Below are 115,343 nucleotides of genomic sequence, written 5' to 3'. Positions count from 1 at the left end.
TGCTCACACCAACTGCGCAACGTCGCCAGCAATTGGCCGTTGCCGTCCTTGGCGATCACTTTACGCAACGGTTTGAGCAATTCGTCCAGCGCATCGTCATTGCGATGCCGCCACAACATCACCGGCAATCGATAGCGGTTCAGCGTCAGCAATCGCGAATGCGGTAACACTTCGCGGCCATAGGCGAGCAAGTCGCCCACACGCCGATAACAACGACGCAGCCCGGCGAGTCCATCGGCCTGCCCGCCCACGGCGATACGCAGAATCTTCCAGCCGAGGCCGTCGAGTTTTTCCAGCAAGCGATCATGCTCGACGTTTTGACTCGCCGGCCGGCACCACAACAGCGATGACTTCGCCGAACTCACGCACCAGCTATCGGGATAACGCGACGTCAGCCAGGCACTCAGCGCCTCGACGGTTTGCCCCGGCCCATGCTCAAGGCCCAGCTCGAACAGATACGGCACCCGCGTCAATTGCGGTTTGAGGCCAAGTTGCTGCGCCTCATCGACCAGACGCGGCGAATCCCCCGACTCGCTCAGCAGCAGCGCCAGCAAGTCATCACAACGTTGACGCCGCCATTGCTGCTCGGCCTGCTGATTGCGCTGGCCGACGAGCATTTCGGCGGTCATGCGCACCAGTTCGGCGTAAGTGCGCAACTGCTCCGGTTCGCCAGTGATGCCGAGTACTCCGATCAAGCGCTGATCGAGCAACAGCGGCAGGTTGATCCCCGGTTGCACGCCCTTCAAATGCACAGCGGTCTGCGCGTCGATCTCGACCACGCGACCGTTGGCCAACACCAGTTGCGCGCCTTCGTGACGGGTGTTGATGCGCTCCGGTTCGCCGCTGCCGAGGATCAGCCCCTGGCTGTCCATGACGTTGACGTTGTAGGGCAAAATGGCCATGGCCCGGTCGACGATGTCCTGGGCGAGGTCGTGATCGAGTTCGAACATAGCGGCGGCAATCCTTGATTTATGGCACTGGCGGTTGTTCACCCGCACAGGGTCTGACGGCAAACCCTGTGCGCAGGCACAAAGACAATCCAGCCAAAGGTGGCCGAGACTCTCGGGGCGATCAACGTTACCCTTTGCATCGCAAAAAATCATAATAAAGAGAGAGCCGCTATGTCGCAGAGCGCCGCAGCTACCCAGACCATCGATGACGGTAAAAACGCCGTTTATAAACGCATCACCCTGCGTTTGATCCCCTTCATTTTCATCTGCTACTTGTTCAACTACCTCGACCGGGTCAACGTTGGATTCGCCAAACTGCAGATGCTTGATGCCCTGAAATTCAGCGAAACCGTGTACGGCCTCGGTGCCGGTATCTTCTTCATCGGCTACGTGCTGTGCGGCGTGCCGAGCAATCTCGCATTGACCAAATTCGGCCCACGGCGCTGGATCGCGGTGATGATGATCACTTGGGGCACGCTGTCGACCTGCCTGTTGTTCGTCACCACCCCGACCGAGTTCTACACCCTGCGCCTGTTCACCGGTGCGGCTGAAGCCGGGTTCTTCCCGGGCGTTGTTTTGTACCTCTCGCAGTGGTTCCCGACCTTCCGCCGTGGCCGGATCATGGCGTTGTTCATGTCGGCGATCCCGGTGTCCGGCCTGCTCGGCAGCCCGTTCTCCGGCTGGATTCTCAATCACTTTGCGGCAGGCCAGGGTGGTCTGGCCGGCTGGCAGTGGATGTTTCTGCTGCAAGGCATTCCCACAGTGATCCTCGGCGCCCTCGCTTGGTTCCTGCTGAGCGACAGCTTCGCCAATGCCAAATGGCTGAGTCCGCATGAACGTGCGGTGCTTGAAGCGGATCAGGCTGAAGACCTGGCGAACAAGCCGAAATCTACCTCCGACTCGTTGCTGGCAGTGTTCAAGAACCCGACGATCTGGGCGTTCGGCCTGATCTACTTCTGCATCCAGAGCGGCGTGTACGCGATCAACTTCTGGCTGCCGTCGATCATCAAGAACCTTGGCTTCAGCGATAACCTGGTGATTGGCTGGCTGAGTGCGATTCCGTATCTGCTGGCGGCGGTGTTCATGCTGGTGGTCGGGCGTTCGGCGGACCTGCGTCAAGAGCGCCGCTGGCACTTGGTGGTGCCGATGTTGATGGGCGCGATCGGTCTGCTGATTGCGGTGAATTTCGCGGCCAACCCGGCCATAGCGATTCTGGGTTTGACCATTGCCACCATGGGCGCGCTGACTGGCCTGCCGATGTTCTGGCCGGTGCCGACGGCCATGTTGAGCGCCGGTGCTGCGGCCGGTGGGCTGGCGTTGATCAACTCGATGGGGCAGATGGCCGGGTTTCTTAGCCCGTACCTGGTGGGTTGGGTCAAGGACAGCACCGGTTCGACGGATGCGGCGTTGTATCTGCTGGCGGGGGTGATTGTTGGCGGGAGTTTGCTGGCGTTGCGCATGACGCGGACGTTGCGCGCTTGAGGTTTTGATGCACGGAAGAACGGCCCTTTTCAGGGTCGTTTTTTATTGGGGGTTTCGGCTTGGGTTTGTGTGGTGTTCTGAAGATCTTTTCCCCCTCACCCCAGCCCTCTCCCCCAAGGGGGCGAGGGGGAAAGGGAGCCGATTGCCGTGCTTTTCAAGATTTGAGTCCGACTCGGGAGAAGGGAACCGATTTTGGTGCTTTTCACGACCTGAGTTCGACTCGGTATTGCACGTCGACGTATCTCGCTCAAACACCTCGGTCAGTCTCCTCTCCCTCTGGGAGAGGGTTAGGGCTGTGCTTTGGTATCCAGTTCAATCACCAGACCACCGGGCATCTGCACAAAAATCTGCGCGATCCCCTCGCCCGGCACCTGCGCCAGTTGATACGGCAAACCGCTGTCGCGCACCCGCTGCAATACCGTTTCCGCCGGCTCATCGGTACGAAAAGCAATGTGGCTTAATTCAGTGTTATCCGGCAGTGGCCGTTCAATCACATGCACCACAGCGTGCTCATCCTGATACAGCCAACGCCCGGGAAACGGAAACGGCGGTCGACGGCCCGGCTTCAGCCCGAGCAACCGGGCGAAATCGTCCTGCAAGGTCTGGCCGTCAGCGGTATTGAACGCCAGATGATCGAATGTCCAGGTCATACGCCTCTCCTGCGATTGTTGATGAATTGCAGTATCTGCCCTTGCCAATCGCGGAAAAATCCCGCAAAAACGCAAAGATCTTTAAAGGATTTTTAGTAATGAGCTCGATTCTCGATCTGGAGATCTTCGTCCGTGTCGCCGATGCCGGCAGCATTTCTGCCGCCGCCCGCGCCCTGGAGCTGACCCCGGCCGCCGCCAGTATTGCGTTGAAGCGCCTGGAAACCCGCCTCGGGATCCGTTTATTCGCACGCTCCACGCGCAGCATTCGGCTGACCGAGGAAGGTCGGCGTTATCTTGAAAGCGTGCGTCTGGCGCTGGCGGCACTCGCCGAGGGCGAGCAGGCCCTCAGGCAGCAAAGCGCAGGGTTGAGCGGCGTGTTGCAACTGGCTGCGCCGTCGGACTTCGGACGCAACGTGCTGTTGCCTTGGCTCGACGATTTCAAGCGCGAGCACCCTAATATTCAACTGCAGCTGTTGCTCAACGACCGGCATGCCGATCTGTTCCGCGAGACTGTCGATGTGGCGTTGCGCTTCGGCGTGCCGAGCGATTCGACGCTAGTGGCGTTACCGATTCTGCCGCAACACCGGCGCGTTGCCTGTGCCAGTCCTGACTATCTGGCGCGCCACGGCACCCCGCAACATCCCGGCGAACTCAGCGAGCACAGCGCCCTGCTCTATCTGCGCAATGGCCGCCCCTACAACAGCTGGCGTTTCAGTCGCGGCGATGAAACGCTGGAAGTGGAAGTCCACGGCGACTATCTGAGCGATGACGGTGATGTCGCCCGACGCTGGGCGCTGGCCGGGCATGGCATCGCTTACAAAGCCTGGCTCGACATCGCTGAAGATGTCCGTGCCGGAAGGTTGCTGACGCTGTTCGATGGCTGGCGAGGTGAAAGTGCGCCGTTCAATTTGCTGTGCCCGCATCGGGTGCAGGTGTCGGAACGAGTCAGGGTGTTGCAGGGGTTTCTGCAACAGCGCTGCGCAGAGCTGAATCGACAAATCACTTTGCCCCGTAGCTTGCTTTGATCGTTTCCGACCGGGAGGACGATCAAAGCAATACTGAACTACAGAGGTAGGAGGCACCACGATGTGAGTACATTACGCCCCGGAGAACCAAAAAAGCTCATATCTGGCCGCATATAAATATAGTAGCTACCGCCTAAATAACACGTATTTACATGCTCAGGGATGGATGGAAAATAGACACGTCGTATGTCTCTAGTGAAGGTTGAACTATAAACATGCATCCCACCTAGCGTATGCATCCAAGCAATTGCATCATCCGCCCGAAGCTTTTCAGCACTGATCCGCAATTGAAAAACATTCGTAACCCCCACCAGGTAACTAACTGTCTCACCCTCCTGATCCGTAACATATATTGTCGCCACACCCTGCTTGAGTCCAGTCACCTTACCTGCCGCAGTCACCGGCACAGTCAACGGATCCGAAGACGCATAGTCATACGGCGGAACCCCACCCGTCGGCACACGAAAACCCGTATTGCCAAGCGAATCCTCACCGGTTTTCGGCCACTGAGGAATCTTCACCGAGAACCCGTCCAGCTTCATCTGTGTCCGGTCGATGCTGAGCGCCAACCGTTGAAACCGCCATGGATCCGACTCAAATTGATTCCCGGTTTTTTCTTTCACAGTAAAGCTGTGCTGCCCCACCGCAATCGGTAGCAACTTGCTCTGCCACTTATAATTCGATCCGGTTTGAATCTCCTCAATAAACGCCTCGCCATCAAAAACCCGCAACACCATCCCCGCCAGCGCAGAACCCGACAACACCACTTTATTGTCCGAAACCGTGCCGCCGTTCTGCACGTCCGCTCCGGACGAGTTCTTAACTTCCAAAATAACGGGCTTCACAATCACCCGTGCCCGTGCAACTTTCGATGTTGCAATAACGACTCCCCCACGTATTTGCTCATACAACACAGCGACCACACTGTCGCCAATGACCTTGGCATTGGGAATCATCAACCGGTGCACAAAAGGAAGCCTGCCGACCAACTGGTCAACCGTATGTGCGACAACGGGTCCGCTACTCGGCGTCGCGGTGTATTTCACGCGGACAGTGTCGTTGGTGGCCCAAAGAGGTTCCAGGACATGCACCTGGATGGTCAGATCCTTATTGCCCAGTTTGTTCAGGTCAATGGTCTCCGGCGCGTCGTACGGGTCATCCGGGTCTTCGGCAATATCGGGAGCGGCCATCCGTGTGCCCTTGAGATCAACAACAACGCGGATCGCCGCCGACCATGGTGAATTCAGATCGGCTCCGTTGCCAATCTGGTCGAACACCGTATAGGTGAAAGAGAACTGGGGATGATCGCCTGCCGCCTCCAGATCGGCTTTTTGCAATAGACGCCCAATGCGAGTGGGCGTACTGGTCGGTGTCGCCGGGGCCTCGTCCGGATGTACCTCCCACCCAACATCATGACCGTTACAGTTGAGCACAATCCGGTCGTACGGCCGGCAATAGGGATAGGAGAACCAGACCTGCACGCCCTGTGCTGCACGATCGGCATCGATACCGTTTTCCAGCACATCCCGAGGCAGTCCCAACTCGAGTTCGGAGTGTCCTTCATCGCCGTTCTGGTCTTCCATCCCCGGGCGAACGGCGTTGTACAGAATCGTCACTGGCGGCTCGTAGGTTTCTTCAGGGCTGGTGGTGCGCTCGACGGAGTAATTGAGCTTATTGACGAACCCCGGATCGGATCTCAGCAGGTTTTTGGGAATATGCAGGGTTACTGCGTCATCCGTGGATTGGGATTGCTGGCTGTCGACCCGCATGATGCCGTTCACATGAATTCTGAAAGTAGTGCCTGGCTGCTGACCAAGAACCGGATTGATAATGACTGTCGCACCATTCGGTCGCAGATCATAAAACGCCTTGGCGATACCGCAGTCGGCACCGGCCACAGATGTATTGCTGTCCGGAAGCTGCGGCGCGTAGAGGGTTACCACGGCGTCCTCGGGCAAAACCTCATCGAAAGACTGTGTGTTCATGAAAGCGCTCCTGATTTTAAGAAAAGACAGAGCCTTTTTCGACAAGGCTCCCGTCGAGGATCAGGCCTGAGCGGCCACTGATCTGCCTACTGTCAGATCTGACAGTCACGACGAATGGTCACCTTTCGCTGGGGTTGAGAAAGGCAGTTTCTGGACAAAACGGTTGGCCGTATTCAGCGCTTCTGGTATTTGATTAACCCCTTCCCACCGACAAAAGGATTTCGGCATGAGCTTTCGCACACTCGGGCACTCGGGGTTGCAGGTATCTACCCTCACCCTCGGTACGATGATGTTTGGCGAGCAGACCAGCGCAGACGACTCCGTGCGCATCATCAATAAGGCCTGGGATCAGGGCATCAACTTCATCGATACCGCCGATGTCTACACCAACGGCCGTTCCGAAGAGATTGTCGGTGAGGCGATTGCCCGGCATCGGCATGAATGGGTGCTGGCGACCAAGGTCGGTTTCGGCCCGGTGGACGGCGTGCCGAACCGCAGTGGCTTGAGCCGCAAACATATCTTCAATGGCATCGATGCCAGCCTGACCCGGCTCGGCACCGACTATCTCGACATTTATTACCTGCACCGCGAAGACCACAACACTCCGCTGGAAGTGAGTGTGTCGGCGATTGGCGATTTGATCCGTCAGGGCAAGATTCGCTATTGGGGTTTGTCGAACTATCGCGGCTGGCGGATTGCCGAGGTGATCCGCATCGCCGATAAACTCGGCGTTGATCGTCCGGTGATCAGCCAGCCGCTGTACAACATCGTTAACCGTCAGGCCGAGACCGAGCAGATCACAGCGGCGCAAAGCTATGGCCTTGGCGTGGTGCCTTACAGCCCGCTGGCCCGCGGCGTGCTCAGTGGCAAGTACGCGCCAGATGTCCAACCGGACGCCAACAGCCGCGCCGGGCGTCAGGACAAGCGCATTCTGGAAACCGAGTGGCGCGTCGAGTCACTGCGCATTGCCCAGCAGATTCAGCAGTACACCGAGCAGCGCGGTGTCGGGATTGTAGAGTTTGCGATCGCTTGGGTATTGAACAACACTGCCGTGACGTCGGCGATCGTCGGCCCGCGGACAGAGCAACAATGGGATGCGTACACCAAGGCGCAGGCCGTGAAGATCACCGCTGAAGATGAGGCATTTATCGATTCGCTGGTCACGCCGGGGCACTCATCGACACCGGGGTTCAACGATGTGAGTCATTTTGTGTCGGGGCGTAAACCGCACCAGGCCTGATCTTGCCCGTCTCCCTTCAACAGCCGACACCCTCGGCTGTTTTTCCATCGGATCAAGCGCGATCAAACGGAATGAAAGATTGATCGTTCAGAAATAACCAAGGACTGATAAATGCTCAATCGCCCCGTTGAGGTATCCAGCAAGCCTTTGCGCGGGCTGCTGTTCAAATGGCTTGGCGATAAAAAGCCGGGCGAGGCCACAGCGTCGGAAACGAACGCGACGACCGGCGAGCGCAAACCATCGATTGCCTACCGTGCGGATATTGACGGCCTGCGCGCAATCGCCGTGTTGCTGGTGTTGATTTTCCACGGCGGCCTGGCGTTTTTCCCGTCAGGTTTTATTGGTGTCGATATCTTCTTCGTGATCTCGGGTTATCTGACGACCGCAATCATCATGAAATCGCTGAACAACGGCACATTCACGTTCTCGGGTTTCTACACGCGGCGGATCTGGCGCTTGCAACCGGCCGTGATTGCGCTGCTGCTCGTCACGCTGATAGTCACCACGCTGCTGTATTTGCCCGATGACTATGTCGACTTTCTCAAAAGCGAAAAGTACACGTCGTTAATCATCTCCAACCAATACTTTTCCAAAGTGACAACAGGTTACGCCACGCCCGATGCGGCGAGTCTGCCACTGCTGCACACCTGGTCACTGGCCATCGAATGGCAGTGGTATCTGGCCCTGCCGCTGGGCCTCTGGTTGCTTCACCGCTATCTGGCAAAACATCTTTTCAAAACGGCAGTGCTCGGCTTGACCCTGGCGGCAATGGCACTCGCGCTGTATCTGTCTTACGCCGTTCCGGATAAAAACTACTACTTCTTCACCGCGCGAATTTTCGAGTTGATGATCGGCTCCTGTGCGGTCATCTTCAGTTCGGAGAAGTTCAGATTCAATCGCCTGAGCGCTACGCTGCTCTGTGCACTTGCGCTGGCGACGATCATCTACTGCGCCACTCGGGACGATATCCTGCCGGGGTTTCCGCAATACCATGCCATTGCCGTGTGCCTCGCCACGGCTGCGTTGCTGTTCCAGGGTATTGGCGATGCGAGCATTACCTCGAAACTGCTGGCCTTCAAACCGCTGGTGTTTATCGGCACGCTCTCGTATTCCTTGTACCTGTGGCACTGGCCGATCCTGGCGGTGATGAACTACATGGGTGTCGCGCTTACGCCGCCGATGACACTGGTTTACTTCGTATCCACATTCCTCACGCCTGGCTCTGCTATGCGCTGATTGAAAACCGCTTTCGAAAGGCCAGGCTCGGCTTTGCCAAAACGCTGCTTGTGCTGATGATCGTGCCGGCTATCGGCCTGTCGTTGCTCCACGCTGCCAGCGTCAGGCATGAAGGCTGGCCGAACCGCTTCAACCAGGCCTACAACAGCGTGTTCGATGGATTGAAAGCGTCTGTTCCGGCCAATCGAGAGGGATGCCTGGGTGTCAGCGATGGCGCCGACCCACGCTGTCTATCGGGCGCCGCGCAGGCTGCCCCACAAATCTTGCTGATGGGCGATTCGTTTTCGAACCACTACTGGGGCTTTGTTGAAACACTGGCCAGGGATGCCAACCTTGCAGTACTCACGCAGGGCTACCCGGCGTGCCTGGCCTTGCCCGGGATCTACCTCTATGACGAGAGTAAATACACGAACGGGCTGTATCAAAAATGCCACAACGCCACTCAACGCTATTACGACATGATCGCGAAGCTGCATTTCAAGTATGTGATCGTGGGTCAATTCTGGGAGGCTTATCTGGACGATGACATCGTCACCAGACTGGACGACCCTCGCAGCCCGGAACTGTCGCAACAACGCCTCGGCGTAGCGATCCGCAAGGCGCTGGACAAGATTATCGAGTCAGGTGCGACGCCGGTCTTTCTGGAAAACACATTGCCCATGCCTGCGGGGATCAACACCTGCCTCTTACAGCAGGTCAAATTGCGCGGTTTGATGGGCAGTGCCGAGCAAAGCAGCCTCTGCGCCACCGCGCCTTGGTCAGGGACAAAAGAGCCGGTAGTGGAAAAACTCTTCAATGAACTGAAGCGTGAATATCCTTCGTTGATCGTCATTGATCCGAAAATCGTGCAATGCAAAGACGATGCGTGCATGACCACCGTCGACGGTTTGCCGGTCTATCGTGACATTGGTCATGTCACCGATTACGCCTCCTACAAGTTCGGCGAGATGTATCTCATGCGCTTCGGTAATCCGTTGAAGGCGGGTCAGTGATGTTTTACGCACACTGACTACGCTTGTGCTGACGTTGCGTATGCGAGGATGTGGGAAATATTGAGCATCTGCCCAATATTCAGCACAAAAACCACGTATCCTTCGCGCCCCGTTTGACCATCAACCCGCGAGGACAGTTTGTCTAAAGGTATCGCTCTATCGGTTTCGGCCTCGGTGCTGTTTGCCGTCATGTATTACTACACCTCGTTGCTCACACCGTTGAGCGGCGTGGAAATCTTTGGCTGGCGGATGCTCCTGACCGTGCCTTGCATGACGGTGTTCATGCTGGTATCCGGGGAATGGCGGCGGGTGCTCGAGCTGGTTCGATTGATGGCGGCGAAGCCGAAATTGATCGCAGGCCTGCTTGTTTCCGCTGCCCTGCTCGGCGTGCAACTGTGGCTGTTCATGTGGGCGCCACTCAACGGCTACAGCCTCGACGTGTCACTGGGCTACTTCCTGCTGCCACTGGCGATGGTGCTGACCGGGCGGATTGCCTACGGCGAGAGCCTGTCGCACCTGCAAAAGATCGCGGTGTTCTTCGCCACGCTGGGCGTTTTGAACGAGCTGTATCAGGTCGGCGGATTTTCCTGGGCAACACTGGTGGTCGTGGTTGGTTACCCGCTGTACTTCGTGCTGCGCAAATACCTGAAGACCGACAACCTCGGCGGCTTGTGGGTGGACATGAGCCTGATGCTGCCGGTGGCGTACTGGTTTGTGCAGGGTGGCGAGCAAGGCTTCGGCGTGTTCGATCAGTACCCGGGGCTGATGTGGCTGATTCCGTTGCTGGGGTTGATCAGTGCGTCGGCATTGGTGGTGTACATCATTGCCAGCCGTTTGCTGCCGTTCAGTCTGTTTGGCTTGTTGAGTTATGTTGAGCCGGTGTTGTTGCTCGGCGTGGCGTTGTTGCTCGGTGAGAGCATCAAGTCCGGGGAGTGGCTGACGTATATTCCGATCTGGCTGGCGGTTGTGGTGCTGGTCTTCGAAGGTTTCAAACACCTGACGCGGCAACGCCGTCCTTAAAAGCAAAAGATCGCAGCCTGCGGCAGCTCCTACATTTGGAATGCGTTTTTCCTGTAGGAGCTGCCGCAGGCTGCGATCTTTTGATCTTGAAAAAAATCCCGGCCCTGCATCTCTGCAGGCCGGGATTTTTCATTTCAGTGGCGGATTACTCAGTGGCAAGCACACCACGGCGCACCTGATCGCGCTCGATCGACTCGAACAGGGCCTTGAAGTTACCCTCGCCGAAACCATCATCGCCTTTACGCTGGATGAATTCGAAGAACACAGGGCCCATCAGGGTTTCCGAGAAGATCTGCAGCAGCAGGCGCTTGTCGCCCTGCTCCGAGGCACCGTCAAGCAGGATGCCGCGCGATTGCAGTTGATCAACCGGCTCGCCGTGGTTCGGCAGACGACCTTCGAGCATTTCGTAGTAGGTATCTGGCGGCGCGGTCATGAAGCGCATGCCGATCTTCTTCAACTGATCCCAGGTCTTGATCAGGTCGTCGGTGAGGAACGCGACGTGCTGGATGCCCTCGCCGTTGAACTGCATCAGGAATTCTTCGATCTGGCCCGCGCCCTTGGACGACTCTTCGTTCAACGGGATGCGGATCATGCCGTCCGGAGCGGTCATCGCTTTCGAGGTCAGGCCGGTGTACTCGCCCTTGATGTCGAAGTAACGGATTTCGCGGAAGTTGAACAGTTTCTCGTAGAAGTTTGCCCAATAGGCCATGCGACCGCGATAGACGTTGTGGGTCAGGTGATCGATGATCTTCAGGCCGGCACCGACCGGGTTGCGATCAACACCTTCGATAAACACGAAGTCGATGTCATAGATCGAGCTGCCTTCGCCGAAACGGTCGATCAGGTACAGCGGCGCGCCGCCAATGCCTTTGATCGCCGGCAGGTTCAGCTCCATCGGACCGGTTTCGATATGGATCGGCTGGGCGCCAAGTTCCAGTGCGCGCTTGTAGGCTTTCTGCGAATCCTTGACGCGGAACGCCATGCCACACACGGACGGGCCGTGCTCGGCGGCGAAGTACGAGGCCACGCTGTTCGGTTCGTTGTTGAGGATCAGGTTTATCGCGCCCTGACGGTACAGGTGCACGTTCTTGGAGCGGTGGGTAGCGACTTTGGTGAAGCCCATGATCTCGAAGATCGGCTCCAGGGTGCCCGGCACCGGCGATGCGAGCTCGATGAATTCAAAGCCCATCAGGCCCATTGGGTTTTCGTATAAATCTGCCATGGTGGCGCCTCATCATTTCTTGTCAATTAACCAGGGTTATTTGTCAGTCATGCGAGGACGGTGGGTGGCGCACAGGAGATGCCACGCACACTGCGGGCGAGGAAGTCACCGTAGATCAGTTGAAACCCGAATATCTTCATTGTCGACCCAAGGCTCTTGCGGGCGAGGCTTCTGCTGCCAGAAGACGATTATTATTGTATGCGTAACCCGATTCTACACAGCGTAAATAGGCTTGTCTGCCCTCCCTATAAAATCCGCTTTTTCGCGCCCGGCGCAAGGGCTTTGTTGCACAGGCAAATGCCGCTCAGGACCAACCCGCCGCCGACGTAGATGGCCGGCGTCAACTGCTCGCCCAGCAGCAATGCGCCAAGGATTACCGCCGTCAACGGGTTGAGCGCGATAAACACGCCACTGCGCGTCGCGCCGATTTTACGAATGCCTTCGTAGTAGCCGATGTAGGCCAGCGCCGAGCCGAGCACACCGAGGTAGATCAGGCTCAGCCATTGCGCCAGACCCAGATCATTCAGCACCTGCCAGCTCAGCTCCCCGCGTACAGCCGCCAGAATCCACAACATGACGGTGCCGATCAGGATCGAGAACATAACGGTCTGCACAGGCCCCAGCGTCTGGTTCAGTTCACGGGAAAACAGCGAGTAAACACCCCAGCTCAGCACGCAGCCGAGGATCAACAGGTCACCGATCCATGCATCGGGTGTTGCGGCCAGTAATTGCGGATTGCGACTGACGATTACCAGAGCGGCGCCGACGATACAGATGGCGATGCCAGCGGTTTTCACCCGGCCCAGACGCTCCTTGAACAGCCACCACGAGGCAAGACCGATCACTGCCGGATTCAACGCGACAATCAACGAAGCACGCGACGCGTTTATGTATTGCAGGCCATAAAAGAAGCACAGGTTGTAGAAGAAAATCCCGAAGAACCCCAGCAACGCCAATTGCAGCCATTGCTTTGGCGTCGGCCGCGCCAGGGGGATGCGCGCCAGCCACAGGAAGCCGAGCAGTGCCGTACTGGCCAGCAAGAAGCGCAGGCTCGCCGCGAATATAGGGCTCAGGCTACCGGCCAGAAAACGTCCGGCAACGAAGGTCCCACCCCAGATCATGGTGACCGCTGCGAGCGTCAGATAGACCGGAATGTCCGAGGTGGTTGTATGTAGAGGCTCAACGTTATGCATGACACTCCAGACCCGAGAACTTGACGAATGCCTTATCATTCACCTCATTCCCCGTCATCGTAAAATGAGCAAATACTCATGACCCTCACGCAACTGGAAATCTTCTCGCTGGTCGCCGAACTGCGCGGATTCACCCTCGCCGCGCATCGGTTGGGGATTTCGCAGTCGGCGGTGTCCCACGCGATGAAGTCGCTGGAACAGGAGCTGGGGGTCGAGTTGCTGCGGCGGCATCAGTCAAACGTGGAACTCAGCGACATCGGCGAGCAATTGTTGCTGCGCGCGCGTGCGATGCTTGGTCTGGCCAACACCTTGCGCCAGGAGGCCGCCGATGCGCGGGGCATGAAGACCGGCACCCTGCGCATTGGCTCGTTCGGGCCAACCTCGTCGATCAAGCTGTTGCCCACGATCCTGCGGCGCTATCAAGAGGCGCATCCAGGCATCGAAGTGCACATCGATGAAGGACCGGATCGACAAGTGACACAATGGCTCGAAGAGCGGCGGATCGACATCGGCTTTGTGGTGCTGCCCGAAGAGCGTTTCGACACGTTTGCCCTGATCGAGGACCAGATGGTTGCCTTGCTCCCCATGGGCCATCCCTTGGCAGCACGGTCAGCATTGAACCTCAAGGATCTGTGCGACAGCCCGTTCGTGCTCACCGAGGCGGGTTCTTCAGAACTGGTGTCGCGACTGTTCATGGCAGCGCGCCTGCAACCGAATATCCGCTATCGCTGCTCGCAACTGCTGAGCACCCTCGATACCGTCAGCCGTGGCGATGGCATCACGCTTGTTGCCGAAGGGTCGTTGCCCGACGAGGCAACACCGCGCTACGTGAAAAAGCCGTTGTTGCCCGCCGTGCAGCGTCAGGTCGGGCTCGCCGTGCTCGATCGGCGTCAGGCGTCACCCGCCACCCTGGCCTTTATCGAGTTGGCAATGCGGATGAATCACGGATGAGCGGCGCAAGCGCCTTCCGCCATCTATCCTCCGCTCTGGCTGATATGTTTTTCAGCGGCGCGCCGTTCTCCGGCCTGCATTCAAGAGCCCCACTCCACCGCGACAGGATGCGCCCATGCCGTTGACCGTCAGACCCCGCCGCAAGCGCAGCACCCGCCGCGTCGTCACGCTGATCAGCGGTTTGCTTCCCGTGCTGCTGGGCAGCACCATTCTTTATATGCAGGCCGAACGCACGCTGGAACAAAGCTCACAACAGACCGCCGAAGAGGCGCTGCGCCAGTTCGAGTTGATGCTCGACAACACCGCCCAAGCGGCCCGCGAGCTGCTGCCATTGGCCGGTCAGAACTGCGAAAACGTCAAACTGGCCCTGCGCGAGCAAGTGACCCGCCGTCCGTTTGTGCGCTCGACCAATCTGGTGTGGGACGACAATCTCTATTGCAGTTCGTTGTTTGGCGACTTCAAGGAAATTGTCAACGCGGGTGACTACAACCAGGGCAAGTTGTGGCTGATGAATGGCAACCCGGTCACCCCCGACACTGCCTTGTTGGTCTATCGGCTCAGCGAAGGTCGGGGCGGCGCTCTGACGACTCTCGACGGTTACCATCTAAGCAACATGTTGCGGCTGATCGGCCGGCAAATGTTGCTGGTGCTGCAAGTGGGCGATAACTGGCTGTCGGCCGACGGCAAAGTCCACACCGGCGCCCTGCCCGCGTTGCCGATAGCGCAACACACGCTGGACTCGTCGCGTTATGCATTCAGTGTTTCTGCCGGTTTTCCCGAGGGCGAAACCTGGCGCTACATGGCCGATGAATATCCGCCGCTGTTCAGTCTGCTGATCTTTTTTGGCGTGGTGTCGGGGGCAATCGGCCATGTCTTGCAAAAGCGCTCCACTTCACCGAGCCACGAGATGCTCCGCGCATTAGAAGCCGGCGAGTTCATTCCTTACTTCCAGCCCGTGGTACACGGTGACAGCAAAAAATGGTCAGGGGCTGAAGTGTTGATGCGCTGGAAACACCCCAAAGAAGGCCTGGTGCGCCCTGATCTGTTTATTCCGTTCGCCGAGCATTCGGGGCTCATCGTGCCGATGACCCGCGCACTGATGCAACAGACCGCTGCCTTGCTGGGGCCGCTGTCAGCAACGTTTACCGCCCCCTTTCATATTGGCATCAATATCACTGCCAGCCATTGCAAGGACCTGGAGCTAGTGGAGGATTGCCGAACGTTTCTCGCCGCATTCGCTCCCGACAGCATCAATCTGGTGCTGGAGTTGACCGAGCGCGAATTGATCGAGCCAACCGACATCTCCCGGCAACTGTTCGAGCAACTGCATGCACTGGGCATTAAAATCGCGATTGACGACTTCGGCACCGGTCACTCGAGCCTGGGCTACTTGCGCCAATTCAACGTGGATTTCCTCAAGATCGATCAGAGTTTCGTCGCGATGATCGGCATCGATGCGTTGTCGCGGCACATCCTCGACACCATTATCGAACTGTCGGCCAAGCTTGATCTGGGTATTGTTGCCGAAGGTGTCGAAACTCAGGCGCAAGCCGACTATCTGACCGCACATCACGTCAACTTCCTGCAAGGCTACCTGTTCGGCAAACCGATGCCGGCCGCGGAGTTCATCAGCGCATTAACTCATCATTAACTAACGGTGGACCGAAACGAGCGTACCGACCAAGCGCACCAAATTGATACAAAAGACCGCTGTTGTTACATGAAGACAACATCAGGATTTACTCTTGGCGCATTAACTACTACAATTTTTTCAACCTGAGCAAGATGGGCAGGTGAGCCATTTATCACCGAGTCGCTTCAAGGCTCTTGGCTTACAGCTTTGTTTGCGGTTGGTATCAGCCAAATACACTATTGGAGTAAAGATATTGTCCAGACTCGCTGAATTTCGTGCAGCTGAAAAGGCCCTTCAGGAACAGCTGAAACAGCTGGAATCGCTGAAGAATGATGCCGGGCTCAAGAAAGAAATCGAATTCGAAGAAAAGCTCCAGGGGCTGATGAAGCAATACGGCAAAGGCCTCAAAGAGATCATCGCCATTCTCGATCCGAACCCGGGCAAATCCGGTCTGCAGACCACTGCAGCCCCTAAAACCCGCCGCGCTCGCGTGGTCAAGGTTTATCAGAACCCGCACACGGGTGAACTGATTGAAACCAAAGGCGGCAACCACCGTGGCCTGAAAGCCTGGAAGGAACAATACGGTGCAGCCACCGTTGATTCCTGGTTGCGCGGTTAATCAAGCGCCAACAACAAAGCCCTGCATGATGCAGGGCTTTTTTATTGACAATATCTAACAAATGAAATGAATTTCATCGAAAAAGTTGCGACTTTTCTGTAACGTTGATGAGCCAGATGGCCAAACATTTTGCTGCGCAATGTTGCGATTCGGAACCACCGTTAAACTTTGTGCTTAATTCCTTCGGGTATCTAACCCTCGCGTGAAGAGTACAGCGACTTAAAGTTTCAAGCTGTTTCTCACCGCCACTATCTCGTCTGCGCTCGCTTTATAAACGTCGGCCTGCCCGGCGTAGGAAAGAACATAAGCCTTGTCCGCCGCCACCGCCACCACCAGGGTTTGCGACAACACATGTCGACCGTTTTCGGTGATCGTGCAAGTGGTTTCCAGCGCCGACAAAGTGCCCAACGTGGCCGGATGTACTTTGTTGCAGACACTTTGGTAGCCACCCTGGAAGAAGTCCTTCTGGATCGATTTACGCATCTCCAGCAACACGCCCTGCAAATTGACTTGATGGTCCTTTTCAACCTGAGTCATGGTCAATTCCATCACCATCACCTGATTGCCACCGGCATCATTCTTCACCGCTCGCTGACGGGAAACTTCAGGCGTTGTCTTTGGCAGAGCCTCGACTTCCCAGCCTGCCGGCCAGGTAATGCTCGGTTCATCCGCTGACGCGCAGACTGCCAAAAGCGACAAAACAGAAACAACAAACACGGATTTGAACAGTCGGATCATTGCCGGACGCACTCGCAGATTGAGCCTGAAGTCTGAGGCTCGCCCGCACGCAGGGCAAGCCTGCCCTTTCATTTGGCGATGCCGGCAGGCATGCGTATCATTGCGTCCATTCACTCGCCCATAGTTATTGGAGGGCCCATGAGCCTGCACGAACTCAACACTTTCCCCGGCGTAACCGCCACCCCAGACAGCGCAACCCGCAACTTCGTTTTCAACCACACTATGTTGCGTGTGAAAGACATCACTAAATCCCTGGATTTCTACACCCGCGTTTTGGGTTTCTCGCTGGTCGAGAAGCGCGACTTCCCGGAAGCCGAGTTCAGCCTGTACTTCCTCGCACTGGTCGACAAAGCGCAGATCCCGGCCGACGCAGCGGCCCGCACCGAATGGATGAAGTCGATTCCGGGCATCCTCGAGCTGACCCATAACCACGGCACCGAAAACGACGCGGATTTCGCCTATCACAACGGCAATACCGATCCGCGTGGTTTTGGCCATATCTGCATTTCGGTGCCGGATATCGTCGCGGCCTGCGCGCGCTTTGAAGAGCTGGGCTGCGACTTCCAGAAGCGCCTGACCGATGGCCGCATGAAGAGCCTGGCGTTTATCAAGGACCCGGATGGTTACTGGGTCGAGATCATTCAGCCTGCGCCGCTGTAAAAGCTGAAAAGCCCCTCACCCTAGCCCTCTCCCATAGGGAGAGGGGACTGATTGGGGGATATTGGAGAATTACGCCGACTTGAACGAATGGCACTGAATCCATAATCGACTGGATCTTTCAGGTCGACGGAAAACGCCAGATACCTCGGTCGGCTCCCTCTCCCTCGGAGGGGACTGATTGGGGGATATTGGAGAGTTACGCCGACTTGAACGAATGGCACTGAATCCATAATCGACTGGATCTTTCAGGTCGATGGAAAACGCCAGACACCTCGGTCGGCTCCCTCTCCTTCGGGAGAGGGCTGGGGTGAGGGGCAGCATTGCACGCGCAATAAAAAAACCCGTGATCGCTCACGGGTTTTTTTCATTTCTGGCCTGACAGTTATGCCGGCGCCGAAGTGCGGATCAAGTGATCAAAAGCGCTCAGCGAAGCCTTGGCGCCCTCGCCCACCGCAATCACGATCTGCTTGTACGGCACAGTGGTCACGTCGCCGGCAGCGAAGATACCCGCGATCGACGTCTCACCCCGGTTGTCGACAATGATCTCGCCACGCGGCGACAACTCGATGGTGCCCTTGAGCCAGTCAGTGTTCGGCAGCAAACCGATCTGCACGAAAATCCCTTCCAGCTCGACAGTGCGCAGCTCGTCAGTAGTGCGATCTTTGTAGCGCAAGCCATTAACTTTCTCACCATTGCCAGTGACTTCAGTGGTTTGCGCACTGGTGATCACAGTGACGTTCGGCAGGCTGTGCAGTTTGCGCTGCAATACGGCGTCGGCGCGCAGCTGTACGTCGAACTCCAGCAATGTCACATGCGACACGATGCCGGCCAGGTCGATGGCCGCTTCAACGCCGGAGTTACCGCCGCCGATCACCGCGACGCGCTTGCCTTTGAACAGCGGACCGTCGCAGTGCGGGCAGTACGCCACGCCTTTGTTGCGGTATTCCTGCTCGCCCGGCACGTTCATTTCACGCCACCGCGCACCGGTTGCGAGAATTACGCTCTTGGCTTTGAGGGTCGCGCCGCTGGCGAAGTGGACTTCATGCAGCTCGCCGTTTTTGCCCGGAATCAGCTTGTCGGCGCGTTGCAGATTCATGATGTCGACGTCGTATTGCTTGACGTGTTCTTCCAGCGCCGTGGCCAGTTTCGGCCCTTCGGTTTCCTGGACGGAAATGAAGTTCTCGATGGCCATGGTGTCGAGCACCTGACCGCCGAAGCGCTCAGCGGCAACACCGGTGCGGATGCCTTTACGTGCAGCATAAATCGCTGCCGAAGCACCGGCCGGGCCACCGCCAACCACCAACACATCAAACGCTTCTTTGGCGCTGATTTTCTCGGCCTGACGCTCGATCGCGCCGGTGTCGAGTTTGGCCAGGATCTCTTCCAGACCCATACGGCCCTGACCGAAGTTTTCGCCGTTCAAGTAGATGCTCGGCACGGCCATGATCTTGCGATCGTTGACTTCGTCCTGGAACAACGCGCCGTCGATGGCGACATGGCGGATGTTCGGGTTAAGCACAGCCATCAGGTTCAGCGCCTGGACCACGTCCGGGCAATTCTGGCAGGACAGCGAGAAGTAAGTCTCGAAGCTGAACTGGCCATTGAGCGAGCGAATCTGTTCGATCACTTCGGCACTGGCTTTCGATGGGTGACCGCCGACTTGCAGCAAGGCCAGTACCAGCGAAGTGAACTCGTGGCCCATCGGGATGCCGGCGAAACGCAGACTGATGTCAGCGCCCGGGCGGTTGATCGAGAACGATGGCTTGCGTGCATCGTCACCGCTGTCGATCAAGGTAATTTGGCTTGAAAGACTGGCAACGTCTTTCAGCAGTTCCAGCATTTCACGGGATTTCGCACCGTCGTCGAGGGAGGCAACGATCTCGATCGGCTGGGTGACCCGTTCCAGGTACGATTTCAACTGGGCTTTAAGATTGGCGTCCAACATACGGGCGATTTCCTTTATTTGAGGCGAAAAAAAGCCCGAGCGAAACTCGCCCGGGCATTTTTATTGGGCGGTGCAGCGTACTTAAGAAGGTGCGGCGTACCGCCCTGCATTGCGTGTCACAGACTTAGATCTTGCCGACCAGGTCCAGGGACGGAGCCAGAGTGGCCTCGCCTTCTTTCCACTTGGCTGGGCAAACTTCGCCTGGGTGAGCAGCAACGTACTGAGCAGCCTTGATCTTGCGCAGCAGCTCGGACGCGTCACGGCCAACGCCGCCATCGTTCAGTTCAACGATTTTGATCTGGCCTTCAGGGTTGATCACGAAGGTGCCACGGTCAGCCAGGCCAGCTTCTTCGATCAGCACGTCGAAGTTGCGGGAGATGGCGTGGGTCGGGTCGCCGATCATGGTGTATTCGATTTTGCCGATGGCTGGCGAAGTGTTGTGCCAGGCAGCGTGGGCAAAGTGGGTATCGGTGGAAACGCTGTAGATCTCTACGCCCAGTTTCTGGAAGGCAGCGTAGTTGTCAGCCAGGTCTTCCAGCTCGGTTGGGCAAACGAAGGTGAAGTCGGCTGGGTAGAAGAATACAACCGACCACTTGCCTTTCAGGTCAGCGTCCGAGACTTGAACGAAGTCGCCGTTTTTGAACGCGGTAGCTTTGAACGGTTTTACTTGGCTGTTGATGATAGGCATTGATGACTCTCCGTCAGGGGTTATGAAGTTGATGGGTGAATCCTACCCACTCACTCGACGGATGGCTCATTGGCAAACCTGATGCTGCTGATTTGTTTTCGCTATTAGCTGACTGTATTAATAGAAGAAAACGATATCTACGACGAAGCCGGGTTATCCGTAATCCGAGCCATCCCCTGGAATGGGCTGACTTCAACATAGCGCATGGCGGACTTCATATCCTTCCAGCCGACGTAACTCATCAAGGATTTCAGATCCCAGCCACTTTGATGTGCCCACGTAGCAAAGCCGCGACGCAGGGAATGGCTGGTGTAGTTTTCGGCGGCAATGCCCGCGCGCTGCAATGCCTGGCGCAGCAGAGGAATGATGCTGTTGGCGTGCAGCCCCTCCTCATTCAGATTGCCCCAGCGATCGATACTGCGGAAAACCGGGCCACGCACCAGTGCGGCTTCGGTGATCCAGTCGATGTAGGCCTGCACCGGGCACAGTTTCAGCAGTGCAGGCGCCTGATAGGTCTGACCGAGATTCTCGCGATCACCTTTGCTGCGCGGTAGATACAGGGTGATGCCTTTACCGGCGTGCGCTTGCACGTGCTCGATTTGCAAACGGCACAGCTCATCGCTGCGGAAGCCGCGCCAGAAGCCCAGCAGAATCAAGGCGCGATCACGGTAAGCCTTGAGCAGTAACGGGCGGTCCTGCTGCTCTTTTGCGGTTTGCGCCTCATGCTCCAGCCAGTCGATGACGCGCTGCAAATCCTGCAACTGCAGCGGCTCGGCTTGCTTTTCCTGTGCCGGGTGCAACGCGCGGATGCCCTTGAAGACCTTGCGCACCACTGGCGCCTTGGTCGGATCGGCAAACCCTTGACTGTTGTGCCATTGCGCCAGCGCCGACAGACGCAGCTTCAACGTATTGATCGACAGCTCTTCAGCGTGCGCTACCAGATACCGCGCGACGCTGTCGGCTGTCGCGGGCAAGAAACCGCCCCACTTCACTTCGAAATGCTCGATGGCCGCGCGATAGCTGCGGCGCGTGTTGTCACGGGTGGCGGCTTGCAGATAGCGATCCAGATCGCTCATGGGCTGTGTTCTCGCTGGCGTACTGATGCAAGGATACGAAGGCGCATTTTGCCGCCTGACACTGGGTAATACCAGTATATCCCGTGTCTTAATTATCAAAGGTTTATCTTTATTTTTGAGATGGTACACTGCGTACTTTAGTGGCATGTACCACAGTACGTAACCGTAGGAGTTCACATGGCCCGTGGCGGCATTACCAAAGCACTGGTGCAGATTGCGCGCACAGCGATCCTCGCCCGTGGCGAACACCCGAGCATCGATGCAGTACGCATCGAAATGGGCAACACCGGCTCGAAAACCACGATCCATCGCTATCTGAAAGAACTGGATGACGGCGCTCAGCCCATTGAAGCCTCGGCAGAGCCTATCGATGACGAGTTGACCGCCCTCGTCTCGCGCCTCGCCCAACGCCTTAAAGAGCAGGCGCAAGAGCCTATCGAGCAGGCCCGCGAGCAGTTTGAGGAACAGCGCGAGGCACTGGAGTCGGAGCTGAAACAGACGCGTCAGACGCTGGAAAAGCTCGAACACGAGCACGATATTCAAGGCGCAGCACTGGCGCGCGAATCCGAAGCGCTGAACAACACGCGCTCGATGCTGCAGACCGAGCAGACCCGCAACGCCGGGCTGAATCAGGCACTGGCAGACTTTGAATTGCGCTTGCAGGACAAGGACGAGCAGATCCGCTCGCTGGAAGAAAAACACCTGCACGCCCGTGACGCACTTGAGCACTATCGCAACGCCACCAAGGAGCAACGCGAACAGGAACAGAGCCGTCACGAAGCGCAGGTGCAGCAGATTCAGGCCGAGCTGCGTCAGGCGCAGCAAAGTGCGCTGGTTCGCCAGGACGAAATCACGCAACTGCACCGCGACAACGAACGCCTGCTCACGGAAAACCGTGGCACCCAGCGCGAACTGAGCCTGCTGCAAGATCAGCTCAAGCAGAGCAATCAGCGTCAAGACCAGTTGCTGGAACAAGCGACCCGCGTCGACAGCGAACGCACCCTCCTCCAGGAACGCCTGCGTGTAGCGACACTGGAAAGCCAGACACTCAAACAGAGCGTCGAGGAGCAGACGCTGCTCAACCAGTCACTGGAAAAGGAATTGAACAAGGTTCAGGCGAGCCTGGAACAAAGCCAGCGTCTGGCAGCTACCGTTGCGGCAGCGCCAGACTCGGCCAAACCGAAAGGCGCTTAAGCGCCGACCGGCGTACGCATGGTGACGAATTCTTCGGCGGCCGTCGGGTGCACCCCGATTGTGTCGTCGAAGTCACGCTTGGTCGCGCCAGCCTTCAACGCAATCGCCAGACCCTGCACGATCTCGCCAGCGTCCGGGCCGACCATATGGCAACCGAGGACCTTGTCGGTTTTGCCGTCAACCACCAGCTTCATCAAGGTCTTTTCCTGACACTCGGTGAGCGTCAGCTTCATCGGTCGGAAACGGCTTTCGAAAATCACCACGTCGTGGCCAGCCTCGTGCGCTTCTTCTTCGGTCAAACCGACCGTGCCGATGTTCGGCAGGCTGAACACCGCCGTCGGGATCATCTTGTAATCCACCGGACGGTATTGGTCCGGCTTGAACAGACGTCGCGCCACGGCCATGCCTTCGGCCAACGCTACAGGCGTCAGCTGCACACGACCGATGACATCGCCCAGCGCGAGAATCGATGGCTCGCTGGTCTGGTACTGCTCGTCGACTTTGATGAAGCCTTTGTCGGTGAGTTGCACGTCGGTGTTTTCCAGCCCCAGATTGTCGAGCATCGGACGGCGACCAGTGGCGTAGAAAATGCAGTCCGCCTCCAGCACACGACCATCCTTGAGGGTGGCTTTCAAGCTGCCATCGGCCTGCTTGTCGATACGCGCGATGTCGGCATTGAACTGCAGATCCAGGCCACGCTTGGTCAGTTCTTCCTGCAAATGCTTGCGCACCGAACCATCGAAGCCACGCAGGAACAGATCACCGCGATACAACAACGTCGTATTGGCGCCGAGGCCGTGGAAAATCCCGGCAAACTCGACGGCGATGTAACCACCGCCAACCACCAGCACTCGTTTTGGCAGCTCTTTGAGGAAGAATGCCTCATTCGAGCCGATCGCATGTTCGCGCCCCGGAATCTCCGGAATCTGCGGCCAGCCGCCAGTGGCGATCAGAATGTTTTTGGCAGTGAAACGCTCGCCGCCCACTTCAACCTCATGCGGGCCAACGATCTTTGCGTGCGCTTCATGCAGGGTCACACCGCTGTTGACCAGCAGATTGCGATAGATGCCGTTGAGGCGATTGATCTCGCGATCCTTGTTGGCGATCAACGTCGCCCAATCGAAATTCGCTTCGCCCAGGCTCCAGCCAAAACCGGACGCCTGCTCAAAGTCTTCGGCGAAATGCGCGCCGTACACCAGCAACTTTTTCGGCACACAGCCGACATTGACGCAGGTCCCGCCCAGATAGCGGCTCTCCGCCACCGCCACTTTCGCGCCAAAACCGGCCGCAAAACGCGCAGCGCGCACACCGCCGGAACCGGCACCAATCACATAAAGGTCAAAATCGTAGGCCATTTCTATCTCCTCGGCAGGGGATCAGCATACCTGCAGCCACCCATTGGGCAAGCACTGCCAATCATATGGGGGCGCAAAATGAAAAAACCCGCCGAAGCGGGTTTTTCTTACAAACCAATCAAGCGCTATTAATAAGCCTTGCCAGTCTTGTAGAAGTTCTCGAAGCAGAAGTTGGTTGCTTCGATGTAGCCTTCAGCGCCACCGCAGTCGAAACGCTTGCCTTTGAACTTGTAGGCCATCACGCAGCCGTTCTGGGCTTGTTTCATCAGGGCGTCGGTGATCTGGATTTCGCCGCCCTTGCCTGGCTCGGTCTGCTCGATCAGGTCGAAGATGTCCGGGGTCAGGATGTAACGGCCGATGATCGCCAGGTTCGAAGGCGCGTCTTCCGGCTTTGGCTTCTCAACCATGCTGTGAACGCGGTAGATGTCGTCGCGGATCATCTCGCCGGCGATAACGCCGTACTTGCTGGTTTCCTGCGGATCGACTTCCTGGATGGCGATGATCGAGCAGCGGAACTGCTTGTACAGCTTGACCATCTGGGTCAGTACGCCGTCACCTTCGAGGTTGACGCACAGGTCGTCCGCCAGTACCACGGCGAACGGTTCGTCACCGATCAGCGGGCGACCGGTCAGGATCGCGTGGCCCAAACCTTTCATTTCGGTCTGACGGGTGTAGGAGAACGAGCATTCGTCGAGCAGTTTGCGGATACCGACAAGGTATTTCTCTTTGTCGGTGCCTTTGATCTGGTTTTCCAGCTCGTAGCTGATGTCGAAGTGGTCTTCCAGAGCACGCTTGCCACGACCGGTGACGATGGAGATTTCCGTCAGGCCAGCGTCCAGAGCTTCTTCAACGCCGTACTGGATCAGTGGCTTGTTTACCACCGGCAGCATTTCTTTGGGCATGGCTTTAGTCGCTGGCAGGAAGCGAGTACCGTAACCGGCTGCTGGGAACAAGCATTTCTTGATCATATAAGTCCTTGAAAGGGCTGTGTGTACGAGTTTCGGCGCAGTCTAATCAGGCGGCGTGCACCTTACAATGCCCCGCACTGGCTAACCGATGCCAACATAGAGAAATATTCTCGCCGATAGTTCCATCGACATCCTGGCGCAGCCAGATCAGCGTAGCTCAAAGCGGCCGACAAACTGAATCACCATACGCTCATCGCCCCCCAATGCGAGCATTTGCCGGTATCATGGCGCCTTTGAACCAGCGAACGAGACAGATAGATGGCCGCGGTAAAAATCGTCAACGGGTATGTGATCGACAAGAAAGATGGCAAGTGGACGCTGACCACCACCAACGGCGAGCACATCGCCGGGCCTTTCGACAGCGAGCAAATGGCGACCGATGTAGCCGCAGTGTTTACTGACACTCCAGCATCAGCCAAACGCCGTGGCAAAGATCAGGACTGATCTTGCGCGTTACGCCTCCCGGCCCTGCTCTCAAGCAGGGCTTTTTTGTGCCCACCTACAAACAAGTGGCCAAACGCTATAACCTTTTCACACCGGCGCTGTCAGAGCGTCTAGTCCCCCTCGCTGAAGACCACAAACATGAATCTGAAAAAATGGCTGCCCCTGATTGCGGTATTGGCACTGGCCGGCTGCGCAACTTCTCAACCCACATACCTGAACAACGGTGAACAGGGGCTGTCGATCGATTGCTCCGGCGAAGCCAATTCCTGGGCGACCTGCTATGAAAAAGCCGATGCCTCCTGCGCGGGCACCGGTTATCGCATCGTTGGCACGGACGGCACGCCTCAGTCCAAGGAAAGCGACAAAACCCTGGGCGTCGATGTCGGCAACTACAAGAACCGCAGCGTTGTCGTGGTCTGCAAATAGGGCTTACATGTGAATTTCGGCGAATTTGATCCCGAGTCCACGGACGACATCGATCAGATCGTCGAGACGGTTGAAGGATTCGACCTCGTCGTTATCGTCGACCAGAAAGTAGCTGCGACCGGCGCTCTTCTTGAAAAACACAATCCACTCACCCGGATTCGCCGGGTTCTGGATGACATGGGTGGCAGAGATCAGGCCCTCTGCATGGCGCTCCCGTACTTGCTCTCGCTTCATCGCGACTCCAGAAATGAAAATGCCGTCACAGCATGACTGCGACGGCATCGGTGCTGATGACCAGTAGTCTATCAGCCGGAAATGCACGCATTGGCGGCCTTTTGCACATCACGTGGACGCACCGGCACATTAGACATGCGCTCATGCAGCTTGATGCTGCTGCCGCCGGAGCGATCTTCGATATCAAATACCGCTGCCGCGCCAGTGGACAATTTCCCCGGCACGATGACCCGAACCCCATCCTTGTGCGGCTGCATTTGCAGTGCGCCACGGCTGTTTGCCAGCTTCTCGGCCAGGCATTGGGCATATTCATGGGGTTTCTTGCCGGAGATCACGCTCATGGTCGGCAACGTTTCATTGATTTCGGAAACACTCGCACAACCACCCACAGCCAGAATCAACGGCAGACACACCACACCCCACTTCATATAAAACCTCCGTTAAAGACCGTCCGACAGCACAAATGCCGTTTTTCTCCGGGGCCTTCTGCATTTAACCCGCATCCGTTTGCGAATATCTGTTCAAAATTGTCAAACCAACGCCCGACGGCCAGATAATAACCCGTGCGGGCTGATAAACTGCGCCAATCGACAAGCTATCGTTTTGATTTTGTAGAAAAAGCCCTTCTGGAGGCGCCCATGAAATTCATTCACCAGCGCGAACACCTCAACGAAGACGACATCGTCGTCATTCAATGCTCGCAAATGTGCAACATCCGTCTGATGAACGACGCCAACTTCCGCAGCTTCAAGAATGGCGGCCGTCACACTTACCACGGCGGCGCCTTCGACACCTTCCCGGCCCGTATCACCGCACCAAGCACCGGTTTCTGGAACATCACCATCGACACCGTCAACCGCCGTGCGATCAGCGTGACCCGCAAGCCGACACTGACTCACTCGATCAAGATCATCCGTCGCTCCAGCAGCAAACTCAGCTGAGACACGCCGCTCAACCAGAAAGGAAAGCATGACCGTGGCCCAAACAACCAAATACGTCATCAAGTACAAACTCAACGGTGAACGCCGCTTCGAGTTCGCGCAGCTGGAAAACGGCACCGAAGAAGAAGCCAAGGCTGAACTGGACAAGCTTCATGGCCAGGACGAAAAGATCAGCGAAATCGCCGTCAGCAAAGCGCTTTAAGCAACGACAAGGATTTGACCGCAAGCGACGGAGTGTTCCGTCGCCAGGCCTGACCCAGACTGGCTGCCTCGACCGTGAGTCAAGGAGTCAGCATGTCGATGTCACCCTCGCGTCTGGAGTCGCTCGAGTGGGCAAGCCTTGCCCAGCAACTGGATCTGGACGGCTTCGCGATCATCCGTTCGCTGTTGCTGGCCGACACCTGCGATCACCTGAGTGCACTGTATCCGCAGACCGAACCGTTTCGATCGCAGGTCATCATGGCCCGTCACGGCTTCGGTCGCGGTGAATACAAATATTTCCGCTACCCCCTGCCAACTCCGGTAGAACGCCTTCGCTGCGCGCTGTATCCGCGCCTGGCCCCCTTGGCCAATCGCTGGTATGAACGCATGAACCTGCCCGAACGTTTTCCGCCGACCCACGCCGAATTTCTTCAGCGCTGCCATGCTGCAGGCCAGATACGCCCTACCCCTCTGCTGTTGCAATACGGCCCGCAGGACTACAACTGTCTGCATCAGGACCTGTATGGCGAATCGGTTTTTCCGCTGCAAGTGGCGATTCTTCTGTCAGAACCCGGGCAAGACTTCAGCGGTGGAGAGTTCGTTCTCACCGAGCAACGCCCGCGCATGCAATCTCGCCCGCACGTGCTCGATCTGACGAAAGGTGATGCGGTGATCTTTGCCGTGAACCAGCGCCCGGTCAAAGGCGTGCGCGGTGATTATCGGGTGACTCTGCGTCATGGCGTCAGTCGCCTGCACAGTGGAAAAAGGCATACCCTAGGCATCATCTTTCACGACGCTACCTGACCACCATGCAACCGAATACTTTCGATCTGTTCGCCGATCATGAACCCGAACAACGCCCGCGCGCCGAGCAGATTGGCGAGCAGTCCTGGGTGCTGCATGGCTTTGCCCTGCCGCTGATCGAGCAGATTCTTCCGGCGCTGGATGCAATTCTTGCCGCCGCACCCTTGCGCCACATGGTCACGCCGGGTGGTTTCAGCATGTCGGTGGGCACCAGCAGTTGTGGTGAGTGGGGCTGGATCACTGATCGCAGCGGCTATCGTTATTCGGGTGTCGACCCGCTCAACGGTCTGCCTTGGCCGCAGATGCCGAATTCGTTCGCTGCTCTGGCGCATTCGGCAGCCGAGCGGGCAGGTTTTTCTGGCTTCAACGCAGATTCCTGCCTGATCAATCGCTATGTCCCCGGCGCTAAAATGTCTTTGCATCAGGATAAAGACGAAAAGGACTACGCCGCGCCGATCGTTTCCTTGTCACTCGGATTGCCGGCCATATTCCTGTTCGGTGGTTTTGCGCGCAGCGACAAGACCCGGCGAATCCCGCTGCTGCACGGTGACATGGTGGTCTGGGGTGGCGCTGACCGATTGCGCTACCACGGCGTATTGCCAATCAAGCAAGGTCAGCATCCGCGCTTGGGTCAACAGCGGATCAATCTGACGTTTCGGGTTGCTCGCTGAACCCGAAAAATTTGACCGCAAGGCCCGGAGTGTTGAGCCGGGCGAGGCTGGTTAACCTGAATCAAACAGGTCAACGGATTACTCATCATGAAGACGCTTTCGACCCCGCTTGATACCGCAAACGATCCACGCTGGGCCGCTGTGGTTGCGCGAGATTCCCGCGCGGACGGGCAGTTTGTCTATGCAGTGAAAACCACCGGCATCTACTGCCGCCCAAGCAGCCTTTCACGTTTGCCGAAACCGCAGAACGTCGAGTTTTTCGATACCGCCGAACAGGCCGAAGCCGCCGGCTATCGGCCGAGCAAGCGCGCCAGCAAGGATCAGAGTGATGTGGCCGTGCAGCATGCCGCGACCGTCGCCATTGCCTGCCGCCATATCGAATCTGCCGAAACATTGCCGGCGCTCAACGAACTGGCGCAAACCGCTGGCCTGAGTCCGTTTCATTTTCATCGTGTGTTCAAAGCCGCGACAGGGTTGACGCCCAGGGGCTACGCAGCGGCCCATCGCTCGCGCAAAGTCCGTGAGCGCTTGGCAGACGGCGGTTCGGTGACGGATGCGCTGTACGACGCAGGCTTCAATTCCAACAGCCGTTTTTATGAATCAGCAGATCACGTGCTGGGGATGAAACCCGGCGACTATCGCGCTGCCGGAAAGAACAACGACATCCGATTCGCCGTTGGCCAATGCTCGCTGGGAGCAATTCTGGTGGCGCAAAGTGAGCGAGGGGTGTGCGCGATTCTGCTAGGTGACGATCCGCATCAACTGGTGTGCGATCTGCAGGATCAGTTTCGCCAAGCCAACCTGATCGGTGCCGATGCCGGCTTCGAGCAACTGATCGCCAGGGTCGTGGGATTTATCGAAGCCCCGGCGCTCGGTCTGGACCTGCCGCTGGACGTTCGCGGCACGGCGTTTCAGGAGCGGGTGTGGCAGGCGCTGCGGGAAATCCCGGCGGGGCAGACGGCGAGTTACGCTGAAATTGCCCAGCGCATCGGCGCACCGACGTCCATGCGCGCGGTGGCCCAGGCGTGCGGAGCCAACCGTCTGGCGGTGGCGATCCCTTGCCACCGCGTAGTGCGCAGCGATGGCAATCTTTCCGGCTATCGCTGGGGCGTCGAACGCAAGCGTCTGTTGCTTGAGCGCGAGACGCCGGTTTGAAGGATGAGTAGATGCTACTCAGCGCGAAAACCGGTCAGCGATTAACGTTCACCACTACCCGTCCGCGAAGTTGCCCGGCGAGCAGTTTCGGTGCCGCATCGATGGCTTCACTCAAGCCGATCTCATGGCTGATCAACGCCAGCAACGAGAAATCCAGATCCTTGGCCAGGCGCTCCCACGCTTCCAGGCGGCGAGCCTTGGGCTGGGTCACGCTGTTGATGCCGGCCAGGGTCACGCCACGCAAAATGAACGGCGCCACCGACGCCGGGAAGTCCATGCCTTGGGCCAGACCACAGGCGGCGACAGTGCCTTCGGCGCGGGTGCTCGCGCAGGCATTGGCCAGTGTGTGACTGCCAACCGAATCGATCACCGCTGCCCAACGCTCTTTGGCCAGTGGCTTGCCGGGCGCTGACAATGTCGCGCGATCAATGATTTCGCCAGCGCCCAACTGGTGCAGATATTCATGCTCGGAAACCCGGCCGGTGGACGCGACGACACGGTAGCCAAGCTTGCTCAGCAGGGCGATGGCAAAACTGCCGACTCCGCCGTTGGCTCCCGTGACCAACACCTCACCCTGCTCTGGGGTCACGCCATTGCGCTCAAGCGCCAGAATGCACAGCATCGCCGTATAACCGGCGGTACCGATGGCCATCGCTTGCGCCGCCGTAAAGGCTTCGGGCAACGGAATCAGCCAGTCGCCATTGAGTCGCGCCTTCTGCGCCAGACCACCCCAATGGCTCTCACCGACACCCCAGCCGTTGAGCAGCACCTGATCACCCACCTTATAGTCGGGATGCGAACTGGTTTCCACGGTGCCCGAAAGATCGATCCCTGGCACCATCGGAAACTTGCGCACCACTGGACTGCTGCCGGTAATCGCCAGGCCATCCTTGAAGTTCAGCGTGCTGTACGCAACAGCCACGGTGACATCGCCTTCAGGCAACTGCTCCTCGTTGACCTGTTGCAGGTTGGCGCGGTAACCGCTGTCGTCTTTGTCGATCACAATGGCGTTGAACATGACTGCCTCGCAGGACTGTTTTCAGAATGTCGTGCCTTGAAATACCACATCGCAACACCCTGCCACATTCAACTTTGCGCCAATCGGCAAATCGGCCGGGTGTTTCCATAACGCGAGACTATGCTTTTTCGACGGTCGTGGTTTCGCCGAAATGGCTAAAGAGTCCGCCATTGCCGCGACCACCGGCATACCAGCATTTTTCATCACTCTTTTGGCAGCCGAAATAACAGCAGACTTCATCGACGCTGAAAAACTGCATGGGTTGTTCTTGATTTCGAACTGGCCGCGAGTCCGCTTTTGCTGCTAAAAACCGGGTTTGCCGCCCCTGCCCGCTACACCGTTCGGAGAACCGCCCTCATGAGCCAATGGCCAGATACCCGCATTCTTGACCTTCTCGGCATTGAGCTGCCGATCATCCAGGGCCCGATGGCCGGCGCGACGAATTCGTCCATGGTCATCGCCGTGTGCAATGCCGGTGGCTTGGGTTCGATGCCGGCGGCGATGCTGAGCATCGAGCAATTGCGCGAAGAGCTGAAAACCATTCGCCAGCACACCGACAAGCCTTTCAACGTGAACTTCTTCTGCCATCAGCCACCGGCCGCCGATGAGCAACGCGCACGTGACTGGAAGCATCTGCTGGAGCCGTACTACCGCGAACTCGGCGCCGATTTCGCTGCACCGACGCCGGTGTCCAACCGCGCGCCGTTCGATGCGGCAGCCTGTGAAGTGCTGGAAGAATTTCGGCCTGAAGTCGTGAGTTTCCATTTCGGCCTGCCAGAGAAATCCTTGCTTGATCGGGTCAAGGCCACCGGGGCGAAAATCCTCTCCTCGGCGACGACGGTCGATGAAGCGATCTGGCTGGAGCAGAACGGCTGCGACGCGATTATCGCCATGGGCTACGAGGCCGGCGGCCATCGCGGCATGTTTCTCAGCGATGACCTGAGCAGTCAGGTCGGCACGTTTGCCTTGGTGCCTCAAGTGGTCGATGCGGTGAACGTACCGGTGATTGCCGCCGGGGCGATTGCCGACGCGCGCGGCGTGGCGGCGGCATTTATGTTGGGGGCCTCAGCGGTACAGGTCGGCACCGCCTATCTGTTCACGCCGGAGGCAAAAGTCAGCGCCGCTCACCACAAGGCGCTGCGTACCGCCAAGGAAAGCGAAACAGCGATCACCAATATTTTTACCGGGCGGCCGGCGCGGGGCATACTCAACCGCGTCATGCGTGAGCTCGGTCCGATGTCGCCAAAAGCTCCGGCGTTTCCCTTGGCCGGTGGTGCACTGATGCCACTGCGAGCGATCAACGAGGCAGAATTTGCCAACCTCTGGGCCGGTCAGGCCTTCACCTTGGGCAACGAAATCGGCAGCGCTGAACTGACCCGACAATTGGCCGAAGGTGCACTGGCAAAGCTTGCTCGCCATTGAAGCTTTACAGCGTGAGGATTTTGAACGTCCTCAAGCCGCATTTAACCAGTACTTCCTGTTTGGCAGCGTTTCGCTATATATTTCCTTATATAGCGAATCCAACCTCGCATCGGCGCAGACCACCTCCTGCAATAGCTGCCCTTTGCACTCGCCAATATCGGAGCTGTTACATGACCCTTCGCGTATCACGTTGTGCCCCCGCTTGCCTGGCCTCTTTGCTCGCCGTTTTCGCCATCGGCACGGTACAGGCTGATGAAGTGCAGGTGGCTGTAGCAGCCAACTTCACCGCGCCGATCCAGGCGATTACGGCGGATTTCGAGAAGGACACCGGGCACAAACTGGTCGCAGCCTACGGTGCCACCGGCCAGTTCTACACGCAGATCAAGAATGGCGCGCCGTTCGAAGTGTTCCTCTCCGCTGACGACACCACCCCGGAAAAACTCGAAAAAGAAGGCGACACCGTCAAAGGTTCGCGGTTCACCTACGCCATCGGCACGCTGGCGTTGTGGTCGGCGAAAGCAGGTTATGTCGATGCGCAAGGCGAGGTGCTGAAAAACAACGAATACCAGCACCTCTCCATTGCCAACCCGAAAGCAGCGCCTTACGGCCTGGCAGCCACGCAAGTGCTGGAAAAACTCAAACTGACCGAGGCCACCAAATCCAAGATCGTCGAAGGCCAGAACATTACCCAGGCTTATCAATTTGTCTCGACCGGCAATGCCGAGTTGGGCTTTGTCGCACTTTCGCAGATCTACAAGGATGGCAAAGTCAGCAACGGTTCGGCATGGATCGTCCCGGCCAGCATGCACGACCCGATCAAACAGGACGCAGTGATTCTGAACAAAGGCAAAGACAACGCCGCTGCCAAAGCCTTGGTCGAATACCTCAAAGGCCCGAAAGCCGCTGCGGTGATCAAGTCCTACGGTTACCAGATCTAAAATGTCGCTGACGAGTGCCGATTTCGCGGCGATCTGGCTGACCCTGAAACTGGCGTCCCTGACTACCGCGATCCTGCTGGTAGTCGGCACTCCGATTGCCCTGTGGCTGTCGCGCACCGATTCGTGGCTGCGCGGCCCGATCGGGGCGATCGTCGCCCTGCCCCTCGTGTTGCCACCGACTGTGATCGGTTTCTATCTGTTACTGATGATGGGACCGCACGGTTTTCTCGGCCAGTTTACCCAATGGCTGGGCCTGGGCACTTTGACCTTCAGCTTCACCGGGCTGGTGATCGGTTCGGTGATCTATTCCATGCCGTTCGTGGTGCAACCGTTGCAAAACGCGTTTTCGGCGATCGGCACCCGCCCTCTGGAAGTCGCCGCGACCTTGCGCGCCAATCCGTGGGACACGTTTTTCAGCGTGATTGTGCCGCTGGCGCGTCCTGGTTTTATCACTGCGGCGATCCTCGGCTTCGCACATACCGTCGGTGAGTTCGGCGTGGTGCTGATGATCGGCGGCAATATTCCCGACAAGACCCGCGTGGTTTCCGTGCAAATCTACGACCATGTCGAAGCGATGGAATACGCTCAGGCCCATTGGCTGGCCGGGGCGATGCTGGTGTTTTCGTTTCTGGTGTTGCTGGCGTTGTACTCCAGCCGCAAGACCCGCGCAGGCTGGAGTTGATTGATGATTGATGTGCGTCTGAAACGGATCTATACGGGCTTCAGCCTCGATATCGACCTGAACTTGCCGGGCCGTGGCGTGACTGCGCTTTATGGTCATTCCGGCTCGGGTAAAACCACCTGCCTGCGCTGTATCGCCGGACTTGAACGCGCCGAACAGGGCTTTATCCAGATCAACGATGAAGTCTGGCAGGACAGCGAAAACGGCATTTTCGTCCCGCCCCACAAACGCGCGCTCGGCTACGTGTTTCAGGAGGCCAGCCTGTTTCCACACCTGTCGGTGCTGGCCAATCTGCAATTCGGCCTCAAGCGCATCGCCAAGTCCCAACGTCGCGTCGACATGGCGCAGGCCACTGAACTGTTGGGCATCGGCCATTTGCTCGAACGTCATCCGCAGCATTTGTCGGGAGGCGAACGCCAGCGCGTCGGCATCGCCCGTGCGCTGCTGACCAGCCCGAAACTGCTGCTGATGGACGAGCCACTGGCCGCGCTCGACAGCCAGCGCAAACGTGAAATCCTGCCGTACCTGCAACGCCTGCACGACGAACTGGACATTCCGGTGCTGTACGTCAGCCATGCCCAGGATGAAGTGGCGCGACTGGCCGATCACCTGGTGTTGCTCAGCGAAGGCAAAGCGCTGGCCAGCGGCCCGATTGGCGAAACCCTCGCACGTCTTGACCTGCCGATGGCGATGGGCGATGACGCCGGGGTGATCATTGAGGGCCAGGTCAGCGCCTACGATGCGCAATATCAGCTGCTGAGCCTGCAACTGCCGGCCACCGAGATGAGCATCAGGGTGACGCACGCGCCGATGGAACCGGGTCAGGCCCTGCGCTGCAAAATCCACGCGCGGGACATCAGCCTGAGTCTGCAGAACAGCGAGTTCAGCAGCATCCTCAATCGACTGCCGGTGACGGTGGTCAGCGAACAATCGGCCGACAACGCCGCCCACGTGCTGATTCGCCTGGATGCTGGCGGCACCCCGCTGCTCGCGCGCATCACCCGCTACTCCCGGGACCAGTTGGGCGTGCATCCGGGCCAGCATTTATGGGCGCAGATCAAAGCGGTCGCAGTCCTCGCCTAAATCATTCGGCACCACGGCAACGGCGTGCGGTCAATCGTTTTACAGACCGCCGCGCCATCAAAGGAAACTGCCATGCCCGACACCGTGCTGACTGCCGACCTGCCATCCGACTTGCATTACGTCGACGACACCCAGCCCGGTATCACTCGCAAAAAGCTGCGCGGCAAGTTCAGCTATTTCGAACCGTCAGGCCAGCGCATCAGTGATCCGGATGAAATCAAACGCATCAATGCCCTTGCCGTACCACCCGCCTATACCGACGTGTGGATCTGCCCGGACCCGCGCGGTCATCTGCAAGCCACCGGCCGTGATGCCCGTGGCCGCAAGCAATATCGTTATCACGCGCGCTGGCGCGAGGTGCGCGATGCCGACAAGTATTCGCGATTGCGTGAGTTCGGTCTGGCGTTGCCGAAATTGCGCAAGCAACTGGAGGCGCTATTGGCGGCGCCCGGTTTCAGTCGCGACAAGGTCATGGCCACGGTCATCACCCTGCTCGACGCCACACTGATTCGGGTCGGCAACACACAATACGCCCGAGACAATCGCTCCTACGGCCTGACCACCCTGCGCAGCCGACATGTCGAAGTCAACGGCAGCGCGATCCTGTTCCAGTTTCGCGGCAAGAGTGGCATCGAACACCAGATCACCGTCAAGGATCGACGGCTGGCGCGCATCATCAAGCGCTGCCTGGAGATTCCCGGCCAGAACCTGTTTCAGTATCTGGATGAAAACGGTGAGCGGCACACCGTCAGCTCTTCCGACGTCAACGCCTACCTGCAGACCCTGACCGGCGCCGATTTCACCGCCAAGGATTACCGCACGTGGGCGGGCAGTGCCTTGGCGCTGGCGGTGTTGCGCGAGTTGCAATGGGAGTCCGAGACCGAGGCCAAGCGGCATGTGGTGGAGATGGTCAAAGGCGTCGCCAAGCAGTTAGGCAACACCCCGGCGGTGTGCCGCAAGTGCTATATCCACCCGGCCGTAGTCGAGAAATTCATGCTCGGCGCCCTCGCTGAACTACCTCGCCCGCGCGTGCGTAAAGGCCTGCGTGCCGAGGAAGTGGCGCTGGCAATGTTTCTCGAGCAAATGAGCGAGATGACCGACGCAACTTGATCCGCGCATGAGCGTCATCTAGGCTAGCCACCTCCCCCTCTTTCGGACGACCGCAGAAGTGAACAACCCGACCTTCTAAAAATGTACTCGCGACACGCCATTCACGGCGCTTGTCAGTTTTCACGACATTTTCTGGAGGTGCCGATGACTCACGTCTCGCGTACAGCCGCACTCGTTTCCCTGAATCAACTGGGCTTTCAGTTCGCCAATGGCGCAACCCTGTTCGAAAACCTGAACCTGACTTTCGATGATCAACCGACCGCGATCGTCGGGCGCAACGGTGTTGGCAAAAGCGTGCTCGCACGTTTGATTGCCGGGCAATTGCAACCCGGCACCGGCAGCGTGGCACGCTCGGTTTGCGTGCATTACGTCGCTCAAACGTTCATCACTACACCCGGGCAAACCGTAGCCGATGCAACAGGGACGGCCTCGGTGCTCAACGCACTGGAGCGACTGAAGCTCGGGGGTGCCACGGCCGACGACTTCGACCTCATCGACGAACGCTGGGATCTGGCGGAGTGCTTGCGGCAGATGCTCGATGAGGCTGGGCTGGCCGACATCTCTGGGTCGGATCTGACGGAGCACCTCAGCGGTGGTCAGCAAGCCAGAATTGCCCTGATCGGCGCACTGCTGAGCCAGGCGCCATTGCTGGTGCTCGACGAACCCACCAATCACCTCGACAGCGCCGGTCGGCAATGGCTGATGTGTTTACTTGAGCGCTGGCGTGGCGGCCTGATCGTCGTCAGTCACGACCGTCAATTGCTGGAGCAGATGCCGCGAACTGTCGAACTTACGCCTGCGGGAGCCACTGTTTTCAGCGGACGTTTTGCGGATTTCACTGAACAACGCCGGATACATCAACAGGCAGCCCGGGCACAACTCGATCAGGCCCGTATCGAACGTCAGCGCGAACGCACGCGGCTGCAACGCGAGCACGACACCATCCAGCGCCATGCCGCCGGCAGCCGTCGTAACGCACAAAATGCCAACGTTTCGGGCTTCGAGCGGGCGGCACTGAAAGCCGCCGCGAGGGACATCATGGGACAGGTAAAAGTCGGCCAACAGGCACGCAAGGCCGATCTGGATCAGCGTGTTCGCGAGGCATACGAAAACGTCCTGCCCGACGACGGCGTGCTGATCAATCTGCCGGGGAGCGTGGTGCCGAGCAATCGGCAGGTGTGCACGCTGATCGACGCGTGCTTGCCATGGTTACCGGCAGATGCGCCCACCAGCCGCCTTGACCTCGCCATTCAAGGGCCGATGCGCATCGCTGTCAGTGGTCCTAACGGTTGTGGCAAATCGACGCTGTTGAAACTGCTGGCAGATGAAGGGGCGCCGGTGAGTGGCGAGTGCATCACGCATGTGCCCTTTGCTTTTCTCGATCAACAGCTGAAGCTGCTGGATGAGCACACTTCGATTGTCGATCAGTTGCAGGCACAGCAAACGCCTTTGAGCGAAGGTGAGTTGCGCAGCTTGCTCGCCCATCTGCAACTGGACGCGCAGCGTGTTACCCGGCCCTGTGCCTCACTCAGTGGCGGCGAACGCTTGAAAGCAGCCCTTGCGCTGGCGTTGTGGCGCCAGACACCCGCGCAATTACTGCTGCTGGATGAGCCGACCAATCATCTGGACCTGGCGTCGGTGCAAGCTTTCGAACAAGCCTTGCAGACATTTCCCGGGGCGATAGTTGTGGTTTCCCACGATCAGGCGTTTCTACAAACGTTGAATCCAAGCCATCACCTGATCTGGCACATCGAAGGCTGGCGTTGGCAACCGACGAGCTGAGCTGTGTATTTTTTGCACGATTGCCGGGGGCTTCTATAGTTGATCTGACACGAATCAGCTGCGGTGACGCCATGGAAGACATTTTCGTCGTGAAGCGTTGCAACAAGATCATTATTCACGGTCGACGTGCCGAAGACAGCCAGCATGATCCCGCCGAAGCCACTGGTTGGTTTCGCATCTGCGACACACGTACTGGCGGTTTCATCGGTGATGGCTACGACACGGAGGGCGAAGCTCGACGTGAATGCACGCGCCTCAACGCAGTCAGTTCCCCACTACCGGCCCGCGAATCGTCCGGCTGATGCCGATCAGAAGCGGGTCTATACTGAAACCAGCTGAAGGAGCAGCGCCCCACGGCAGAAGGCTCGCAACACGCGGGCTTTTTGCTGCAGCTCAGGTTTCATAGAACGGAGGTGTTCCATGTCCGAAAAAGAGTCCATCACCACCCTCCTTACCCTGCTTGACGCTCGACAAGCGCGCCTCGCCGCCGCGTGCAAAGAGATCGCCGACTGGGTCGATCACCAAGGCGGGCACCCCACCGCCCTGCGCATCCGAGACCGACTGAATGACATCGAGAAGGATGCTCCGCTGATTCGCAATACGCTGTCGGCGCTAAAGCCTGTTGATCGGCCACTGCCTCGGTTCAGATGACCTCGACCAGGCCAGGGTTTCAGGAATTTGCTCATTAGCGGTGACCCTAAGTCACCGCATTTGCAAAGTAACGCCCTTACCCGCCCGCATGCGGGTGTTTTTTTGCCTGCGTCCAAACGGCGAACGCTTGCCGTCCGCGAGTTGTCATAACTTATACATGTCGCTCAGGAGACAGTTATGGTTATCCATTTCAACGTCGACGGCCATCTGGCTTGCGGCCATAAAGGCAAACAACTTTCGGCAAGCCGCGAACTCAATCGCGTGAAGTGCCGCAGTTGCCGCAATACCGATGCATACAAGCAGGCACGAAAGGATCAGCGCAACGCCAGCCGCCGCATGGCCCGTCAGGCCAAAACCTCGCACGATGCAACAAACTGGCGCGCAGAATGGATCGAGCGCCTGACCGCCATGGCCGGCCTTCAGCGCTTGCCTCGCGGGTTTAGCGGACAGGCTTTCGTCTAGTACCGCGTGTTGGCAAGCCACCAAAAAGGCCTGCATGAGAAAACTCATGCAGGCCTTTGATATTCATGGAGTAGCGTGCGGGTGCGGGAAATTGCTCTACGAGCGAAATTTCCATCAACCAGCCAACTCACGCGGTTTTCCAGATTGCTCGCTGATTTCCAGATCCCACCAATCCGGTGAGCCTTGCTGTAGCACAAATGAGGCACAGAAGGATGAACATACGTTCATCGAAAACATGGCTCGATGCGTCTAGGCTGCGGGTTCCGACATAGTGACTACAGGAGTAACCCACCATGTTCTCGCACGAAAGCATCCCGCTTGTTGCCATCTTCATCATCATGTTCATAGGCGTGCTTGCCGCCTTCCTGCACCCGGTGCACGCGTTCTTCAGCTGGCTTCGGAGACGGAGTCAAAGATCTTCCTCGCGCTCTTCGAAAGGAGTGGGTTCGCGCTGAATTTTTCCCCGACGAGCCCGGATACGTCCGGGCTTCTTTTCGTAACGCCTACAAACTGCCGATAGCAGCCAAGGAACTCCGCATCCCTTTGCCTGTAAGCCCAGGGGAAGGGATTGCGCCAACTTCGGCGCGCTTATGACCTGGATTGCGACCCAGAAACGAACAAGGGCTTGCATCAGCTTTCGCCTGCAAACCCTTGATTAAAGATGGTGCCCGAAGCCGGAATCGAACCGGCACGCCCTTACGAGCGGGGGATTTTAAGTCCCATGCGTCTACCAGTTTCGCCATTCGGGCGGTAGCGCGGTGCTGCTGTCTTCTGCTGCACAGTCGCGATCCTGACAGGATCCAACCTTGAACAACAGTGCGGGAAATATATACATCACTTCCCAGTGAAGCAAGTTGGCAATGACCGTTTTTCAAGACTAAATCTTGCGGTACTTTGCAAATAAAAAAGCTCCGTAAATCATGGATCTACGGAGCTTATTCATAGTGGAGGCCGAGGTCGGAATCGAACCGGCGTAGGTGGATTTGCAATCCACTGCATAACCATTTTGCTACTCGGCCTCAAAGTATCTGCTGTCAGTAGCACAACAACAAACACTGTACAAATTGGAGCGGGAAACGAGACTCGAACTCGCGACCCCGACCTTGGCAAGGTCGTGCTCTACCAACTGAGCTATTCCCGCTTGGTGATGCGCATTCTATAGAATTAAGAAGCTCCGTCAACCCCTTGATTCAAAAAAGTTTTATTTCTTTTCAACATCGGTCTTCAGGTGCGGCCAGGCGGCGCGCAGGTACTGCACCATCGACCACAAGGTCAGGCCGGCAGAGACCATCAGCAAGGCATAACCGAGGATAACCCAGAAGCTGAAATCCTTTGGATTAGCCAACAGAATGACCAGCGCGAGCATCTGCGCTGCGGTCTTCCATTTGCCCAGATTGGAAACGGCTACATGGGCACGGGCACCGAGTTCGGCCATCCACTCACGCAAGGCCGACACCACAATTTCGCGACCAATGATGACAGCCGCAGGCAGTGTGAGCCAGAGATTGCCATGTTCCTGGACCAGAAGCACCAGTGCGACTGCAACCATGAGCTTGTCAGCGACCGGATCGAGAAACGCCCCGAACGGAGTGCTTTGCTCCAGACGGCGAGCCAGATAACCGTCCAGCCAGTCCGTCGCTGCCGCAAAGGCGAACACCGAGGCGGAGGCCATGTAACTCCACTGATAAGGCAGATAGAACAGCAAAATGAAGATTGGAATGAGCAGGACGCGTAGAACGGTAATCAGATTAGGGATATTCATCGGCACAACTGGCTACGAGGTGAAGGGGCATTCTACTCGCTATGCAGGTTCGCATAAATCGACTCTGCGAGCTTTTTACTGATCCCCGGGGCTTTGGCGATCTCTTCGATGCTTGCACGAGACAGCTCCTGCAATCCACCAAAATGTTTCAACAAGTCGCGACGTCGGGTCGGCCCAACGCCGGCAACGCCTTCCAGCGTTGACGTACGACGGGTTTTACCTCGACGTGCGCGGTGTCCTGTAATTGCGAAACGGTGCGCTTCATCGCGAATCTGTTGAATCAGGTGCAGCGCCGGCGAGTCGCCACGCAAGGTAAACTCGTGCGCCGCATCATTTAGATACAACGTTTCGAAGCCGGCCTTGCGCGTAGCACCTTTGGCAACACCGAGGAGGATCAGGTCCGGCACGGCCAATTCGTTGAGAACATCCCGTGCCATCGACAGCTGGCCCTTGCCACCGTCGACCAACAAGATGTCCGGCAGTTTGCCCTCGCCTTCCTTGAGTTTGCTGAAGCGTCGCGTCAGGGCCTGATGCATGGCGGCATAGTCGTCACCCGCCGTGACCCCTTCGATGTTATAGCGCCGGTAATCCGACTTGATCGCGCCTTCAGGGCCGAACACCACACAGGACGCGACCGTCGCCTCACCGCTGGAATGACTGATGTCATAGCATTCCAGACGCTGCGGCGGTTCATCTAGGTTCAATACTTCGGCCAAGGCCTCGAACCGCGCGGCGGTGTGTTGGCGGTTGGCCAGGCGCGCGCCCAATGCCTGCTCGGCGTTGGTCACTGCCAGTTGCTGCCAGCGCGCGCGCGTACCACGCACCCGATGACTGATGGCCAGCTCGCGACCACGCAGCTCATGGATCGCTTCAACCAATGTTGGAAAGTCTTCGTGCACCACATTGACGATCAGCTCGCTCGGCAAATCTCGCTCGGGGCTGCTGATAAAGTAGTGGCCAAGAAACGCGGCCATGACTTCCGAAACGTCCTCTTCGATACCGACTTGCGGAAAGAAATTCTTGCTGCCCAACACACGTCCGCCACGGACGCTTATCAGGTGCACGCAAGCGCCGCCCGGGTTGACGAATGCCGCGATGACATCGATATCCCCTGTACCACCTTCCATGCTCTGTTGATCCTGGACCCGACGCAGCAGTGCGATCTGATCACGCAGTTCGGCGGCACGCTCGAACTCCAGGTTGATCGCCGCCTCCTCCATCGCCGTGGACAGCTCGTTGGTCAACGCGTGACTACGCCCCTCAAGAAACATCACCGAGTGACGCACGTCTTCGGCATACACTTCAGGCTCGACCAGTCCGACGCAAGGCGCTTTGCAGCGCTTGATCTGATACTGCAGGCACGGGCGGGTACGGTTCTTGTAGTAGCTGTCTTCACACTGGCGAACGAAGAAGGTCTTTTGCAGCAGGCTCAGGCTTTCACGTATGGCGCCGGCACTCGGATAGGGGCCGAAGTACTTGCCCTTGTCCTTTTTGGCCCCGCGATGAATGCTCAGGCGCGGGAATTGGCCGTCGGACAGAAACACGTAGGGGTAGGATTTGTCGTCGCGCAACAGAATGTTGTACGGCGGACGCCATTCTTTGATCAGCGTCTGCTCCAGCAGCAGCGCCTCGGTTTCGTTGGCGGTGATGGTCGTTTCGACCTGCGCAATGCGCCCCACCAACGCGGCAGTCTTGGGCGCCAGGCCGGTTTTGCGAAAGTAGCTGGCCAGGCGTTTTTTCAGGTTCTTGGCCTTGCCCACGTACAACAGGCGTGCATCGCTGTCGAACATGCGATAGACGCCCGGGCGCCCGCTGACTGTCGACAGAAACGCGCCGGAATCGAATGTTTCAGTCATGGTCAGAGGCTGGCATCAACCATACCGTGCCGCACCGCCAGCAGAGTCAACTCGACGTCGCTGCTGATCGAAAGCTTCTCGAAAATACGATAGCGATAGGTGTTCACGGTTTTCGGTGACAGGCACAATTTGTCGGAAATGATCTGTACCTTCTGACAGCCGACGATCATCAAGGCGATCTGAATTTCGCGTTCGGACAAGGCATCGAAGGGAGAATCATTGGAAGGCTGAAACGACTTGATTGCCAATTGCTGGGCAATTTGCGGACTGATGTAGCGCTGACCGGCAAAAACCAGGCGAATCGCCTGAACCATTTCCGGCAAACCCGCGCCCTTGGTCAGATAACCCGCAGCACCAGCCTGCAACAAGCGTGTCGGAAAAGGATCCTCTTCACACACCGTAACCGCGACCACCTTGATGTCCGGATGACTGCGCAACAGTTTGCGCGTGGCTTCCAGGCCGCCGATGCCGGGCATCTTGACGTCCATCAGCACCACATCGGGCTTCAACTCTCGGGCCTTGATCAGGGACTCTTCCCCGGATTCAGCCTGGCCAACCACTTGCAAGCCATCGATATCGGCCAGCATACGTGTAATGCCTGTGCGAACGAGATCATGGTCATCGACCACTAGCACCCTAATCAAGCAGACACCTCGCGATATGGTCTTATTGGGATGCCGGACACCTTAGCAAAAAGTACCCCGCAGACCTAGCGGAAAGCGTCATTTAAAAAGTTTCAATTCATCATTGAAGGCTTGCCGGCCGTGGGTTTCAGAGCACATGTGTACTGATATCAAGCTGCATTCGCAGAAAACACTCGTCCGCGCCTTGAACTTGTAGTCCTTTTCTCTCATACAAGTTTCTCGCCGGATTATTTTCAAATACGGTCAGCCGCAGCGCCGGGCGTCTTTCTCTACGCACCATGTCGATAACCTGATCGATTGCCCAAGAACCAGCACCCTGCCCCTGATACGTTTCAGCAATCTGCAGCTCACGAATGTACAGCGCGCGCATATCCCGACTGAGACTGAGAAAGCCCACTGGCACATCACCCTTCACTATCAGCCAGTTTTGCCGCCCCAACCATGCCACGTCGAACGCTTCGTCCCGCCATAGCAGGTCATGGCGAATGTAGTAGCGCAGCATGTTCTGACAGGTGAGATCGCGGGCAAACGCCAGATCTTCTGGAACCGCCAATCGTAAGTGGAATGTCATCAGGCTTGCACAACAGGAACAATTCGCCCCAGCCATGCACCCACGACGCGCTCGGCCATGACCAACAGATCACCTGCCCCGGCCGCTGCGGCCTCGATAAAGCGACAGTGTGAAAGCTCACCGGCAATGTGCGGAGACTGGGCAGCAGCAATGGTTTGTGTCGACACGGTTCACCCTTGGTCATCAAGCGAAGTGCAGAATGTCACAACTCCTGCGCGACGCTAGCAATAGATGTTTTGTTGATTACGCGATAGCAATTTCTGATTGCTGTGGCGTAGCGGCCTCTAGTAAGCTCGGCCCATTCATCGGAGACAGACCATGTTCAACGCCCTCTCACAGCTTTGCACCACCAGCGCCCTGCGCTCGGTTGCGGCTGCCCGGGTGAATGACGTTTGCGCTCCGGTCAGCTTTTATTTTGGGTATTGGTTTAGCCACTGGCGCGCCTGATACCCAAACGGCGCCCATAACAACGGGTCGCCTACCAGAGAATTCTCAACCCCCGGTCGGCCTCCCGACCGGGGGTTTTGTTTTTTCAGCCCCACATTTTTCAGCAACACACTAGACACTTTGAGGAATCACGAAATGAACTACGCCACTTATTACCGTCACGACAGCTTCAGCGCCTGGCGATTTACCAGCCTCCGCTCGGGACAGCCTGCCGCCTCCGATCGGTCACCTACAGGTGGCAAGCACACACACGTAGCCACTACGGCCAACTGTCGAACACCCCAGTAGGGCCGGGCGAGCGGGAAGCACCCGCCGCCAGCCCAGGAAGACCGAATATGAACTCGTCCGTTTCTGCTCTGCCGCTGTCCACCCTGAACCCTGCCAACGAAGCATTGACCCTGCGTCTGCCCAGCTCGTTGCAACTCAAACAGCAATTGCCCCTGAGCAATGCCTTGAGCCTGCAAGTCACCGCGCACCGCCAGGCGGTTCGCGCCATTCTCAATGGCCAGGATCAACGCCTGCTGGTCATCGTCGGGCCCTGCTCTATCCATGATCCGCAATCCGCACTCGAATACGCCGGCAAGCTCGCTCGACTGGCTGAAGAAGTCAGCGGCGAAATGCTGTTGGTGATGCGAGCCTACGTCGAGAAACCGCGTACCACGGTCGGCTGGAAAGGTCTGGCCTACGACCCGCAACTGGATGGCAGTGACGACATGGCTGGCGGCCTTACGCTTTCGCGCGAGCTGATGCTGGAAATGATCCGCCTCGGCCTGCCAGTGGCCACAGAATTGCTGCAGCCCATGGCTGCCGGTTACTTCGACGATCTGTTGAGCTGGGTGGCCATTGGCGCGCGCACCACTGAATCGCAGATCCACCGGGAGATGGCCAGTGGATTGGGCATGCCAGTCGGGTTCAAGAACGGCACCGACGGCGGTGCCGCCATTGCGGTTGACGCCATGCGTTCGGCAGCCCATCCGCACCGGCATTTCGGCGTCGATAGTCAGGGCCATCCGGCCATCATTCAAACACCAGGCAACCCCGACACCCACCTGGTTCTGCGCGGTGGCCATAAAGGGCCGAACCATGATCGCGAGAGCGTTGCGAAAATCCATGCAGACCTGAATCGCCTGAAGATTCCGAGCCGGATCATGGTCGATTGCAGCCACGCCAACAGTGGCAAGGACCCGCTACGCCAGCCCGGCGTCTTCAACGAAGTGCTTGAGCAACGCCTGCAAGGTGACCGCTCTTTGATCGGCATGATGATTGAGTCTCACCTGTTCGAAGGCTGCCAACCGCTGAGCGAATCCCTGCGCTATGGGGTGTCGATTACCGACGGTTGCCTCGGTTTCAGCGCAACGGAACGCTTGCTGCTTGACGCCTGCCAGCGCCTTGCCGCACACGCCAAAGGCTGATTGCCAGGCTCACCCTCCGGTTTATCGCAAGCCGGAGGGCCGGCCATATTCCCGTTACGCCTCTACCTGCACGTGCGTCACCGCGGACTCCTGACTGACATCGTCCAGACGTTCAATCGTGTAGGCCACCCGCACGGTCGTGCCATGGTGCTCACGCCAGAATCGGTGCGGCACAATGAAGATCAGCGGCTTCCCCGCCGTCTCCCGAGTGATTTCACGGTCATCGCGATGATTGAACAGATCTCCGTCGCACTTGAGGTACGCCAACTCACCTTCCTGCGTTTGAGCGTTACCGATCACGACGGTGACGCCATCGATCGAGTCGTCTCTCGACAACACGCCATCTTGCGCTTCAAGCACATCGGGTGCGTCCAGTTCACCCCGTTGGATCGGGGTGACGAGAACTCGCGCCGCCTCGGATTCGCGAACGACGCCGCCCGCCTGTTCGACCTGGTAGCGCACTACCACCTCGCCGCCGAGATGGGCTGCGATGTGCACCCCTTCAACCCAGAATGACAGGACATCTGCGACCGCAAAGGTTTCGACCTTCAAGCTGTCGCTGAACGTTGCAGACGATGCGTCAGCGCCCCACAGCAACGTGACCCGATCCCCCGCCGCCATTCGGGAATAAGGCTGGAGCGCGACAAGCGTGCCGTCCGGCACTCGCGCCGGATCCAGCGTTCCTCCGATCGCCCCCTCGACAATCGGCGCAAGCAATTGCGGCCGGGCATCCCCCACAGACAATTGCACGCGCGCAGACAACGCGGGTTCAACCGAGCCCGCACTGAGCCGTTTCCAGTAGATCTCCAGAGAACCGCCATCCAGCGCCGCGATATGCATGCCCTTGATCACGAACACGACATCCTTGCCGACCTGGCCTTCGCTGACATAGCGAACCATTTCGTGCTGATAGGCAAAGCCTTCTATATCCAGTCCGTCCCAGCTCAACAACAACTGATCGCCGCAAGCCATGTTGGCATAAGGGGCAATGCGGACAACAACTTTGCTCAGCGCGGGATCCAGCACTGCTCCCTCATGGGAATCAAGGGTTGGCGCAGGCAGCAGTTCGTCCGAAACACAGGGACTGACAGGGTGGCGCATCCGGTAGCAAAACTCGACTTCGTGCGTGTGCATTAGTGGCTCCATTCCTTGGAAAAAACGCCGCTTTCATGGACGGCGTCGACAGCCAACATTCAACGCCATTGCGCACACTTTCGATGTCAGCCCCATCCGCCGCGAACAACCGGCAAAGGCCTCCTGCCGGGTAGGCAAACCACGCAAAATTGCCATCAACCTAGCGAAAGATGTCTTCAACTTCCGATTCGGATTTCATAAGTATCTGAAAATTCTTACAAGCACTAGTCCAGATTCAACGGCCAAGAGAAGCCCCTTCTTACTTCTTCAACAGGATGAGTGTTTTAGAGTGGCCTCCAGATTCCCCGATGAACTTCTGTGAAAAAGGTAAGAACATGCAACGGAATGCTTCAACTCGCTATCCCGTCCTGTTGGTACACGGCCTGTTCGGATTCGAGCGTATAGGTCATTTCGAGCTGTTCCATGATGTAAAGGACGCTCTGAAAACGACTGGCAGCCGAGTGTTTGTTCCACACCTTTCTACCACCCATAAAAACGAAGCAAGGGGTGAACAATTGCTTGCACAGATTGATCGTGTCTTGCGAGGCACAGGTGCAGACAAAGTCAACCTCATAGGACACAGTCAAGGCGCATTGGCTGCTCGATACGCTGCGGCGTTGGCGCCACACGCCGTCGCTTCCGTCACCTCCGTCAGCGGCCCGAACCACGGCTCGGAACTGGCTGACTTTCTGCGCAAGGCACTGATACCCGGGCGACTGCCGGAGGTCGTCGCCCAGAACGTAGCGACGCTATTTGCCAATTTTCTATCGTTGCTCAGTGGCAGTGCCGCCTTGCCGCAGAACGCACTGGCGGCGCTCAATGCACTGACGACTGAAGGCGTAGGTGAGTTCAACGACAAGTTTCCGCAGGGATTGCCCAGCACTTGGGGCGGACAAGGCCCGGAACAGGTCAACGGCGTACGCTATTACTCGTGGAGCGGCGTTCTGCCGGCCAGCAGCCCGTCGCCACTCGATCCGACCCAAAGCATTTGCCATGCGCTATCGCAGTACTTCATGACCGAAACGCTGCAGAATGACGGTTTCGTCGGCCGCTTCAGTTCTCACTTGGGGCAGGTGATCCGCTCCGACTACCCACTGGACCATCTGGGCAGCCTGCGCCGCACAGCCGGCGCCATACCCGACCCGATTGAGCTGTACGTCAAGCACGCCGAACGTCTGCGAGCCGCGAATCTCTGATCAAGGCCACGGACAACCGAACGGAACTTTGCCGAGAATTCGCCCACTGAATCCGGTAGGCTCCACACTTTACTGAAATAGATTGGAGAGTTTCCCCATGGCTCAAGCCACTGCCCGCCACATCCTGGTTTCCAGCGAAGACAAGTGCAACGAACTCAAGGCCCAGATCGAAGGCGGCGCCGATTTCGCCGAAGTCGCCAAGGCCAACTCCACCTGCCCGTCCAGCCGTCAGGGCGGTGATCTGGGTAAGTTCGGTCCTGGCCAGATGGTCAAGGAATTCGACACCGTGGTCTTCAGTGCGCCAATCAATGTCGTGCAAGGTCCGGTGAAAACCCAGTTCGGTTATCACCTGCTGGAAGTCACCAGCCGTCAGGACTGATCCGTCGCCTGATTGCTTGCCAACGGCCCGCCTTCTGGTGGGCCGTTGTGTTTCAGTTACATATACGGCTGGCGACTGACGCGCCTCTCGCGTACAACTTGCGCTTATCGATTTCCCGGTTCCAAGGCTGACAATGCGACTGGTTTTTCCCACATTGATGCTCACCGCCCTCGCCCTGCTGACGGGCGCCGCCGTCGCGAACGCTGCGCCGCAACACGCGCTGACCGTTTATGGCGAACCCGCCAAGTACCCCGCCGGCTTCAGCCACTTCGACTACACCAATCTGCAAGCGCCCAAGGGCGGGACGATGCGCCGCTCGGCCATCGAGATCGGCCACTTCGACCACGTCCTTCCTTATATAGACAAAGGTATCGGCGTCACGCAGATCGATGGTTTGCTCTATTCGCCACTGGCCCAGCGTTCGCTGGACGAGCCGTACACCGTCTACGGTCTCGTCGCGCAAAAGATGGAGCGCTCGGACGATGGCCTTTCACTGCGGTTCTTCATCAACCCCAAGGCACGCTTCGCCGATGGCAAAGCGATCACTGCCGAAGACGTGCGTTACACCTACGATTTATTGATGACCCAGGGCAGCCTGCGTTATCGCACCCAGTTTGCCGACGTCAAAGGCGTCGAAGTCGAAGCACCGCTGACCGTACGCTTCGACTTCAAGAGCAATGAAAACCGCACCCTGCCACTGGACATCGCGACCCTGCCGGTATTCCCCGAGCACTGGTGGAAGAGTCGCGATTTCGCCGGCGGCGGCGGTTATGAAGCCCCCCTGGGCAGCGGCCCGTATCGAGTCGGCAAGGTCGATTCGGGGCGCAGTATCACGTTTGAACGCAACGCCGACTGGTGGGGCAAGGATCTGCCGGTCAGTCGTGGCTTGTACAATTTCGATCATTTCAGCATCGAGTACTTCGGTGATACCGATGTCGCCCGCCAAGTGCTGCGCGGTGGCGCCTATGACTACAACCGCGAGTTTTCGGCCACTGGCTACTCGATCGGCTATGACAGCCCGGCGCTGAGCGACGGACGCCTGCAAAAGGCGCATCTGGCCACCGAGGCGCCACAGTCAGCCCAGGGTTTTGTCTTCAACCTGCAGAAACCCATGTTCACCGATCGCCGCGTACGCCAGGCCTTGGCCATGCTCTGGGATTTCGAGTGGAGCAACCGGCAGATGATGCGCGGCATGTATATCCGCCAGCAGAGCTACTTCTCCAACACGCAACTGGCGGCAAGTGAACTGCCCGATGCACAGGAGCTGAAAATCCTTGAACCGCTGCGTGGCCAGGTTCCCGACGAAGTTTTCAGCAAAGTCTTCGAAGCGCCGAAAACCGACGGCAGCGGCGTCATTCGTGACAAACAGTTGCAAGCCCTCGACCTGCTCGAACAGGCGGGCTGGAAACCGGATGGCGATCAGTTGGTGAATGCTCAGGGCGAGCCATTGAGCTTCACCTTCCTGGTCAGCCAGAACGGCATGGATCGCTTGCTGCTGCCCTACAAGCGCACGCTGAAGCAGATAGGTATCGACCTGAACATCCGCCGCATCGACTCTTCGCAATACGTCAATCGCCTGATGAGCCGCGACTACGACATGATCGTCACCGGCTACCCGGTCAGCACTTCACCGGGGGGCGAGTTGCTCAATTACTTCGGTTCCGCATCGGCCAACGACCCGGGCGCGAACAACTACATGGTGTTGAAAAACCCTGCCGTGGATACGCTGATCAACGGCCTGATCCGCGCGTCCACGCAGTCCGACATGCTGCATTACGCCCATGCTCTGGACCGGGTGCTGCAATGGAATTACTACTGGATTCCCAACTACTATCCACCGGGCACTTCAACCGTCTGGTGGAACCGCTTCGGCATACCGTCGGTGCAAGCCAGCAATGACGAAGCCATCGAGAGCTGGTGGGAAATCAGCCGCACACCATTGACCAATCAGCAGATGACCGCCGAGAAAATCGCTCGTGGCAGACCCGGAGGGCCGCACTGATGTGGGGTTACATACTGCGGCGTCTGCTGCTGATCATCCCGACGCTGGTGATCATTCTGCTGGTCAATTTCGTGATCATTCAGGCCGCGCCCGGCGGCCCGGTAGAACAGGCCATTGCCCACCTGCAAGGGATCGGCGGTGCCAGTGTCGGTGGCGGCGCCAGCGAAACCATGAGCGGTACTTCCCGCGCCAGTCGCGGTCTCGATCCGCAACTGATCAAGGACATCGAAAAACAGTACGGTTTCGACAAACCGGCCCATGAGCGCTTGTGGTTGATGCTGAAGAACTACGCACAACTGGATTTCGGCAAAAGCTTTTTCCGTGGCGCGACAGTCACCGACCTGATCCTGGAAAAAATGCCGGTGACCATTTCCCTCGGGCTATGGGCGACGCTGATCACCTATCTGGTGTCGATCCCGCTGGGGATCCGCAAGGCCGTGCACCATGGCAGTCATTTCGATATCTGGAGCAGCACGGCGATCATCATCGGCTACGCGATGCCGGCGTTTCTGTTTGCGATGTTCCTGATCGTGGTGTTTGCCGGCGGCACGTCATTGAACTGGTTTCCGGTGCGTGGTCTGGTCTCGGACAACTTCGAATCACTGTCGACTCTCGGCAAGATTGCCGACTACTTCTGGCATCTGGTGCTGCCGGTGACGGCGCTGGTGATCGGCGGTTTCGCCACACTGACCATCCTGACGAAAAACTCGTTTCTCAATGAAATCACCCGCCAGTATGTGGTGACCGCTCGCGCCAAAGGTCTGAGCGAACGTCGCGTGCTGTACGGGCATGTGTTCCGCAACGCGATGCTGCTGGTGGTGTCCGGCATCCCTCAGGCGTTCATCAGTGTGTTCTTCGCCGGTTCCTTGCTGATCGAAGTGATCTTCTCACTCGACGGCCTCGGGCGTATGAGCTACGAAGCCGCGGTTTCACGGGACTACCCGGTGGTCTTTGGTTCGCTGTTCATCTTCACGCTCTTCGGCCTGCTGATAAAACTGGTGGGCGACCTGTGCTACACGCTGGTCGACCCGCGCATAGACTTCGCCGCGAGGAACGCCTGATGTTCAAGCTCTCGCCTCTGGGCCGTCGGCGCTTCGAGCGCTTCAGGAAAAACCGCCGTGGCTGGTGGTCGCTATGGCTGTTTATCGGCCTGTTCGTGGTGACACTGGGCGGTGAATTGATCGCCAATGACAAGCCTTTGGTCGTCAGTTATCAGGGCCAGTGGTACTTCCCGGTATTCAAACGGCACACCGAACAGGAATTCGGCGGGCAACTGCCGTTCCAGGCCGATTATCGCAGCGACTATGTGCAGAACCTGATTCGCAAGGACGGTGGCTGGCTGCTGTTCCCGCCCATTCCGTTCAGCGACGACACGCCGAATTACGACCTCAACAAACCGGCCCCGAGCCCGCCGACGTCGGTCAACTGGCTGGGCACTGACGATCAGGCGCGGGATGTGCTGGCGCGGGTGATTTTCGGCGCACGGGTGTCGATCCTGTTTGCCTTGATGCTGACCTTTGTCAGCGCTCTGATCGGCATTGCCGCCGGTGCATTGCAGGGCTACTACGGCGGCTGGGTCGACCTGCTCGGGCAACGTTTGCTGGAAGTCTGGTCGGGGCTGCCGGTTTTGTACCTGCTGATCATCCTCTCCGGTTTCGTCGAGCCGAATTTCTGGTGGCTGCTGGGGATCATGGCGCTGTTTTCATGGCTGGCGCTGGTGGATGTGGTGCGCGCCGAGTTCCTGCGTGGGCGCAACCTGGAGTACGTCAAAGCCGCCCGCGCGTTGGGCCTGAGCGATCGCAAGGTGATCTTTCGGCACATTCTGCCCAACGCCATGAACGCAACACTGAGCTACTTGCCGTTCATTCTGACCGGGGCGATTTCCACTCTCACCGCGCTGGATTTTCTCGGTTTCGGCATGCCCGCCGGCAGCGCCTCGTTGGGTGAGTTGATCGGTCAGGGTAAACAGAATCTGCAAGCACCGTGGCTCGGGTTGACGGCGTTTTTCACCCTGGCGCTGATCCTTTCTTTATTGGTGTTCATCGGCGAAGCGTTACGTGACGCGTTCGACCCTCGATCCTGAAGCGTGGCCATGACTGACAACCTGATTGAAATCCGTAATCTCAACGTTGCCTTCCATGACCAGACCGTGGTGCGCGACCTGTGCCTGGACATCCGCCCCGGCGAGTGCCTGGCGCTGGTCGGTGAATCGGGCTCGGGCAAATCGGTGACCGCCCATTCGATCCTGCAATTGCTGCCCGAAAGCGAAGCGCAAACCACTGGCAGCATTCGCTATCGCGGACAGGAACTGATCGGCGCCGACCCCAAGGTCTTGCGCGAACTGCGTGGCAACCGCATCGCCATGATCTTTCAGGAGCCGATGACCTCGCTGAACCCGCTGCACACCATCGAAAAACAGATCGGCGAAACCCTGCTCCTGCACCGCGGCCTCGGCGGCAAAGCGGCGCAGGCGCGGATCCTCGAACTGCTCGGGCTGGTGGGCATCCAGAAGCCCAAGGAACGCCTCAAGGCTTACCCGCATCAGCTCTCTGGCGGACAACGACAACGGGTGATGATCGCCATGGCCCTGGCCTGCGAACCGGAATTGTTGATTGCCGACGAACCGACTACCGCGCTCGACGTGACGGTGCAGCGCAAAATCCTGCTGCTGCTCAAATCCCTGCAACAACGTCTGGGCATGTCGCTGCTGCTGATCAGCCATGACCTCAATCTGGTGCGCAGCATTGCCCAACGGGTATGCGTGATGAAGGCCGGGGAAATCGTCGAGCAGGCGCCCTGCGAAACCCTGTTCACCGAACCGAAACATCCTTACAGCTGCGTGCTGCTCAACGCTGAACCCGAAGGCGAAGCACTGCCCCGGGATGAGCGCGAAAACGTGCTGGAGGTCGATAACCTGAAGGTTGAGTTTGTCGTCGGCGGCGGTTTGTTTCAGCGCAAGCAATACCTGCGGGCGGTGGATGGCATCAGCCTAAGTATCCAGCGTGGCAAGACATTGGGCATCGTCGGCGAGTCGGGTTCGGGCAAGTCGACGCTGGGTCAGGCGATCCTGCGGCTGCTCGATTCCGAAGGCAGTATCCGCTTCCAGGGCGAAGCGCTCGACGGTCTCAATCAGAAGCAAATGCGCCCGTGGCGCCGCCAGATGCAGGTGGTCTTTCAGGATCCGTTCGGCAGCCTCAGCCCGCGCATGTCGGTCGCGCAGATCATCAGCGAAGGTCTGGAAGTGCACTGCGACTCGACGGCTGACGAATGCGATGAGCAAGTGATCCGCGTGCTGAAAGAGGTCGGCCTCGATCCGCAAAGTCGCCATCGCTATCCCCACGAATTCTCCGGTGGTCAGCGCCAACGCATCGCCATCGCCCGGGCTCTGGTACTGAAACCGGCGCTGATTCTGCTCGACGAACCGACGTCGGCGCTGGACCGCACGGTGCAGAAACAAGTGGTCGCCCTGCTCCGCCAGCTTCAGGAAAAACACGGTTTGACCTATCTGTTCATCAGCCACGACCTGGCGGTGGTACGCGCGCTGGCCCACGACATGATCGTGATCAAGGACGGCAAAGTGGTCGAGCGTGGCGCCAGCCATGATGTGTTTGATGCGCCGCAGCATCCGTACACCAAAGAGCTGTTGGCGGCGGCGCATCCGGGGTAGGCATAATCGGGGATCGACGTGGAGCCGAGTCACGGCCATCGCTGGCAAGCCAGCTCCCACAAGGGGCTGCGGCGTCCACGACATGTGTATACGACCGAGAACCCTGTGGGAGCTGGCTTGCCAGCGAAGAGGCCCGCATCAACTACTCAAATTCCGGACCAGCCGCCAGATGAACACCACCGAAAGCCTCAAGGACTACCAACGGGTTCGCACCCTGGCGATCCGTTCGCTGTTCGAGATCATCGAGCAATCCAGCGAAGGCACGGTGATTGTCGACCGCGATGCCAATATCGTCTGGATGAACGAGCGTTACGCCCGGCGCTTCGGTCTTGAATCGGCGGCAGGCGCGATCGGCAAGCCCTGTGAGAGCGTGATCCCCGGCAGTCTTTTGCGCGAGGTGGTGCGCACCGGGCGGCCCATCCTGCTCGATATGCAGGACACCCCGAAAGAGCCTTTGGTGGTGATGCGTCTGCCGATTCACGATGATGCCGGCATGGTAATCGGCGCGATCGGTTTCGCCCTGTTCGACGAGTTGCGCACCCTGTCGCCGATGCTCAAACGCTATTTGAGCATGCAGGAAGAGCTGGCTTCGACCCGTTCTCTGTTGCGCGCCCGGCAGACCAAATACAACTTTGCCCATTTCATCGGCACCAGCGCCGCCAGCCTCGAAGTCAAACGCCGTGCCCGGCGCAGTGCCAGCGCCGAGTCGCCGGTGTTACTGCTCGGCGAAACCGGCACCGGCAAAGAGCTGCTGGCCCAGGCGATTCACAGTGCCTCGCCACGGGCACACAAAGCATTCGTCAGCATCAACAGCGCGGCAATTCCCGAGGCACTGCTGGAGGCGGAATTTTTCGGCACCGCGCCGGGCGCGTTCACCGGCGCCGACCGCAAGGGGCGCACCGGCAAATTGCAGATCGCCCAGGGCGGCACGCTGTTTCTTGACGAGATTGGCGACATGCCGCTGCCCTTGCAGAGCAAACTGCTGCGCGTGTTGCAGGAAAAGGAATTCGAACCGGTTGGCTCCAACGAGGTGATTCAAAGCGATGTCCGCGTGATTGCCGCCACCTCGACCGATCTGCAAGCGGCGATCAAACGCGGCGAGTTCCGCGCCGACTTGTACTACCGCCTCAATGTGCTGCCGATTCAGGTACCGCCGCTACGTGAACGTCTCGATGATTTACCGGCGCTCAGCGAAGCGATTCTGGAAGAGCTGCGCAGCCAGCACGAACTGCACCGGGATGCGCTGGCGTTACTCGGTCAGCACGCCTGGCCGGGGAACATTCGCGAACTGCGTAATGTGCTCGAACGGGCGGCGTTGCTCAGTGATGACTTGATGCTGACCGAGCAGGATATTCGTGCAGCGATTGGCACATTGACGCCGGTTGAGCGTGCCTCGGTGCCGACGATAGAGGCGCTGGCTGACGAGACGTTTGCCCAAGCGCGGGAGCGGTTTGATCGGCAGTTGATTCAGTCTGTGCTTGCGCAGTGTGCGGGGAACGTGCCGGAGGCGGCGGCTCGACTGGGGCTGGGGCGGTCGACGCTGTACAAGAAAATGGTGGCGTTGGGGATTGCTTGAGTCTCTTAATAGAGACAAGGATCTCTTTCTGTGGATGGATTGCTTGAAGATCAAAAGATCGCAGCCTTCGGCAGCTCCTACAGGGAAATTTTCGTCTTCGCACTGTAGGAGCTGCCGAAGGCTGCGATCTTTTCGGCCCAACTCGGTCTCCAAAACGAGACAGAACACCTGAAAACTTTTCGCCATAGCCAATAATATTCATATATTTCAAAAGCTTAGATATCTGGCACAGATCTCGCTATAGCCTCTCCACACCCGTTTCACCCACAAAAATAACAATTCTGGAGAGACACACCATGAGTGTGATCATTGCCTTGGCAGCCCTGGCGCTGCTGATGCTCGCCGCCTACCGTGGCTACAGCGTTATCCTCTTCGCCCCGATTGCCGCCCTCGGCGCAGTCCTGCTCACCGACCCTTCCGCCGTCGCCCCCGCGTTCACCGGGGTGTTCATGGAGAAAATGGTCGGCTTCATCAAACTGTATTTTCCTGTGTTTCTGCTTGGCGCCGTGTTCGGCAAGTTGATCGAACTGTCCGGGTTCTCCCGTTCGATTGTCGCGGCGGCCATTCGCCTGCTCGGTACCAAGCAAGCGATGCTGGTGATCGTGCTGGTCTGTGCCCTGCTCACTTATGGCGGTGTGTCGCTGTTCGTGGTGGTCTTCGCGGTTTATCCGTTTGCCGCCGAGATGTTCCGCCAGAGCAATATCCCCAAGCGTTTGATCCCGGCGACCATTGCCCTCGGCGCTTTCTCGTTCACCATGGACGCCCTGCCCGGCACGCCGCAGATCCAGAACATCATCCCCAGTACCTTTTTCAACACCACCGCGTGGGCGGCGCCGTGGCTGGGGGTGATCGGCACGATTTTCGTGTTCTGCGCCGGCATGCTGTTTCTGCAGCGTCAACGCAACAAGGCCCAGCGTGCTGGCGAAGGCTACGGCACCGAATTGCGCAACGAACCGGAAACCGCCGAGGATCTGAAGCTGCCGAACCCATGGATTGCGCTGTCGCCGTTGCTGGCGGTGGGCATCATGAACCTGCTGTTCACCCAATGGATTCCGCAGTGGTACGGCAAGACCCACAGCCTCGCGTTGCCGGGCATGGCGGCTCCGGTCACCACCGAGATCGCCAAACTGACGGCGATCTGGGCGGTGCAGGCGGCGTTGCTGGTCGGCATTCTGATGGTGCTGGCATTCGGCTTTAAGGCGATTCGCAGCAAGCTTGCCGAAGGCAGCAAAAGCGCGGTGAGCGGCGCGTTGCTGGCGGCGATGAACACCGCTTCCGAGTACGGCTTCGGCGCGGTGATCGCGTCGCTGCCAGGCTTTCTGGTGCTGGCGGACTGGCTCAAGCAGATTCCCGATCCGCTGGTCAACGAAGCTATCACCGTGACCCTGCTTGCCGGTATCACCGGTTCCGCGTCGGGCGGCATGAGCATTGCGCTGGCGGCGATGTCCGAGCAGTTCATCAGTGCAGCCCACGCGGCGAATATTCCGCTGGAAGTGCTGCACCGCGTCGCCGCAATGGCCAGCGGCGGCATGGACACCCTGCCGCACAACGGCGCGGTCATCACCTTGCTCGCGGTCACGGGCCTGACCCACCGCGAAGCCTATAAAGACATTTTCTGTATTACGCTGATCAAGACCCTGGCGGTTTTCGTAGTGATCGGCACTTTCTACGCCACTGGCATTGTGTGAGGTATTCATGACGACTCTTTCCGGCAAGACCGCGCTGGTGACCGGTTCCACCAGCGGCATTGGTCTGGGCATCGCACTGAGCCTGGCCAAGGCTGGCGCGAATCTGATTCTCAACGGGTTTGGCGATGCGTCTCAAGTCATCGCCGAAGTCGCGCAGTTCGGCGGCAAGGTCGGCCATCATCCGGCCGATGTCAGTGATCCGGCACAGATTGCCGACATGATTGCTTACGCCGAGCGCGAGTTCGGCGGTGTCGACATTCTGGTCAACAACGCCGGCATCCAGCATGTCGCCGCCGTGGAGGAATTTCCCGTCGAGCGCTGGGATTCGATCATTGCCATCAACCTGTCTTCGGTGTTTCACAGCACGCGCCTGAGCCTGCCGGGGATGCGCGCCAAGGGCTGGGGGCGGATCATCAATATTGCGTCGGTGCATGGTCAGGTCGGTTCGACCGGCAAAGCGGCGTATGTCGCCGCCAAGCACGGAGTGATCGGCCTGACCAAAGTGGTCGGCCTGGAAACCGCGACCAGCAACGTCACCTGCAACGCGATCTGCCCGGGCTGGGTGCTGACGCCGCTGGTGCAGAAGCAGATCGATGACCGTGCGGCCAAAGGCGTCGACCCGCAACAGGCGCAGCATGATCTGCTGGCCGAGAAGCAACCGTCGCTGGAGTTCGTGACGCCGCAGCATCTGGGCGAACTGGTGCTGTTCCTGTGCAGCGAGGCCGGCAGCCAGGTGCGCGGGGCGGCGTGGAATATTGATGGTGGCTGGCTGGCCCAATAGCACAGCCATTCCCCCTCTGTGGGTGCGCTCGACCTTGTGCATGAATAAAACAAGAGGCAAACAATGTCCGACATTCTCTGGCAACCCGACGCCAACCGTATCGCTCAGTCGCGCATGGACACCTTCCGTCGTGCGGTCAATCAACGTCATTCACTGAACCTCGACGACTACCCTGCCCTGCACCAATGGAGCGTCGAGCAGCGCGAGGCGTTCTGGCAGGCGATCGTCGAGTTCTTCGATATCCGCTTTCACACGCAGCCGGATGCGGTGCTGCGCGAAGGCCCGAAGATGCCCGACGCCGAGTGGTTTCCCGGCGCCACGTTGAACTTCGCCGAACACCTGCTGCGCCGGCGTGACGATGCGGTGGCGGTGATCAGCGTGGCGGAGAACGGTCAACGCGAACAGTTGACCTGGGCCGCACTCGCTGAGCATGTCGCCGGATTTCAAGCGAGCTTGCAGGCAGCAGGCGTTGGTCTCGGCGATCGTGTCGCCGCGTGCATGCCCAATACCTGGCAGACCCTGGTGGCAATGCTCGCCACCACCAGCCTCGGTGCGATCTGGTCGTGTTCCTCGCCGGATTTCGGCACCCACGGGGTGATCGACCGCTTCGGTCAGATCGAACCCAAGGTGCTGCTCACCTGTGCCGATTATCGCTATGCCGGCAAAGCCATCGATCAGACTGACAAGATCAACGGAATACTCGAGCAACTGCCAACGCTGAGACAGTTGATCATCGTGCCTTACGTCCGGCCGCAGGCTCGTGTCGAGGCTTACAGGACTCACGCCGAAGTGACGTTGTGGGATGACTTTTATCAGGTCGGCGGTGAACCGGACTTTATCCCGGTGCCGTTCAATCATCCGCTGTACGTGCTGTATTCCAGCGGCACCACCGGCGTGCCGAAATGCATTGTCCACGGCACCGGCGGTGTGTTGGTGCAACACGTAAAGGAACACGGCCTGCACTGCGATCTCGGCCCGGGCGATCGACTTTTCTACTACACCACCTGCGGCTGGATGATGTGGAACTGGCTGGTTTCGGCACTCGCGGTCGGCAGCGCCGTGGTGCTGTACGACGGCTCGCCGTTTCACCCGGACAACCAGCGTTTGCTGGATTTGATCGACGACGAGCGCATCAGTGTATTCGGCACCAGCCCCAAGTTTCTCGCCACCCTGGAAAGCAGCGGCGCCAAGCCCCGCAAATCCCACGACCTGGGTAGCCTGAAGACGCTGTTGTGTACCGGCTCGGCGCTGTCGCCGCAGAGCTACGATTTTGTCTATCGCGACGTGAAACCGGAGGTATGCCTGGCGTCGATGTCGGGCGGCACCGATATCGTTTCGTGCTTCGTTAACGCCAATCCGCTGTCCTCCGTGCGGCGCGGCGAGATCATGGGCAAGAGCCTGGGCATGGCCGTTGAAGTCTGGAACGACGCCGGTCAGCCGGTGGTTGGTGAAAAAGGCGAACTGGTCTGCACCCGGCATTTCCCGGCCATGCCGATCGGCCTGTGGAATGACCCGGATGGAGCAAAACTGCAGCAATCGTATTTCAGCCTGTTTCCCGGGGTCTGGGCCCAGGGCGATTACGCCGAACAACGGCCTCACGGCGGGATGCTGATCCATGGCCGTTCAGACGCCGTGCTCAATCCGGGTGGCGTGCGCATTGGCACGGCGGAGATTTATCGCCAGGTCGAGAAAGTCGCCGAGGTGCTGGACAGCGTCGCCATTGGTCAGCAGTGGCAGGAGGACGTGCGGGTGGTGTTGTTTGTGAAGTTGCGCGAAGGGCTGGCACTGGATGAGGCGCTGGAGCAGCGCATTCGTCAGGTGATCCGCGCCAATACCACCCCAAGGCATGTACCGGCGAAGATCGTGGCGGTGACGGACATTCCACGCACCATCAGCGGCAAGATTGTCGAACTTGCGGTGCGCGAGGTGGTACACGGAAGGCCGGTGAAAAACACCGATGCGCTGGCCAATCCCGAAGCGCTGGAACAATTTCGGGATCGGCCGGAACTGAGCGTTTGAACCCGGCGCTGACGCGTTGACAACAAGCGTCAGCGCCTGGCGTCAGAGGGGCTTGTTCAGCGTGATGACAACCGGTTGAACAATCGCGTTACCCCCGCTGGCTTCGAGTGCGCTGCGAATGATCGTCATGTTGACGTCAAATGTAGCTTTGTCCGTAGCCATCTGACTCAGCAAGGAGGTGGCAATTGCCAAAGAGTCAGCGTTCTCGAAGGCCTCGGACACCGCATGGTAATTCGCGATCGAATCCTCCACCCGCAAGTTACCGGACGCGAGATTCAGCAGTGGCGCCACGTCCAGTCGCTGCCCTCTGTCGCTTGTATGCTCGGTGTCAGTGGCGTAGCCAACATCGGCAGTCTGCGCACTGCCATGGAATAGTTCATGGATCAGGTCATCTGCCACCACGTCATGGTTGAAGCCCAGGTTGACGAAGTGTTTGTTGAGGTTCTGAGTATAAATCTCGACAAACGCAATGCCATTCGCGTCGCTGGAACTGGCGCTTTTCCAACGTTTGTAATTGTTCACATCAAACGAGGCGATCGTCTCGTTTTGCTTCACTGCATCGAGAATTGTGTTGCTCATCGAGAAGCCAGCGAAATCAAAGCGAATCAGGCGCAGATAATTCACCACTCGCTCAGTGACCACCGATGAAGTGTTACCGAACAATGCCTTCATCAGCAGATCGCCATCTCGCTTGAATTCGTGTCGACTGATGACGTCGATGGCGTTGTCAATCTTCGCCCGAGCCCGGGGCAGACTTTTTTCGATGAAGTTGCGTGTATAGCTCGCCGGTAGTGTCCTGGGTGAATACGGCAACTGCAGAGGTGCCTGATAGGTGAAGCCTGTCAGTGGTTTACCCCAGAGATTGCCACGGCGGTTCAAGGCGTACCAATTGTTGCCACTGCGTGCAGCCAGCACGGCGGCGGCATTGCCGGGGGTGCCATGTGGCTGCCAGTGCCCTACGCCCAGATGTTTACTCTCTGAAGCACTGATCAGATCATAGGATTGCCGCCGACCACTGAGTTTGTGCAACTGGCTGTTCGCCTTGGCAACAATGTCATGGCTGTTCTTGCTGAAACGCAAAAAGCCCTTGTTCACCAGTTTGCCGCCCGCCTGTATGCCGGAAGGCACCCCATCCAACGGGTTAAAGAGGGAAACGGCCGAGGTGAATGCCAATTTGGTAAAACGCGCAGCTTTGGAAGTCGCTGAAATCGCCTTGGCCGAAATGCTCAACACTTTGGAAGCGGCGCCCGCCACCGTTCCCACCAGACCGATGCCATCCATCAAACATCCGTAAATGCCATCCACTACTTTGTCATGTTCACCCGAGGCAATATCTTCGATGCATTTTTTGAAAGGCACCACCAAGTCGATGAAATAAGTCAGCAACCGCTCGCCCTCTTCCCTGGAGAGTTCAAGTGGAGTCGGTACGCGTACTATTTCTCTCAGCTCGTTTTTTTTCAGGTAGGGGCGGTTTTTAACCAGGAACCCGGCGATACGTTTGATATTCGGATCGTTGAATTTTTGATAGAACCCTGATTTTTGCGTCGAAGGCGTTTGCGACTCATCCAGCACGCCAAAATAATCGATGATGGCCATACTGCTGGTAATCGAAGAATCTTCCGCTGCGGCATGGGTGTAGCGTTTTACATCGAGCGGCAGGCTTTGAGTCGCAGTGATGTCCCGTAGAAGCGTCATGTTCGCGGTGGCAGTCATTCTTGAACGTTGTTGCAGTTTCTTCTCTCGTTTGATGAACGCCGCCAAGGCGTCATTTTTTCGGGTTTCTCCCCGCGATGTAAACAATTCATAGCAGACGTCAGCATCTTCGTGAGACGCATACATCACAATGCCAAATCGACCTGTGGCGGCGTCTCTGCTGAGTTGTGTTTCCTGTGGAAGATCGATGTTCAGGGGGCCACCCAACCGACGCGTCTTAAAATAAACGGCGGACTCGCGCACGGTGAGGAAGTGAATATCGGCATTCATGAAGATTTGCAGATCCGCCTCTGGCATTTGCGCCAAAGCCAGTTTTACGGTGGACGCCATGGCGCTATTCAAATCATCGAAATGCACGTCCAACTGACGATCCATTTCCTCATCACAGGAGCCAAGTTTCAATAAGTCCGGATAACGCGTGTAAAGACTGACGCCGGACGGGTTGTAGTTGATGGGCGGCCTGGCAACACCGTTAGTGATCAGGCGCACAGTGCGTCGGTCCCACTCGCCGGTGACCAGATCACCTGATTGATGCAAGTCGACCATGGACATGACCTGCTGCCCGCCTTTTTCGGACAGTGCTTTTTCGTCCAGGGTGTCGCAACCCGGCGCAGCGATTTGCAAAGCCGTACGAGCAATCTTCGCTCTGTCGGGTAACGGTGTCGAAAAAGCCTTGGCGATTTGAGCGAACGTGTCCGAGTGTTGTTCGAATGCATCAATCGCACGTCGGGTCGCGGTTTCCTCGTTTTGCTCAAGTTCCGCAGTTGTCACGATCTGATTGATCAGCGCCCAATCGACGATCGGGTCGATCATGGCCAGGTCGCGCTTGTGTTGCTGTGACTCGCTGACCGGTTCAAGTTCGCCATAAGCCATGATCTGCGCATAGGTCATTAACCGCGTGGCGCCGGTCTTGAAAGACTCGACCAGCATGACGGCACGACAGAAATTGACCCAGCCAATCGAGCCGAGGGTAATCGACGGTGGAATTTCCCTGACCAGAAACTCTGGCGCGTTGCGTGCCAGTAACAGGTGGGCCAGCAACGGTTCCAACCCCGCTTCGACCCATTTTCGGGTTTGCAGAAAAGCGGTCAGCTCGTCACGAACGACCGCCGGGTGACGGTCAACATTGCCCGGCGCATAGAGGTCAATTCCGGCAACGTGGTTGCGCTGTATGTCATGCCCGATCGACGCATCCAGATCAAGCAACATCGCCGTCATCAGCAATTGCGCGAGGATGTCAGCAGATACCTCCTGCTCCATGTTCGCACCGAACCAGCCCAGTTCTTTCAGATATTTGCCGGCAAGAATCTGCGCCACCGGATGATTGACGAATTCGACAACAAGTTGGGCCGCGCTTTCATGCGAGACAGTAGCGCGACCGGTAACATTGTACAAAGCTGTCAGCAGCTTATTCCACGGCATCAACTTCGCCGTCGCATTGCGAATAGCTGAGAACTGCTCTTCAGACAATATGACAAGTGCCTGATTTTCTGTCTGGAAATGCTCCCAGTAGTCGCCTGGCTCTTTCACTTGAGGATCAAACTTGAACAAGGCGATCAGTTCGCGGGTTTTCGCCTTGTTATCGGGCAACCTTATGTCATGAAAGCGAAACCATTGATCGAGTGTTATATCGTTGTCAGGCCATATATAACCGCCGGCCACCCGAGCGATATCCGAAATCAACGCCAATGTAGTCTGTGTCGGCTCGCTGAATTCAAAGTGACGGGCCGCGACCAGATCCACCCAGCCCGCTGCGACACGAACTTCCATCTTGCCGTCAGCCGTGACGCGTATGAGTCCGTTATGGTCGCGCGCGTTTTCCCGGGCAAGCGCACCGATGACCGGGCCGGTATCAAGCAGACCGTTGAGCTGAAGCTGGCCGGGGTTATACATTTCGTACAAAGAGGATCCGGCCTGCAGTTCTATTTCATGCGCGTACCAATTGATCTTTTGACCATCTGTGTATTTGTTTAACGCTGCTTCCAGCTCGGCCAGGACCAATTGGCGTTCAACAGCATCGGCTTCAGTTCTGTGCTTCCATTCGGAAAGAGCAACAGCCGACGACCAGAATATCTTACCCCTGGTTTTATCATTCATTATTAGAACCTCATCAAGTTAGTTCGCTGACAACTTCAGCGCGATGACGTTCTACGTTCTTTGACATAAGCAATCCATTTAAAAAATATGAGCCATTATTTCTTGCCAGACGTTTACAAGAAAAATACCCGACATTCAATCCATGAGCCCCCAACCCTCTGACAGTGAATCATTACTATCACTTGCCTCCCCCGCAAGTTTTATCCGCAACTTCAGATTATTAACCGAATCTGCATTTTTCAAAGCTTCCTGCGCACTTATCGCACCCTCGGCGACCAATGTGAACAGCGCTGCATCAAAGGTCTGCATGCCCAGTTCAGTGGACTTTTCCATTATCGGTTTGAGTTCCTCGAACTGCCCGCGCCGAACCACGTCAGCGATGGTTGGCGTGCCCAATAACACCTCGACAGCGGCTCTTCGTTGGCCATCGACAGTGCGCACCAAGCGCTGTGAGATAAATGCTTTCAGGTTATTACCCAGCGTCTGCAACAACTGCGGCCGCCGCTCTTCCGGGAACATGTTGATGATCCGGTCCAGTGCTTGATTGGCATTAGTGGCGTGCAGTGTGGAGAGCACCAGATGCCCGGTGTCGGCGAACGCCAAAGCATGTTCCATGGTTTCGCGGTCACGGATTTCGCCGATCAGCACCACATCCGGTGCCTGGCGCAGGGTGTTTTTCAGGGCCGCGTGGAAGCTGCGCGTATCGACCCCGACTTCCCGCTGATTGATGATCGAACGTTGGTGGCGATGGATGTACTCGATCGGATCCTCGATGGTGATGATATGCCCGCTGCTGTGGCGGTTGCGATGGTCGATCAGCGCGGCCAGCGACGTCGATTTACCCGAGTCGGTGGCGCCGACAAAGAGGATCAACCCCTGCTTGAGCATGACGCTGTCGAGCAGCACTGGCGGCAATTTCAGATCGGCAAAACGCGGGATGTCGAGTTTGACATTGCGAATGACGATCGATACATCGTTGCGCTGCTTGAAGATGTTGACGCGGAAACGCCCGATGCCCGCTCGCGAAATCGCCAGGTTCATTTCCAGATCCCGGTCGAACTCCCGCCGTTGCTCGGCGTCCATCAGGGAGGCAGCAATGGCGGCGGTTTCACCGTTCTTGAACGGGCGTTCGCTCAGCGCTGTGAGTACGCCGTCGACACGCGCACTGGGCGGTGCTCCCGTGGAGAGAAACAGGTCCGAACCGTTTTTATTGGACAAAACTGACAACAGCGCATCGATTTCCATGGCAAAAAACACCCGCGAAGCATTCAATGAACAGACAATGGCCTGCGCCTGGCGCAGATCAACTGCAACAATGATAGACGGCGCCTCACCGAACCACGCTCAGGACTGATGTAATGAATGCTGTACCGAACACCGATGACGCACAGGCACTGATCGCCCGCACCGACTGGAGCCGCAGCCCGCTGGGCGCTGCCGGCAACTGGCCGCAGAGCCTGCGCACCGCGGTGGACATCGTGATTCACTCGCCAATGCCGATGCTGTTGTTGTGGGGCCCGCAACTCACGCAGATCTACAACAATGGCTTCGCCCTGCTCGCCGGCCACAAGCATCCGCACGCTTTCGGACAGCCTGCGCACCAGATATGGCCAGAACTTCGCGACTTTACCGACCCGATTTACAGCGCCGTTCTACAAGGCCAGGTGCGCACCTACAGCGAAAGGCGCTTCACCCTGCAACGGGACGGCCAAGAGTCCGACTTTTGGCTGGATCTGACCTACAGCCCGATCCGCGATGAAACCGCGCAAGTCGCCGGAATACTGGTCACCGCCATCGAAACCAACGAACGCCGCCGCATCGCTCTGGAACTGCAGCGCCGCTCCGACGAAAGCCTCAAGGCCCAGCGGGAAACCGAGGAGCGCCTGCAACTGGCCCTGGCCGCGACCGATGCCGTCGGTACCTGGGATTGGGACATCGGCGAAGACCGCTTTATTGCCGATGCGCATTTCGCCCAATTGCATGGCGTCGATCCCGCCCTCGCCAGCCAGTTGCCGATCAGCGATTACTTGCAGGGCGTGCACCCCGAAGACCGCGCGATGATTGCGCGCAGCATCAAACACTGCATCACCCACGGCACCGAATACGCTGAGGAATACCGCTTGCAGCAAGGCGATGGCGAGGTGCGCTGGGTGTTCGCCCGCGGGCGCTGCTACAAGGATCATCACGGACGGCCCATGCGTTTTCTCGGCGCGGCGCTGGATCTGACCGAGCGTAAACACACCGAACAGGCGTTGCGCCAAAGTCAGACCGAACTGCAACTGATCATCAACGCCATGCCGATCCTGATCAGTTATGTCGACTGTGAAGAGCGCTTCCGCTTGAACAACGCGGCCTATCTGGACTGGTACGGCCTCACGCCCCAGGAACTCTACGGACGCACCATTCGCGAAGTCATCGGTGAAGAAGCCTACTTCCTGCGCCTGCCCTACATTGCCGAGGCGCTGGCCGGCAGACCCTGTTCGTTCAGCCTGTACACCCCGCACCGCGATGGCAGCAATCGCCACGCGCTGATGAATTACTTGCCGCGCTACGCCGCCGACGGCGCGATCAGCGGTTTCTATATCTTTGTGATCGACGAGACCGAGCGCAAGAAAACCGAAGAGGCACTGCGCAATCTCAACGAAACCCTGGAAGAACGGGTCAGCGCCCGTACCGAACAATTGGCCCAGGCCAACCAGCGTTTGCAGAACGAGATGTTCGAACGCGAGCGCGCCGAAGATGCCCTGCGCCACGCGCAAAAAATGGAGGCTGTCGGCCAGCTCACCGGCGGTATCGCCCACGACTTCAACAACATGCTCACCGGGATCATCGGCAGTCTGGATTTGATGCAGCGCTACATCGCCGATGGTCGGGCTGACGAGATTGGCCGTTTCACCGAAGCCGCCGTGTCATCGGCCAACCGTGCGGCGGCGCTGACCCATCGTTTGCTGGCTTTCTCGCGGCGCCAGTCACTGGATCGCAAAACCCTCGATGTCAATGAACTGGTGCATTCGCTGGAAGACCTGATCCGCCGCACCAAAGGCGATCCAATCGAACTTACCCTGCGTCTGGCCGAAAATGTCTGGCCGGTCAGCACCGACGTCAGCCAACTGGAAAACGCCCTGCTCAACCTGGTCATCAATGCCCGCGACGCGATGCCCGATGGCGGCGAGCTGCTGATCGAGACGGCCAACGTCTATCTCGACGGCAGCGATATCACCACGCTAGAACCGGTCAAGGCCGGTGATTATCTGATGCTGGCGGTCAGCGACAACGGCACCGGCATGACGCCCTCGGTGCGTTCCAAGGCTTTTGATCCGTTCTTCACCACCAAGCCGATCGGCCAGGGCACCGGGCTGGGGCTGTCGATGATTTATGGTTTTGCCCAGCAGTCGGGTGGCCATGTCAGCCTCGACAGCCTGCCGGGCCAGGGCACGTGTGTGCGCTTGTACTTGCCGCGCTTGTTCGGCGTCGAACCGGAACGGCCGGCCATCGTGGCCGTTGAACAACCGTCGGCGACGGCGACCGGTGAAACCGTGATGGTGGTCGAGGATGACCCGGCGGTGCGCATGCTGGTGCTCGATCTGCTCCGGGAGTTGGGTTATCAGGCCCACGAAGCCGAAGATGCCAAGACCGCCCTGCCGCTGCTGGAGTCCGATCTACGGGTCGATCTGCTGGTCACTGACGTCGGCCTGCCGGGCATGAATGGCCGGCAACTGGCGGAAATCGCCCGCCAGCATCGGCCGGGCCTCAAGGTGCTGTTCATGACCGGTTACGCGCAGAAAGCCGCCGAGCGCCAGGGCTTTCTCGAGGACGGTATGGACATGGTCGCCAAACCCTTTGCCATTGAGCTGCTGGCCAGCAAGATCCGCACGATGATCAGCCAAACCCAGTGACTTGAGGCATAATCCGCGCCCCGCCGTCACCCCGTAATCAGGTACCGCACGATGAAAGCCCAAGCCCGCCACATTCTGGTGAAAACCGCCGAAGAGGCCGAACAGCTCAAACAACGTATCGCCAAGGGTGAGGCGTTTGATGTGCTGGCCAAGAAATTCTCGACCTGCCCGTCCGGCAAGCGCGGCGGCGATCTGGGTGAAGTGCGGCCGGGGCAGATGGTCGGGGCGATTGATGCGGTGATTTTCAAGAAGCCGTTGCGCACGGTGCATGGGCCGATCAAGAGCAAGTTCGGCTATCACCTGGTGCAGGTGTTTTACCGCGATTAATACTTTCCTCGCAGGAGCTGTGTAGGGGCTGTGTAGGAGTTGTCGAGTGAAACGAGGCTGCGATCTTTTGATCTTGATCTTGATCTTGATCTTGATCTTGATCTCGATCTTGAAAAACAAGATCAAAAGATCGCAGCCTTCGGCAGCTCCTACAGGGATTGCATTTCAGGTTCTGGGAATCAGTGCTCCCGGCACCTGAATCACCTTGCTGGCCAGCAGGTGCCCGGCCTCGGCAGCCTCCGCCGGACTCCCTCCCGATAGTCGGTTGGCCAGATACGCCGCACTGAACGAATCCCCCGCCGCCGTGGTGTCCACGACTTTCTCGACCTTCTGCGCCGGCACCTCAAAAGCCTCGCCATCACAGCGAATCAGACACGCCTCAGCCCCCCGCTTGAGCACCACTTCCGGCGTGCCGAACTGCGCATAAGCGGCAAACACTGCCTCGCAATCGGCAAAACCGAACAGCGCCTGTTCGTCATCCACCGTGAGCAACGCCAGATCAACGTAAGGCAATACGCTGCGATAGGCGTCCCGCGCCTCTTCGACCGAGGCCCACAAGCGCGGACGGTAATTGTTGTCGAAGACGATGCGCGCATCACGCTGACGCGCTTCGATCAGCGTCTGGATCAGCTTTTCCCGGCCCAACGCACCGAGTACGGCCAGGGTGATGCCGCTGAAATACAGCACATCGTAATCCGGCAACGCGGCCAGAATCGGCGCGGCAGCCGGCGTGGTGAAACAGTCACGGACAGCGGCTTCATTGCGCCAATAGAGGAAGCGCCGTTCGCCGTTGGCATCGGTTTGAATGCAGTACAGGCCCGGCAAGCGCCCCGGCAGGCGCTGCACCCGATCGAGGCCGATGCCTTCGCTGGTCCAGATCCGGCACATGGCGTCGCTGAAGCTGTCATCGCCCAGTGCGGTGACGTAATCGACCTGCGCCTTGTCGCCCATGGCGCGGGACAGATACACCGCGGTGTTCAGGGTGTCGCCGCCAAAGCTTTGCTGCAGGCTGCCGTCGGCGCGTTGCTGCAGTTCGATCATGCATTCGCCGATCAGGGCGATACGCGGGGTGTTCGGGCCGAGGGGGCTAAGGGTGTTCATTTTGTGCTGTCTCTGTTGATTCGCGGATGTCTGGTCTGGCCTCATCGCTGGCAAGCCAGCTCCCACAGGGCTCAGTGTTGATTAAAAGATCTGTTAACGACATGAATCCTTGTGGGAGCTGGCTTGCCAGCGATTGGCCGCAACTCGGTCTGAAGCTTTAGAAACAGGTCTCCATGCTCTCGATCACCGACAGCTGTTCATCCACCAACAACCCGACACGCCATTTGTCGAACGTCAGGCACGGGTGCGACGTGCCAAAGGAAATAATGTCCCCGACCCGCAACTCAACGCCCGGCGCCACGCTCATGAACGCATGCTGATCCATCACCGCCGTGACCTTGCACGCGCCGACGTCTTCGCCCACCGCCGGCACCACACCGGCCTTGTAGCGCAGCAACGGCACCGGCAAACCGGCATCGAACGCGACATCACGTTTGCCCAGTGCGATCACCGCAAAACCTGGCTCCGGCAGCGATTGCACGTGCGCCCAGACTTCCAGCGCCGGGCGCAGTCCTTCGTGCAAATCACTGCGGCGGTCGAGTACGCAGCACTGCGCTTCCTTGTAGATGCCGTGGTCATGCGCCACATAACTGCCGGGACGTAACACGCTGAGGAAACGCCCAGCGGCGTTCTGTGCTTCGAAGGATTCGGCAATCAAGTCGTACCACGCCGAACCCGAAGCAGTGATGATCGGCTTGGCGATGGCGAACGCACCGCTGTCCTGCAATTGCACCGCCAGACGCACCAGCGACGCGGCAAATTCACGAATGCCGCTGACGGCGTGATCGCCGTGAATTACCCCTTCGTAACCCTCGATGCCGGTCAGGGCCAGCGCCGGTTGCGCGTTGATTGCCTTGGCCAGTTCGATGACTTCTTCTTCGCTGCGGCAACCACAACGACCGCCGACCACGCCGTACTCGATCATCACGTTCAACTTCACCCCGCGCGAGGCGAAATAGGCGCCGAGATCGGCGACGTTATCCGGATGGTCGACCATGCAATAGAAATCGAACGACGGATCGACGAGCAGATCGGCAATCAGTGCCATGTTCGGCGCGCCGACCAATTGGTTGGCCATCAGCACTCGGCGCACACCATGGGCATAAGCCGCGCGGGTCTGGGTCGCGCTGGCGAGGGTGATGCCCCACGCGCCAGCGTCGAGCTGACGCTTGAACAGCGCCGGGGTCATGCTGGTTTTACCGTGGGGCGCCAGTTCGGCACCGCTGTCGCTGACAAATTTCTGCATCCAGTGGATGTTGTGCTCGAGTGCTGCGCGATGCAGCACTAGCGCCGGCAGGCTGACGTCACGCACCAGGTGCGCGCCGATGGCGGCGTCGCCCTTTTCCCCAGCAGTATTGATGGCAGTCGTCATGGTCGAACTCCTCACATTCGCAGCCGCAGGCAGCTGCGGTTATTCGTTGATTCGCCGGGCGAGGCTGTTGGCGCTCTCGATCAGCACCCGGCGATAGTCGTCGTAATTGTTTTTCGCATCGGCCCGTGGCGCGACGATGCACAAGGTGCAAATGGCCACGCCTTGCGGGTCTTTGACCGGCGCGGCGAAGCAATGGGTAAAGGTGTCGGCAACACTGTCGAAGGAGAAGAAACCGTCGATGCCGGCCTGACGGATCTCCGCAAGAAAGCGTTCCAGCGGCAGACGTTCGCCGTCGGGCAGGATGAAGTCGTCTTTGTCGATCAGGTCGATGATCTGTTGATCGCTCAAATGCGCGAGCAGCAGGCGCCCGGAAGCGGTCCAGGGGATCGGCGCGTTTTCGCCGATGTCGGAGGAAATACGGAAATGCCGCTCGCCCTCCTTCATCAGTGCCACCGTGTATTTACGCCCGTTGAGCAGGCACATCTGCGCGGTTTCATGGGTCTGGCTGACGATCTCCTGCAAGGCGTGATCGGCCTCGCGGCTGAGGTCGAAATGACGCAAATGCGCCTGACCGAGAAAGTACAACTGCCGCCCCAGATAGACATGACCGTCCTTGCCCACCGGCTCCAGAATCCGGCGTTCGAGTAACGAAGCGACCAGTTCGTAAACCGTGGATTTCGGGCTGCCGATGCCGTTGGCGATGTCGTTGGGGCGCAGCGGCTGGCCGATCTCCTTGAGGAAATCGAGAATATCGAACGCCCGGTCCAGACCGCGAGCCCGGCGTTTGATGGTGTCTTCGGTCATTTCAGTGGTTCCCATTCAAAGTCGCCGGATGGTAACTGGCCCTTGGTGTTGTGTCAGTTGGATTGCTGCCCTCACCCCCCGCCCTCTCCCTGAGGGAGAGGGAGCCTGACTGGATCGATGCACATGTTGTGGTCAGCCGCCAAAATCTGCATCGATGGAGATCAGTCCCCTCTCCCAGAGAGAAAGAGCCTGGCCGTATCGATGTAAATGTAAGCGTCATACGCAAATCCACATCGATACAGATCAGTCCCCTCTCCCTTGGGAGAGGGGCTGCGGCCTAAGCAACACAGCAATTTTCAAGCCTTCTTCTTGTAGGCGATGCAGTCGATCTCGACCTTGCAACCGACCATCATGCTCGCCTGCACACAGGCCCGCGCCGGTGCGTGTTCAGGCTTGAAGTACTCACCGAAGACCTTGTTGAAACTGCTGAAATCCCGCGGATCATCCAGCCACACCCCGGCCCGTACCACATCCTCCAGGCCATAACCGGCCTCTTCGAGAATCGCGATCAGGTTCTTCATGGTCTGGTGGGTCTGCTCGACAATGCCGCCCACGATGATCTCGCCATCCACCGCCGGCACCTGGCCAGACACATGCAACCAGCCATCCGCTTCAACGGCGCGAGCGAATGGACGTGGCTGGCCGCCAGCGGCGGTGCTGCCGGTGCCGTAACGCGTAATGCTCATGGGTATTTCTCCTGATTTGAAAACGTAAGATTAAAACCGCGTGTTTTTCAGAAACTCAGCCAGACGCGGCGATTGCGGGCGTTCGAACAGTTCCTTGGGAGGCCCCTGCTCTTCGATCCGCCCCTGATTCATGAAAACGATCTTGTCCGAGACCTCGAAGGCAAATCGCATCTCGTGGGTCACCAGCAGCATGGTCATGCCGTCCTCGGCCAGCCCCTTGATCACGTTGAGCACTTCGCCCACCAGCTCCGGGTCGAGCGCCGAAGTGACCTCATCGAAGAGCATCAGGCTCGGATTCATCGCAATCGCCCGGGCAATCGCCACGCGCTGTTGCTGACCGCCAGACAACTGACCGGGAAAGTGATTGCGCCGCTCCAGCAGCCCCACGCGCTCCAGCCATTTCTCGGCAAGCGCCACGGCTTCGTCCTTGTGCATCTTCTTCACCTTGAGCAGGCCCAGGGTGACGTTCTGCAACGCGGTCAGGTGCGGGAACAGGTTGAACTGCTGGAACGCCATGCCGGTCATCGCGCGATGGCGGGCGATGACTTTTTCCGCGTGGCGCACGCGCTTGCCGTTGACCTCGTCATAGCCGATGGATTCGCCGTCGAGCAGGATCTGCCCGCCCTGGAATTCTTCGAGCATGTTCACGCAACGCAGCAGCGTGGTTTTCCCCGAGCCGCTGGAGCCGATCAGCGTCACCACGTTGCCACGCTGCATGCTCAGATCGACACCCTTGAGGACTTCAACGGCGCCGTACTGTTTGTGCAGACCACGGATATCCAGCAGTGCCTGATTCTGTGGGGAAACTTGAGCTTGAGTCATGGCAGGGCCACCCGCTTTTCAATGTGCCGGCCGAGTAATTCGATGCCGTAGTTGATGACGAAGAACAGAAAACCGGCGAACAGGTAGAACTCCAGGGTCATGAAGTTCCGGGCGATGATCTGTTGCGTGCTGAGCAGCAATTCGGCGACGCCGATCACCGAGAGCAAGGTCGAGGCCTTGACGATTTCGGTGGACGAATTGACCCAGGTCGGCAGGATTTGCCGTAGCGCCTGAGGCAACAATACGTAGCCAAGGGATTGATAAAACGTCAGGCCGATGGCTTTGCTCGCTTCCATCTGCCCGCGCGGCAGAGCTTGCAGCGCACCGCGAACAATCTCGGCGACATGGGAGCCGCAAAACAGCGTCAGGCCCAAGGCCCCGGCCTGAAACGCGCTGATCTGCCAGCCGAGCGCCGGAGCCATATAAAAGCAGGCCAGCACCAGCACAAACACCGGGGTGCCGCGTATCAAGTCGACGTAAAAACGGAACGGCGCGCGCATCCAGAACTTGCCGTAGGTCAACACCAGCCCGGCAACAACGCCGAGCAAGGTGCCGAGCAGAATCGCCAGCGCCGACACTTGCACACTGGTCAGAAAACCCTGCCACAGCGGCTCACGCGCAACCCACAATTCATGTAACCAACTGGGAGATTCGTACATCGCAGCCTCCTATCGGCGGATCGCCAGACGCTGCTCGAGGTAACGCAGCAACATGGCAATGAGGTAACAGGCCGCGACATACAACGCCGTGGTAACCAGCCAGGTTTCGATCACCCGGTAGCTTTCGACGTTGATCTTGCGCGCGTAGTAGGTCAGCTCCGGCACCGCAATTGCGGCGGCCAGTGAGGTGTCCTTGAACAGCGAAATGAAGTTGTTCGACAGCGCTGGCAAGACATTGCGCAGCATCACCGGCACGGTGACGTAGGCCTTGACCTGCCACTCGCCGAGACCAATGGCCAGACCGGCCTCACGCTGGCCTTTGGGGATGCTGAGCAAACCGCCACGGAACACTTCGGTCAGGTACGCCCCGGCATACAACGACAGGGTGATGATGAACGAAGGAATCTTGTCCAGCCGAATGCCCAGGCTTGGCAGCGCAAAGTAGATCAACAGAATCAACACCAGAATCGGCGTGTTACGCACCACCGTGACGTACACCGAAGCCAACACCCGCAAGGCGCGGTGCTTCGAGAGCAAGGCGAACGCCATCAGCAGGCCGATCACGCAGCCGATGGCGATCGACACCAAGGCCAGTTCAAGGCCAAGACCAAGCCCCGCCAGCAAGGTGTCGAAATCGCGCCACACGGCGGCAAAGTTCAACTGATAGTTCATGGTCAGCAGTACCTTGAGCGGGGCGACGTGAATCGCCCCACTCTCACGGGATCATTTGAATTCGACTGGGAAACCAATTGCTGGCGAAGGCAGATCTACACCGAACCATTGCTTGAACGACGCCGCATAAGTCGGGAATTCAACGCCGGTCATGGCTTCATGCAGAGCGGTGTTGACGAAGTTCAGCCAGTCCTGATCGCCGCGTTTCACCGCACATGCGTAGGTTTGCGGGCTCCATGCGTAGCTTGGGCTGCGATAGCGGCCAGGGTTCTGCACCATCAGGTATTTGACCGAGGACTGGTCGGTGGCGGCGGCATCGGCGCGACCGGAGTTCACGGCCTGATACATCAGATCAACGCTGTCGTACTGATCGACCTTGGCTTTGGGCAGGGCTTGATGCACCAGTTCTTCGGCATAGACGTTTTGCAGCACCGCCACGGTGACGCTGTCGCCGGCGGCTTGCAGGTCTTCGATTTCCTTGTACTTGCTGTTGTTCGGCAACAGCAGGCCGACGCCTTCGCGGTAGTACGGCAGGGTGAACGCCACCTGCTGCGCACGGCTGGCGGTAACGGTGATGAACTGGCAGCTCATGTCGACCTTGTCGGTGAGCAGATTGGGGATCCGCGCATCGGACGACTGCACGACGAATTCGACCTTGCTCGGGTCGTTGAACAGACCTTTGGCCACGATCCTGGCGATGTCGATATCAAACCCCTGCAACTTGCCGTCCGCGCCCTGAAAGTGCCACGGCGCATTGGTGCTGCCGGTACCCACGATCAACTTGCCACGGGCCAGAACACTGTCGAGCTTGCTGTCGGCTGCCTGGGCCATACCCATGACAGCGGACGAAGCCACAAGAACAAAAACACACGCTTTGAACAACGAAGGACGGCGATGCATGGCAAGCACTCCAGGATGGTGTTTATTCCGCTATACCGGAACACGGTTTGTTACTACGGAATAGACAGCAGAAAGTGTGCCATAGCTTTGGCGGAAAAACCCGGTTACCGGGAAAAATTAATTGACTCAAAGACTTAGCTGGCGGATCACCGCGCGACTATTCCCAATAGCAGGGTGGCCTTCGCTACTGAAGGCAATCAATTGGGAAGTAACGTCTCATTCAAGGGCATGTGCGCGACCAATTGATGCACACATAGAGCAATGAATCGGACTTGAAAAACAGACTGAGTGCAGGTGACCGTTCATCGGATTTGCGGCTCGACCTGTCAGAGTTGACAGTTGTTGACCGGTGAGTTGATAGGCCTACTGGTTTGGACCGAACGGGTCAGGAATCGAACTCAAAATCTCAATAAGGACTTTTGAAATGGCCAATCTGATTAAAAACGGTGATTTCGCCAATCAAGGCGACCACTGGACCGCAACAAATCCAACAAACGTCAGTTATGTGAATGGTCACTGCATTATCGCCACACCTGACTCCATCAGTCAGGACGTTAAGCTGGGCAACGGAGGTGGCGGGCTATTTATGGTGTTTGCAAGAATGAAAACACTACGTGGTTATGCTGGCCGTATCACTGTTCAGCCCATTCCGACAGGAGATCCGGTTTACCTTGAGGTCGGCGGGCAACAGCAGGAATGGACACTCCAATGGCAAATCTTCACTGCGCCGCTTGCAACACTCGCGTTCAAAGTCACAGCCGAATCCAATGATGGCACGTTTGATGAACTCGGCTCTTACTTCGGCGATATCACGCTATCCAAGTTGCTCTGAGCCAACGCGATTAAAAGCGAGCGTTCTTTCACATCGCAAAAGCTCGCTTTTTACCGTGAACGCACCAGCGCTGTATTCCGAGAGAGGAGTTTCAATGAACTCGACAATCCCTTTCGCAGCCTTGCCGGCCACCTATCGAAAAACACTGAAAACCTGGCGCCCGGTAATCCTCTATTTCGCTAACGAACATTGCCCCGCCTGCGAGTGGGCCGGTCCGGTGTTTCGTCAGACGGCCGAGCCGTACCGGCACCGCGCCAATATCTACATGCTCAATACCAGCGAGTCCCCACGCCATCCGCTGGTCACCGGCACGCCCACCGTGCTGTTTTACAAGAACGGCAGACTGGTGAAAAAACTCAAAGGCATCGGCACCGAAGCAACCCTCGCACGGGATTTCGCCGAGCACATCGGCAAGACCAAAGCGCCCGTTGCGCCCCGTAAACGAATACATGATCTGCCTTGGCTGCGGCAGACTCTTCGCACTTTGCGCACCGTTGCGCGTGCGCGCTTGCGCAGCCACTGCTGAACAGGCTGGCTGAAGGTTTCGAAGCAGCGTTAACCAAAAAGTCTCAGGGAGAGTTGGACATGACGAATCTGATCAAGAACGGCGAGTTCTATGAGGGCGCAAAACATTAGTTATGTGACCCCCATGAAAAGAATCAACGCTCTGCGTCGGATTGACCACTGGTCGGAATAATCGTTTGACCTGTCAGAGTTGACAGTTGTCGACCGGAACTTGCGCGGGCCTACTGGCGAGGCGGTACAGGACAAACCCAAACCACCGAGGATGAAAAAATGGACAACTACATTAAAAACGGAGACTTCTCCGAAGAAGGCGCTCATTGGGAAGCAAACAACCCAGATAATGTGACTTTTGAGAACAACACCTGTGTTATCGCTGGGCCTGCCAAAATTAATCAGTACGTGGACCTTCTTGGGCGAGGTGATCCAGGGTATCCGATTTTCATGTTTTCGCTCAGAGTGCGAACACCTAGAAGTTCACCTGCCCGTATCACCCTAACCTTCGAGCCCATTCGCAACCCGCTGATACTTAATATCGATAGCGGTGACGACTGGGTAGACATAAGACAGGAATTCACACGTAGATCAGTATTCGATGTGAGCGTTACTTTGGAGAGCCTTGGTAGTGCGGACGAAGGCAAGTGTTTCTTCGACGACGTAAAGCTTTCCATCCTGCCTGATGCATCGTAAAAACTGAAAGGCAAATCATCGACAGACGATGACTCGCAAACAAGCTCGCGAAGAGGCCGGCACAGTCAGTAGAGAACTGAAGTATTAAGCGGCGGCACGCACCAACAACACCCGCGTTACCCGCCGCTCTTCCACGGCTTTGACCGTCATCTGCCAGCCCTCAAGCTCCAGACGATCACCAATGACCGGCAGGCGATCCAGCAGGCTCATCACCAACCCGGCCATGGTCTGATAGTCCTCGGTCGCCTCCGCGCCAAACCCGGTGCGTTGGCGCACCCGCGCCAGGTTCAACCCACCACTGACCATAAAGCCGCCCTGCTCCTCGACCACATCCGGGCCTTCGATTTCGCTGGCATCCGGCAACTCACCGGCAATCGATTCGAGAATGTCGGTCATGGTCAACACACCGACAAAATCACCGAACTCGTTGACCACAAAAGCAATGTGCGTCGAAGCCGCGCGCATCTGCTCAAGCGCATTGAGGATCGAATAACTGTCGAGCAGGTTGAGGGTCTTGCGTGCCAAATGTTCCAGGTTCGGCTCGGCACCGGCCAGGTACTCCTTGAGCAGTTCTTTCTTGTGCACAAAGCCCAGCGGCTCATCCACCGCACCGTTGCGGATCAACGGCAGACGCGAGTAGGACGAGTGCATCAAACGCGTACGAATCGCCTCGCGATCTTCGGCCAGATCAAGCGTGTCGACATCGGCGCGCACGGTCATCAGCCCGCGAATCGGGCGTTCGGCCAGTTGCAGCACGCCGCTGATCATCACCCGCTCGCGACGATCGAACAGTTCGGCATTGGGCGCGTCGCCGTCGTCCAGCAAGTCGGAAATCTCTTCGCCCACTTCTTCCGCCGCCAGTTTGCGCCCGCCCAGCAAGCGCATGACCGCGTGCGCCGTGCGTTCACGTATCGGCCGCAGCCCTTGCATCGAGCGCTTGCGGCGAGCGCGGGCGATCTGGTTGAACACCTCGATCAGAATCGAAAAACCGATGGCGGCGTACAGATAACCTTTCGGAATGTGGAAGCCCAGACCTTCAGCCGTCAGGGCAAAACCGATCATCATCAGGAAGCCCAGACACAGCATGATCACCGTCGGGTGCGCGTTGACGAAGCGTGTCAGCGGTTTGCTGGCGACAATCATCAAGCCGATCGAGATGATCACCGCGATCATCATCACCGCCAGTTCATCGACCATGCCCACGGCCGTGATCACCGCATCGAGGGAGAACACTGCGTCGAGCACCACAATTTGCGCGACGATCGGCCAGAACATCGCATAAGCGGCGTTGGTCGTGCGTTCGCCGATGTGGCCCTCAAGGCGTTCGTGCAATTCCATGGTGGCCTTGAACAGCAGGAACACACCACCGAACAGCATGATCAGGTCGCGACCGGAGAAGCTCTTGCCGAACACCTCGAACAATGGCTGAGTCAACGTCACCAGCCAGGAAATACTCGCCAACAGGCCAAGACGCATGATCAGCGCCAACGACAGGCCGATAATCCGCGCACGGTCACGCTGATGCGGTGGCAGTTTGTCCGCCAGAATTGCGATGAACACCAGGTTGTCGATACCCAGCACCAGTTCCAGCACGATCAATGTCAACAAGCCCAACCAGGCTGTGGGATCCGCTAACCATTCCATAAAACGTCTCTATCTCTCTCGATGAATTCAGGCTGCCGGACACGGCAAAGCGCAACGCGAAGGCTCTGGGGCCGCGTTGGCAACGATATTCGGATGTCGGAAAACCGGATGCTGCGAGTGCGTCAAGACCGCGCCATGGCGCGAGGGGAAGCGGTAACTGGGAGGCTCCGAGAGGGTGTTCATGTAGGTCCTGAATGAAAAATGGCCTTGGAGCGTACGGCTTTGGGAACATTTCCTACAGCGGCAAATCATTTCAAAATCTGTAACAGCCTTCCAGATTTCCCTGTAGGAGCTGCCGCAGGCTGCGATCTTTTGATCTTCGCTTTAAGAAAACAAGATCAAAAGATCGCAGCCTGCGGCAGCTCCTACAGGACGGTGTCAGCGCCCCGCGAAGCGCAACCGTGACAACTGCCGCAAATCCCCTTCGCTGTAATAGTCATTCGTCCAACGCTCATCCACCGCCAACGGACTCACCTGCTTCAACGCCAGTTTTTTCGCGAAATAGCGAAAGCGATAATGCTCATAAAACCGCAGCAGCTCCAGCCCGTAACGATCCGCCAGATCGGTGTCGCCGCGAATGATCAGGTAGTTTTCGTCATTGCCGTTACTGGCCGAAGCGCTGAGGTTGTGGCTGCCGCTGATGATCGTCGGCGTGTCCGTGGTGAAGTCGGTGACCACCGCTTTGGTGTGCACCAGTAGATTACCTTTCTGGCCCTTCATGTTCTCGCGCAGCCAGCCTTCCAGCCCGGTGTTGAGCAGCGCCGTGGCGGCGAATTCGGCGCTGCGATCGGCGTGGAATCCGGTAATGCGGCTGGCGGTGTTTTGCAGGCCATAACGCAAAATGTCGTCGTGGGGCTGGCCGAGTAACGCGTTAAGAATCGCGTCCGGCAGCGAGAACGCGGTGACAAACAGCACGTCTTTTTTTGCCGCGCTGATAATCCGCACAAACGCCTGCAAATCCGCCCCGCCGGTACGCGGTGAGAACCCGGCGAACAACGGTTGCTGCGGGTTCATCGGGTTATGTTCGGTAATCCAGTCACGGGTTGCGCCGACATCGTCCGGCTGCGCCCAGATCTGCTCGAACGTCTGCAGATAACTCGCGGCGATCGATGCATCATCCAGCACATGCACCACGTTGGCCTGCCGATAAACCCCATTGGCGGTGAAATTGGTGCTGCCACACAGAACCGCTTCAGGCTGATGAGTGCCACTGGCATCGACACGACTCAGAACCATGAATTTGTTGTGAAAGATGTTGTGGGTCACTCGCCCACGCTTGTTCGCCACAGGCAATGCCGCCAGGCTCGCTTCGTTGATCGTAGTGTCTTCGTCATCCGCGCGGGCGTGATACAGCACCCGCACCTGCACGCCCCGCGCGAACGCCGCGTTCACCGCATCGACGATTGCCTGCAACTGATACTCGTAGATCGCGATGTCCAGCGCCCACTGACCATCGAGCGCACGCTCGATAAACCCGAGCAACCGTGCGAGCAAGCCGTTTTCCAGCCATTGTCGTGGCGCGTCGGGCCAGGCTTCGATGGGCATATTCTTGTTGGCGCTGATCAGTGCGTCCAGCTCGGGGAACTTGCGCTGGAATGCCTGACTGGCAGCAACGGCGCGATTGAATATCACGCTTTGATTGCTCGGGTGACCGTCATCGGAGGCGATCGTCAGCTCCAGCGACTCGCCCAACTGCACGGCATCGGCGGTGCCGTAGGCCAAATGCACGCGATAGTGGAGAGTCATGCCCGGATTGACCGCGTAATCGGCCCAGCGAAATTTTTGCAGCGGCGCGATATCGCTCGGTGTGGCGTGGAACTGCGGGAACGTATGGGCCTTGCCAGGGAACGTCAGGCTGTTGAACAGGAACAACCAGGGTTTGCTGCCCTGCTGTTTTTCGATGGCAAACCCCAGCAGGCCTTTGCGCCGGGGCTCGGCCAGATCCATGGCCAGCAGCACGCCGTTGGTGCCGGCATAGGCTTTGACGCGGAAGTCGTCTTGGGGGTTTTTGACCAGCACGCGCATCGTTCACTCCTTGTGATTGGGCTGGGGGCAGCATAGTGCAGTGAGGCGGGTTTTGGTGTTCCTGACCGGGTACCGAGTCGATGCGTTCGCGAGCAGGCTCGCTCCCACAGTTGAACGCATTCCAAGGTGGGAGCGAGCCTGTTCGCGATGAGGCCCGAGCAGACACGGAAAGTATCAGGGCGAAATCAGCTCATCGATATGTCGATACTCGGCATCCAGCGCCATCGCCAGATCCTTGGCCCGACCCAACCGAATCGGCCCACGCTCGATATCGATCAACAACCCCGGGCACCCCAGCGCCGACAATCCCGAGCACTGTTTCAAACGCCCATCGGTCACCACCAACAGCCTCTGCTGCTCGGCGGGAAAGCGCTTGCGCCGCAGCGTCAGCCACTGTTCTGCCTGCTCCAGCGCCGCCAGCAACGGTGTGCCGCCGCCTGCCCCCAAAGCCTCCAGCCAGGCACGCAAGCCGCTGGACGCTTTCAATCCCTGCACCTGCCATTTCGGCGCCGAACCGCTGGCCGTCAGCAAAGCCAGTCGCGCCCGTTGGCGGTAAGCCTCATCGAACAGTTGCGCGAGCAGACCTTTGGCATCGCTCAAGGCGTGATGGCGCCGGGTCGACGCCGAGGCATCGACAATGACCAGCCACAGTTCATGCGGTGAACGCGTGCGCAGTTGAAACAGCAGATCTTCACGCGTTCGAGGTCGCCCTTTGAGCAACGTGCCCGGCCAGTTCACCGTGCCACTGCGGGCGGTATGGCGCTTGCCTTGGCGTCCGTTGTCCAGCCGGCCAGCGCGGGGTCTGGCATTCGCCCCCGCGTCTGATCGGGGGCGAATGCCTAAGGCTTTTTTGGCCAGCTCGGCACTTCGCGGCGGGCGCCGGTGGCGAGCGCAGGCGCCGGCATGTCGCCCCACTGCCCTTGCCCTTCACTCGGTGAAGCCTGAGTCGCGGCCGGCGACTGTGCCGGTTGCGGCGGGCTCGACGGCGCTTGCTCACGGCGCCGATGGCGCAGGGCAAACTCGGCCACGGCGTCGATGTCTTCCTCGCCAATCACCCCTGCCCCGCGCCATGCCGCGTGGGCACGCGCCGCGCGCAACCAGACCAGATCAGCACGCAGACCATCCACCCCGGCGGCGAAACAACGCTCGGTGATCTGCGCCAGTGCGGCATCGTCCAGCGCAATGTTGGCCAAGGCACCACGAGCGTGTTCGCAGCGCGCACGCAAGGCTTGCTGCTCGGTTTGCCATTGTGCGCAGAACGCTTGCGGGTCGCTGTCGAAATCCAGTCGGCGACGGATGATCTGCCCACGTTCGGTCGGTGCCGTGTGGCCACTGAGGGCGACGTTCAGGCCAAAGCGGTCGAGCAGTTGCGGACGCAACTCGCCCTCTTCCGGGTTCATCGTGCCGATCAGCACGAACTTCGCTGAATGCCGATGGGAAATGCCGTCGCGCTCGACCAGATTGGTACCGCTGGCGGCAACGTCGAGCAGTAGATCCACCAAGTGATCGGGCAGCAAATTGACTTCATCGACATAGAGTACGCCGCCGTCAGCCTTGGCCAGCACACCCGGCGAGAACTGCGCACGCCCCTCGCTCAGGGCGGCGTCGAGATCGAGGGTACCGACCAGACGCTCTTCGGTGGCGCCCAGCGGCAAGGTGACGAATTGACCGCTGGCAAGCAGATCGGCCAGGCCCCGGGCCAGGGTGGATTTGGCCATGCCGCGCGGGCCTTCGATCAGCACACCGCCGATTTTCGGGTCAATGGCGGAGAGGCACAGGGCGAGTTTCAGGTCATCGGCGCCGACCACGGCGGAGAGTGGGAAATGCGGGGTGTCGGTCATTTGGGTTTTCTCTGTCGTGGTCTTTGGTGTGCTTAAGTGTTGTGGTGTGTCAGTCGGGGTGGCCCTCACCCTAGCCCTCTCCCAGGGGGAGAGGGAACTGATTGCGGTGTTCTTGCAAGTTGCGCCGACCTGAATTATCGAGTTGACTTCGATTCTGAACAGTACACAAATCGGCTCCCTTCCCCCCTCGCCCCCTTGGGGGAGAGGGCTGGGGTGAGGGGGTGACTTTCCTGAGGACGCTACATATCTTCCTCAATATCCAGCAGCAGATTCTCCAGCGCTTCTTTATAAGCCCCCGGTTCCTGCCACATCCCCCGCTGCTGGGCCTCAAGCATGCGCTCGGTCATGTCCCGCAGCGCATGCGGATTGTGCTCACGAACAAATTCCCGCGTTGCCGGATCCAGCAGATAAGCGTCGGCCAACAACGCGTACTGGTGGTCATCGATCAACTGCGTCGTCGCATCGAACGCGAACAGGTTATCAACCGTCGCGGCCATTTCGAACGCGCCTTTATAGCCGTGGCGCTTGACCCCGTCGATCCATTTCGGATTGGCCGCCCGCGAGCGGATCACCCGGTTCAGCTCTTCTTTCAGGGTGCGAATCTTCGGCAGATCCGGCTGGCTGTGATCGCCGTGATAACTCGCCGCCGCTTCACCGCGCAGGCTTTCCACGGCAGCGAGCATGCCGCCCTGGAACTGGTAGTAATCATTGGAATCGAGCAGATCGTGCTCGCGATTGTCCTGATTCTGCAGCACCGCTTGTACCTGACTCAGGCGCTGAACGAACTGCTCGCGCGCAGCGGTGCCCTCATCAGCTCCGCCATAGGCGTACGCGCCCCAGCTCAGATAAACCTCAGCGAGATCTTCGCGGCTTTGCCACAAGCGACCGTCGATGGCGCCCTGCACACCTGCGCCGTACGCGCCGGGTTTGGCGCCGAAGATCCGCCAACCCGCCTGACGCCGCGCGGTGTCTTCATCAAGGCCCGATTGCTGCAGTGCCTCGCGCTCGGCACGCACTTTCGCGGCCAACGGGTTGAGATCATCCGGCTCGTCCAGCGCGGCTACCGCTTGCACGGCAGCGTCGAACAGGCGAATCAGGTTGGCGAAAGCATCGCGGAAAAACCCGGAGACTCGCAGCGTGACATCGACGCGCGGACGGTCGAGCAGGCTCAGCGGCAGAATCTCGAAATCATCGACGCGCTGACTGCCGGTGGCCCACACCGGACGCACGCCCATCAACGCCATGGCCTGGGCGATGTCATCGCCGCCAGTGCGCATGGTCGCGGTGCCCCACACGGATAATCCGAGCTGGCGCAGGTGATCGCCGTGGTCTTGCAGGTGCCGTTCCAGAATCAACGTCGCCGACTGGAAACCGATACGCCACGCAGTGGTGGTCGGCAGGTTACGCACGTCGACCGAGTAGAAATTGCGCCCGGTGGGCAGGACGTCGAGGCGACCACGGCTGGGTGCACCGCTCGGGCCGGCAGGGACGAAGCGACCGCTGAGGGCGTCGAGCAGACCGCGCATTTCGGCGGGGCCGCAGGCATCGAGGCGTGGGGCGACGACTTCGCGCAGATTGTCGATGATTGCACTGACCTCCGCCCACGCCGGTCCCTGTGGGAGCGAGCCTGCTCGCGAAAGCGGTGGATCAGGTAAATCTTTAGCGACTGACACGACGCCTTCGCGAGCAGGATCGCTCCCACAAGGGATTTGCAGGGACTCGCAGATCAACGCAGTGGCAAACAGTTCGAGGCGTTCGCGGGTGTCGCCGGCGGTGCGCCAGACTTCGTCGCTTTGCGATTGCAGTGCTTCGGGACGAGGGCCGGTCCATGGATCGGCTAGCGCGCAATCGAGTGGATCGAAACCGAGTTCGAATGCTTTGGCCAGCGCCCGTAACAGACTCGATTGCGCGCCCTTGCCGTCACCCCGTGGAATGCGCAGCAACGCCAGCAACGTATCGATGCGCAGACGCCCGCTCGGTGATTCACCGAAAATGTGCAAGCCATCGCGAATCTGCGACTCCTTCAGATCACACAAATAGGTATCGAGGCGCGGCAGCCAGATCGCCGCATCGGCGTCGCTGTCCAGCGCCGCATCGAGTTGCAGCTCACGGTCGATCTGCGTCTCGCGCACCAATTGCAGAATGTCGCGCTGCAACTCACGAGCGCGGCGCGGATCAAGCAACTGCGCCTCGTAATACTCGTCGGCCAACAGTTCCAGATTGCGTAACGGCCCGTAGGTTTCGGCACGGGTCAGCGGCGGCATCAGATGGTCGATGATCACCGCTTGTGTGCGCCGTTTGGCCTGAGCGCCCTCGCCTGGGTCATTGACGATAAACGGATAAATGTTCGGCAGCGGCCCGAGCAGCGCATCCGGCCAGCAGTTCTCCGAAAGGCCGACGCCTTTGCCCGGCAGCCATTCGAGGTTGCCGTGTTTGCCGACGTGGATCACGCCATGGGCGCCGTAGGTATTGCGCAACCAGAAATAGAACGCCAGATAAGCGTGCGGCGGCACCAGATCGGGGTCGTGATAGACCGCGCTCGGATCGACCTGATAACCGCGCGCCGGTTGAATGCCGACGAAGGTCAGGCCAAAGCGAATGCCGGCAATCATCATCCGCCCGTCGCGGCACATCGGGTCGTTTTGCGGCGCGCCCCAGCGTTCGATCACAGCGCTGCGATTGGCCTCGGGCAGCGCGTTGAACATCGCCAGGTAGGCGTCCATCGCCAGGCTTTGCTGGCACGGGCGCAGATCAATCGTGTCGAGATCATTGCTGACGCCGCCGAGCAGTTGCTGGATCAACGCGGTGCCGCTACTTGGCAGCTCTGCCGTAACCGGATAGCCCTCGGCCTGCAACGCCCGCAGAATATTCAGCGCCGCTGCCGGCGTGTCGAGACCGACACCATTGCCGATGCGTCCATCGCGAGTCGGGTAATTGGCGAGGATCAGCGCGATGCGCTTTTCGCCATTCGGCACCCGCGCCAGATCGATCCAGCGCCGCGCCAGTTCGGCGACAAAATCCATGCGTTCGGGTTGCGCGCGGTAGCAGACCACATCGGACTGACTGCGCTCGCTGCGCCAGGCCAGGTCCTTGAAACTGATCGGCCGACTGATGATGCGCCCGTCGAGTTCCGGCAAGGCAATGTGCATGGCCAGATCCCGTGGCCCTAGGCCTTGCTCGCTGTCGCGCCAGCCGGGCTCGTTGTCCTGCGCGCAGATTGCCTGAATCACCGGGATGTTGCGGCGAAACGGCCGCAAGTGCGGCGCTTCAGGACTGGACTGGGCAAACCCGGTGGTGTTGAGAATCACCCCGGCCTCGACCTCGTCCAGCCAGTCCTCGACCACCGCCAGGCAGCCGGGCTCTTTCAAACTGGCCACCGCAATCGGCAGCGGATTCAGCCCCGCCGCCTGCAAGCGCTGGCAGAACACATCGATAAACGCAGTGTTCGCCGCTTGCAGATGCGAGCGGTAAAACAACACCGCCGCGACCGGGTGCTCGGGCAGCCATTCGGCTTGCCAGTCACTCAGTGCGGCGGTGGTTTTGTTCGGGTGGTAAATCGCCGTGCGCGGCAGGGTTTGCGGTTCTTCCCAAGCATAATCGCGAGCCAGCCAGCGGTTGGCCAGACAGCGGAAGAAATCCAGCGCATTGCCCAGGCCACCCTGACGCAAGAACTGCCAGAGGCGATCACGATCCACGGCGTTGACGGTGCTCAAGTCACTGAGTTCCGGATCAGGACGGTCATCGCCCGGCACCAGAATCAGCTGCACACCACGCTCAGACAGTTCGACCAGACGCTCGACGCCGTAACGCCAGTAAGCGATGCCGCCGTGCAACGAAATCAGAATGACCTTGGCATGACGCAGCACTTCGTCGACGTACAGATCGACCGAAGCGTGATTCTGCACCTGCATCGGGTTGGCCAGACGCAGGCTCGGGTAATCCTCGGGCAATTGCTGCGCGGCCTCGGCGAGCAGCGCCAGACTGGAGTCGCCGCTGCACAGGATCACCAGCTCGGCGGGGGTTTGGCCAAGGTCGGCAATGTTGTCATCCGAGACGAAACCGCCGGGCTGGGTCCTGAGCAGGTGCATGGCTTAAACGCTGAGCGCGGCGCGCAGTTGCGCTTCGAGTCGGGCGGCGTCGAGTTCCTGGCCGATCAGCACCAGACGCGTGACGCGCGCTTCATCGGCGCCCCACTGACGGTCGAAATGCTTGTCGAAACGCGTGCCCACGCCCTGGATCAGCAGACGCATTGGTTTGTTCGGGATGGCCGCGAAACCTTTGACACGCAGGATACCGTGCTGAACCACCAGTTGCGTCAGGGCGTCGAGCAGCAGGCTTTCGTCGGCTTGCGGCAGTTCGATGGAGATCGAATCGAAAGCGTCGTGATCGTGGTCATCGTGGTCGTCATCACCGTCGTGGTGATGATCGTGATGGCTGTGACGGCTGTCGATGTGTTCCTCGGACCCGGCGCCGAGGCCGATCAGCACGTCCAGCGGCAGACGACCGTTGCTGGCTTCGATGATTTTCACTGCTGGCGGCAGCTCTTCGGCGACTTCGGCGCGGACACGAGCGAGGTCTTGCGCGCTGGTCTGGTCGGCTTTGTTGAGGATCACCAGGTCGGCGCTGGCCAGTTGGTCGGCGAACAATTCGTGCAGCGGCGATTCGTGATCGAGGTTCGGGTCGAGTTTGCGCTGGGCATCGACCTGATCCGGGAACGCGGCGAAGGTGCCAGCAGCGACGGCCGGGCTGTCGACCACGGTGATCACCGCGTCAACGGTGCAGGCGCTACGGATTTCCGGCCACTGGAAGGCTTGCACCAGCGGTTTTGGCAGGGCCAGGCCCGAGGTTTCGATGAGGATGTGGTCGAGGTCGCCACGACGGGCAACCAGTTCGCGCATCACCGGGAAGAACTCTTCCTGAACGGTGCAGCACAGGCAGCCGTTGGCCAACTCGTAAACGCGGCCGGTGGCTTCTTCTTCGGTGCAACCGATGGTGCATTGCTTGAGGATTTCACCGTCAATGCCCAACTCGCCGAACTCGTTGACGATCACCGCGATGCGACGGCCCTGCGCGTTGTCGAGCATGTGCCGCAGCAGCGTGGTCTTGCCCGAGCCAAGGAAGCCGGTGACGATGGTGACGGGGAGTTTGGCCAGTGTTTTCATCGGTATGCCCTTTGGCAAGCGGCGGGCATACGGGACGAGTACCGGCAACGCGCGTGCGCGCCGGAAGCATTCGCCACCGGATCACCCCGCCCGGTTGTAGTGAGAATCTGTGACGAGGCAGGTCTCCTGGCTGACGGCGTTCAGGCGCTGGGCCTGGCGTTGGCTGCGCCTTCCCGCTGGCTCATCGATTGAGCTGGCAGTGGCATGGCAGCGAACATCACCGTTCACAGTTGCGGGGGCAGCCGCGGCATTGACCGCGTTCCCTTCTTAGCTCCGGCATACGCCGGAGAACCTCGAATGCGCAAGGCTACGCATGCACGGCAGGCGGGTCAACGCCTGGATCATTGTGGTTATAAGGGCACCAACTTTTTCATCTAATGATCGCGAACACTTCTCACTTAAAAAGTAGTTGTAAGTTATGTCTTACATGCCCTATCCGTTACATAAGAAAACTACCACCGCGTTAAACCCTGAAATAGAGCGGCCGCGTGCATTCGATTACATATCTTTACAAAAACCAAATTGATAAATCAATACAAGATATGAACGATGAGTTCGCACAAGGACTATGAGTCTCTCAAGAAAGGATTTCTTGCATGGCTGATTATTATCAGTATTTGATCCTGCCTGTTTCTTTCCTGCACCCATGGGTATCCACAACATGAGTGCCGGTAACGCGTTACGGCTTGCAAGTGATGCCGGACTAAAGGAACTTTCCGAACTACTGCGCAATTGCCACTATGCGCACAGCGCCCATTATCCAGCATTGGATGTAGCACTGCTGGGACGCGAAGCATGCCGGGCATTCAATGCAACCTGGGAGCATTTGCATACCGACGCGTATCTCAGCGCAGAGAACGGTCTTCGCGAACGACGCATCTGCAAGTTCCAGTATCGCCAACGGGAACGCCAGTGGACGGCGCTGCAAGACTGCCACTTTTTTCAAGCCGAGACCGACAACCCGCTGTTGGGCGGGGTGCAGCGCACCTACACCCGCTGCGAGGCGACGTTCATTGACTCCCCGGTTCTGCAGACACTGCTGGCCGCCGACCTGGCACTGATGGACATGGCGCTGGGCCCGCGCGACTGGCTCGTGACCTGCCATCAGTTCCGTATCCTCTGCGATCAAGGCAATGCTGGCCAGGCCACCCCTGAGGGCCGACATCGCGACGGGCACGATTTTGTCTTTCAACACCTCATTCAACGCCAGCATGTCATCGGTGGCGAAAGCCGGATATTTGATGAAGAAGGTGGCCAAGTATTCAGTGCAACTTTGACTGACTATCTGGAAACCGTCGTCTTGAATGACCGAATACTTCTGCATGAAGTTTCCCCACTGCAAACATCGAGCATTAATTCGGATCGCGGCAGTCGCGATATGTTGATTATCGACTTCGACCTGGCGGACTACTAATGAATCATTCGACTCATGCACTTTCAGTCAGCTCCCCCCTCGCGCATAACTTCATCATTGAACAGTTTCAACAGGCGTGCGCACGAAGAACTTCCACACTATCGCTGACCGCCAATGAAAACATATTGTCCGAGACTGCACGCACGCTAGGACAGAATCGTCATTACGAGCGTTACTTGTTCAATGCACAGGCCATTGACGGTCAATGCTATGCCGCCGAATTCAATGGTATGCAGGTCGAACACTTCCCCGAAGTCGAAACATTAAAGGCTTTGGCGACCCAAGCCGTGCAGGCGATGTTCAACGCGCCGTTCGTCGAATACCGCGTACTCTCCGGCGTGCACTGCACGCTGAGCGTGCTGGCCGCCCTGACCGAGCCGGGCGACTGCGTATTATCACTGGCGCCCGAAAGCGGCGGGCATTTCGCAACCGGGCCTCTGGTGCAGAAGATGGGCCGGCACAGCGTCTTTTTGAAACTGACGGCTGACGGACAAATTGATCTCGGGGATGTTGATCGGCAACTCCAGGCGTGTGGTGTACAACCGGCAGCCGTACTGCTCGACCACGGTCTGACCACACGGGCAATCGCCCTTAAACCACTGCGCGCGCTGCTGAACCGCCGGGGCTTTGAGCGGACACTGATCATCTACGATGCGTCGCACACTCTGGGCCTCATCGCCGGGAAGGCCTTTCCCAACCCGCTTGACGAGGGGGCGGACATTCTTCAAGGCAACACCCACAAATCCCTGGCAGGTCCGCACCGGGCACTGATCGTCTGCCGGCGTGCCGATCTGGCCCAGCGGATCGAGCAAACGCTCAGCGGTGCGCTGGTGTCCTCGCCCAATCTGCCCGGTCTGCTGCAACTGTTCGTCAGCCTGCTGGAAACCCAGCGCTACGGCCAGGCCTACGCCCAACGTATGTGCGCCAATACTCGCCAGTTGCACGACGCACTCGCCGACCTGCCGGGCTGGACGCTGCACCCCTCCGACACGCACCTGCTGTTGCTCGAAGGCGAACGGGCCCGGCAAGCGGCGCAGCAGCTCAATGAACTGGGGATCCGGATCAACAATAAACAGATCAATGGCCGCGACTGCCTGCGCTTCGGCCTGCAGGAAATCACTCGTCTGGGCATCAGCAGCGAAGACCTGGATGCCTTGGCGCACATCATTCGCAATGTCTTGAGCGGTGGCGCCAACGGCGTGGACCGGATTCGTCTGGCTCACATTTGCCAGCGCCTGAACCGGGTCCACTACAGCTTCGATCAGGAGGTTGGCGAATGAGTGCAGCGGCCTGCCTGATCATCGGCAATATTCGCGACGGAGAATACGAGGGCCTGATTGCCGAGGGCATCACCCCTTTGCTGATTGCCGATAGTCGCAAAACCAGCAAGATCGCCGATGCGAAACAGATCTCGCCGGTGGCGCTGTACGACTTTTCCAGAGGGCTGACCCCGGATCTGATCCAGCTGACGCAACAGTTGCTGGACGAGCACGGCTTCACCAGTGTCCTGAATTTCCGTGAAGGTTATGTCGCGATCACGGGGCGGCTGTGTGCGGCGCTGCCGGCGCTGGCCCACCTGCACCGTAACGTGGAAAACACGCTGGACAAGGTGCTACAACGCCAATGCTTCCAACAGTCGCGCAACCTGGATCTGCACGTGGTCTCTCGCCAGGTGCGTATCGATGACCTGCTGGCGCGCCCGGGCGAGCTGCCCTACCCGTTCATCCTGAAGCCAGCGAACCTTTACAGCAGCCTGTTCGTACGCTGCATCGACGATCAGCAGGATCTGCTCGACTACGCCCGTCATGAATGGCCGGCGCTGCAGCGCTATGTGGCGGGCAAAAGCCGCGAAACCGATCAACTGCTGCTGGAGGAATTTCTCCAGGGCTCCAACCATTCCATCGATTGCACGATTGCCGCCGATGGCACGATCAGCAGTTTTCCGATCGTCGATGTGATTGCCGGCGTCGATATCGATCGCGGTGACTTTCACCATTTCGCCCGCTACACGCCGTCGCTGCTGGAGCCCGACGCAGCGCTGAAGGAGCGTTGCCATCGCCTGGCCCATGACGCCGTGAAAGCGTTAGCGCTCAAAGGCACGTTTGCCCATGTCGAGTTCATTCTCACCCCCCGCGGGCCAAGAGTCCTCGAAGTCGGCGCACGCCCCGGCGGCAGCCGGATTCATGTGATTCGCCAAGCCTGGGGGCTGGCGCTGGATATCTGCTACCACCGTGCTCTGTCCGCCGAGCCCCTGCCCAGCGCCAGCGAAGCGCCGGATGCGTTCGGCATCGCCACCCCTTTCGCCCGCACAGACCGGCTCTATGACGGACTGCACGGCGCCGACCGGATCTGCCGCTTGCCAGGTTTCCAGCGTTGGTATGCCTACGTCACTCCGGGCGAAGCCATCGGACCGGTCAGCAACGGTTTTCAGAACTACCTGTACATCGAGTTCAGGCAACCCGACACCGCCCGCCTGCGACAATCCTTGCTCGCCGTCAGCGACATTGATGTCTATGGCGAACAGCCCACGGCGGCGAACACCAAACACATTCTGCTCATCGGCGGGCGTGATTCGGGACTGGATTGGGATACTGCGCGGCAGTTTCGATTTACTCTCGTCCAGCAACCCGGCGAGTTATCTGACTATCAGCGCGAGCGCGCAACGCTACTGCTGACGCCTGACATTGCCGATCTGCCGGCCTACAGCACGACGGTAGAACGGCTGCACCGGCAATCGCCATTCGATGCCGTGGTTTCGTTTTCGGAACTGGGCCTGCTGCCCGCGTCACACTTGGGCGAACGTCTGGGCATCGTCCACAACAACCTGCGCAGTGTGGAAGTCAGTCGCGACAAGCTGCTGTTTCGCCAATTGCTCAAAGGCAGTCGCTACGAGTTGCCCACTGCCGCTATCAACCATGGTGCCGAGGCTCGCGCTTTCGTGCTGCGCCATGGCCCGGCCATCGTCAAACCCGTCAACGGTTCGGGCAGCCAGGGTGTCTATGCCATAGACAGGCCCGAGGATGTCGACCACATCTCGCTGGAGGGAAACAATCTGATCGAGGCCTTCGCCAGCGGCGACGAATACAGCGTTGAATCCCTCAGCCTGGATGGCCAGCACCGGATTCTCGGCATCACGCGCAAATACACCAGCGGTGCCCCCGGTTATGTCGAAACCGGGCATGACTTTCCTGCCGGGCTCGACGAGAAAACCGCCGCGCAGATCGAAGAAGCGGTGCTGTGGCTGCTCGGGCGAATGGGCAACCGCTGGGGCCCGGCCCACACGGAAATCAAGCTGGACGGTTCACGCCTGCAATTCATCGAAACCCAGACCCGCTTCGGCGGTGACCAGATCTGGGAAATGGTCTGGAAAACCACCGGGGTGCATTTGGCAGCGAGCACCATCGCCGCGATGACCGGCACGTCACTGCCGACGCCCGAGAAAACCTACACCAAAATGGCGATCCGCTACATCGAGGCGGCCCCGACCGCCGATCCGCAACAGCTCCAGGCACGCCTGCTGCAACACCCGTTTGCATTACGCGTGAACCTCAACCCCGACAAGTTCGGCCAGAGCATCAGCCGTTCCGCAGACCGCCACGGCTACACGCTGCTGGGCTGCAGCGACGCCGACGACCCGGCGGACTTCAACGCCGCGATCACCCACCCAGAGTTCACTACGCAAGGACCAGCGCAATGACCCGTAAAGACCCGCTATATCACATCGAAGGCCCGATCAGCGCTCACTTCCCGATGATCTCCTTTTCCACCAATGTCTACGACAACCCTGCAGACATCCTTGGTTCGATCACCGATCTGGCCAGACATTTCCAAGCGGTCGAGTTCGAGATCGGCGAAGACGCCGAAAAAACCTTCTGGTCGCTGAGCGCCGAAGACCGGTCCGAGCTTGCCGGGAAAATCCGCAGCTTCGCCGAACACAATGGCATCACGCTGACCGTCCACGCCGGATGGTGGGGTCGCCAGTACAACCTGTGCTCCCCGGATTTGACCGAACGTGCCCAAGCGGTGGACTGCCTGAGTGCCGCCGTGGAGTTTTCCCACGAGGCCGGCGCCACCAGCGTCACTTTTCATCCCGGCTACAAAGATCAACTGGAAAACGGCGAACTGCTGGACAACCTGATAGTAGCGATCAACGAGGTGACCAAGCGCTGCAACACCGATGGCATCGCCCTGTGCCTGGAGAACATGGGCGGTCAGCGGCCGAAATTCCCGGTCTTCACCGTCGAGGAACACCTGCGCTTTCACAAGGAGACCGGGTGCTTCGTGACCATCGACGTGACGCATTTGTGCTCACTGCTGCCGTATGGTGAAAGCCTGTTCAAAGCCATTGCCGATCTGGCGCCGGTTACCCGGCATCTGCACATTGCCGACCTCAACAACACCCACCATCAACATCTGCCGATTGGCGAAGGCAACTTGCGCCTGAGCGATGTGCTCAATCGCTTCGCGGTCAACGGCTATCGGGGTGTGGCCGTGGTGGAAGAGTTCATTCCGCGCTTCTCCACCGAGTACTACCTGGAAAAAGCCCTGGCCTACAAGAACGGCGTAGAGCAATTGCTGGCCGGCTCGCGGCACAGCACTCATGCTGGTTGAGTCGAACCTGGCAAAACCGGCGTCGCGCAGCGAGATCGCGACCGGTATCCGCGATGCGCTACCGTTCGTCTTCTCGCTGCTGCTGACCTTCACCCTGATCGGCATGCTCGGGCGCCGCCATGGTCTGGATCTTCCGGCCATGGTGGTTTTCAGCGGTACGGTAATGGCCTCGCCGTTGCAACTGACGCTGCTGGAAACCCCGGCGCACCTGCTTAACGCCTTTGGCGTGCTGGTCTCGGCGCTGAGTATCAACTTGCGTTTTCTGGTCTTCACACTGAGCCTGAAATCCAGCCTCCAGGGCCCGGTCAAAGCGTTCGTCCCCGCCCTGGCGGTGATGGCAAATGCGGCTTTCACGTTGATGTCGATCCGCAAGGATCAGCAACCGATCAGCCGCCCGTATGCCAACACCGTGTGCTTTCTGCTGTACGCCGCCGCCCTGCTTGGCACCGTGGGCGGGTATTGCTTCGCCAGCGTGGCCGACAACGCAGTGATGGATCACGTCAGTGTGGTGATCGCGATTTTCATCAGCGCTTCGCTTGGCAAGATGGCCCGCGACCGTCACAGCTTCCATGCGCAATGGATTGCCGGCCTGGCCACCGCCGCGAGCTTGCTGTGGCTGGGCGAGGTCAGCTTGCTGCTGGTGCTCGCCATCACCGTTCTGACGAGCTATGTCTATGATTGAACCTGGTACTTTCTGGCTGTACGTACTGATTTGCGCGCTGGTTTCGATCGTATGCCGCTTGCTGCCGCTTGCCGTCGATGTCGAACGGCTTTCGGCAACTGCCCGCGCTTTCATCGATCGTCTGGGAAAATACACATCGGTGGCGATGCTCGTCAGCCTGCTGGCGGTCTCACTCTACCCTTTGGCCAGCCAGCACCTGACGGCCATGCCATGGATCCTGCCGGTGGCGTTGGCGTGGCTGCTGAGCCTGACGCGAATCAAATCCTATTATGCGTTCCTGATGGCGCTGGGGGTGTACGTCCTGCTGATCATGCGCTAGGCGCCGATTGACTCAAATCCCCCGCCCATGCTCTCCTACACAACTTGTTACGGGTGCCCTTCACAGGGTGAAACGGGAAACCGGTGAATCATGTGCTTTACTCAAGCCCATGTCAGTCCGGTGCTGCCCCCGCAACGGTAAGCGAGCGAAGCGTCAAAACCACTGTGTCAGCAAGGCATGGGAAGGTGACGCTTGCAGGTCGGCCTGACGCCAACCCCTCGTGAGCCCGGAGACCGGCCCGCAACACACAGCCCGCATTTGTGCGGCGCTGCACATAACAAACCCGCGGTGGGCGGGCGCTGTTCGAACCTCTGCGAGCCCAGCCCGCCGGGGTTTTCATGCGCTCTATTCACCCGCTGACACTCCAGAGGGAAGCGCCATGTCGATCATCAGCAGCACCGGCAGCAACACGGACAAAATCGCCAGCACCACCACCCTGAGCCAACGCCTGACCGCCGCGATCTTCGCGTCGATCCTCGGCGCCAGTCTGGTTTACTTCGCCGGTTTCTCGCACATCGAAGCGGTGCACAACGCTGCCCACGATACCCGCCACAGCGCCGCGTTCCCGTGCCACTGAGGCCTGCCGACATGATCAAGCGTATCGCGCAAACTGCAGGTTTCACCGGTCTGCTGGCCGCCCTGCTCCTCACCTTACTGCAAAGCTTCTGGGTTTCGCCGCTGATTCTGCAGGCCGAAACTTTCGAGAAATCCGAGCCGATAGCGGTTCACGAACACGCCGCTGGCGTGGCTGCGCACAGCCACGATGCCGAAGCCTGGGAGCCGGAAGACGGCTGGCAGCGCGTGGTTTCGACCACGGGTGGCAATCTGGTGGTGGCCGTCGGTTTCGCCCTGATGCTTGCGGGCCTGTACACCTTGCGCGCACCGACCAAAACTTCACAGGGCCTGCTCTGGGGCCTGGCCGGTTACGCGACGTTCGTGCTTGCTCCTACCTTGGGCCTGCCGCCTGAACTGCCCGGCACCGCTGCGGCCGATCTGGCTTCGCGGCAAACGTGGTGGATCGGAACGGCTGCTTCAACCGCTGCCGGCCTGGCCCTCATCGTGTTCAGCCGTCACTGGCTGATGAAACTGCTGGGCGTGGCAATCCTCGCCGTGCCGCACGTGATTGGCGCGCCGCAACCGGAAGTGCATTCGATGCTCGCCCCCGAAGCACTGGAAGCTCAGTTCAAAATCGCTTCGCAGTTGACCAACGTCGCGTTCTGGCTGGCCCTGGGCCTGATCAGTGCCTGGTTGTTCCGCCGCAAAAGCGATGGCCAATACCCCGCATGACCGATGACCGCGCAGTGCCGACCCTGGTCGTCGGCCTGGGCTGCCAGCGTGGCTGCCCGGCCAGCACCCTGCGCGCGTTACTCGATCAAGCGTTACAGGCGCATCGCATTGAGCTTGAGGCGGTGAAGGCGCTGGCCAGCATCGACTTGAAGCGTGACGAGCCGGGCCTGCAAGAACTTGCTGCACAACTGGCCCTGCCCTTGCTGTACTTCAGCAGCGACGAGTTGGCCAGTTACCAACAGCGGCTCAGTCACCATTCGCAAATCGCTTATGAACGCACCGGTTGCTATGGCGTCGCCGAAAGCGCGGCACTGGCCCTCGCCGAACAGCTGATTCAGGCCCCGGCAAAACTGCTGATTTCCCGGCAGAAATACGCTCAGGCCACGCTGGCATTGGCCGGCGCGGCGTAAAATCCCGATAATCCTCGCCATTGATCATGAGCGTTGTTCATCTGCAACGCGGTCGTGCCCTCTTTTACTCAGGATTCAACGATGACCGTCTACTTCATCGGCGCCGGCCCCGGCGACCCGGAACTGATCACCGTCAAAGGCCAGCGGCTGATCCGCAGTTGCCCGGTGATTATCTACGCAGGTTCGCTGGTGCCGGCGGCGGTGCTCGATGGCCATCAGGCGGAAACGGTGGTAAACAGCGCCGAACTGCATCTGGAACAGATCATCGAACTGATCAAGACCACGCATGCCAAGGGCCAGGATGTGGCGCGGGTGCATTCCGGCGATCCGAGCCTGTATGGCGCGATCGGTGAGCAGATCCGTTACCTGCGCGAGCTGAATATTCCGTTCGAGATCATTCCCGGTGTAACTGCCACCGCAGCCTGTGCGGCGTTGCTTGGCGCGGAACTGACCCTGCCGGACGTGTCGCAAAGCGTGATTCTGACCCGCTACGCCGAGAAAACCGCGATGCCGGCAGGCGAAGAGCTGGGCAGTCTGGCGCAGCATGGCGCGACCATGGCGATTCATCTGGGCGTTAACCATTTGCCGAAGATTCTGGTGGAACTGCTGCCGCATTACGGCGCGGATTGCCCGATTGCGGTGATTCACCGGGCGACGTGGCCAGATCAGGATTGGGTGGTGGGGACGCTGGCGGATATTGCCGAAAAGGTTGAGGCCAAAGGGTTTCGGCGTACGGCGTTGATTCTGGTGGGCCGGGTGTTGGGCAGTGAGGTTTTCAGCGAGTCATCGTTGTATCGCGCCGGGCATGCGCACATCTACAGGCCTTGAATTGGAACGCAAAGCGTCCCGGGCTGCATTCCCACGCAGAGCGTGGGAACGATCAAAGATCGCAGCCTTCGGCAGTTCCTGCATTGAAGTGTAAATCCCTGTAGGAGCTGCCGAAGGCTGCGATCTTTTGCTTCACGCATAAAAAAACGGCGCTCACGGGGCGCCGTTTTTTATGTCGCAGCGAACACCTTAGTAGTAGGCGTTTTCTTTCTGCGTGTGGTCGGTCACGTCGCGAACGCCTTTGAGTTCAGGAATACGCTCGAGCAGAGTGCGCTCGATGCCTTCCTTCAAGGTCACGTCCGCCTGGCCGCAGCCCTGGCAACCGCCACCGAACTGCAGCACGGCGATGCCGTCTTCAACCACATCGATCAGGCTGACCTGACCGCCGTGGCTGGCCAGCCCCGGGTTGATTTCGGTTTGCAGGTAATAGTTGATGCGCTCGTTGACCGGGCTGTCGGCGTTGACCATCGGAACTTTGGCGTTTGGCGCCTTGATGGTCAGCTGGCCGCCCATGCGGTCGGTGGCGTAGTCGACGACGGCGTCATCGAGAAACGCTTCGCTGAACGAATCGATGTAAGCGGTGAAGCTTTTCAGCCCCAGCGCGGTGTCTTCAGGCTTTTCTTCGCCCGGCTTGCAGTAGGCAATGCAGGTTTCGGCGTACTGGGTGCCAGGCTGGGTGATGAAGACGCGGATGCCGATACCCGGGGTGTTCTGCTTGGAGAGCAGATCGGCCAGGTAATCGTGGGCGGCGTCGGTAATGGTAATAGCGGTCATGGAAACTCCTCGCAGGCTTGGGCGCAGTTTACGCCAAATGACGCGGCTGACAAAGTCCTAGTATTTTTGTCGGAAAATGCCGGATTCGTCATTCCACCCAGCGCCTCGCGGCGTCGTCAGGCCTGCTTCCTCCAGCGGACTGCCACGTAAACAAATGGATACTGAAACAAGCACCAGGCATATATATGTATGCCTCGGGGATTTTTTCGGCCGATATATTCACCGCCTTCGTTTATTTGCAAGTTTCCATCGCACTTATTTCAAAGGCGCTTAATGAATACATCGTTATCAAGGTTCTATAGCCGAACACCGCCGCGCAGACTACAGGATATCAACCACCTGATCAGCTACCTGCACACGCTCGTTGGTGAGCACTTCAACAGTGATGCACGCGACCTCTACTATCACCCTCCAGCCAGTTCTGCGCTGGGGCGCGAATGCAAGGAAGCATTTCGTATTTTGAACAAGCTGGAAAAGGATGAAGACTTCATCAGGCATATTTCAACGCCGATCGGCGTCGATAAATCGCCTTTAGGTAATGACTTCTTCTATGACCTTGTATCGTTCCACTTGAGCTCCGCCAAAACGCCAGCGCCCTCCCCCCCGGAAGTTTTCACCATAGCCGGTCACTCGGTGATTCTCAGAGAGGTGCCGATCTACTGGTCTATCGACGTCGATGTCTTGCTGGATATTCACCGTAAAGTCGGCAACGGCGTCAACAGCGACGGCTCGGTAAGGCTCGATCTGGTGCTTGCCTACTACTCGCTGCAACCGATGCAGCCTGCCACCAGCGCCGGCTGGCAACGCCTTCTCCATAATCTGGTTGACCATCGCGCACTGTGGCTGCTTGGACATGACGGACACGTCAGTGACCTTGAGCACCTGTTGGGCGCTGCGGGTGATCAAGCGATCATGCGCATTGTTCGCCAGATTAGACTGGAAACATCCCGCTCACTGTTGGCAAACCTGTTGCCGGAAAAATTCAATGACAAACTGGACAAACTTGCCAACACCATCCCTGTCGCTCTTCTGGAAACCGTTCTGGGTGCTGCAAAGAACCTGCAACTGGCCCAACGCATTGCCAACGAACTGGACTGGTACGGTGCAGGCGACAACCAGCAGTGCCCCCCTGGTGTGTTGAAAAAACTGTTGTGGCGCGCGCTTTGGTTAGAGGTAAAACCCGATCCCGACAGTCATTATCGAAACGAATTGCAGATCCTTATCGAAACCGGAAGCCGGTACTCTTCCATACGTCAATCGCTGGTCGAGCATTTCCAACGAACGCTTTGCGTCAACCGCACCACCGCATTACTGGCAGTCGCCATTTTCAAAAGCAATATCGCCAGCGAAGCCTGGGTCGAGGACATTCCCGAGGATCTTCCCTACGGCACTTCCAGCACCTGGGTCAATTTCAAGAGCGGCTTTATTCTGGCAGAGACCATCGCTCCCGGGTCATCCCGGTATATGACGTTCGAACAACTGCTCAACCTGCCAGCCGAGCATTACCAGGCGCATGCCAACGATGTCGGGCAACAGCGGCTGGTAACGGCAGCCAAAGCGCGTGCTGCGCTGGACTGGTCGGTGGAAACGGGGCTGCTGGGACTTCGTCGTACCCCGTACTCGCTGAGCGAAGTCGAGTTGGCAGTGCAGACACTCGAGCAACACGAACGCGACATGGTCAGTGCCATGGAAAACCTGACACTCAGGCCCCCGAGCCGCTTTCGTCACGAAACAGACACGGCATTCGACGAGGCATTCCGCAGCTGGCTGGATACCCCGCGAGCCGCCTACGCAACACTGATCAAAGCATTGCTGAGCCAGTACCTGCCGGCCTGCGGCACTGATCTGGAGCGCGACGAAGTAGTCGTTTACTCGTTAAGGCTGCCACTGCATGACACTCAGGTGGAGCATGAGAACCGGACGAACACCGACGCGGTTCGTGCGCGCTCGGGGTTTATTTTGCGCACGGTCAACCCCGCATACCCGACCGACCCTCGTTACATTGAAGTCTTCCCGTTCGCAGGCGTTGTGCGCCTGCGCAAAGAGATGAAGTCACTGCAAACAGGCGGTGAAATTGTTGTCGAGAAGATCGGCTCCAGCAGCCGGACCAGCCGGGGTTCCTTCAGGAAAGGCACTGAATTGCCCTTCGACTGGGAAGCCTATCGCGATGGCTCGAAACCCAGAGAAAACCAGCACGCGACATTGATCGTGGAACAGATCGCAGAGACATTCGAGGCCGTTGCGATCGAACAGCGCTCCCCAGATGTGGCAGCACGGACGCTGCCCTTTGCCGCGAACAACCTGACGTCTGCGCGAGCTGAAAAGCTGGCCGCGATGATCGCCAGAGAGCTGTTCTTCAAAGATGAGTCAGCGCTTCTTGAACAGACCCGTAAAGCTACGCGCAGCATGGACATCGGTCGGGACTTTACTGAAGACATCACCTTCTGGGGAGAAATGTTCGTGCCGTTCTGGGGTTCCATCGAAGACCTGACATCGGGTGATCCTCGACGCATCGAGTCCGGTGGCCTGGGCCTGTTTACCGATGTGGTGTCTTTCGGCTTGCCCGTCGGCAAATACGTAGCGGGCTGTACTCGCCTGTTATCCGGCGCCGGCAGGATCGGACTGCGCCTTGCCTTGCCAAAACTCTCCGCCATGACGCGAACTTTGCTTGTTTCCACGCTTCGGGAGCTCAATCCCCTGGAGAGCGTTATCGGGCTGCTCAGACTGGGTCGCTTTGCTCTCGGCAAACTGAGTAACGTGACCCTGCGGCATGTACGGATGGGCATCGCACACCTGCGCGACGGCACCATTGCCGCACGCCATCTCCAGTCGGTCGATCCGGCAACCTGGGTGCCGCACCAGGCCGGCGACCAGTTGTTCACCGTGGAAGGCATCGCCGATATTCCCATGCGCAATGTCGGCACCGCCGAAGCTCCCGACTTCCGCCTGATCGACCCCGTCACCCATCAAGCGTTCGGCCCGCGATACCGGCAACCCGTTACGGTAATCAGCAACAGCAGCCCTCTGATACGTCAATACGCGGTAGAACCACACTGGATTCAGGGACTGAAGGCTGACTCGCGCGGCATATTCTTTCGCCCGGACTATAATCAAAAGTTCATCTGCAACGTGGATGAGCACGGCACCATCGCCGTCTACCAGATCAGGGACAATTCCTACGGGTTTATCGCAGAAACGGCGCAGACGGGGGAAAACAGCTTTTCTGTCGTGTTGGTCAACCCGAAAACCAACCGCGACCTGTCGATCAACCTGTCGTCGGTGAGACCCGGGCATTGGTACACAAGGGAAATCAGGGTTTCAGGCGGAGCACCCGATCAGCCTAACGCAGTAACACCCTTGCATTTGCAAAAGTGGTCGCAGTTCAGCGAGGTGATGCTCGATCTGGCCATTAAGGCATTTGCGAAGAATCACGGGCTGGATCGGGCGGCGTTTCAACAGTTCGTCCACACCCAAGGGCAGTTGAAACCCCTTGGCCAGCAAATGCTCGACCAGGCCAATACCGCTCGTACGGCCATTGCGTTCGACCACCTCCAGAACTGGCGAACGCTGTCACAGGAAAGCCGCACCCGTCTGACCCGCGAAGGGTTCGCTGCCGAGCACAACCTTGACCCGCAGGATTTCCTCGCCCATGTCAACATGGATGGCACCTTCCGGGCACCGGGAACAGTGTTGGCAAAATATGCCAACAACCAGACTTTCACCCCTCTGACCCCTGCACATCTAGAGCAGTGGCGAGCGCGCTACGATGAGACACGGTCGGCCAGCACGATGAACGCGTTTGTCGCTGAAAACGATTTGAATCCCGTGCTCTGGGCAACCTTCGTCAATGACGCCGGGCAACTGAGAAGCGCCGTTCCGGAAACCTTGCAATTGCTCACTGCCGTCGACTCGAATGCAATGTCCGCGCGGAAATCACTCCCCCCCGGCACAGCGAGAAAATCAGCGCCCTGGCAATTACCTGAACAGTCAACTGTGCGCGGCAACGGGCCACCCTCACCCCCCAAGGCGGGCCCTTCCAAACGTCCGCGACTGGATGACATGGCAGCCGCCCTGCCAGAGGATCTGACACCTTCGCTTGGACACAACATCAATAACAACGCGCCCATTCTCCAGGATCCGGAGGATGTGCGGACAAGCCTGACGAAAAAGCTGGAAGGCGATATTGAAAAAATCGCGATCACCGACGCCAATCGGCTCTTAACGCACTTTCAGGGCGCAAGACTCAAGGAAATGACCCGCCGCATCACTGAGGATATCCACGAGTGGATCGCCGACGAAGGTCGGCACCATGACAGGCTGACGCAGCGTTTCGAAGTGAGGAGACCGACCGAAGGTCCCGAGCGGGGTTTATCAGTGTTTGCTAAGGTCGATATCGAACCTTATGAAGTGCTGGGCCCTTACATCGGCAAGCTGCACCGCACCGGCAAGTCCCTGCGCGCGGAAATACTTGAAAAATCCAGAGAGAAAGTCAGCACCTATCTGTACGAAACGGCAACGAAGAACGCCACCCTGAGCGGGCACGGCAACAGCAATGTGCTAAGCCTGATCAATGCCATCAACGTACCCGGCCAGGCCAACATAGGCATCGAGAACGTCGGATCGATCTGCGTCGGCAAGTACATGGTGTTTTTTGTCGCGTGGGAAAAGATCCCGGCGGGTAGCGAGCTGTTTCTCGATTACGGGGCCAATTACTGGAAACACATGAAACCTTGATCGCCCCGACTTAGCCGTTAGTCAGGCACGTCGGTGCTGCGCAGAAGAATCTGCGCAGCACCGACGTAAGGCAGATGAACGCTGCTCACACAGCACCTGCCCACGAACGATCAAAGATTTTCGTACCGGTTCATGTCCAGCACGCCCTCTTCCACCGGATCGGTTTCGTGCAGATACTGGCTCAGATCATGGAAATAGAACCAGAATTGCGGGTGACTGCGACGAATCCCCCAACGTTCGACGATTTTTTCGAAACGGTTGGCATCCTTGGCGTTTTCCATTGCATCGACAAATTCCGGCACTTGATCGGCAGGAATGTTGAACATGAAGTTCGGATAACTGCTGAGCACGCCCGGAAAAATAGTGAGGGTGTCCAGCCCTGGCTGATAGCGCAGCGACTCACCGAGCAGGAACGCCACGTTGCTGTGCGCACGGTTGCGCAACAGGCTGTAGACCTCGCGTTTGCCGTTAGTGGTTTCAATGCGCAGCATCGTCGCTTCCGGCAGTTGGTCGATGACCTTCAAACCGGCCGCCGGGCGCGAGGTCAGACGGCTGAGCGCCTGCTCGGCATTTTGCAGTGCCGGGTCGATATTCGGCCGCGAGCAGTAAGCGCCGTCGCAGCGGTTAAGCGGATCAGGGTGCGCATTGAGATCACCGTAACGCGCCAGCAATTGCATGGCGAAGTCGTATTTCGGGTGTTTCTCGTCGAGTTTCAGCGCGGTCGGTTTGTCGTCGTCGATCGCTTCGTAATCGAGCCACATCTTGAATTGGCCACTGCTCTGGTACCAATCGTCGAGGTAACCCTCGCGGGAATCGGCGGGCATCAGGCGCAGGAAATTCTGCTCGGCACCGTTGCGGATCAGGTCGAAATACAGACGGGTTTGCGCCTGATGCGAGACGTTGCCGAACACGTCGAAGTTGACTGCCAATTGGTAATAGGTGCGCTCGAGCAACGGGTAGTCGAACAGCCACATCGTCTGTGGCACCTCGCCGATCAGGCCTTTGGTCACCGAAGCGCTATCAAAGTGGCGGAAAATGCTCAGCAGCGCGTTGTCGTTGCCGGCCCACAGCGTCGACCAGCTCGGTGCAGGAACGTCGGCGTAGCTGTCGCGGCGCAGTGCCTCGTACTCGTTACGTTTGTTGCGGTAGTTATGCCACAGGCTCAAAACGCTGCCGACATCGTCGTTCTGCCCGGGCATGGCCAGCAACGGCGTGGCCTGGCCGCGATAGTTCGGGTCGGTGATATAGAGGTCATGCTCCGGTGCCTGGAACAGCGCCCAGAAGTTGTCGCGAATCACGTCAGTCGCGATCTGGCCACGGCACACTGGGCCACGAATAAAGGTGCGCACGAAGTATTCGGCGTTATCGAGCATGAACTGGTAACGCGCCTGCGCCGGAATCGCCTCAAAAGTGGCAAACGGGTTGGCGCGGCTCTGCGGGCCGTAACCGGGCAACGCATTGGCCTGCCAGTTGCCGCTGTAGAACAGGCTTTTCACCCGCGCCATCTTCGCCGCGCTCAGCGGATAGGTGATGTGGGTCTTGTGCACGATCACCCCTTGCACCGGCCACAAGCGGTAATACACCTGAGTGCCCGGATCGTCGTTGGGGCGGCGGGTGGCGATCAGGTCGATCGGCTGTCCGGTCGGCGTGCGCGAACGCACCCACTGGAAGTAATGCCCCGGCTCGCCATCCTTGAAATAGATGTGCGCGAGAAACCAATGCTCATACAGCCAGCGCCCGACCAGGCTTTGCCGTGCGCCGGGCGTGTTGAGCAGGTTTTCCCATTGGACGATCTGCAGGGCTTCCTTGGCGCTCGGGGCCAGGCCTTGCTCGTCGATCGGCGCACCGGACGCCAGCCAGCGTTGCAACGTTTGATATTGCTGATCGGTCAGGCCGGTGACCGCCAGCGGCATGCCTTCTTTCGGATGCGTAGCGGCATAGCCTTCGAATTCGGAGGGCATCGCGCACAGGTTCTCGCGGTTCAGCCCCAGCACGATGTCTTCCGGGAGCTTGGCGTTCGGCGTCAGTGGCGTCTTGTGCCCAAGTTCGAGCATGCGCGCCATCAGCGCCGCCTGACTGCCCTGCGCATCGAGCACCGAATAGAAGTCTTTCTGCTGCCAGGCACGTTTGCCGAATGCGTCGTAGAACAGTCGCGTAGTCGGCGCCGCTTGTGTGCGCTCGCCGTCGTAGACCGGCATCTTGCTCGCACCACGGGCCGCGCCCTCGCCACTGCCCAGATTGAGCTGGCAGGCCGAGTCGTAGCAGGCATGGCAAGCCACGCACTTCTCGGTGAAGATTGGCTGGATGTCTCGGCTGTACGAAATAGCAGGAGAAATCATGGGTTCCTGCGCAACGGCGCCCCAGCTTAAGAACAGCAAGAAAATGCTGATGACGCGGTACGACATGCCCGTAATCCCGATCCTGGAAAAAAACGCCGCGATTCTACAGTATGACGCTCGCACCAACATGAGCGATATTCATGCTAAAGCCCCACATGCTCTAAAAGCGCACAGGTTTGCTATGATCCCGCTCCTTCGTAATGGTCTTTCCGAGTAGTCCAAATGTCCGATCGCAGCGTCCGCCTTCAAGCTCTCAAGCAAGCCCTCAAAGAGCGCATCCTGATACTCGACGGCGGCATGGGCACGATGATCCAGAGCTACAAGCTCGAAGAGCAGGATTATCGCGGCAAACGCTTCGCGGACTGGCCGAGTGATGTCAAAGGCAACAATGACCTGCTGGTGATCACCCGTCCCGATGTGATCGGCGGCATCGAGAAAGCCTATCTGGATGCCGGCGCCGACATCCTCGAAACCAACACCTTCAACGCCACACGCATTTCCATGGCCGACTACGGCATGGAAGAGCTGGCTTACGAATTAAACGTAGAAGGCGCGCGCCTGGCCCGCAAGATTGCCGACGCCAAGACCGCCGAGAACCCGGCCAAGCCGCGTTTTGTCGCCGGCGTGCTCGGCCCGACCAGCCGCACCTGCTCGCTGTCGCCGGACGTCAACAACCCGGGCTACCGCAATGTCACCTTTGATGAGCTGGTGGAAAACTACACCGAAGCCACCAAAGGCCTGATCGAGGGTGGCGCCGATCTGATCCTGATCGAAACCATCTTCGACACCCTCAATGCCAAAGCGGCGATCTTCGCCGTGCAAGGCGTGTTCGAAGAATTGCACATCGAACTGCCGATCATGATTTCCGGCACGATCACCGACGCCTCCGGCCGTACCTTGTCCGGCCAGACCACCGAAGCGTTCTGGAACTCGGTGGCGCACGCCAAGCCGATTTCGGTCGGTTTGAACTGCGCGCTTGGCGCCAGTGAGTTGCGTCCGTACCTGGAAGAGCTGTCGAACAAGGCCAGCACCCACGTGTCCGCGCACCCGAACGCCGGCCTGCCGAACGAATTCGGCGAGTACGACGAGCTGCCGTCGCAAACCGCCAAAGTCATCGAAGAGTTCGCCCAGAGCGGTTTCCTCAACATCGTCGGCGGCTGCTGCGGCACCACCCCGGGCCACATCGAAGCCATCGCCAAAGCCGTGGCCGGCTATGCCCCACGCCAGATTCCAGATATCCCCAAGGCCTGCCGCCTCTCGGGTCTGGAGCCGTTCACCATTGATCGCAGCTCGTTGTTCGTCAACGTCGGCGAGCGCACCAACATCACCGGCTCCGCCAAGTTCGCCCGCCTGATCCGTGAAGACAACTACACCGAAGCGCTGGAAGTCGCCCTGCAACAGGTCGAGGCCGGCGCGCAGGTGATCGACATCAACATGGACGAAGGCATGCTCGATTCGAAGAAGGCCATGGTGACCTTCCTCAATCTGATCGCCGGTGAACCGGACATCTCCCGCGTGCCGATCATGATCGACTCGTCGAAATGGGAAGTGATCGAAGCCGGCCTCAAGTGCATTCAGGGCAAGGGCATCGTCAACTCGATCAGCATGAAAGAAGGCGTCGAGCAGTTCATCCACCACGCCAAGCTGTGCAAACGCTACGGCGCGGCGGTGGTGGTGATGGCGTTCGACGAAGCCGGCCAGGCCGACACCGAAGCGCGCAAGAAAGAGATCTGCAAACGCTCCTACGACATTCTGGTCAACGAAGTCGGCTTCCCGCCGGAAGACATCATCTTCGACCCGAACATCTTCGCCGTCGCCACCGGCATTGAAGAACACAACAATTACGCGGTGGACTTCATCAACGCCTGCGCCTACATCCGCGACGAGCTGCCGTATGCCCTGAGCTCCGGCGGTGTGTCCAACGTGTCGTTCTCGTTCCGGGGCAACAACCCGGTGCGTGAGGCGATTCACTCGGTGTTCCTGCTGTACGCCATCCGCGCCGGGCTGACCATGGGCATCGTCAACGCCGGGCAGCTTGAGATTTACGACCAGATCCCTGTGGAGCTGCGCGACGCCGTAGAAGACGTGATCCTCAACCGCACGCCGGAAGGCACCGACGCCCTCCTCGCTATCGCCGACAAGTACAAGGGCGACGGCAGCGTCAAGGAAGCCGAGACCGAAGAGTGGCGCAACTGGGACGTCAACAAGCGTCTGGAACATGCGCTGGTCAAGGGCATCACCACCCACATCGTTGAGGACACCGAAGAATCGCGCCAGTCGTTCGCGCGCCCGATCGAAGTGATCGAAGGCCCGCTGATGTCCGGCATGAACATCGTCGGCGACCTGTTCGGCGCCGGCAAAATGTTCCTGCCGCAGGTAGTGAAATCTGCCCGCGTGATGAAGCAGGCCGTGGCGCACTTGATCCCGTTCATCGAACTGGAAAAAGGCGACAAGCCGGAAGCCAAGGGCAAGATCCTCATGGCGACCGTGAAAGGTGACGTGCACGACATCGGCAAAAACATCGTCGGCGTGGTGCTCGGTTGCAACGGCTATGACATTGTCGACCTCGGCGTGATGGTGCCGGCAGAAAAGATTCTGCAGGTCGCCAAGGAAGAAAAGTGCGACATCATCGGCCTCTCCGGTCTGATCACGCCGTCGCTGGACGAAATGGTTCACGTGGCTCGCGAAATGCAGCGTCAGGACTTCCACCTGCCGCTGATGATCGGTGGCGCGACCACGTCCAAAGCACACACCGCGGTGAAGATTGAGCCGAAGTACAGTAACGATGCCGTGGTCTACGTGACCGACGCCTCCCGCGCCGTGGGCGTGGCGACGCAGTTGCTGTCGAAGGAATTGAAGGCAGGTTTTGTTGAAAGAACCCGTGCCGAATACGTTGAAGTGCGCGAACGTACCGCCAACCGCAGTGCCCGCACCGAACGCCTGAGCTACGCCGCCGCGATCGCCAAGAAGCCACAGTTCGACTGGGCCAATTATCAGCCGGTCAAACCGACGTTCACGGGCAGCAAGGTGCTGGACAACATCGACCTCAAAGTCTTGGCCGAATACATCGACTGGACGCCGTTCTTCATCTCCTGGGACCTGGCCGGCAAGTTCCCGCGCATCCTTGAAGACGAAGTGGTCGGTGAAGCTGCCACCGCGCTGTACAAGGACGCGCAGGAGATGCTCGCCAAACTGATCGACGAGAAGCTGATCAGCGCCCGTGCGGTGTTCGGTTTCTGGCCGGCCAATCAGGTGCATGACGACGACATCGAACTGTACGGCGATGACGGCAAGCCATTGGCCAAGCTGCATCACCTGCGCCAGCAGATCATCAAGACCGACGGCAAACCAAACTTCTCGCTGGCCGACTTCGTGGCACCGAAGGACAGCGAAGTGACCGACTACGTCGGCGGTTTCATCACCACCGCCGGCATCGGCGCCGAAGAAGTGGCCAAGGCTTATCAGGACGCTGGCGACGACTACAACTCGATCATGGTCAAAGCCCTCGCCGACCGTTTGGCCGAGGCCTGCGCCGAATGGCTGCACCAGCAAGTGCGTAAAGAGCACTGGGGTTATGCCAAGGACGAAGTGCTCGACAACGACGCGTTGATCAAAGAGCAATACAGCGGCATCCGCCCTGCTCCGGGTTATCCGGCCTGTCCGGATCACACCGAGAAAGCGGCGCTGTTCGCCCTGCTCGACCCGGAAGCGGAAGAAATGCGCGCCGGCCGCAGCGGCGTGTTCCTCACCGAGCACTACGCGATGTTCCCGGCGGCTGCCGTCAGCGGCTGGTACTTCGCCCACCCGCAGGCGCAGTACTTCGCCGTGGGCAAGGTCGACAAGGATCAGGTCGCCAGCTACACCTCGCGTAAAGGTCAGGAGTTGAGCGTGACCGAGCGCTGGCTGGCGCCAAACCTCGGCTACGACAACTAAGCAGCCTCCGACAGCGCCTACAGGTGTCCACGTTGTTCACAAATATTGTGAGCCAACGCTAAACCTGTGGGAGCTGGCTTGCCAGCGATGGCGTCGGGGCAGCCAGCATCGATGTCGCGTGTGCCGGCCTCATCGCTGGCAAGCCAGCTCCCACAGGGATCCAGGTGTTTTTGTTGACTCCCCTCTCCTGGCCCTTCCCGACATTTGCTTTTGCGGTGTTCTGCAGAGGGTTGGCTATGCTTGTCTGACACACACGGCAGACGAGGGATTTATGGACGATCCAGTCGACAACAAACCGCCGACCTTCTGGCAGATGCTGCACAGCGTGATGGCGGCGGCGTTCGGGGTGCAGAGCGGCAAGAACCGGGCAAGGGATTTCACCCATGGCAAGCCCAGCCATTTCGTGATGCTGGGGATTCTGTTCACCGCCATCTTCGCGCTGACGCTGTTTGCCATCGTCAAACTGGTGCTGCATTTCGCCGGAGTCTGACGCGGTCAGCGCATCAGGGTCTGCAAGCTGAACGGGTAGCGATACGAAGCCGGTCGCCCCTTGGCCGAGAGCTTGCGGAAATTCACGCCGTAGTTCGGCGACGTGCCCATGTCCAACATTTGCCGGGCATGCCGTTTGTCGATCAATTGCAACAAGGAAATCTGCCGGTCACGGCCGCCGTAGTGATTCAACTCGACGCCTTGCTCGACATCATGCAACTCGACCAACGCCCAGCCGCCCAAGGTGAAATGCCCGCCGACCAGCGCGCTCAGGCGCCCGTCAACCAACGCCTGCAAGGCCGCCGGAGAGGTGTTGACCGCACTGAACAAGGCATCTTTGCCGGGGACTTTGCCGGTCTCGGCGTATGCGCGCATCGCGCCGAAGGCCATTTCATCATTGGCCGACCACACCAGCGATACCTTCGGGTAACGCGCGAACAGCTGTTTGGCCTGCTCATAGGCGCGCTCTTGGGTCCAGCCGCTGTACACCAATTGCCGCAGGCGCATTTGCGGGTGTTCGGCCAGCGCCCGTTGCATGCCGCGCTCGCGCAATTGCGCCGAAGGGGTGACCTTCAGCCCGGAGAACGCCAGCACTTCAATCGGCTCGGCAGCGGGCGTCGGCGGGTGCAGGCGAATCAGCTCCTTCATCATCAGGTAGCCGCCCTCCTCGTCATTCGGTACCAGGCTGCCGATGCGGTCGTTCCGTTCGCCGACCAGCGCTTGCTGGTCAGGTGTCAGCGCCGCGTTGACCATAAACAGCTTCACGCCGCTGTTCTCGGCCAGGCGCAGAATCTGCGGGGCAACATATTGTTCGTTGACGAATACCAGGTACTCGGGACGATTCGGCCCCTGCAACGCGACGCGCGCCTGAGCCAGGGTCAGTTCGGGCTGGCGTTGGGAGTAGAGAATCTGCAGATCGATGCCCAGATCATGGGCGGCGGCCTGCATGAACTGTGAATAGCTGACCCAGAAAGCTTCCTGAGTCGAGCCCGGATTCAAGAACAGTACAGACTCTGCCCGCGCGCCGATCTGGAACAGCGCGCCGAACAACAGAAGACTGATGTGGAAAAACTTGAACATGAAGCATCCGGGCCCAGGGAAAAATGGCCGCGCATTATAGCCCTCGTTCCACCGGCTATTGATGCCTGATCCCGCTTTTTGTCCGACAATCTGTCGCAAGCGAGGCCCGGACGGGTCGTTTACTGATGGCTGACCCAGAATACCGCTGTTCCTACTACGAGAATGATCAGGAACAAAATGGCCCACGCATCGACACTGCTGTCGCTTTTTCTTGCCTTGGTCGGATTGCTCATTGCATCGCCTCTTGTCGGTTTTATCGGTGATTGCAGAAAGACTCGACCACAGTTAAGACGATGATTGTCCGCACGACAAATGTGGGTTAGGTGACAGCCATTCTCGTTAGGCGATTTGGTTCTTTACATATACTCAAACATCACTTTTGCGCATAACTGCAAACGGGTATATTGCCCCGGCTCCGTTAGGGAGTGCGCGGCCGTGCGCGCAGAATTGCAGAGGCACATTCGGACTCCAGCAAGCGAAAACGCAGCGTTTTCCGAGTAGCCCAAGCCTGAGAACAGGACTTATATGTACGTATACGACGAGTACGATCAGCGGATCATCGAGGACCGCGTCAAGCAGTTCCGTGATCAGACCCGACGCTATCTGGCAGGTGAGCTGAGCGAAGAAGAATTCCGCCCCCTGCGCCTGCAAAATGGCCTGTACATCCAGCGCTTCGCGCCGATGTTGCGGGTGGCGGTGCCTTACGGCCAGCTGACTTCGCGTCAGGTGCGCATGATGGCCAGGATTGCCCGCGACTACGACAAGGGCTACGCCCACATCAGTACGCGGCAGAACGTGCAGTTCAACTGGCCGGCGGTGGAAGACATCCCGGACATCCTGGCTGAACTGGCCACCGTGCAGATGCACGCGATCCAGACCAGCGGCAACTGCCTGCGCAACGTCACCACCGACCAGTTCGCCGGTGTCGCTGCCGATGAAGTGATCGACCCGCGCCCATGGTGCGAGATCGTCCGTCAGTGGACCACATTCCACCCGGAATTCGCCTACCTGCCGCGCAAATTCAAGATCGCCGTCAACGGTTCGACCGCTGACCGCGCCGCCATTGAAGTCCACGACATCGGCCTTGAGCCGGTGCACAACGCCGCTGGCGAACTGGGCTTCCGCGTGCTGGTCGGCGGCGGCCTCGGTCGTACCCCGGTCGTTGGCGCGTTCATCAACGAATTCCTGCCGTGGCAGGATCTGTTGAGCTACCTCGACGCCATCCTGCGGGTGTACAACCGCTACGGCCGTCGCGACAACAAATACAAGGCGCGGATCAAGATCCTCGTCAAAGCGCTCACGCCGGAAGTGTTCGCGCAAAAAGTCGATGCGGAAATGGAACACCTGCGCGGTGGCCAGACCACATTGACCGAAGCCGAACTGCATCGCGTCGCCAAGCACTTCGTCGACCCGGACTACAAGGCGCTGGACAACCAGACCGCGCAACTGGCCGAGCTGGACCAAGAGCATCCTGGCTTCGCCCGCTGGCGCACCCGCAACACCCTGGCGCACAAGAAGCCGGGCTATGTGGCCGTGACCCTGTCGCTGAAGCCGACCGGCGTTGCCCCGGGCGATATCACTGACAAGCAACTCGACGCCGTCGCCGATCTGGCCGATCGCTACAGCTTCGGGCAACTGCGCACCTCGCACGAGCAGAACATCATTCTGGCCGACGTCGAGCAAAGCCAGTTGTTCGCCCTGTGGGGTGAACTGCGTGAAGGTGGTTTCGCCACGCCGAACATCGGCCTGCTGACCGACATTATCTGCTGCCCTGGCGGTGACTTCTGCTCGCTGGCCAACGCCAAGTCGATCCCGATTGCCGAGTCGATCCAGCGTCGCTTCGACGACCTCGACTATCTGTTCGACATCGGTGAACTGGACCTGAACATCTCCGGTTGCATGAACGCCTGTGGTCACCACCACGTCGGCCACATCGGAATCCTCGGCGTGGACAAGAAAGGCGAAGAGTTCTATCAGGTCTCCCTCGGCGGCAGTGCCAGCCGTGATGCGAGCCTGGGCAAGATCCTCGGCCCGTCCTTCGCTCAGGAAGCCATGCCGGACGTGATCTCGAAGCTGATCGACGTGTACGTTGAACAACGTACCGAAGACGAGCGCTTCATCGACACCTACCAGCGTATTGGCATCGACCTCTTCAAGGAACGCGTCTATGCAGCGAATCATTAAGAACAACGCGGTCGTCGACGAAACCTGGCACTTACTGCCCAAGGATTTCAACATCGACGAGATCAGCAACTGCGACGACCTGATCGTGCCATTGCAGCTGTGGCGCGAACACAGCCGCATGCTCAAGGCCCGTGACGGTGGTCTGGGTGTTTGGCTGGACGCCGACGAAGAAGCCGAGGAAATCGGTGACGACGTCGATCAATTTCAGGTGATTGCCCTGAACTTCCCGGCCTTCACTGACGGCCGCAACTACTCCAACGCGCGCCTGCTGCGTGACCGCTACGGTTTCAAAGGCGAACTGCGGGCGATTGGTGACGTGCTGCGCGACCAGCTGTTCTACATGCACCGCTGTGGTTTCGACGCCTTTGCCATTCGTGCGGACAAAGACCCGTACGAAGCCCTGGAAGGCCTCAAGGACTTTTCGGTGACCTATCAGGCCGCCACCGACGAACCGCTGCCGCTGTTCCGTCGCCGCTGATCAAAGACCCCGGGGCCGCGCCTGCGGACTCGGGGTTTTCTGCTTAACCCTTGGATTGTCCAAACCGGCCCGGCGCCGTCGTCGGCGGCAACGTCAAACCAGGGTGGCGACTCAAAGCCAGAGTTGTCAGGTGCCTGCGAACCTGCGCAGCTTCGTTCCTGAAATTATCAAGAATGGTCTTCATCTGTTGCGAGGCCGCCTGGCGAGACAGCCCGGCTCGCCGCTCCAATTGCGCCAGTGATCGGCCGCTACGTTGCAGGTTGTCTTCAAATGCAGCTCGCTGCGTCTCTGCCAGGTACTCCGACCAGAACTCCTCCTGACTGATCGACTCCAGTAGTCGCGGGCCTTGCTCGGCCCTGATCACCTCCAGACCGACCTGATCGATTTGGCCGGCGGTCACTTCAACGTCCAGCACGGTATTCAGTTGCCGGGGTTGTCCGGGCAGTTGCAGTCGTTCGGCCAGGCGCACCCTGTACAGCAGACTGACATCCAGCGCCTGCTGCGCGGTGAGTGAAGCGGACTGCGCACGCTGCGCGATGTCCATCAAGGCGTGCCTGTGCACTTCATGCAAGCGAAACATTCCGCGCAACAGGCCGATCAGCTCCCCTTCCAGTGTTTGCGTACCGGTGCGCACAGCCGCGACTGCCCGATAACACAGACATCTGACCTCAAGATCACTGAACAGCACGGCGACATTGACGGCGCTTGCCTGGCCGGCCCTGGCCATGCGAAACAGCGTTCGGCGCAATCTGGCGTCTGTGCAGATAGCCTCCAGCACGCCCCACACGCGCTGGGCCAGTTGATCGCGGATGTGGGTGAAATCAGCGGTTGCGCGCAATTGTTCAAGCACCTCGAAAAAGTCCCGTGATTGCGGATCCGCCAGCAAAGACGTCAGCACCTCCTGCGCACGCGCAACCGACACTTGCGACAAACCATTCACCCAGCCGGCACCTTCCCTATCGACAGCCTGCCACGCCGTACCCGGGTAGTCATGAGCCATCACGCCAAAGCCGCTACCCTGGGTCCTTTGGTATTGCGCAATCGCCTTCAGGCTCGACGCTGACAGCGGGTTGCCGTCAAGGCAGGTGCCACGATTCAACGCGGCGCGGTAGTTGAACACTGCTGCGGGCACCTCGACGATATTGTTATTGCGAAGGCCCAGCGCCTGCAGTTCAGTCAGCGCATCAATGTCCGAGGGCCAATCGGAAATTCCGCAGGCACGCAGATCCAGGCGCCGCAATCGACGCTGCGCCGTTAGCCGCGGTGTGCGCCCCAATGTCGGGTTCAAACTCAGATCCAGCGAAACCAGGCCATCGTTGTTGCCGAACTCGGGAACTGAACGCTCAGTGAGCTCGATCTGGTTTTCACTCAAATCCAGATGTCGCAGACCGGACATTTCTTCAATCGCCTGCGGCACGCGCGTCAGCCCGTTACCTGATAAATCCAGCGTGCTCAGCCGGGAAAAATTGCGCAAAAAGCTGTTCAACCCGGCGCTGGCCCCCACCCCACTCATCCGCAACACAGCGATGTGATTGAAGTCGGCCACGATCACCGGCAACTCCCCCAGAGGCACCCGGTCCAGTATCAGACTGGGTGCGCTGTTACCCGATTCATCAGTCACGCGGGTTTCTCGGCGCCAGGCACGCCGGATCGCTCGTGCCGCCAGAGATTTGCTGTGCGAGGGCACCTTTTCGCGCCCACCGCTATCCGTGTGATACCAGGTGTCGCGATGGACCCAGCGTTCCAGCGTCTCGACCATCGTTTGGTACTCAACCCGCATGCGCTCGAGTGTCCTGATGGCCAAGACGTCGTCCGCCTCCAGTGACGCTACAAACAGCTTGATCTGCTCGGTGGAATGGGAAGGATACAGTTCGCCCGCCCGCTGCATGATCGCCGGCGATCTGGAGGGCAAGGGGCTGGTGTCTGGCGCCGAGAGCCCCATGGAGTGTTCGATCTGGCGATCCGCCAGTCCCATCGGCGAGCGGTAGTCTGCACCCAGCGCTTCGATATTCAGCAACCGGGAAAACGGCTCGCGG

Annotated in this window: 98 protein-coding genes, 3 tRNA genes and 2 riboswitches (2 of these 103 cut by a window edge); of the genes, 58 read left to right on the top strand and 43 right to left on the bottom strand. The window is 58.8% G+C overall.

The window, feature by feature from the left end; translation table 11 throughout:
- Window positions 1-950: the 5' portion of a sugar diacid recognition domain-containing protein gene (locus QZR14_RS00700; RefSeq protein ID WP_311995596.1), read on the bottom strand. It extends 172 nt beyond the left edge of the window; the window shows 950 of its 1,122 coding nt (coding positions 1-950); the start codon lies at window positions 948-950; its stop codon lies off the left edge, out of view.
- 171 nt (window positions 951-1,121) lie between these two features.
- Between QZR14_RS00700 and QZR14_RS00695 the strand changes: the two genes are divergently transcribed.
- Entirely contained in the window at window positions 1,122-2,432 is a 1,311-nt protein-coding gene (locus QZR14_RS00695) for an MFS transporter (protein WP_311995595.1), read from the top strand.
- Between the two features lie 287 nt (window positions 2,433-2,719).
- On the opposite strand, the gene QZR14_RS00690 is transcribed toward QZR14_RS00695, so the two are convergent.
- Complete coding sequence (locus QZR14_RS00690; protein WP_311995594.1) at window positions 2,720-3,082, bottom strand: hypothetical protein; 363 nt, start codon at window positions 3,080-3,082, stop codon at window positions 2,720-2,722.
- A gap of 98 nt (window positions 3,083-3,180) precedes the next feature.
- On the opposite strand from QZR14_RS00690, the gene QZR14_RS00685 reads away from it, so the two are divergent.
- Window positions 3,181-4,107: a LysR family transcriptional regulator gene (locus QZR14_RS00685; RefSeq protein WP_250605288.1), complete on the top strand. Its 927-nt coding sequence runs from the start codon at window positions 3,181-3,183 to the stop codon at window positions 4,105-4,107.
- A 38-nt stretch (window positions 4,108-4,145) separates the two neighbouring features.
- Here the strand turns inward: QZR14_RS00685 and QZR14_RS00680 are convergent, their stop codons facing one another.
- Window positions 4,146-6,092: an Ig-like domain-containing protein gene (locus QZR14_RS00680; protein WP_311995593.1), complete on the bottom strand. Its 1,947-nt coding sequence runs from the start codon at window positions 6,090-6,092 to the stop codon at window positions 4,146-4,148.
- A gap of 226 nt (window positions 6,093-6,318) precedes the next feature.
- Between QZR14_RS00680 and QZR14_RS00675 the strand changes: the two genes are divergently transcribed.
- The 4 genes from QZR14_RS00675 (at window position 6,319) to rarD (ending at window position 10,580) form a co-directional block, all read left to right on the top strand.
- On the top strand, window positions 6,319-7,332 hold the full coding sequence (locus tag QZR14_RS00675) for an aldo/keto reductase (RefSeq protein WP_250605290.1): 1,014 nt from the start codon (window positions 6,319-6,321) through the stop codon (window positions 7,330-7,332).
- A gap of 111 nt (window positions 7,333-7,443) precedes the next feature.
- A complete protein-coding gene (locus QZR14_RS00670; protein ID WP_311995592.1) occupies window positions 7,444-8,568 on the top strand; it encodes an acyltransferase family protein in 1,125 nt (374 codons plus the stop codon).
- On the top strand, window positions 8,454-9,560 hold the full coding sequence (locus tag QZR14_RS00665) for an SGNH hydrolase domain-containing protein (RefSeq protein WP_311995591.1): 1,107 nt from the start codon (window positions 8,454-8,456) through the stop codon (window positions 9,558-9,560). The genes QZR14_RS00670 and QZR14_RS00665 overlap by 115 nt, the downstream gene beginning before the upstream one ends.
- 138 nt (window positions 9,561-9,698) lie before the next feature.
- Window positions 9,699-10,580: an EamA family transporter RarD gene (rarD, locus tag QZR14_RS00660; RefSeq protein ID WP_311995590.1), complete on the top strand. Its 882-nt coding sequence runs from the start codon at window positions 9,699-9,701 to the stop codon at window positions 10,578-10,580.
- Window positions 10,581-10,725: 145 nt separating this feature from the next.
- Here rarD and hppD read toward each other — a convergent pair whose 3' ends face one another.
- Complete coding sequence (gene hppD, locus QZR14_RS00655; RefSeq protein ID WP_250605293.1) at window positions 10,726-11,802, bottom strand: 4-hydroxyphenylpyruvate dioxygenase; 1,077 nt, start codon at window positions 11,800-11,802, stop codon at window positions 10,726-10,728.
- Window positions 11,803-12,047: 245 nt separating this feature from the next.
- On the bottom strand, window positions 12,048-12,995 hold the full coding sequence (locus tag QZR14_RS00650) for a DMT family transporter (protein ID WP_311995589.1): 948 nt from the start codon (window positions 12,993-12,995) through the stop codon (window positions 12,048-12,050).
- 78 nt (window positions 12,996-13,073) lie between these two features.
- Here QZR14_RS00650 and QZR14_RS00645 point away from each other — a divergent pair, with 78 nt between their 5' ends.
- The 3 genes from QZR14_RS00645 to QZR14_RS00635 all read left to right on the top strand — a co-directional run bounded on the left by QZR14_RS00645 (window position 13,074) and on the right by QZR14_RS00635 (window position 16,198).
- On the top strand, window positions 13,074-13,946 hold the full coding sequence (locus QZR14_RS00645) for a LysR family transcriptional regulator (RefSeq protein WP_311995588.1): 873 nt from the start codon (window positions 13,074-13,076) through the stop codon (window positions 13,944-13,946).
- A 115-nt stretch (window positions 13,947-14,061) separates the two neighbouring features.
- Window positions 14,062-15,597: an EAL domain-containing protein gene (locus QZR14_RS00640; protein ID WP_311995587.1), complete on the top strand. Its 1,536-nt coding sequence runs from the start codon at window positions 14,062-14,064 to the stop codon at window positions 15,595-15,597.
- 235 nt (window positions 15,598-15,832) lie between these two features.
- Window positions 15,833-16,198 carry a histone-like nucleoid-structuring protein, MvaT/MvaU family gene (locus QZR14_RS00635; protein ID WP_250605473.1) on the top strand — a complete coding sequence of 122 codons (366 nt, stop codon included), beginning with the start codon at window positions 15,833-15,835 and terminating at the stop codon, window positions 16,196-16,198.
- Between the two features lie 219 nt (window positions 16,199-16,417).
- Here QZR14_RS00635 and QZR14_RS00630 read toward each other — a convergent pair whose 3' ends face one another.
- Complete coding sequence (locus QZR14_RS00630; protein WP_311995586.1) at window positions 16,418-16,936, bottom strand: DUF4946 domain-containing protein; 519 nt, start codon at window positions 16,934-16,936, stop codon at window positions 16,418-16,420.
- 138 nt (window positions 16,937-17,074) lie between these two features.
- Between QZR14_RS00630 and gloA the strand changes: the two genes are divergently transcribed.
- Window positions 17,075-17,596: a lactoylglutathione lyase gene (gene gloA / locus QZR14_RS00625; protein ID WP_007963339.1), complete on the top strand. Its 522-nt coding sequence runs from the start codon at window positions 17,075-17,077 to the stop codon at window positions 17,594-17,596.
- 382 nt (window positions 17,597-17,978) lie between these two features.
- On the opposite strand, the gene ahpF is transcribed toward gloA, so the two are convergent.
- The 3 genes from ahpF to QZR14_RS00610 all read right to left on the bottom strand — a co-directional run bounded on the left by ahpF (window position 17,979) and on the right by QZR14_RS00610 (window position 21,305).
- Window positions 17,979-19,541: an alkyl hydroperoxide reductase subunit F gene (gene ahpF, locus QZR14_RS00620; protein ID WP_311995585.1), complete on the bottom strand. Its 1,563-nt coding sequence runs from the start codon at window positions 19,539-19,541 to the stop codon at window positions 17,979-17,981.
- Window positions 19,542-19,665: 124 nt separating this feature from the next.
- Complete coding sequence (gene ahpC / locus QZR14_RS00615; protein ID WP_034154256.1) at window positions 19,666-20,229, bottom strand: alkyl hydroperoxide reductase subunit C; 564 nt, start codon at window positions 20,227-20,229, stop codon at window positions 19,666-19,668.
- Window positions 20,230-20,366: 137 nt separating this feature from the next.
- Window positions 20,367-21,305 (bottom strand): site-specific integrase, encoded by a 939-nt coding sequence (locus QZR14_RS00610; protein WP_093431088.1) that lies wholly within the window; start codon window positions 21,303-21,305, stop codon window positions 20,367-20,369.
- Between the two features lie 177 nt (window positions 21,306-21,482).
- Here QZR14_RS00610 and QZR14_RS00605 point away from each other — a divergent pair, with 177 nt between their 5' ends.
- On the top strand, window positions 21,483-22,499 hold the full coding sequence (locus tag QZR14_RS00605) for a DNA-binding protein (RefSeq protein WP_250605299.1): 1,017 nt from the start codon (window positions 21,483-21,485) through the stop codon (window positions 22,497-22,499).
- On the opposite strand, the gene gorA is transcribed toward QZR14_RS00605, so the two are convergent.
- On the bottom strand, window positions 22,496-23,854 hold the full coding sequence (gene gorA / locus QZR14_RS00600; protein ID WP_311995584.1) for a glutathione-disulfide reductase: 1,359 nt from the start codon (window positions 23,852-23,854) through the stop codon (window positions 22,496-22,498). The genes QZR14_RS00605 and gorA overlap by 4 nt on opposite strands.
- Window positions 23,855-23,982: 128 nt before the next feature.
- Window positions 23,983-24,822: a UTP--glucose-1-phosphate uridylyltransferase GalU gene (gene galU / locus QZR14_RS00595; protein ID WP_007912230.1), complete on the bottom strand. Its 840-nt coding sequence runs from the start codon at window positions 24,820-24,822 to the stop codon at window positions 23,983-23,985.
- 258 nt (window positions 24,823-25,080) lie between these two features.
- Here galU and QZR14_RS00590 point away from each other — a divergent pair, with 258 nt between their 5' ends.
- Both QZR14_RS00590 and QZR14_RS00585 read left to right on the top strand, forming a co-directional pair.
- The gene (locus QZR14_RS00590; RefSeq protein WP_090283267.1) at window positions 25,081-25,266 is read left to right on the top strand and encodes a hypothetical protein; all 186 of its coding nucleotides are present in this window, start codon (window positions 25,081-25,083) and stop codon (window positions 25,264-25,266) included.
- Between the two features lie 144 nt (window positions 25,267-25,410).
- On the top strand, window positions 25,411-25,692 hold the full coding sequence (locus QZR14_RS00585; RefSeq protein ID WP_250605474.1) for a hypothetical protein: 282 nt from the start codon (window positions 25,411-25,413) through the stop codon (window positions 25,690-25,692).
- 3 nt (window positions 25,693-25,695) lie between these two features.
- Here the strand turns inward: QZR14_RS00585 and QZR14_RS00580 are convergent, their stop codons facing one another.
- Together QZR14_RS00580 and QZR14_RS00575 are read right to left on the bottom strand one after the other, a co-directional pair.
- On the bottom strand, window positions 25,696-25,926 hold the full coding sequence (locus QZR14_RS00580) for a hypothetical protein (protein ID WP_250605301.1): 231 nt from the start codon (window positions 25,924-25,926) through the stop codon (window positions 25,696-25,698).
- Window positions 25,927-25,997: 71 nt separating this feature from the next.
- Window positions 25,998-26,354 (bottom strand): hypothetical protein, encoded by a 357-nt coding sequence (locus tag QZR14_RS00575; RefSeq protein ID WP_250605302.1) that lies wholly within the window; start codon window positions 26,352-26,354, stop codon window positions 25,998-26,000.
- Window positions 26,355-26,564: 210 nt separating this feature from the next.
- Here QZR14_RS00575 and QZR14_RS00570 point away from each other — a divergent pair, with 210 nt between their 5' ends.
- The 5 genes from QZR14_RS00570 (at window position 26,565) to ada (ending at window position 29,698) form a co-directional block, all read left to right on the top strand.
- Entirely contained in the window at window positions 26,565-26,867 is a 303-nt protein-coding gene (locus QZR14_RS00570; protein WP_057400164.1) for a DUF1883 domain-containing protein, read from the top strand.
- A 34-nt stretch (window positions 26,868-26,901) separates the two neighbouring features.
- Window positions 26,902-27,069, top strand: coding sequence for a hypothetical protein (locus QZR14_RS00565; RefSeq protein ID WP_250605481.1), 168 nt, complete (start codon window positions 26,902-26,904; stop codon window positions 27,067-27,069).
- Between the two features lie 92 nt (window positions 27,070-27,161).
- Window positions 27,162-27,872 (top strand): 2OG-Fe(II) oxygenase, encoded by a 711-nt coding sequence (locus tag QZR14_RS00560; RefSeq protein WP_311995583.1) that lies wholly within the window; start codon window positions 27,162-27,164, stop codon window positions 27,870-27,872.
- Window positions 27,873-27,877: 5 nt separating this feature from the next.
- On the top strand, window positions 27,878-28,543 hold the full coding sequence (alkB, locus tag QZR14_RS00555; RefSeq protein WP_311995582.1) for a DNA oxidative demethylase AlkB: 666 nt from the start codon (window positions 27,878-27,880) through the stop codon (window positions 28,541-28,543).
- An 87-nt stretch (window positions 28,544-28,630) separates the two neighbouring features.
- Complete coding sequence (ada, locus tag QZR14_RS00550) at window positions 28,631-29,698, top strand: bifunctional DNA-binding transcriptional regulator/O6-methylguanine-DNA methyltransferase Ada (RefSeq protein WP_311995581.1); 1,068 nt, start codon at window positions 28,631-28,633, stop codon at window positions 29,696-29,698.
- A 34-nt stretch (window positions 29,699-29,732) separates the two neighbouring features.
- On the opposite strand, the gene acuI is transcribed toward ada, so the two are convergent.
- Together acuI and QZR14_RS00540 are read right to left on the bottom strand one after the other, a co-directional pair.
- Entirely contained in the window at window positions 29,733-30,716 is a 984-nt protein-coding gene (acuI, locus tag QZR14_RS00545; RefSeq protein ID WP_311995580.1) for an acrylyl-CoA reductase (NADPH), read from the bottom strand.
- Window positions 30,717-30,834: 118 nt separating this feature from the next.
- Window positions 30,835-30,975, bottom strand: a complete 141-nt coding sequence (locus tag QZR14_RS00540; RefSeq protein WP_250605307.1) for a hypothetical protein — start codon at window positions 30,973-30,975, stop codon at window positions 30,835-30,837.
- 98 nt (window positions 30,976-31,073) lie between these two features.
- Between QZR14_RS00540 and QZR14_RS00535 the strand changes: the two genes are divergently transcribed.
- From QZR14_RS00535 to QZR14_RS00495, 9 genes are all read left to right on the top strand, one after another.
- Window positions 31,074-32,138 carry an NAD(P)H-dependent flavin oxidoreductase gene (locus QZR14_RS00535; protein ID WP_250605308.1) on the top strand — a complete coding sequence of 355 codons (1,065 nt, stop codon included), beginning with the start codon at window positions 31,074-31,076 and terminating at the stop codon, window positions 32,136-32,138.
- 170 nt (window positions 32,139-32,308) lie between these two features.
- Entirely contained in the window at window positions 32,309-33,076 is a 768-nt protein-coding gene (modA, locus tag QZR14_RS00530; RefSeq protein WP_311995579.1) for a molybdate ABC transporter substrate-binding protein, read from the top strand.
- A 1-nt stretch (window position 33,077) separates the two neighbouring features.
- Entirely contained in the window at window positions 33,078-33,758 is a 681-nt protein-coding gene (gene modB, locus QZR14_RS00525; RefSeq protein WP_093431052.1) for a molybdate ABC transporter permease subunit, read from the top strand.
- A 3-nt stretch (window positions 33,759-33,761) separates the two neighbouring features.
- Window positions 33,762-34,841, top strand: coding sequence for a molybdenum ABC transporter ATP-binding protein (gene modC, locus QZR14_RS00520; RefSeq protein WP_250605311.1), 1,080 nt, complete (start codon window positions 33,762-33,764; stop codon window positions 34,839-34,841).
- Between the two features lie 72 nt (window positions 34,842-34,913).
- Window positions 34,914-35,951, top strand: a complete 1,038-nt coding sequence (locus QZR14_RS00515) for a DNA topoisomerase IB (RefSeq protein WP_311995578.1) — start codon at window positions 34,914-34,916, stop codon at window positions 35,949-35,951.
- A gap of 144 nt (window positions 35,952-36,095) precedes the next feature.
- Window positions 36,096-37,733, top strand: coding sequence for an ABC-F family ATP-binding cassette domain-containing protein (locus QZR14_RS00510; protein WP_311995577.1), 1,638 nt, complete (start codon window positions 36,096-36,098; stop codon window positions 37,731-37,733).
- Between the two features lie 71 nt (window positions 37,734-37,804).
- Window positions 37,805-38,035 (top strand): hypothetical protein, encoded by a 231-nt coding sequence (locus QZR14_RS00505; RefSeq protein ID WP_250605314.1) that lies wholly within the window; start codon window positions 37,805-37,807, stop codon window positions 38,033-38,035.
- A 118-nt stretch (window positions 38,036-38,153) separates the two neighbouring features.
- Window positions 38,154-38,384 (top strand): hypothetical protein, encoded by a 231-nt coding sequence (locus QZR14_RS00500; RefSeq protein ID WP_008082703.1) that lies wholly within the window; start codon window positions 38,154-38,156, stop codon window positions 38,382-38,384.
- A gap of 177 nt (window positions 38,385-38,561) precedes the next feature.
- On the top strand, window positions 38,562-38,846 hold the full coding sequence (locus QZR14_RS00495; protein ID WP_250605315.1) for a hypothetical protein: 285 nt from the start codon (window positions 38,562-38,564) through the stop codon (window positions 38,844-38,846).
- A 662-nt stretch (window positions 38,847-39,508) separates the two neighbouring features.
- Here QZR14_RS00495 and QZR14_RS00490 read toward each other — a convergent pair.
- The 7 genes from QZR14_RS00490 to QZR14_RS00460 form a co-directional block, all read right to left on the bottom strand.
- Window positions 39,509-39,595 (bottom strand) — tRNA-Leu (locus QZR14_RS00490).
- Between the two features lie 196 nt (window positions 39,596-39,791).
- Window positions 39,792-39,865 (bottom strand) — tRNA-Cys (locus QZR14_RS00485).
- 46 nt (window positions 39,866-39,911) lie between these two features.
- Window positions 39,912-39,987: transfer RNA gene (locus QZR14_RS00480), tRNA-Gly, on the bottom strand.
- Window positions 39,988-40,047: 60 nt separating this feature from the next.
- Window positions 40,048-40,608 carry a CDP-diacylglycerol--glycerol-3-phosphate 3-phosphatidyltransferase gene (gene pgsA / locus QZR14_RS00475; RefSeq protein WP_007950102.1) on the bottom strand — a complete coding sequence of 187 codons (561 nt, stop codon included), beginning with the start codon at window positions 40,606-40,608 and terminating at the stop codon, window positions 40,048-40,050.
- A gap of 32 nt (window positions 40,609-40,640) precedes the next feature.
- On the bottom strand, window positions 40,641-42,464 hold the full coding sequence (uvrC, locus tag QZR14_RS00470; RefSeq protein WP_311995576.1) for an excinuclease ABC subunit UvrC: 1,824 nt from the start codon (window positions 42,462-42,464) through the stop codon (window positions 40,641-40,643).
- Between the two features lie 2 nt (window positions 42,465-42,466).
- Window positions 42,467-43,108, bottom strand: coding sequence for a response regulator transcription factor GacA (gene gacA / locus QZR14_RS00465; protein WP_016984198.1), 642 nt, complete (start codon window positions 43,106-43,108; stop codon window positions 42,467-42,469).
- Between the two features lie 127 nt (window positions 43,109-43,235).
- Window positions 43,236-43,679: a GNAT family N-acetyltransferase gene (locus QZR14_RS00460; RefSeq protein WP_311995575.1), complete on the bottom strand. Its 444-nt coding sequence runs from the start codon at window positions 43,677-43,679 to the stop codon at window positions 43,236-43,238.
- 782 nt (window positions 43,680-44,461) lie between these two features.
- Between QZR14_RS00460 and QZR14_RS00455 the strand changes: the two genes are divergently transcribed.
- Entirely contained in the window at window positions 44,462-45,538 is a 1,077-nt protein-coding gene (locus QZR14_RS00455; protein ID WP_311995574.1) for a 3-deoxy-7-phosphoheptulonate synthase, read from the top strand.
- A gap of 54 nt (window positions 45,539-45,592) precedes the next feature.
- Here QZR14_RS00455 and QZR14_RS00450 read toward each other — a convergent pair whose 3' ends face one another.
- Window positions 45,593-46,672 carry a hypothetical protein gene (locus tag QZR14_RS00450; protein ID WP_311995573.1) on the bottom strand — a complete coding sequence of 360 codons (1,080 nt, stop codon included), beginning with the start codon at window positions 46,670-46,672 and terminating at the stop codon, window positions 45,593-45,595.
- 335 nt (window positions 46,673-47,007) lie between these two features.
- Here QZR14_RS00450 and QZR14_RS00445 point away from each other — a divergent pair, with 335 nt between their 5' ends.
- The 10 genes from QZR14_RS00445 to QZR14_RS00400 all read left to right on the top strand — a co-directional run bounded on the left by QZR14_RS00445 (window position 47,008) and on the right by QZR14_RS00400 (window position 59,980).
- Complete coding sequence (locus QZR14_RS00445; RefSeq protein ID WP_311995770.1) at window positions 47,008-47,868, top strand: lipase family alpha/beta hydrolase; 861 nt, start codon at window positions 47,008-47,010, stop codon at window positions 47,866-47,868.
- A 97-nt stretch (window positions 47,869-47,965) separates the two neighbouring features.
- The gene (locus tag QZR14_RS00440) at window positions 47,966-48,247 is read left to right on the top strand and encodes a peptidylprolyl isomerase (RefSeq protein WP_311995572.1); all 282 of its coding nucleotides are present in this window, start codon (window positions 47,966-47,968) and stop codon (window positions 48,245-48,247) included.
- Between the two features lie 133 nt (window positions 48,248-48,380).
- Entirely contained in the window at window positions 48,381-50,249 is a 1,869-nt protein-coding gene (locus tag QZR14_RS00435) for an extracellular solute-binding protein (protein WP_311995571.1), read from the top strand.
- On the top strand, window positions 50,249-51,310 hold the full coding sequence (locus tag QZR14_RS00430; protein ID WP_034154280.1) for a microcin C ABC transporter permease YejB: 1,062 nt from the start codon (window positions 50,249-50,251) through the stop codon (window positions 51,308-51,310). The genes QZR14_RS00435 and QZR14_RS00430 overlap by 1 nt, the downstream gene beginning before the upstream one ends.
- A complete protein-coding gene (locus QZR14_RS00425; protein WP_250605323.1) occupies window positions 51,310-52,332 on the top strand; it encodes an ABC transporter permease in 1,023 nt (340 codons plus the stop codon). The genes QZR14_RS00430 and QZR14_RS00425 overlap by 1 nt, the downstream gene beginning before the upstream one ends.
- A 9-nt stretch (window positions 52,333-52,341) precedes the next feature.
- A complete protein-coding gene (locus QZR14_RS00420) occupies window positions 52,342-53,916 on the top strand; it encodes an ABC transporter ATP-binding protein (RefSeq protein ID WP_250605324.1) in 1,575 nt (524 codons plus the stop codon).
- A 169-nt stretch (window positions 53,917-54,085) separates the two neighbouring features.
- Window positions 54,086-55,492 (top strand): sigma-54 interaction domain-containing protein, encoded by a 1,407-nt coding sequence (locus QZR14_RS00415; protein WP_311995570.1) that lies wholly within the window; start codon window positions 54,086-54,088, stop codon window positions 55,490-55,492.
- Window positions 55,493-55,788: 296 nt separating this feature from the next.
- The gene (locus QZR14_RS00410) at window positions 55,789-57,180 is read left to right on the top strand and encodes a GntP family permease (protein WP_250605326.1); all 1,392 of its coding nucleotides are present in this window, start codon (window positions 55,789-55,791) and stop codon (window positions 57,178-57,180) included.
- A gap of 7 nt (window positions 57,181-57,187) precedes the next feature.
- The gene (gene hbdH, locus QZR14_RS00405; protein WP_311995569.1) at window positions 57,188-57,961 is read left to right on the top strand and encodes a 3-hydroxybutyrate dehydrogenase; all 774 of its coding nucleotides are present in this window, start codon (window positions 57,188-57,190) and stop codon (window positions 57,959-57,961) included.
- 63 nt (window positions 57,962-58,024) lie between these two features.
- The gene (locus QZR14_RS00400; RefSeq protein ID WP_311995568.1) at window positions 58,025-59,980 is read left to right on the top strand and encodes an acetoacetate--CoA ligase; all 1,956 of its coding nucleotides are present in this window, start codon (window positions 58,025-58,027) and stop codon (window positions 59,978-59,980) included.
- 42 nt (window positions 59,981-60,022) lie between these two features.
- Here QZR14_RS00400 and QZR14_RS00395 read toward each other — a convergent pair whose 3' ends face one another.
- Together QZR14_RS00395 and QZR14_RS00390 are read right to left on the bottom strand one after the other, a co-directional pair.
- A complete protein-coding gene (locus QZR14_RS00395) occupies window positions 60,023-63,790 on the bottom strand; it encodes a hypothetical protein (protein ID WP_311995567.1) in 3,768 nt (1,255 codons plus the stop codon).
- A gap of 135 nt (window positions 63,791-63,925) precedes the next feature.
- Window positions 63,926-65,035, bottom strand: coding sequence for a PilT/PilU family type 4a pilus ATPase (locus QZR14_RS00390; RefSeq protein WP_250605330.1), 1,110 nt, complete (start codon window positions 65,033-65,035; stop codon window positions 63,926-63,928).
- A 113-nt stretch (window positions 65,036-65,148) separates the two neighbouring features.
- On the opposite strand from QZR14_RS00390, the gene QZR14_RS00385 reads away from it, so the two are divergent.
- Window positions 65,149-67,686: a PAS domain-containing hybrid sensor histidine kinase/response regulator gene (locus QZR14_RS00385; RefSeq protein WP_311995566.1), complete on the top strand. Its 2,538-nt coding sequence runs from the start codon at window positions 65,149-65,151 to the stop codon at window positions 67,684-67,686.
- Between the two features lie 51 nt (window positions 67,687-67,737).
- The gene (locus QZR14_RS00380) at window positions 67,738-68,013 is read left to right on the top strand and encodes a peptidylprolyl isomerase (RefSeq protein ID WP_007912322.1); all 276 of its coding nucleotides are present in this window, start codon (window positions 67,738-67,740) and stop codon (window positions 68,011-68,013) included.
- A gap of 165 nt (window positions 68,014-68,178) precedes the next feature.
- Here QZR14_RS00380 and QZR14_RS00375 read toward each other — a convergent pair whose 3' ends face one another.
- The 8 genes from QZR14_RS00375 to QZR14_RS00340 form a co-directional block, all read right to left on the bottom strand.
- A complete protein-coding gene (locus QZR14_RS00375; RefSeq protein ID WP_311995565.1) occupies window positions 68,179-69,114 on the bottom strand; it encodes a sugar kinase in 936 nt (311 codons plus the stop codon).
- Window positions 69,115-69,271: 157 nt separating this feature from the next.
- On the bottom strand, window positions 69,272-70,486 hold the full coding sequence (locus QZR14_RS00370) for an amino acid deaminase (protein ID WP_311995564.1): 1,215 nt from the start codon (window positions 70,484-70,486) through the stop codon (window positions 69,272-69,274).
- A 39-nt stretch (window positions 70,487-70,525) separates the two neighbouring features.
- The gene (locus QZR14_RS00365; RefSeq protein WP_311995769.1) at window positions 70,526-71,290 is read right to left on the bottom strand and encodes an IclR family transcriptional regulator; all 765 of its coding nucleotides are present in this window, start codon (window positions 71,288-71,290) and stop codon (window positions 70,526-70,528) included.
- Between the two features lie 296 nt (window positions 71,291-71,586).
- Window positions 71,587-71,976 carry a RidA family protein gene (locus QZR14_RS00360; RefSeq protein ID WP_311995563.1) on the bottom strand — a complete coding sequence of 130 codons (390 nt, stop codon included), beginning with the start codon at window positions 71,974-71,976 and terminating at the stop codon, window positions 71,587-71,589.
- Between the two features lie 30 nt (window positions 71,977-72,006).
- Complete coding sequence (locus tag QZR14_RS00355) at window positions 72,007-72,798, bottom strand: amino acid ABC transporter ATP-binding protein (protein WP_311995562.1); 792 nt, start codon at window positions 72,796-72,798, stop codon at window positions 72,007-72,009.
- The gene (locus QZR14_RS00350) at window positions 72,795-73,457 is read right to left on the bottom strand and encodes an amino acid ABC transporter permease (protein ID WP_311995561.1); all 663 of its coding nucleotides are present in this window, start codon (window positions 73,455-73,457) and stop codon (window positions 72,795-72,797) included. Before QZR14_RS00350 ends, QZR14_RS00355 begins: the two co-directional genes overlap by 4 nt.
- 9 nt (window positions 73,458-73,466) lie before the next feature.
- A complete protein-coding gene (locus tag QZR14_RS00345) occupies window positions 73,467-74,129 on the bottom strand; it encodes an amino acid ABC transporter permease (protein WP_003225455.1) in 663 nt (220 codons plus the stop codon).
- 51 nt (window positions 74,130-74,180) lie between these two features.
- Window positions 74,181-75,029 carry a transporter substrate-binding domain-containing protein gene (locus QZR14_RS00340; RefSeq protein WP_311995560.1) on the bottom strand — a complete coding sequence of 283 codons (849 nt, stop codon included), beginning with the start codon at window positions 75,027-75,029 and terminating at the stop codon, window positions 74,181-74,183.
- Window positions 75,030-75,453: 424 nt separating this feature from the next.
- Here QZR14_RS00340 and QZR14_RS00335 point away from each other — a divergent pair, with 424 nt between their 5' ends.
- From QZR14_RS00335 to QZR14_RS00325, 3 genes are all read left to right on the top strand, one after another.
- Window positions 75,454-75,861: a hypothetical protein gene (locus QZR14_RS00335; RefSeq protein ID WP_250605337.1), complete on the top strand. Its 408-nt coding sequence runs from the start codon at window positions 75,454-75,456 to the stop codon at window positions 75,859-75,861.
- A gap of 94 nt (window positions 75,862-75,955) precedes the next feature.
- Window positions 75,956-76,387, top strand: a complete 432-nt coding sequence (locus QZR14_RS00330) for a thioredoxin family protein (protein ID WP_311995559.1) — start codon at window positions 75,956-75,958, stop codon at window positions 76,385-76,387.
- A gap of 269 nt (window positions 76,388-76,656) precedes the next feature.
- Window positions 76,657-77,073 (top strand): hypothetical protein, encoded by a 417-nt coding sequence (locus tag QZR14_RS00325; protein WP_311995558.1) that lies wholly within the window; start codon window positions 76,657-76,659, stop codon window positions 77,071-77,073.
- An 84-nt stretch (window positions 77,074-77,157) separates the two neighbouring features.
- Here QZR14_RS00325 and QZR14_RS00320 read toward each other — a convergent pair whose 3' ends face one another.
- The 6 genes from QZR14_RS00320 to cobW all read right to left on the bottom strand — a co-directional run bounded on the left by QZR14_RS00320 (window position 77,158) and on the right by cobW (window position 87,745).
- A complete protein-coding gene (locus QZR14_RS00320) occupies window positions 77,158-78,717 on the bottom strand; it encodes a TerC family protein (RefSeq protein WP_311995557.1) in 1,560 nt (519 codons plus the stop codon).
- Window positions 78,718-79,095: 378 nt separating this feature from the next.
- Window positions 79,096-80,742: a phospholipase D-like domain-containing protein gene (locus QZR14_RS00315; protein ID WP_311995556.1), complete on the bottom strand. Its 1,647-nt coding sequence runs from the start codon at window positions 80,740-80,742 to the stop codon at window positions 79,096-79,098.
- 174 nt (window positions 80,743-80,916) lie between these two features.
- Window positions 80,917-81,657: a vWA domain-containing protein gene (locus QZR14_RS00310; RefSeq protein ID WP_442967363.1), complete on the bottom strand. Its 741-nt coding sequence runs from the start codon at window positions 81,655-81,657 to the stop codon at window positions 80,917-80,919.
- Entirely contained in the window at window positions 81,582-82,583 is a 1,002-nt protein-coding gene (locus QZR14_RS00305) for an ATP-binding protein (RefSeq protein ID WP_311995555.1), read from the bottom strand. The genes QZR14_RS00310 and QZR14_RS00305 overlap by 76 nt, the downstream gene beginning before the upstream one ends.
- A 239-nt stretch (window positions 82,584-82,822) precedes the next feature.
- Window positions 82,823-86,671 carry a cobaltochelatase subunit CobN gene (cobN, locus tag QZR14_RS00300; RefSeq protein WP_311995554.1) on the bottom strand — a complete coding sequence of 1,283 codons (3,849 nt, stop codon included), beginning with the start codon at window positions 86,669-86,671 and terminating at the stop codon, window positions 82,823-82,825.
- Between the two features lie 3 nt (window positions 86,672-86,674).
- Entirely contained in the window at window positions 86,675-87,745 is a 1,071-nt protein-coding gene (gene cobW, locus QZR14_RS00295) for a cobalamin biosynthesis protein CobW (RefSeq protein WP_311995553.1), read from the bottom strand.
- 99 nt (window positions 87,746-87,844) lie between these two features.
- Window positions 87,845-88,056: riboswitch (cobalamin riboswitch) on the bottom strand.
- Between the two features lie 350 nt (window positions 88,057-88,406).
- Here cobW and QZR14_RS00290 point away from each other — a divergent pair.
- The 10 genes from QZR14_RS00290 (at window position 88,407) to cobM (ending at window position 97,296) form a co-directional block, all read left to right on the top strand.
- A complete protein-coding gene (locus QZR14_RS00290) occupies window positions 88,407-89,159 on the top strand; it encodes a 2OG-Fe dioxygenase family protein (protein WP_311995552.1) in 753 nt (250 codons plus the stop codon).
- Window positions 89,159-90,439 carry a hypothetical protein gene (locus tag QZR14_RS00285; RefSeq protein WP_311995551.1) on the top strand — a complete coding sequence of 427 codons (1,281 nt, stop codon included), beginning with the start codon at window positions 89,159-89,161 and terminating at the stop codon, window positions 90,437-90,439. The genes QZR14_RS00290 and QZR14_RS00285 overlap by 1 nt, the downstream gene beginning before the upstream one ends.
- On the top strand, window positions 90,436-92,856 hold the full coding sequence (locus QZR14_RS00280) for an ATP-grasp domain-containing protein (RefSeq protein WP_311995550.1): 2,421 nt from the start codon (window positions 90,436-90,438) through the stop codon (window positions 92,854-92,856). Before QZR14_RS00285 ends, QZR14_RS00280 begins: the two co-directional genes overlap by 4 nt.
- Entirely contained in the window at window positions 92,853-93,770 is a 918-nt protein-coding gene (locus tag QZR14_RS00275; protein ID WP_311995549.1) for a sugar phosphate isomerase/epimerase family protein, read from the top strand. The genes QZR14_RS00280 and QZR14_RS00275 overlap by 4 nt, the downstream gene beginning before the upstream one ends.
- A complete protein-coding gene (locus QZR14_RS00270; RefSeq protein ID WP_311995548.1) occupies window positions 93,760-94,452 on the top strand; it encodes an AzlC family ABC transporter permease in 693 nt (230 codons plus the stop codon). Before QZR14_RS00275 ends, QZR14_RS00270 begins: the two co-directional genes overlap by 11 nt.
- Window positions 94,445-94,771: a hypothetical protein gene (locus QZR14_RS00265; RefSeq protein ID WP_311995547.1), complete on the top strand. Its 327-nt coding sequence runs from the start codon at window positions 94,445-94,447 to the stop codon at window positions 94,769-94,771. The genes QZR14_RS00270 and QZR14_RS00265 overlap by 8 nt, the downstream gene beginning before the upstream one ends.
- A 34-nt stretch (window positions 94,772-94,805) precedes the next feature.
- Window positions 94,806-95,027, top strand: a riboswitch (cobalamin riboswitch).
- 123 nt (window positions 95,028-95,150) lie between these two features.
- Window positions 95,151-95,348: a CbtB domain-containing protein gene (locus QZR14_RS00260; protein ID WP_093430890.1), complete on the top strand. Its 198-nt coding sequence runs from the start codon at window positions 95,151-95,153 to the stop codon at window positions 95,346-95,348.
- Window positions 95,349-95,359: 11 nt separating this feature from the next.
- Window positions 95,360-96,058, top strand: coding sequence for a CbtA family protein (locus QZR14_RS00255; protein WP_311995546.1), 699 nt, complete (start codon window positions 95,360-95,362; stop codon window positions 96,056-96,058).
- Complete coding sequence (locus QZR14_RS00250) at window positions 96,055-96,468, top strand: cobalamin biosynthesis protein (RefSeq protein ID WP_250605353.1); 414 nt, start codon at window positions 96,055-96,057, stop codon at window positions 96,466-96,468. The genes QZR14_RS00255 and QZR14_RS00250 overlap by 4 nt, the downstream gene beginning before the upstream one ends.
- Window positions 96,469-96,549: 81 nt before the next feature.
- A complete protein-coding gene (gene cobM, locus QZR14_RS00245; RefSeq protein WP_250605354.1) occupies window positions 96,550-97,296 on the top strand; it encodes a precorrin-4 C(11)-methyltransferase in 747 nt (248 codons plus the stop codon).
- A 189-nt stretch (window positions 97,297-97,485) separates the two neighbouring features.
- Here the strand turns inward: cobM and nfuA are convergent, their stop codons facing one another.
- Window positions 97,486-98,070: a Fe-S biogenesis protein NfuA gene (gene nfuA, locus QZR14_RS00240; protein WP_003225494.1), complete on the bottom strand. Its 585-nt coding sequence runs from the start codon at window positions 98,068-98,070 to the stop codon at window positions 97,486-97,488.
- Window positions 98,071-98,343: 273 nt separating this feature from the next.
- Here nfuA and QZR14_RS00235 point away from each other — a divergent pair, with 273 nt between their 5' ends.
- Window positions 98,344-102,804 (top strand): SET domain-containing protein-lysine N-methyltransferase, encoded by a 4,461-nt coding sequence (locus QZR14_RS00235; RefSeq protein ID WP_311995545.1) that lies wholly within the window; start codon window positions 98,344-98,346, stop codon window positions 102,802-102,804.
- A gap of 110 nt (window positions 102,805-102,914) precedes the next feature.
- Here the strand turns inward: QZR14_RS00235 and QZR14_RS00230 are convergent, their stop codons facing one another.
- Complete coding sequence (locus tag QZR14_RS00230; protein ID WP_311995544.1) at window positions 102,915-105,209, bottom strand: fatty acid cis/trans isomerase; 2,295 nt, start codon at window positions 105,207-105,209, stop codon at window positions 102,915-102,917.
- Between the two features lie 156 nt (window positions 105,210-105,365).
- On the opposite strand from QZR14_RS00230, the gene metH reads away from it, so the two are divergent.
- Both metH and QZR14_RS00220 read left to right on the top strand, forming a co-directional pair.
- The gene (metH, locus tag QZR14_RS00225) at window positions 105,366-109,076 is read left to right on the top strand and encodes a methionine synthase (RefSeq protein WP_250605357.1); all 3,711 of its coding nucleotides are present in this window, start codon (window positions 105,366-105,368) and stop codon (window positions 109,074-109,076) included.
- 271 nt (window positions 109,077-109,347) lie between these two features.
- Window positions 109,348-109,566: a DUF2970 domain-containing protein gene (locus tag QZR14_RS00220; protein ID WP_095120983.1), complete on the top strand. Its 219-nt coding sequence runs from the start codon at window positions 109,348-109,350 to the stop codon at window positions 109,564-109,566.
- 5 nt (window positions 109,567-109,571) lie between these two features.
- Here the strand turns inward: QZR14_RS00220 and QZR14_RS00215 are convergent, their stop codons facing one another.
- A complete protein-coding gene (locus QZR14_RS00215) occupies window positions 109,572-110,645 on the bottom strand; it encodes an ABC transporter substrate-binding protein (RefSeq protein WP_311995543.1) in 1,074 nt (357 codons plus the stop codon).
- A 525-nt stretch (window positions 110,646-111,170) separates the two neighbouring features.
- On the opposite strand from QZR14_RS00215, the gene QZR14_RS00210 reads away from it, so the two are divergent.
- Together QZR14_RS00210 and QZR14_RS00205 are read left to right on the top strand one after the other, a co-directional pair.
- The gene (locus QZR14_RS00210) at window positions 111,171-112,829 is read left to right on the top strand and encodes a nitrite/sulfite reductase (RefSeq protein WP_311995542.1); all 1,659 of its coding nucleotides are present in this window, start codon (window positions 111,171-111,173) and stop codon (window positions 112,827-112,829) included.
- The gene (locus QZR14_RS00205; protein ID WP_250605360.1) at window positions 112,813-113,307 is read left to right on the top strand and encodes a DUF934 domain-containing protein; all 495 of its coding nucleotides are present in this window, start codon (window positions 112,813-112,815) and stop codon (window positions 113,305-113,307) included. Before QZR14_RS00210 ends, QZR14_RS00205 begins: the two co-directional genes overlap by 17 nt.
- A gap of 43 nt (window positions 113,308-113,350) precedes the next feature.
- On the opposite strand, the gene QZR14_RS00200 is transcribed toward QZR14_RS00205, so the two are convergent.
- A protein-coding gene (locus QZR14_RS00200) for a dermonecrotic toxin domain-containing protein (protein WP_311995541.1) crosses the window boundary here: on the bottom strand, window positions 113,351-115,343 show its 3' end. Its footprint extends 2,777 nt past the window's final position; 1,993 of the gene's 4,770 nt are visible here — the last part of the coding sequence; its start codon lies beyond the right edge, outside the window; the stop codon is at window positions 113,351-113,353.

This window comes from Pseudomonas sp. rhizo66 (genome assembly GCF_031931925.1).
Classification (GTDB): Bacteria; Pseudomonadota; Gammaproteobacteria; order Pseudomonadales; family Pseudomonadaceae; genus Aquipseudomonas.
The sequence above is the reverse complement of the archived record's forward strand: the minus strand, read 5'-3'. Positions and strand labels throughout refer to the sequence as shown.

What these genes read in the sequence shown, in the direction of transcription:
- QZR14_RS00500 (WP_008082703.1), top strand. Translation starts at nt 38,154, where the DNA reads ATGTCCGAAAAAGAGTCCATCACCACCCTCCTTACCCTGCTTGACGCT.
- QZR14_RS00215 (WP_311995543.1), bottom strand. Translation starts at nt 110,645, where the DNA reads ATGTTCAAGTTTTTCCACATCAGTCTTCTGTTGTTCGGCGCGCTGTTC.
- cobW (WP_311995553.1), bottom strand. Translation starts at nt 87,745, where the DNA reads ATGAAAACACTGGCCAAACTCCCCGTCACCATCGTCACCGGCTTCCTT.
- QZR14_RS00385 (WP_311995566.1), top strand. Translation starts at nt 65,149, where the DNA reads ATGAATGCTGTACCGAACACCGATGACGCACAGGCACTGATCGCCCGC.
- modA (WP_311995579.1), top strand. Translation starts at nt 32,309, where the DNA reads ATGACCCTTCGCGTATCACGTTGTGCCCCCGCTTGCCTGGCCTCTTTG.
- QZR14_RS00365 (WP_311995769.1), bottom strand. Translation starts at nt 71,290, where the DNA reads ATGACCGAAGACACCATCAAACGCCGGGCTCGCGGTCTGGACCGGGCG.
- QZR14_RS00320 (WP_311995557.1), bottom strand. Translation starts at nt 78,717, where the DNA reads ATGGAATGGTTAGCGGATCCCACAGCCTGGTTGGGCTTGTTGACATTG.
- cobN (WP_311995554.1), bottom strand. Translation starts at nt 86,671, where the DNA reads ATGCACCTGCTCAGGACCCAGCCCGGCGGTTTCGTCTCGGATGACAAC.
- QZR14_RS00275 (WP_311995549.1), top strand. Translation starts at nt 92,853, where the DNA reads ATGACCCGTAAAGACCCGCTATATCACATCGAAGGCCCGATCAGCGCT.
- QZR14_RS00400 (WP_311995568.1), top strand. Translation starts at nt 58,025, where the DNA reads ATGTCCGACATTCTCTGGCAACCCGACGCCAACCGTATCGCTCAGTCG.
- QZR14_RS00510 (WP_311995577.1), top strand. Translation starts at nt 36,096, where the DNA reads ATGACTCACGTCTCGCGTACAGCCGCACTCGTTTCCCTGAATCAACTG.
- QZR14_RS00575 (WP_250605302.1), bottom strand. Translation starts at nt 26,354, where the DNA reads ATGAAGTGGGGTGTGGTGTGTCTGCCGTTGATTCTGGCTGTGGGTGGT.
- QZR14_RS00210 (WP_311995542.1), top strand. Translation starts at nt 111,171, where the DNA reads ATGTACGTATACGACGAGTACGATCAGCGGATCATCGAGGACCGCGTC.
- QZR14_RS00580 (WP_250605301.1), bottom strand. Translation starts at nt 25,926, where the DNA reads ATGAAGCGAGAGCAAGTACGGGAGCGCCATGCAGAGGGCCTGATCTCT.
- QZR14_RS00325 (WP_311995558.1), top strand. Translation starts at nt 76,657, where the DNA reads ATGGACAACTACATTAAAAACGGAGACTTCTCCGAAGAAGGCGCTCAT.
- QZR14_RS00640 (WP_311995587.1), top strand. Translation starts at nt 14,062, where the DNA reads ATGCCGTTGACCGTCAGACCCCGCCGCAAGCGCAGCACCCGCCGCGTC.
- QZR14_RS00440 (WP_311995572.1), top strand. Translation starts at nt 47,966, where the DNA reads ATGGCTCAAGCCACTGCCCGCCACATCCTGGTTTCCAGCGAAGACAAG.
- QZR14_RS00420 (WP_250605324.1), top strand. Translation starts at nt 52,342, where the DNA reads ATGACTGACAACCTGATTGAAATCCGTAATCTCAACGTTGCCTTCCAT.
- metH (WP_250605357.1), top strand. Translation starts at nt 105,366, where the DNA reads ATGTCCGATCGCAGCGTCCGCCTTCAAGCTCTCAAGCAAGCCCTCAAA.
- QZR14_RS00695 (WP_311995595.1), top strand. Translation starts at nt 1,122, where the DNA reads ATGTCGCAGAGCGCCGCAGCTACCCAGACCATCGATGACGGTAAAAAC.
- QZR14_RS00285 (WP_311995551.1), top strand. Translation starts at nt 89,159, where the DNA reads ATGAATCATTCGACTCATGCACTTTCAGTCAGCTCCCCCCTCGCGCAT.
- pgsA (WP_007950102.1), bottom strand. Translation starts at nt 40,608, where the DNA reads ATGAATATCCCTAATCTGATTACCGTTCTACGCGTCCTGCTCATTCCA.
- QZR14_RS00460 (WP_311995575.1), bottom strand. Translation starts at nt 43,679, where the DNA reads ATGACATTCCACTTACGATTGGCGGTTCCAGAAGATCTGGCGTTTGCC.
- modB (WP_093431052.1), top strand. Translation starts at nt 33,078, where the DNA reads ATGTCGCTGACGAGTGCCGATTTCGCGGCGATCTGGCTGACCCTGAAA.
- QZR14_RS00315 (WP_311995556.1), bottom strand. Translation starts at nt 80,742, where the DNA reads ATGCGCGTGCTGGTCAAAAACCCCCAAGACGACTTCCGCGTCAAAGCC.
- nfuA (WP_003225494.1), bottom strand. Translation starts at nt 98,070, where the DNA reads ATGACCGCTATTACCATTACCGACGCCGCCCACGATTACCTGGCCGAT.
- galU (WP_007912230.1), bottom strand. Translation starts at nt 24,822, where the DNA reads ATGATCAAGAAATGCTTGTTCCCAGCAGCCGGTTACGGTACTCGCTTC.
- QZR14_RS00255 (WP_311995546.1), top strand. Translation starts at nt 95,360, where the DNA reads ATGATCAAGCGTATCGCGCAAACTGCAGGTTTCACCGGTCTGCTGGCC.
- QZR14_RS00235 (WP_311995545.1), top strand. Translation starts at nt 98,344, where the DNA reads ATGAATACATCGTTATCAAGGTTCTATAGCCGAACACCGCCGCGCAGA.
- QZR14_RS00630 (WP_311995586.1), bottom strand. Translation starts at nt 16,936, where the DNA reads ATGATCCGACTGTTCAAATCCGTGTTTGTTGTTTCTGTTTTGTCGCTT.
- ahpC (WP_034154256.1), bottom strand. Translation starts at nt 20,229, where the DNA reads ATGCCTATCATCAACAGCCAAGTAAAACCGTTCAAAGCTACCGCGTTC.
- QZR14_RS00270 (WP_311995548.1), top strand. Translation starts at nt 93,760, where the DNA reads ATGCTGGTTGAGTCGAACCTGGCAAAACCGGCGTCGCGCAGCGAGATC.
- QZR14_RS00290 (WP_311995552.1), top strand. Translation starts at nt 88,407, where the DNA reads ATGAGTGCCGGTAACGCGTTACGGCTTGCAAGTGATGCCGGACTAAAG.
- QZR14_RS00610 (WP_093431088.1), bottom strand. Translation starts at nt 21,305, where the DNA reads ATGAGCGATCTGGATCGCTATCTGCAAGCCGCCACCCGTGACAACACG.
- gloA (WP_007963339.1), top strand. Translation starts at nt 17,075, where the DNA reads ATGAGCCTGCACGAACTCAACACTTTCCCCGGCGTAACCGCCACCCCA.
- cobM (WP_250605354.1), top strand. Translation starts at nt 96,550, where the DNA reads ATGACCGTCTACTTCATCGGCGCCGGCCCCGGCGACCCGGAACTGATC.
- QZR14_RS00260 (WP_093430890.1), top strand. Translation starts at nt 95,151, where the DNA reads ATGTCGATCATCAGCAGCACCGGCAGCAACACGGACAAAATCGCCAGC.
- QZR14_RS00605 (WP_250605299.1), top strand. Translation starts at nt 21,483, where the DNA reads ATGGCCCGTGGCGGCATTACCAAAGCACTGGTGCAGATTGCGCGCACA.
- QZR14_RS00330 (WP_311995559.1), top strand. Translation starts at nt 75,956, where the DNA reads ATGAACTCGACAATCCCTTTCGCAGCCTTGCCGGCCACCTATCGAAAA.
- QZR14_RS00205 (WP_250605360.1), top strand. Translation starts at nt 112,813, where the DNA reads ATGCAGCGAATCATTAAGAACAACGCGGTCGTCGACGAAACCTGGCAC.
- QZR14_RS00360 (WP_311995563.1), bottom strand. Translation starts at nt 71,976, where the DNA reads ATGAGCATTACGCGTTACGGCACCGGCAGCACCGCCGCTGGCGGCCAG.
- QZR14_RS00650 (WP_311995589.1), bottom strand. Translation starts at nt 12,995, where the DNA reads ATGCATAACGTTGAGCCTCTACATACAACCACCTCGGACATTCCGGTC.
- QZR14_RS00675 (WP_250605290.1), top strand. Translation starts at nt 6,319, where the DNA reads ATGAGCTTTCGCACACTCGGGCACTCGGGGTTGCAGGTATCTACCCTC.
- QZR14_RS00390 (WP_250605330.1), bottom strand. Translation starts at nt 65,035, where the DNA reads ATGGAAATCGATGCGCTGTTGTCAGTTTTGTCCAATAAAAACGGTTCG.
- QZR14_RS00415 (WP_311995570.1), top strand. Translation starts at nt 54,086, where the DNA reads ATGAACACCACCGAAAGCCTCAAGGACTACCAACGGGTTCGCACCCTG.
- QZR14_RS00265 (WP_311995547.1), top strand. Translation starts at nt 94,445, where the DNA reads ATGATTGAACCTGGTACTTTCTGGCTGTACGTACTGATTTGCGCGCTG.
- QZR14_RS00450 (WP_311995573.1), bottom strand. Translation starts at nt 46,672, where the DNA reads ATGCACACGCACGAAGTCGAGTTTTGCTACCGGATGCGCCACCCTGTC.
- QZR14_RS00670 (WP_311995592.1), top strand. Translation starts at nt 7,444, where the DNA reads ATGCTCAATCGCCCCGTTGAGGTATCCAGCAAGCCTTTGCGCGGGCTG.
- QZR14_RS00435 (WP_311995571.1), top strand. Translation starts at nt 48,381, where the DNA reads ATGCGACTGGTTTTTCCCACATTGATGCTCACCGCCCTCGCCCTGCTG.
- QZR14_RS00535 (WP_250605308.1), top strand. Translation starts at nt 31,074, where the DNA reads ATGAGCCAATGGCCAGATACCCGCATTCTTGACCTTCTCGGCATTGAG.
- QZR14_RS00340 (WP_311995560.1), bottom strand. Translation starts at nt 75,029, where the DNA reads ATGCATCGCCGTCCTTCGTTGTTCAAAGCGTGTGTTTTTGTTCTTGTG.
- gorA (WP_311995584.1), bottom strand. Translation starts at nt 23,854, where the DNA reads ATGGCCTACGATTTTGACCTTTATGTGATTGGTGCCGGTTCCGGCGGT.
- QZR14_RS00305 (WP_311995555.1), bottom strand. Translation starts at nt 82,583, where the DNA reads ATGACCGACACCCCGCATTTCCCACTCTCCGCCGTGGTCGGCGCCGAT.
- QZR14_RS00220 (WP_095120983.1), top strand. Translation starts at nt 109,348, where the DNA reads ATGGACGATCCAGTCGACAACAAACCGCCGACCTTCTGGCAGATGCTG.
- modC (WP_250605311.1), top strand. Translation starts at nt 33,762, where the DNA reads ATGATTGATGTGCGTCTGAAACGGATCTATACGGGCTTCAGCCTCGAT.
- QZR14_RS00370 (WP_311995564.1), bottom strand. Translation starts at nt 70,486, where the DNA reads ATGACGACTGCCATCAATACTGCTGGGGAAAAGGGCGACGCCGCCATC.
- QZR14_RS00425 (WP_250605323.1), top strand. Translation starts at nt 51,310, where the DNA reads ATGTTCAAGCTCTCGCCTCTGGGCCGTCGGCGCTTCGAGCGCTTCAGG.
- QZR14_RS00430 (WP_034154280.1), top strand. Translation starts at nt 50,249, where the DNA reads ATGTGGGGTTACATACTGCGGCGTCTGCTGCTGATCATCCCGACGCTG.
- hbdH (WP_311995569.1), top strand. Translation starts at nt 57,188, where the DNA reads ATGACGACTCTTTCCGGCAAGACCGCGCTGGTGACCGGTTCCACCAGC.
- QZR14_RS00395 (WP_311995567.1), bottom strand. Translation starts at nt 63,790, where the DNA reads ATGAATGATAAAACCAGGGGTAAGATATTCTGGTCGTCGGCTGTTGCT.
- QZR14_RS00590 (WP_090283267.1), top strand. Translation starts at nt 25,081, where the DNA reads ATGGCCGCGGTAAAAATCGTCAACGGGTATGTGATCGACAAGAAAGAT.
- QZR14_RS00410 (WP_250605326.1), top strand. Translation starts at nt 55,789, where the DNA reads ATGAGTGTGATCATTGCCTTGGCAGCCCTGGCGCTGCTGATGCTCGCC.
- QZR14_RS00540 (WP_250605307.1), bottom strand. Translation starts at nt 30,975, where the DNA reads ATGCAGTTTTTCAGCGTCGATGAAGTCTGCTGTTATTTCGGCTGCCAA.
- QZR14_RS00345 (WP_003225455.1), bottom strand. Translation starts at nt 74,129, where the DNA reads ATGAACTATCAGTTGAACTTTGCCGCCGTGTGGCGCGATTTCGACACC.
- alkB (WP_311995582.1), top strand. Translation starts at nt 27,878, where the DNA reads ATGCAACCGAATACTTTCGATCTGTTCGCCGATCATGAACCCGAACAA.
- QZR14_RS00445 (WP_311995770.1), top strand. Translation starts at nt 47,008, where the DNA reads ATGCAACGGAATGCTTCAACTCGCTATCCCGTCCTGTTGGTACACGGC.
- QZR14_RS00495 (WP_250605315.1), top strand. Translation starts at nt 38,562, where the DNA reads ATGGTTATCCATTTCAACGTCGACGGCCATCTGGCTTGCGGCCATAAA.
- hppD (WP_250605293.1), bottom strand. Translation starts at nt 11,802, where the DNA reads ATGGCAGATTTATACGAAAACCCAATGGGCCTGATGGGCTTTGAATTC.
- QZR14_RS00350 (WP_311995561.1), bottom strand. Translation starts at nt 73,457, where the DNA reads ATGTACGAATCTCCCAGTTGGTTACATGAATTGTGGGTTGCGCGTGAG.
- QZR14_RS00280 (WP_311995550.1), top strand. Translation starts at nt 90,436, where the DNA reads ATGAGTGCAGCGGCCTGCCTGATCATCGGCAATATTCGCGACGGAGAA.
- QZR14_RS00690 (WP_311995594.1), bottom strand. Translation starts at nt 3,082, where the DNA reads ATGACCTGGACATTCGATCATCTGGCGTTCAATACCGCTGACGGCCAG.
- QZR14_RS00380 (WP_007912322.1), top strand. Translation starts at nt 67,738, where the DNA reads ATGAAAGCCCAAGCCCGCCACATTCTGGTGAAAACCGCCGAAGAGGCC.
- QZR14_RS00560 (WP_311995583.1), top strand. Translation starts at nt 27,162, where the DNA reads ATGTCGATGTCACCCTCGCGTCTGGAGTCGCTCGAGTGGGCAAGCCTT.
- ada (WP_311995581.1), top strand. Translation starts at nt 28,631, where the DNA reads ATGAAGACGCTTTCGACCCCGCTTGATACCGCAAACGATCCACGCTGG.
- QZR14_RS00645 (WP_311995588.1), top strand. Translation starts at nt 13,074, where the DNA reads ATGACCCTCACGCAACTGGAAATCTTCTCGCTGGTCGCCGAACTGCGC.
- ahpF (WP_311995585.1), bottom strand. Translation starts at nt 19,541, where the DNA reads ATGTTGGACGCCAATCTTAAAGCCCAGTTGAAATCGTACCTGGAACGG.
- acuI (WP_311995580.1), bottom strand. Translation starts at nt 30,716, where the DNA reads ATGTTCAACGCCATTGTGATCGACAAAGACGACAGCGGTTACCGCGCC.
- QZR14_RS00685 (WP_250605288.1), top strand. Translation starts at nt 3,181, where the DNA reads ATGAGCTCGATTCTCGATCTGGAGATCTTCGTCCGTGTCGCCGATGCC.
- QZR14_RS00680 (WP_311995593.1), bottom strand. Translation starts at nt 6,092, where the DNA reads ATGAACACACAGTCTTTCGATGAGGTTTTGCCCGAGGACGCCGTGGTA.
- QZR14_RS00455 (WP_311995574.1), top strand. Translation starts at nt 44,462, where the DNA reads ATGAACTCGTCCGTTTCTGCTCTGCCGCTGTCCACCCTGAACCCTGCC.
- uvrC (WP_311995576.1), bottom strand. Translation starts at nt 42,464, where the DNA reads ATGACTGAAACATTCGATTCCGGCGCGTTTCTGTCGACAGTCAGCGGG.
- QZR14_RS00335 (WP_250605337.1), top strand. Translation starts at nt 75,454, where the DNA reads ATGGCCAATCTGATTAAAAACGGTGATTTCGCCAATCAAGGCGACCAC.
- QZR14_RS00505 (WP_250605314.1), top strand. Translation starts at nt 37,805, where the DNA reads ATGGAAGACATTTTCGTCGTGAAGCGTTGCAACAAGATCATTATTCAC.
- QZR14_RS00570 (WP_057400164.1), top strand. Translation starts at nt 26,565, where the DNA reads ATGAAATTCATTCACCAGCGCGAACACCTCAACGAAGACGACATCGTC.
- QZR14_RS00230 (WP_311995544.1), bottom strand. Translation starts at nt 105,209, where the DNA reads ATGTCGTACCGCGTCATCAGCATTTTCTTGCTGTTCTTAAGCTGGGGC.
- QZR14_RS00515 (WP_311995578.1), top strand. Translation starts at nt 34,914, where the DNA reads ATGCCCGACACCGTGCTGACTGCCGACCTGCCATCCGACTTGCATTAC.
- QZR14_RS00355 (WP_311995562.1), bottom strand. Translation starts at nt 72,798, where the DNA reads ATGACTCAAGCTCAAGTTTCCCCACAGAATCAGGCACTGCTGGATATC.
- QZR14_RS00375 (WP_311995565.1), bottom strand. Translation starts at nt 69,114, where the DNA reads ATGAACACCCTTAGCCCCCTCGGCCCGAACACCCCGCGTATCGCCCTG.
- QZR14_RS00250 (WP_250605353.1), top strand. Translation starts at nt 96,055, where the DNA reads ATGACCGATGACCGCGCAGTGCCGACCCTGGTCGTCGGCCTGGGCTGC.